At 33.9% G+C, this 115,343-nt stretch carries 107 protein-coding genes, 1 tRNA gene and 4 pseudogenes (1 of these 112 running past the window's edge); 38 read left to right on the forward strand and 74 right to left on the reverse strand.

The window, feature by feature from the left end; translation table 11 throughout:
- The 6 genes from AB4865_RS09575 to AB4865_RS09600 all read right to left on the reverse strand — a co-directional run.
- On the reverse strand, positions 1 to 182 hold the 5' end (the start) of the coding sequence (locus tag AB4865_RS09575; protein WP_372473039.1) for an acetyl-CoA C-acyltransferase. The gene continues 997 nt to the left of window position 1, outside the view; only the first 182 of its 1,179 coding nucleotides appear in the window; the start codon lies at positions 180 to 182; its stop codon lies off the left edge, out of view.
- 143 nt (positions 183 to 325) lie between these two features.
- Entirely contained in the window at positions 326 to 1,399 is a 1,074-nt protein-coding gene (locus tag AB4865_RS09580) for a peptidylprolyl isomerase (RefSeq protein WP_372473040.1), read from the reverse strand.
- Positions 1,399 to 2,547 carry a peptidylprolyl isomerase gene (locus AB4865_RS09585; protein ID WP_372473041.1) on the reverse strand — a complete coding sequence of 383 codons (1,149 nt, stop codon included), beginning with the start codon at positions 2,545 to 2,547 and terminating at the stop codon, positions 1,399 to 1,401. The genes AB4865_RS09580 and AB4865_RS09585 overlap by 1 nt, the downstream gene beginning before the upstream one ends.
- A complete protein-coding gene (gene gldI / locus AB4865_RS09590) occupies positions 2,544 to 3,098 on the reverse strand; it encodes a gliding motility-associated peptidyl-prolyl isomerase GldI (protein ID WP_372473042.1) in 555 nt (184 codons plus the stop codon). Before gldI ends, AB4865_RS09585 begins: the two co-directional genes overlap by 4 nt.
- Before the next feature lie 130 nt (positions 3,099 to 3,228).
- Positions 3,229 to 4,290, reverse strand: coding sequence for a nucleoid-associated protein (locus AB4865_RS09595; RefSeq protein ID WP_372473043.1), 1,062 nt, complete (start codon positions 4,288 to 4,290; stop codon positions 3,229 to 3,231).
- Between the two features lie 211 nt (positions 4,291 to 4,501).
- Complete coding sequence (locus tag AB4865_RS09600; RefSeq protein WP_372473044.1) at positions 4,502 to 5,365, reverse strand: RNA polymerase sigma factor RpoD/SigA; 864 nt, start codon at positions 5,363 to 5,365, stop codon at positions 4,502 to 4,504.
- A 125-nt stretch (positions 5,366 to 5,490) separates the two neighbouring features.
- Here AB4865_RS09600 and brnQ point away from each other — a divergent pair, with 125 nt between their 5' ends.
- The 6 genes and pseudogenes from brnQ to AB4865_RS09630 all read left to right on the forward strand — a co-directional run bounded on the left by brnQ (position 5,491) and on the right by AB4865_RS09630 (position 12,700).
- Positions 5,491 to 6,771 (forward strand): branched-chain amino acid transport system II carrier protein, encoded by a 1,281-nt coding sequence (gene brnQ / locus AB4865_RS09605; protein WP_372473045.1) that lies wholly within the window; start codon positions 5,491 to 5,493, stop codon positions 6,769 to 6,771.
- Between the two features lie 9 nt (positions 6,772 to 6,780).
- Entirely contained in the window at positions 6,781 to 7,785 is a 1,005-nt protein-coding gene (locus tag AB4865_RS09610) for a bifunctional oligoribonuclease/PAP phosphatase NrnA (RefSeq protein WP_372473046.1), read from the forward strand.
- A gap of 21 nt (positions 7,786 to 7,806) precedes the next feature.
- Positions 7,807 to 8,094 carry a DUF493 family protein gene (locus AB4865_RS09615; protein ID WP_372473047.1) on the forward strand — a complete coding sequence of 96 codons (288 nt, stop codon included), beginning with the start codon at positions 7,807 to 7,809 and terminating at the stop codon, positions 8,092 to 8,094.
- A 15-nt stretch (positions 8,095 to 8,109) separates the two neighbouring features.
- Complete coding sequence (locus AB4865_RS09620) at positions 8,110 to 8,883, forward strand: DUF4290 domain-containing protein (RefSeq protein ID WP_372473048.1); 774 nt, start codon at positions 8,110 to 8,112, stop codon at positions 8,881 to 8,883.
- Positions 8,883 to 10,192 (forward strand): annotated as a pseudogene (gene murA, locus AB4865_RS09625) (UDP-N-acetylglucosamine 1-carboxyvinyltransferase). The gene AB4865_RS09620 and the pseudogene murA overlap by 1 nt, the downstream one beginning before the upstream one ends.
- Positions 10,193 to 10,318: 126 nt before the next feature.
- Positions 10,319 to 12,700 carry a TonB-dependent receptor domain-containing protein gene (locus AB4865_RS09630; RefSeq protein WP_372473049.1) on the forward strand — a complete coding sequence of 794 codons (2,382 nt, stop codon included), beginning with the start codon at positions 10,319 to 10,321 and terminating at the stop codon, positions 12,698 to 12,700.
- A gap of 114 nt (positions 12,701 to 12,814) precedes the next feature.
- On the opposite strand, the gene AB4865_RS09635 is transcribed toward AB4865_RS09630, so the two are convergent.
- The 13 genes and pseudogenes from AB4865_RS09635 to serC form a co-directional block, all read right to left on the reverse strand.
- A complete protein-coding gene (locus AB4865_RS09635; RefSeq protein WP_372473050.1) occupies positions 12,815 to 13,297 on the reverse strand; it encodes a hypothetical protein in 483 nt (160 codons plus the stop codon).
- Positions 13,298 to 13,363: 66 nt separating this feature from the next.
- Positions 13,364 to 13,738, reverse strand: a complete 375-nt coding sequence (locus tag AB4865_RS09640; RefSeq protein WP_372473051.1) for a hypothetical protein — start codon at positions 13,736 to 13,738, stop codon at positions 13,364 to 13,366.
- Between the two features lie 128 nt (positions 13,739 to 13,866).
- A complete protein-coding gene (locus tag AB4865_RS09645) occupies positions 13,867 to 15,135 on the reverse strand; it encodes a hypothetical protein (RefSeq protein WP_372473052.1) in 1,269 nt (422 codons plus the stop codon).
- A 501-nt stretch (positions 15,136 to 15,636) separates the two neighbouring features.
- Positions 15,637 to 17,325, reverse strand: coding sequence for an energy-dependent translational throttle protein EttA (gene ettA / locus AB4865_RS09650; RefSeq protein WP_372473053.1), 1,689 nt, complete (start codon positions 17,323 to 17,325; stop codon positions 15,637 to 15,639).
- 34 nt (positions 17,326 to 17,359) lie between these two features.
- Positions 17,360 to 17,737 (reverse strand): monovalent cation/H(+) antiporter subunit G, encoded by a 378-nt coding sequence (gene mnhG / locus AB4865_RS09655; protein WP_372473054.1) that lies wholly within the window; start codon positions 17,735 to 17,737, stop codon positions 17,360 to 17,362.
- Positions 17,730 to 18,007, reverse strand: a pseudogene (locus AB4865_RS09660) (monovalent cation/H+ antiporter complex subunit F). Before AB4865_RS09660 ends, mnhG begins: the two are co-directional and overlap by 8 nt.
- A gap of 132 nt (positions 18,008 to 18,139) precedes the next feature.
- On the reverse strand, positions 18,140 to 18,619 hold the full coding sequence (locus AB4865_RS09665) for a Na+/H+ antiporter subunit E (protein WP_372473055.1): 480 nt from the start codon (positions 18,617 to 18,619) through the stop codon (positions 18,140 to 18,142).
- Positions 18,620 to 18,633: 14 nt separating this feature from the next.
- A complete protein-coding gene (locus tag AB4865_RS09670; RefSeq protein ID WP_372473056.1) occupies positions 18,634 to 20,139 on the reverse strand; it encodes a proton-conducting transporter membrane subunit in 1,506 nt (501 codons plus the stop codon).
- A 121-nt stretch (positions 20,140 to 20,260) separates the two neighbouring features.
- Positions 20,261 to 20,614, reverse strand: a complete 354-nt coding sequence (locus AB4865_RS09675) for a Na+/H+ antiporter subunit C (protein ID WP_372473057.1) — start codon at positions 20,612 to 20,614, stop codon at positions 20,261 to 20,263.
- A gap of 1 nt (position 20,615) precedes the next feature.
- On the reverse strand, positions 20,616 to 21,062 hold the full coding sequence (locus AB4865_RS09680; protein ID WP_372474904.1) for an MnhB domain-containing protein: 447 nt from the start codon (positions 21,060 to 21,062) through the stop codon (positions 20,616 to 20,618).
- Entirely contained in the window at positions 21,037 to 23,367 is a 2,331-nt protein-coding gene (mbhE, locus tag AB4865_RS09685) for a hydrogen gas-evolving membrane-bound hydrogenase subunit E (RefSeq protein ID WP_372473058.1), read from the reverse strand. The genes AB4865_RS09680 and mbhE overlap by 26 nt, the downstream gene beginning before the upstream one ends.
- Before the next feature lie 13 nt (positions 23,368 to 23,380).
- The gene (gene fsa / locus AB4865_RS09690; RefSeq protein ID WP_372473059.1) at positions 23,381 to 24,037 is read right to left on the reverse strand and encodes a fructose-6-phosphate aldolase; all 657 of its coding nucleotides are present in this window, start codon (positions 24,035 to 24,037) and stop codon (positions 23,381 to 23,383) included.
- Between the two features lie 71 nt (positions 24,038 to 24,108).
- A complete protein-coding gene (serC, locus tag AB4865_RS09695; protein ID WP_372473060.1) occupies positions 24,109 to 25,182 on the reverse strand; it encodes a 3-phosphoserine/phosphohydroxythreonine transaminase in 1,074 nt (357 codons plus the stop codon).
- Positions 25,183 to 25,412: 230 nt separating this feature from the next.
- On the opposite strand from serC, the gene AB4865_RS09700 reads away from it, so the two are divergent.
- From AB4865_RS09700 to AB4865_RS09715, 4 genes are all read left to right on the forward strand, one after another.
- Positions 25,413 to 25,497: transfer RNA gene (locus AB4865_RS09700), tRNA-Ser, on the forward strand.
- A 285-nt stretch (positions 25,498 to 25,782) separates the two neighbouring features.
- On the forward strand, positions 25,783 to 28,797 hold the full coding sequence (locus AB4865_RS09705) for a tetratricopeptide repeat protein (protein WP_372473061.1): 3,015 nt from the start codon (positions 25,783 to 25,785) through the stop codon (positions 28,795 to 28,797).
- Positions 28,798 to 28,804: 7 nt separating this feature from the next.
- Positions 28,805 to 30,565 (forward strand): hypothetical protein, encoded by a 1,761-nt coding sequence (locus AB4865_RS09710; protein ID WP_372473062.1) that lies wholly within the window; start codon positions 28,805 to 28,807, stop codon positions 30,563 to 30,565.
- A gap of 102 nt (positions 30,566 to 30,667) precedes the next feature.
- Positions 30,668 to 31,258: a DUF3365 domain-containing protein gene (locus AB4865_RS09715; RefSeq protein WP_372473063.1), complete on the forward strand. Its 591-nt coding sequence runs from the start codon at positions 30,668 to 30,670 to the stop codon at positions 31,256 to 31,258.
- Positions 31,259 to 31,291: 33 nt separating this feature from the next.
- On the opposite strand, the pseudogene guaA reads toward AB4865_RS09715, so the two are convergent.
- Positions 31,292 to 32,825, reverse strand: a pseudogene (gene guaA, locus AB4865_RS09720) (glutamine-hydrolyzing GMP synthase).
- Between the two features lie 227 nt (positions 32,826 to 33,052).
- Between guaA and AB4865_RS09725 the strand changes: the two are divergent.
- Genes AB4865_RS09725 through AB4865_RS09735 form a run of 3 tightly spaced genes read left to right on the forward strand, consistent with a single transcriptional unit; the run spans position 33,053 to position 35,990 of the window.
- Positions 33,053 to 34,621: an FAD-dependent protein gene (locus tag AB4865_RS09725; protein ID WP_372473064.1), complete on the forward strand. Its 1,569-nt coding sequence runs from the start codon at positions 33,053 to 33,055 to the stop codon at positions 34,619 to 34,621.
- Positions 34,618 to 35,109 (forward strand): metallophosphoesterase, encoded by a 492-nt coding sequence (locus AB4865_RS09730; RefSeq protein ID WP_372473065.1) that lies wholly within the window; start codon positions 34,618 to 34,620, stop codon positions 35,107 to 35,109. The genes AB4865_RS09725 and AB4865_RS09730 overlap by 4 nt, the downstream gene beginning before the upstream one ends.
- A complete protein-coding gene (locus tag AB4865_RS09735; RefSeq protein WP_372473066.1) occupies positions 35,109 to 35,990 on the forward strand; it encodes a bestrophin family protein in 882 nt (293 codons plus the stop codon). The genes AB4865_RS09730 and AB4865_RS09735 overlap by 1 nt, the downstream gene beginning before the upstream one ends.
- Positions 35,991 to 36,017: 27 nt before the next feature.
- On the opposite strand, the gene ribH is transcribed toward AB4865_RS09735, so the two are convergent.
- Together ribH and AB4865_RS09745 are read right to left on the reverse strand one after the other, a co-directional pair.
- Positions 36,018 to 36,500, reverse strand: a complete 483-nt coding sequence (ribH, locus tag AB4865_RS09740; RefSeq protein WP_372473067.1) for a 6,7-dimethyl-8-ribityllumazine synthase — start codon at positions 36,498 to 36,500, stop codon at positions 36,018 to 36,020.
- A 94-nt stretch (positions 36,501 to 36,594) separates the two neighbouring features.
- Positions 36,595 to 37,374, reverse strand: a complete 780-nt coding sequence (locus AB4865_RS09745; protein ID WP_372473068.1) for a tetratricopeptide repeat protein — start codon at positions 37,372 to 37,374, stop codon at positions 36,595 to 36,597.
- Positions 37,375 to 37,476: 102 nt separating this feature from the next.
- On the opposite strand from AB4865_RS09745, the gene AB4865_RS09750 reads away from it, so the two are divergent.
- From AB4865_RS09750 to AB4865_RS09765, 4 genes are read left to right on the forward strand one after another with little or no spacing between them, the layout of a single operon-like run.
- Positions 37,477 to 38,559, forward strand: a complete 1,083-nt coding sequence (locus AB4865_RS09750) for a DNA replication/repair protein RecF (protein WP_372473069.1) — start codon at positions 37,477 to 37,479, stop codon at positions 38,557 to 38,559.
- 7 nt (positions 38,560 to 38,566) lie between these two features.
- Complete coding sequence (gene murB, locus AB4865_RS09755; RefSeq protein WP_372473070.1) at positions 38,567 to 39,580, forward strand: UDP-N-acetylmuramate dehydrogenase; 1,014 nt, start codon at positions 38,567 to 38,569, stop codon at positions 39,578 to 39,580.
- A 16-nt stretch (positions 39,581 to 39,596) separates the two neighbouring features.
- Positions 39,597 to 40,688, forward strand: a complete 1,092-nt coding sequence (locus AB4865_RS09760) for a glycosyltransferase family 2 protein (RefSeq protein WP_372473071.1) — start codon at positions 39,597 to 39,599, stop codon at positions 40,686 to 40,688.
- Positions 40,689 to 40,694: 6 nt separating this feature from the next.
- On the forward strand, positions 40,695 to 41,222 hold the full coding sequence (locus AB4865_RS09765; RefSeq protein WP_372473072.1) for an RNA polymerase sigma factor: 528 nt from the start codon (positions 40,695 to 40,697) through the stop codon (positions 41,220 to 41,222).
- Positions 41,223 to 41,263: 41 nt separating this feature from the next.
- Here the strand turns inward: AB4865_RS09765 and AB4865_RS09770 are convergent, their stop codons facing one another.
- Positions 41,264 to 42,022: an NlpC/P60 family protein gene (locus AB4865_RS09770; RefSeq protein ID WP_372473073.1), complete on the reverse strand. Its 759-nt coding sequence runs from the start codon at positions 42,020 to 42,022 to the stop codon at positions 41,264 to 41,266.
- Between the two features lie 100 nt (positions 42,023 to 42,122).
- On the opposite strand from AB4865_RS09770, the gene AB4865_RS09775 reads away from it, so the two are divergent.
- The 3 genes from AB4865_RS09775 to recG all read left to right on the forward strand — a co-directional run bounded on the left by AB4865_RS09775 (position 42,123) and on the right by recG (position 45,414).
- The gene (locus AB4865_RS09775) at positions 42,123 to 42,593 is read left to right on the forward strand and encodes a hypothetical protein (RefSeq protein WP_372473074.1); all 471 of its coding nucleotides are present in this window, start codon (positions 42,123 to 42,125) and stop codon (positions 42,591 to 42,593) included.
- Between the two features lie 19 nt (positions 42,594 to 42,612).
- Positions 42,613 to 43,155: a hypothetical protein gene (locus AB4865_RS09780; protein WP_372473075.1), complete on the forward strand. Its 543-nt coding sequence runs from the start codon at positions 42,613 to 42,615 to the stop codon at positions 43,153 to 43,155.
- A gap of 150 nt (positions 43,156 to 43,305) precedes the next feature.
- Positions 43,306 to 45,414 carry an ATP-dependent DNA helicase RecG gene (gene recG / locus AB4865_RS09785; protein ID WP_372473076.1) on the forward strand — a complete coding sequence of 703 codons (2,109 nt, stop codon included), beginning with the start codon at positions 43,306 to 43,308 and terminating at the stop codon, positions 45,412 to 45,414.
- 48 nt (positions 45,415 to 45,462) lie between these two features.
- Here the strand turns inward: recG and AB4865_RS09790 are convergent, their stop codons facing one another.
- The 6 genes from AB4865_RS09790 to AB4865_RS09815 form a co-directional block, all read right to left on the reverse strand.
- Positions 45,463 to 45,708, reverse strand: coding sequence for a hypothetical protein (locus AB4865_RS09790; RefSeq protein WP_372473077.1), 246 nt, complete (start codon positions 45,706 to 45,708; stop codon positions 45,463 to 45,465).
- Between the two features lie 10 nt (positions 45,709 to 45,718).
- Positions 45,719 to 46,984 (reverse strand): DUF3078 domain-containing protein, encoded by a 1,266-nt coding sequence (locus AB4865_RS09795; protein ID WP_372473078.1) that lies wholly within the window; start codon positions 46,982 to 46,984, stop codon positions 45,719 to 45,721.
- Positions 46,981 to 48,735 (reverse strand): 1-deoxy-D-xylulose-5-phosphate synthase, encoded by a 1,755-nt coding sequence (locus AB4865_RS09800; protein WP_372473079.1) that lies wholly within the window; start codon positions 48,733 to 48,735, stop codon positions 46,981 to 46,983. The genes AB4865_RS09795 and AB4865_RS09800 overlap by 4 nt, the downstream gene beginning before the upstream one ends.
- Before the next feature lie 47 nt (positions 48,736 to 48,782).
- A complete protein-coding gene (locus AB4865_RS09805) occupies positions 48,783 to 53,234 on the reverse strand; it encodes a translocation/assembly module TamB domain-containing protein (RefSeq protein WP_372473080.1) in 4,452 nt (1,483 codons plus the stop codon).
- A 184-nt stretch (positions 53,235 to 53,418) separates the two neighbouring features.
- Positions 53,419 to 54,009: a hypothetical protein gene (locus AB4865_RS09810; protein WP_372473081.1), complete on the reverse strand. Its 591-nt coding sequence runs from the start codon at positions 54,007 to 54,009 to the stop codon at positions 53,419 to 53,421.
- A gap of 10 nt (positions 54,010 to 54,019) precedes the next feature.
- The gene (locus AB4865_RS09815; RefSeq protein WP_372473082.1) at positions 54,020 to 54,517 is read right to left on the reverse strand and encodes an RNA polymerase sigma factor; all 498 of its coding nucleotides are present in this window, start codon (positions 54,515 to 54,517) and stop codon (positions 54,020 to 54,022) included.
- 123 nt (positions 54,518 to 54,640) lie between these two features.
- Here AB4865_RS09815 and AB4865_RS09820 point away from each other — a divergent pair, with 123 nt between their 5' ends.
- Complete coding sequence (locus AB4865_RS09820) at positions 54,641 to 55,933, forward strand: NAD(P)/FAD-dependent oxidoreductase (RefSeq protein ID WP_372473083.1); 1,293 nt, start codon at positions 54,641 to 54,643, stop codon at positions 55,931 to 55,933.
- Here AB4865_RS09820 and AB4865_RS09825 read toward each other — a convergent pair.
- From AB4865_RS09825 to AB4865_RS09850, 6 genes are all read right to left on the reverse strand, one after another.
- Positions 55,891 to 56,955, reverse strand: a complete 1,065-nt coding sequence (locus tag AB4865_RS09825) for a DUF3810 domain-containing protein (protein ID WP_372473084.1) — start codon at positions 56,953 to 56,955, stop codon at positions 55,891 to 55,893. The genes AB4865_RS09820 and AB4865_RS09825 overlap by 43 nt on opposite strands.
- 57 nt (positions 56,956 to 57,012) lie before the next feature.
- Positions 57,013 to 57,831 (reverse strand): hypothetical protein, encoded by an 819-nt coding sequence (locus AB4865_RS09830; RefSeq protein WP_372473085.1) that lies wholly within the window; start codon positions 57,829 to 57,831, stop codon positions 57,013 to 57,015.
- A 122-nt stretch (positions 57,832 to 57,953) separates the two neighbouring features.
- Positions 57,954 to 58,787, reverse strand: a complete 834-nt coding sequence (locus AB4865_RS09835; RefSeq protein WP_372473086.1) for a S1 RNA-binding domain-containing protein — start codon at positions 58,785 to 58,787, stop codon at positions 57,954 to 57,956.
- A 425-nt stretch (positions 58,788 to 59,212) separates the two neighbouring features.
- A complete protein-coding gene (locus tag AB4865_RS09840) occupies positions 59,213 to 59,947 on the reverse strand; it encodes a tyrosine-protein phosphatase (protein WP_372473087.1) in 735 nt (244 codons plus the stop codon).
- A 13-nt stretch (positions 59,948 to 59,960) separates the two neighbouring features.
- Positions 59,961 to 61,058, reverse strand: a complete 1,098-nt coding sequence (locus AB4865_RS09845) for a DUF4105 domain-containing protein (RefSeq protein ID WP_372473088.1) — start codon at positions 61,056 to 61,058, stop codon at positions 59,961 to 59,963.
- 19 nt (positions 61,059 to 61,077) lie between these two features.
- Complete coding sequence (locus AB4865_RS09850; RefSeq protein ID WP_372473089.1) at positions 61,078 to 62,148, reverse strand: PorV/PorQ family protein; 1,071 nt, start codon at positions 62,146 to 62,148, stop codon at positions 61,078 to 61,080.
- Positions 62,149 to 62,478: 330 nt separating this feature from the next.
- On the opposite strand from AB4865_RS09850, the gene AB4865_RS09855 reads away from it, so the two are divergent.
- Complete coding sequence (locus AB4865_RS09855; RefSeq protein ID WP_372474905.1) at positions 62,479 to 63,216, forward strand: phosphatidylcholine/phosphatidylserine synthase; 738 nt, start codon at positions 62,479 to 62,481, stop codon at positions 63,214 to 63,216.
- Between the two features lie 108 nt (positions 63,217 to 63,324).
- Entirely contained in the window at positions 63,325 to 63,741 is a 417-nt protein-coding gene (gene aroQ, locus AB4865_RS09860) for a type II 3-dehydroquinate dehydratase (RefSeq protein WP_372473090.1), read from the forward strand.
- Positions 63,742 to 63,781: 40 nt separating this feature from the next.
- On the opposite strand, the gene AB4865_RS09865 is transcribed toward aroQ, so the two are convergent.
- Positions 63,782 to 64,084: a DUF6787 family protein gene (locus AB4865_RS09865; protein WP_372473091.1), complete on the reverse strand. Its 303-nt coding sequence runs from the start codon at positions 64,082 to 64,084 to the stop codon at positions 63,782 to 63,784.
- Between the two features lie 194 nt (positions 64,085 to 64,278).
- Here AB4865_RS09865 and folE point away from each other — a divergent pair, with 194 nt between their 5' ends.
- The 4 genes from folE to rpoN all read left to right on the forward strand — a co-directional run bounded on the left by folE (position 64,279) and on the right by rpoN (position 68,926).
- Positions 64,279 to 64,950, forward strand: a complete 672-nt coding sequence (gene folE, locus AB4865_RS09870) for a GTP cyclohydrolase I FolE (protein WP_372473092.1) — start codon at positions 64,279 to 64,281, stop codon at positions 64,948 to 64,950.
- 13 nt (positions 64,951 to 64,963) lie between these two features.
- Positions 64,964 to 66,430: a cysteine--tRNA ligase gene (cysS, locus tag AB4865_RS09875; protein ID WP_372473093.1), complete on the forward strand. Its 1,467-nt coding sequence runs from the start codon at positions 64,964 to 64,966 to the stop codon at positions 66,428 to 66,430.
- Between the two features lie 160 nt (positions 66,431 to 66,590).
- Positions 66,591 to 67,373 (forward strand): glutamate racemase, encoded by a 783-nt coding sequence (murI, locus tag AB4865_RS09880; RefSeq protein WP_372473094.1) that lies wholly within the window; start codon positions 66,591 to 66,593, stop codon positions 67,371 to 67,373.
- An 86-nt stretch (positions 67,374 to 67,459) separates the two neighbouring features.
- The gene (gene rpoN, locus AB4865_RS09885; RefSeq protein ID WP_372473095.1) at positions 67,460 to 68,926 is read left to right on the forward strand and encodes an RNA polymerase factor sigma-54; all 1,467 of its coding nucleotides are present in this window, start codon (positions 67,460 to 67,462) and stop codon (positions 68,924 to 68,926) included.
- A 68-nt stretch (positions 68,927 to 68,994) separates the two neighbouring features.
- Here the strand turns inward: rpoN and AB4865_RS09890 are convergent, their stop codons facing one another.
- The 29 genes and pseudogenes from AB4865_RS09890 to AB4865_RS10030 all read right to left on the reverse strand — a co-directional run bounded on the left by AB4865_RS09890 (position 68,995) and on the right by AB4865_RS10030 (position 96,877).
- Positions 68,995 to 69,591 (reverse strand): porin family protein, encoded by a 597-nt coding sequence (locus AB4865_RS09890; protein WP_372473096.1) that lies wholly within the window; start codon positions 69,589 to 69,591, stop codon positions 68,995 to 68,997.
- A 189-nt stretch (positions 69,592 to 69,780) separates the two neighbouring features.
- Positions 69,781 to 70,626, reverse strand: coding sequence for a DUF2911 domain-containing protein (locus AB4865_RS09895; RefSeq protein WP_372473098.1), 846 nt, complete (start codon positions 70,624 to 70,626; stop codon positions 69,781 to 69,783).
- 184 nt (positions 70,627 to 70,810) lie between these two features.
- Entirely contained in the window at positions 70,811 to 72,781 is a 1,971-nt protein-coding gene (locus AB4865_RS09900; RefSeq protein ID WP_372474906.1) for a cytochrome c biogenesis protein CcdA, read from the reverse strand.
- Positions 72,781 to 74,091 carry a tRNA lysidine(34) synthetase TilS gene (tilS, locus tag AB4865_RS09905; RefSeq protein ID WP_372473099.1) on the reverse strand — a complete coding sequence of 437 codons (1,311 nt, stop codon included), beginning with the start codon at positions 74,089 to 74,091 and terminating at the stop codon, positions 72,781 to 72,783. The genes AB4865_RS09900 and tilS overlap by 1 nt, the downstream gene beginning before the upstream one ends.
- Positions 74,092 to 74,097: 6 nt before the next feature.
- On the reverse strand, positions 74,098 to 75,381 hold the full coding sequence (locus AB4865_RS09910) for an anthranilate synthase component I family protein (RefSeq protein WP_372473100.1): 1,284 nt from the start codon (positions 75,379 to 75,381) through the stop codon (positions 74,098 to 74,100).
- A gap of 5 nt (positions 75,382 to 75,386) precedes the next feature.
- Positions 75,387 to 76,421 (reverse strand): RluA family pseudouridine synthase, encoded by a 1,035-nt coding sequence (locus AB4865_RS09915; RefSeq protein ID WP_372473101.1) that lies wholly within the window; start codon positions 76,419 to 76,421, stop codon positions 75,387 to 75,389.
- Positions 76,422 to 76,427: 6 nt separating this feature from the next.
- Positions 76,428 to 77,054, reverse strand: coding sequence for a PASTA domain-containing protein (locus tag AB4865_RS09920; protein WP_372473102.1), 627 nt, complete (start codon positions 77,052 to 77,054; stop codon positions 76,428 to 76,430).
- A 44-nt stretch (positions 77,055 to 77,098) separates the two neighbouring features.
- Positions 77,099 to 77,743 (reverse strand): pyridoxamine 5'-phosphate oxidase, encoded by a 645-nt coding sequence (gene pdxH, locus AB4865_RS09925; protein ID WP_372473103.1) that lies wholly within the window; start codon positions 77,741 to 77,743, stop codon positions 77,099 to 77,101.
- Between the two features lie 293 nt (positions 77,744 to 78,036).
- A complete protein-coding gene (locus tag AB4865_RS09930) occupies positions 78,037 to 78,942 on the reverse strand; it encodes a ribonuclease Z (protein ID WP_372473104.1) in 906 nt (301 codons plus the stop codon).
- 29 nt (positions 78,943 to 78,971) lie between these two features.
- Complete coding sequence (locus AB4865_RS09935; protein WP_372473105.1) at positions 78,972 to 79,292, reverse strand: hypothetical protein; 321 nt, start codon at positions 79,290 to 79,292, stop codon at positions 78,972 to 78,974.
- Positions 79,293 to 79,298: 6 nt separating this feature from the next.
- The gene (locus tag AB4865_RS09940) at positions 79,299 to 80,225 is read right to left on the reverse strand and encodes an aspartate carbamoyltransferase catalytic subunit (RefSeq protein WP_372473107.1); all 927 of its coding nucleotides are present in this window, start codon (positions 80,223 to 80,225) and stop codon (positions 79,299 to 79,301) included.
- A gap of 17 nt (positions 80,226 to 80,242) precedes the next feature.
- Positions 80,243 to 80,788 carry a bifunctional pyr operon transcriptional regulator/uracil phosphoribosyltransferase PyrR gene (pyrR, locus tag AB4865_RS09945; RefSeq protein ID WP_372473108.1) on the reverse strand — a complete coding sequence of 182 codons (546 nt, stop codon included), beginning with the start codon at positions 80,786 to 80,788 and terminating at the stop codon, positions 80,243 to 80,245.
- 100 nt (positions 80,789 to 80,888) lie between these two features.
- Entirely contained in the window at positions 80,889 to 81,944 is a 1,056-nt protein-coding gene (rfbB, locus tag AB4865_RS09950) for a dTDP-glucose 4,6-dehydratase (protein WP_372473109.1), read from the reverse strand.
- A 12-nt stretch (positions 81,945 to 81,956) separates the two neighbouring features.
- Positions 81,957 to 82,543: pseudogene (locus AB4865_RS09955) on the reverse strand (Uma2 family endonuclease).
- A 234-nt stretch (positions 82,544 to 82,777) separates the two neighbouring features.
- The gene (locus AB4865_RS09960; protein WP_372473110.1) at positions 82,778 to 84,175 is read right to left on the reverse strand and encodes a nucleotide sugar dehydrogenase; all 1,398 of its coding nucleotides are present in this window, start codon (positions 84,173 to 84,175) and stop codon (positions 82,778 to 82,780) included.
- A 76-nt stretch (positions 84,176 to 84,251) separates the two neighbouring features.
- Positions 84,252 to 84,827: an outer membrane beta-barrel protein gene (locus tag AB4865_RS09965; RefSeq protein ID WP_372473112.1), complete on the reverse strand. Its 576-nt coding sequence runs from the start codon at positions 84,825 to 84,827 to the stop codon at positions 84,252 to 84,254.
- Positions 84,828 to 84,849: 22 nt separating this feature from the next.
- The gene (locus AB4865_RS09970) at positions 84,850 to 86,118 is read right to left on the reverse strand and encodes an aminotransferase class I/II-fold pyridoxal phosphate-dependent enzyme (protein ID WP_372473113.1); all 1,269 of its coding nucleotides are present in this window, start codon (positions 86,116 to 86,118) and stop codon (positions 84,850 to 84,852) included.
- 55 nt (positions 86,119 to 86,173) lie between these two features.
- Positions 86,174 to 87,454 carry a M64 family metallopeptidase gene (locus tag AB4865_RS09975; RefSeq protein ID WP_372473114.1) on the reverse strand — a complete coding sequence of 427 codons (1,281 nt, stop codon included), beginning with the start codon at positions 87,452 to 87,454 and terminating at the stop codon, positions 86,174 to 86,176.
- Between the two features lie 187 nt (positions 87,455 to 87,641).
- On the reverse strand, positions 87,642 to 88,211 hold the full coding sequence (gene rsmD, locus AB4865_RS09980; RefSeq protein ID WP_372473115.1) for a 16S rRNA (guanine(966)-N(2))-methyltransferase RsmD: 570 nt from the start codon (positions 88,209 to 88,211) through the stop codon (positions 87,642 to 87,644).
- Positions 88,208 to 88,981 carry a DUF3822 family protein gene (locus AB4865_RS09985; RefSeq protein ID WP_372473117.1) on the reverse strand — a complete coding sequence of 258 codons (774 nt, stop codon included), beginning with the start codon at positions 88,979 to 88,981 and terminating at the stop codon, positions 88,208 to 88,210. The genes rsmD and AB4865_RS09985 overlap by 4 nt, the downstream gene beginning before the upstream one ends.
- A 117-nt stretch (positions 88,982 to 89,098) precedes the next feature.
- The gene (locus AB4865_RS09990; protein ID WP_372473118.1) at positions 89,099 to 89,611 is read right to left on the reverse strand and encodes a ferritin; all 513 of its coding nucleotides are present in this window, start codon (positions 89,609 to 89,611) and stop codon (positions 89,099 to 89,101) included.
- A 5-nt stretch (positions 89,612 to 89,616) separates the two neighbouring features.
- Positions 89,617 to 90,498: a 4-hydroxy-tetrahydrodipicolinate synthase gene (gene dapA, locus AB4865_RS09995; RefSeq protein ID WP_372473120.1), complete on the reverse strand. Its 882-nt coding sequence runs from the start codon at positions 90,496 to 90,498 to the stop codon at positions 89,617 to 89,619.
- An 87-nt stretch (positions 90,499 to 90,585) separates the two neighbouring features.
- Positions 90,586 to 92,241 carry a formate--tetrahydrofolate ligase gene (locus tag AB4865_RS10000; RefSeq protein ID WP_372474907.1) on the reverse strand — a complete coding sequence of 552 codons (1,656 nt, stop codon included), beginning with the start codon at positions 92,239 to 92,241 and terminating at the stop codon, positions 90,586 to 90,588.
- Positions 92,242 to 92,272: 31 nt separating this feature from the next.
- Positions 92,273 to 92,992 carry a porin family protein gene (locus tag AB4865_RS10005; RefSeq protein WP_372473122.1) on the reverse strand — a complete coding sequence of 240 codons (720 nt, stop codon included), beginning with the start codon at positions 92,990 to 92,992 and terminating at the stop codon, positions 92,273 to 92,275.
- A gap of 2 nt (positions 92,993 to 92,994) precedes the next feature.
- On the reverse strand, positions 92,995 to 93,723 hold the full coding sequence (ubiE, locus tag AB4865_RS10010; protein ID WP_372473123.1) for a bifunctional demethylmenaquinone methyltransferase/2-methoxy-6-polyprenyl-1,4-benzoquinol methylase UbiE: 729 nt from the start codon (positions 93,721 to 93,723) through the stop codon (positions 92,995 to 92,997).
- 70 nt (positions 93,724 to 93,793) lie between these two features.
- Positions 93,794 to 95,461, reverse strand: coding sequence for a hypothetical protein (locus AB4865_RS10015; RefSeq protein WP_372473125.1), 1,668 nt, complete (start codon positions 95,459 to 95,461; stop codon positions 93,794 to 93,796).
- 13 nt (positions 95,462 to 95,474) lie between these two features.
- Positions 95,475 to 95,930 carry a hypothetical protein gene (locus AB4865_RS10020; protein ID WP_372473127.1) on the reverse strand — a complete coding sequence of 152 codons (456 nt, stop codon included), beginning with the start codon at positions 95,928 to 95,930 and terminating at the stop codon, positions 95,475 to 95,477.
- The gene (locus AB4865_RS10025) at positions 95,920 to 96,102 is read right to left on the reverse strand and encodes a hypothetical protein (RefSeq protein WP_372473129.1); all 183 of its coding nucleotides are present in this window, start codon (positions 96,100 to 96,102) and stop codon (positions 95,920 to 95,922) included. The genes AB4865_RS10020 and AB4865_RS10025 overlap by 11 nt, the downstream gene beginning before the upstream one ends.
- 7 nt (positions 96,103 to 96,109) lie before the next feature.
- A complete protein-coding gene (locus tag AB4865_RS10030) occupies positions 96,110 to 96,877 on the reverse strand; it encodes an MBL fold metallo-hydrolase (protein ID WP_372473131.1) in 768 nt (255 codons plus the stop codon).
- 241 nt (positions 96,878 to 97,118) lie between these two features.
- On the opposite strand from AB4865_RS10030, the gene AB4865_RS10035 reads away from it, so the two are divergent.
- The 6 genes from AB4865_RS10035 (at position 97,119) to AB4865_RS10060 (ending at position 103,176) form a co-directional block, all read left to right on the forward strand.
- Entirely contained in the window at positions 97,119 to 98,555 is a 1,437-nt protein-coding gene (locus AB4865_RS10035; protein WP_372473133.1) for a TonB-dependent receptor, read from the forward strand.
- Between the two features lie 2 nt (positions 98,556 to 98,557).
- A complete protein-coding gene (locus tag AB4865_RS10040; protein ID WP_372473135.1) occupies positions 98,558 to 99,031 on the forward strand; it encodes a DUF4199 domain-containing protein in 474 nt (157 codons plus the stop codon).
- 5 nt (positions 99,032 to 99,036) lie between these two features.
- The gene (kdsA, locus tag AB4865_RS10045) at positions 99,037 to 99,852 is read left to right on the forward strand and encodes a 3-deoxy-8-phosphooctulonate synthase (RefSeq protein WP_372473138.1); all 816 of its coding nucleotides are present in this window, start codon (positions 99,037 to 99,039) and stop codon (positions 99,850 to 99,852) included.
- A gap of 75 nt (positions 99,853 to 99,927) precedes the next feature.
- On the forward strand, positions 99,928 to 100,803 hold the full coding sequence (locus AB4865_RS10050) for a PstS family phosphate ABC transporter substrate-binding protein (protein ID WP_372473139.1): 876 nt from the start codon (positions 99,928 to 99,930) through the stop codon (positions 100,801 to 100,803).
- A 25-nt stretch (positions 100,804 to 100,828) separates the two neighbouring features.
- On the forward strand, positions 100,829 to 102,475 hold the full coding sequence (locus AB4865_RS10055) for a tetratricopeptide repeat protein (RefSeq protein ID WP_372473140.1): 1,647 nt from the start codon (positions 100,829 to 100,831) through the stop codon (positions 102,473 to 102,475).
- A 131-nt stretch (positions 102,476 to 102,606) separates the two neighbouring features.
- Positions 102,607 to 103,176, forward strand: a complete 570-nt coding sequence (locus AB4865_RS10060; RefSeq protein ID WP_372473143.1) for a DUF6646 family protein — start codon at positions 102,607 to 102,609, stop codon at positions 103,174 to 103,176.
- Between the two features lie 59 nt (positions 103,177 to 103,235).
- Here AB4865_RS10060 and recR read toward each other — a convergent pair whose 3' ends face one another.
- From recR to AB4865_RS10100, 8 genes are all read right to left on the reverse strand, one after another.
- Positions 103,236 to 103,856, reverse strand: a complete 621-nt coding sequence (recR, locus tag AB4865_RS10065) for a recombination mediator RecR (RefSeq protein WP_372473145.1) — start codon at positions 103,854 to 103,856, stop codon at positions 103,236 to 103,238.
- 116 nt (positions 103,857 to 103,972) lie between these two features.
- Positions 103,973 to 106,420 carry a primosomal protein N' gene (priA, locus tag AB4865_RS10070; RefSeq protein WP_372473146.1) on the reverse strand — a complete coding sequence of 816 codons (2,448 nt, stop codon included), beginning with the start codon at positions 106,418 to 106,420 and terminating at the stop codon, positions 103,973 to 103,975.
- Between the two features lie 8 nt (positions 106,421 to 106,428).
- On the reverse strand, positions 106,429 to 108,108 hold the full coding sequence (locus AB4865_RS10075) for a sodium:solute symporter (RefSeq protein WP_372473147.1): 1,680 nt from the start codon (positions 108,106 to 108,108) through the stop codon (positions 106,429 to 106,431).
- 195 nt (positions 108,109 to 108,303) lie between these two features.
- Positions 108,304 to 108,810 carry a mechanosensitive ion channel domain-containing protein gene (locus AB4865_RS10080; RefSeq protein WP_372473149.1) on the reverse strand — a complete coding sequence of 169 codons (507 nt, stop codon included), beginning with the start codon at positions 108,808 to 108,810 and terminating at the stop codon, positions 108,304 to 108,306.
- Positions 108,807 to 109,394 carry a Maf family nucleotide pyrophosphatase gene (locus AB4865_RS10085; protein ID WP_372473150.1) on the reverse strand — a complete coding sequence of 196 codons (588 nt, stop codon included), beginning with the start codon at positions 109,392 to 109,394 and terminating at the stop codon, positions 108,807 to 108,809. The genes AB4865_RS10080 and AB4865_RS10085 overlap by 4 nt, the downstream gene beginning before the upstream one ends.
- A 7-nt stretch (positions 109,395 to 109,401) precedes the next feature.
- Complete coding sequence (locus AB4865_RS10090) at positions 109,402 to 109,896, reverse strand: KdsC family phosphatase (RefSeq protein WP_372473151.1); 495 nt, start codon at positions 109,894 to 109,896, stop codon at positions 109,402 to 109,404.
- Positions 109,886 to 110,638, reverse strand: coding sequence for a Rossmann-like and DUF2520 domain-containing protein (locus AB4865_RS10095; protein WP_372473152.1), 753 nt, complete (start codon positions 110,636 to 110,638; stop codon positions 109,886 to 109,888). Before AB4865_RS10095 ends, AB4865_RS10090 begins: the two co-directional genes overlap by 11 nt.
- 1 nt (position 110,639) lies before the next feature.
- Positions 110,640 to 111,878: a TlpA family protein disulfide reductase gene (locus tag AB4865_RS10100; RefSeq protein WP_372473153.1), complete on the reverse strand. Its 1,239-nt coding sequence runs from the start codon at positions 111,876 to 111,878 to the stop codon at positions 110,640 to 110,642.
- 305 nt (positions 111,879 to 112,183) lie between these two features.
- Between AB4865_RS10100 and AB4865_RS10105 the strand changes: the two genes are divergently transcribed.
- Positions 112,184 to 112,780 carry a hypothetical protein gene (locus AB4865_RS10105; RefSeq protein WP_372473154.1) on the forward strand — a complete coding sequence of 199 codons (597 nt, stop codon included), beginning with the start codon at positions 112,184 to 112,186 and terminating at the stop codon, positions 112,778 to 112,780.
- A 43-nt stretch (positions 112,781 to 112,823) separates the two neighbouring features.
- Here the strand turns inward: AB4865_RS10105 and AB4865_RS10110 are convergent, their stop codons facing one another.
- Positions 112,824 to 113,813 carry a metal-dependent hydrolase gene (locus AB4865_RS10110; RefSeq protein WP_372473155.1) on the reverse strand — a complete coding sequence of 330 codons (990 nt, stop codon included), beginning with the start codon at positions 113,811 to 113,813 and terminating at the stop codon, positions 112,824 to 112,826.
- Between the two features lie 103 nt (positions 113,814 to 113,916).
- Between AB4865_RS10110 and AB4865_RS10115 the strand changes: the two genes are divergently transcribed.
- From AB4865_RS10115 to AB4865_RS10130, 4 genes are all read left to right on the forward strand, one after another.
- Positions 113,917 to 114,090 (forward strand): hypothetical protein, encoded by a 174-nt coding sequence (locus tag AB4865_RS10115; protein ID WP_372473156.1) that lies wholly within the window; start codon positions 113,917 to 113,919, stop codon positions 114,088 to 114,090.
- A 123-nt stretch (positions 114,091 to 114,213) separates the two neighbouring features.
- Entirely contained in the window at positions 114,214 to 114,432 is a 219-nt protein-coding gene (locus AB4865_RS10120; protein ID WP_372473157.1) for a hypothetical protein, read from the forward strand.
- A 45-nt stretch (positions 114,433 to 114,477) separates the two neighbouring features.
- Positions 114,478 to 114,624, forward strand: coding sequence for a hypothetical protein (locus AB4865_RS10125; RefSeq protein ID WP_372473158.1), 147 nt, complete (start codon positions 114,478 to 114,480; stop codon positions 114,622 to 114,624).
- Between the two features lie 35 nt (positions 114,625 to 114,659).
- Positions 114,660 to 114,848 carry a hypothetical protein gene (locus AB4865_RS10130; protein ID WP_372473159.1) on the forward strand — a complete coding sequence of 63 codons (189 nt, stop codon included), beginning with the start codon at positions 114,660 to 114,662 and terminating at the stop codon, positions 114,846 to 114,848.
- The last annotated feature ends 495 nt before the right edge of the window (positions 114,849 to 115,343 follow it).

Genomic DNA, 115,343 nt, shown 5'->3' on the forward strand with positions numbered 1-115,343 from the left:
CCCGCTTGAACCACATTACCCATCAAAACTTCGTCAACCAAATCTGGTTTCAAATTGATTTTTTCCAAAGCTCCTTTGATTGCAATGGCTCCCAATTGTGGTGCAGGTACTGTTGATAATGCTCCTAAAAAACTACCCATTGGTGTACGAGCAGCTGATACTATTACTACTTTTTTACTCATTTTATGTATTGTTTTTTATTTTCTTACGATTGCGAAGATACGAAATTTTGTATTATGTATAAAAACTAAGTACAAAGATATCTATGATACTTTGTACTTAGTTTTTTCTTTTATAAAACATTTTTTGTTTTCAATCAAATCAATTATTTTACAATCTGAATCAAAAACACTAAAGGAGTATTTGGTGGAATTACATTTCCAGAGCCATTTTCTCCATAAGCTAAATGTGCTGGAATAAATACATAGGCTTTGTCATTGTAGTTTAATTGCTCAATTCCTTCGATAAATCCCGGAATCAAACCTTGTTTTTCTCCGTATTTAAAAGGAAATGGTTCATATCCTCCTTGCATTTCACGTGCATTTACATACTGATTGTTTTGTTTTGCAATGTCAACGATATTACTATCAAACAATACACCGTTTTCAAAATATCCTGCATAATATACTTTGATTACATCACCTGGAGAAGGCTTTTCCCCTGTACCTTTTTCTGCAACATAGTAACTAACACCAGAAGACAATTTTGTTGCTTTTGCTTTGAAATCTTTCAATTCATTGGCAACTCTATCTGTCAATCCTTCCAAATCTTTTGCTGCTTTTACACTTTTTTCTTTTTGAACTTGTTGTTGTTTTGTAAATACTTTTGCTGCATCAAATTGTTTTGCTTCTTCGCCTACTCTGATGATTTTAACCGTTTTAATTACATCTTCCTGAACTATTTTGTTTACCACATCTTGACCTTCTACCACTTTTCCAAACACGGTGTGCATACCGTCTAAATGTGGAGTTTCTTTGTGAGTGATAAAAAATTGAGAACCATTAGTTCCAGGTCCAGCATTTGCCATAGACAAAATTCCAGCTCCGTCGTGTTTTAATGTTTCTACAATTTCGTCTTCAAATTGAAAACCTGGTCCTCCCATTCCACTTCCTTCTGGGTCTCCACCTTGAATCATAAAATCTGCAATCACTCGGTGAAATTTCAAACCGTCATAAAACGGAGTATTTTTATATTTTTCAGCTACCAAAGGATGCGTTCCTTCTGCCAAAGCTACAAAATTGGCAACTGTCATCGGTGTTTCTTTGTAAAACAACTCAGTAACTATTGTTCCTCGATTGGTTGTAAATTCGGCATACAAACCGTCTTTTAAATCATGATTTTTCTTACATGATACCATAAATAGGGTAAAAATCCCTAATAATAACGCTAATTTTCTCATTATTTTTTGATTATTTGAATTTCGAAATACAAGGTAGAATTTGGCGGAATAATTTTCATATCTCTATCTCCATATCCTATTTTACTTGGGATAATCAATAAAGCTTTGTCTCCGTAATTTAATTGATGAATTCCTTCCAAAAATCCAGGAATCAAACCGTCATTTCTTCCATATTTAAAAGGAAAAGGTTCATATCCATTGTTGATTTTTCGTTTTGAATCAAATTTTTTATTTTCAGCAGCAACTACATCTACATTTGAATCAAACAATGTTCCGTCAGACAAATATCCTGAATATGCAATCCAAACGTCTTCTCCATTTTTTGGTTTTACATTAGTTCCTTTTTCCAAAACTTTCATCTTCAAACCGGATGGACGTGCTACTAATTCACGTTCCATTTGTTCAAAATAATTTCTCTTTACAACTTCTTTTTTAGCCAATTCATCTTTGGTTATTGAATCTGAAATATTTGACAACCGTTTTGCCTCTTCTTTTAAAACTTCTCTTTTACTTTCCAATTTAGCTTTTTGTTCTGTAGCTTTTTTATCCATTGCTTCAAAATGCTCTAAAAACACTTTTTCTGCCTTAAATTTTTCTGCTTTTTGTCCGACTCTTGTAATAATTACTTTTTTCATCACATCGTCTTGTTTGATAGCATCTACCACTTCTTGTCCTTTCATTACAAAGCCAAAAACTGTGTGTTTTCCATCCAACCAAGGCGTTTCTTTGTGAGTGATAAAAAATTGTGAACCATTGGTTTTAGGGCCTGCATTTGCCATGGAAAGCACTCCCGCTTTGTCGTGTTTTAATTCTGGAACGATTTCGTCTGTAAAACGATATCCAGGATTTCCAGCTCCAGTACCCGTTGGATCACCTCCTTGTATCATAAAATTGGCTATCACTCGGTGAAATTTCAATCCATCATAAAATGGTTTTCCTGCATATTTTGCTTCCACTTTTGGATGATTTCCCTCTGCCAATGCCACAAAATTGGCAACTGTCATCGGAGTTTGCTCTGCTGTCAATTTTACAATAATATCTCCTTTTGTCGTTTGAAAAGTAGCATAAACCCCTTCTCCAAATTCTTTTTGTGCAAATGCACCAATGCTTGTTCCCAATGCCAAGCAAATCATAGCAATTTTTTTCATTCGTTATTTTTTTTGATTGATTTTACTTTTATCGTCATTATAATAGGCGTGTTGGCACCTATTTTATTTTTATCTCCCACCGAACCATACGCCATAGTCGATGGCAACAAACATTTGATTTCTTCGTTTGTTCTCATCCCCTTGACTGCATTTCGCAAACCTGATACCACTTCTTGTTTATCGACAACATATTCTTTAGGTTGCGTTTGTTGAAAATCATAAATCAGTTGATTTTCAAAGTTTTCTATTTTATAATCCAACTGCACTACATCGCCCGATTGGATTTTAATCGTGTCTTTTTCGTTTTTCTGAATATAACTAAACCAAAATCCGGCGGTAGATTCTTTGTATTGTAGTGTACTGTCTTTTTTGATATAATCCAAAATCAATTGTTCTTCCTCCGAAACAAATTCTTTATTTCGTTGGATAGATTCCTTTATATATTCACCCGAACTATAAGAAATAGGCTTTCTTGGTTGTTCTTTTTCTTTACAGGAAATAATACTCATCAAAGCAAAAATTACTGTAATTTTATAGGTAGTTTTTATCATTGGTAAAAATAATTTCTTTGTTTATCAATTGCAAAAATAAAAGAATTATCATTAAATCATTTTAAATATCAACGAAATAAACATAAAAAACCTAGAAAATTTCACTATTTCCGAGGTTTTCCTTTAAAATTTAATTACTTTTTTGTTCTTTGTTAAAATACACCAAATAGTAATACATTTGACGCTCTTCGTCCCAACCTTTTTCCAAAAATTTTTCAGCAGATTCTGGATTTACAAAATCCAATTTGATTTGCACATTTGTATCCAAGTTGATGACATTTTTGATCTTCTTTCTCATATCCGAAACGGCATTATTGGCAATTGGGAATGATGATAAATCTTCGATGCTGTATCTTTCGGCTCTATCGGTTTTATAATTTTTAAATTCGGCTCTAATATCCGGATTGTCAATAACTTCATTAATGAAATTATCCTCCTGAAACTCATCATTTTTTGCAAAATAATTTACCGAACGGTTCATAAACATCACCTCTTCCTTTTTGTCTTCGGCAGGTAAAACCACATCTTTAGCAAAATCTTGAACAAACTTCAAATATTTTTTGGTTTTGAAATTTTCATCTTCAAAGGTATCTATCGAGAGGAAGTGTTCCAACCAGTAACGTGCATCGTAACGATTGCTATCTACAGACAAAATTTTGTATCCTTCTTCTTTCAAATAGTTGAAAATAATACATCCTTTGTCCAATTTTGACAAATTGATACCTTGTTGTAATATCATATCGAGATTTACCCCTTTTTCTTCAAATTGCAAAAAGTCTGATTTCAATTCGCTTTTAAAAATTCCAATTGCATCCACTTGCTGATTATCAATAGACAAATGCGTCAAATAGGTTACATAGACTTCACCGTTTTTGATGTGAGGATGATTGGATTGGTCAAATAAATGTTTGGTGATTTTTTTAGAAACCTCGTGAATCAAACTTGGATTGGCAAAAATTTCATTAGCAAATTTGAACATTTCGTTGTATTCCAAATCCACATCATGTGCAAATTGGTAGTAATTTTCCTCTTTTTCTCTAAACGGTTTAAAGAAATATTCTTTCAACAATGGTGCAACCTCATCCGTCAAAGTAACAGGATTTTCCGAAAGAAAAAACTCTTCGTTTCTGCTTTTATTTCCTACTCTATGGATAGAAAGTGATTCTATTTGCGTATTGAATAAATTAATCATTTTTTGTTTTATTTTTTTAGTTTAAAAAATTAAAATTCAATAAGTTAAAAACATTTTCAACTATTAAAAATGTTTAGCAAAGGTAAAATGAAAAGACGATAGATACAAATGAAAAACAGTTGCAGTTTAAAAATTATTTTCATATAAGAAAAAAAACTGCCCCAAAAAAATCGAGCAGTTTTCAAAATAATTTAAATAAATATGGAAAAACTTATCCTAAATATGTTTTCAAGATTTTACTTCTCGAAGTGTGTTTCAATCTCCTGATTGCTTTTTCTTTAATTTGTCGAACGCGTTCTCTTGTCAAATCGAAAGTTTCTCCGATTTCTTCCAAAGTCATTGCGTGTTGGTCTCCTAATCCAAAATACAAACGTACTACATCGGCTTCACGAGGTGTCAATGTTTCCAATGCACGTTCGATTTCTGTACGCAACGATTCGTGAATCAATTCTCTATCTGGATTTGGTGATTCTCCACTACGCAATACGTCGTACAAATTTGAATCTTCTCCCTCCACCAACGGAGCATCCATAGACAAATGACGACCAGAGTTTTTCAACGACTCTTTTACGTCGTTTACAGTCATATCCAATTCTTTAGCAATTTCTTCTGCTGAAGGCGGACGTTCGTGTGCTTGTTCTAACGATGCGTAAGTTTTATTGATTTTATTAATCGAACCGATTTTATTTAAAGGCAATCGTACGATACGAGATTGCTCTGCCAATGCAGATAAAATCGACTGGCGAATCCACCATACAGCGTAGGAAATAAATTTAAATCCACGTGTTTCATCAAATCTTTGAGCTGCTTTTATCAATCCTAAATTTCCTTCATTAATCAAATCGGGCAATGTCAACCCTTGATTTTGATATTGTTTAGCAACTGACACTACAAAACGCAAATTGGCTTTTGTCAATTTTTCCAAAGCTCTTTGGTCACCTGCTTTTATGCGTTGTGCTAAATCTACTTCTTCGTCGGCTGTAATCAAATCTACTTTTCCTATTTCTTGCAGGTATTTGTCCAACGAAGCCGTTTCTCTATTGGTTACCTGTTTGGTAATTTTTAATTGTCTCATTGTGTTTTTTTCTACTTATATCTGAATCTTTACTTTGTTATACGACAAAATCGAAAAAATGTTACACTTTTTTGAATATTTTTTATTTTTTCCTATCTTGTCATCTCGATTTAAAATTTAATTGTATGAAAAAAATAAAACTTTCTATTGTTTTGCCCTTAGGATTAGCACTTTTTGCTATGTTTTTTGGTGCAGGAAATCTCATATTACCTCCTTTTATTGGTATGCAAGTTACCGATCAATGGCTGTATGCACTAATTGGATTTACACTTACTGGCATTATAGCTCCTTTTTTAGGTGTATGGGTAGTGGCAAAAAATGGTATAGATTTTACTGATTTAGGAAAACATACCCATCCTAATATTGTGTGGACATTAGCCGCTGCAATTATTTGGTGTATAGGCCCTTTGGTTGCGATTCCTCGTACTGGTGCTACTACCTACGAAATAGCAATAAAACCTTTTGCACCTGAAATTTCTCCTACTATCGGAGCGATTATTTTCTTTGTCATTACATTTTTATTATCATTATCTCCCTCAAGAATTGTGGACATTATTGGTAAAATACTCACTCCAGTTTTAGTAATTTTATTACTGATACTCATATTTTTAGGCATCACCACTGGCTATAGTAATAGCATTAGCTCAATCATTACTCCTATTCAGAGTTTTCAATACAGCTTTATCGAAGGATACCAAACTCTGGATGTTATAGCTTCGGTTGTATTTGCAGGAATTATCATCTCATCACTAGTACATAAAGGCTATACAAGTATAAACGAAAGAGAAAAATCTGTTTTTTATGCAGGGATTATCGCTATTGTGTGTTTGTTTTTGATTTATGGAGGATTGATTTATATCGGAAGCCATTATCAAATAGAAGACATCACACGTACGGAATTGTTAATGAAAATTTCTTATGACATATTGGGAACTTACGGTAGCTATGCGATATCAATTGCTATAGCTTTGGCATGTTTTACTACAGCTATTGCATTGACCGACGCTTTTGCTACATTTATGACAAGATTGACAAACAACAAAATTCCACGAATATTTTATCTGACCGTTTGTTGTTTGATTTCAACATATTTTGCAATAATGGGTGTAGATAATATCATCACCTATGCCGGAGGTTTATTGCTATTTGTATATCCAATAGCATTTGTAATGATATTGACTATTTTGTTTTTTGGAAGATTCATCAAATCAAAAATCCCATACAATACAGCAATCATCGTATGTGGATTGCTTTCTCTATGGAATCTAATCAATTCATTTTTAGACGAAAATCATTTATTAGTTAGCTCAAAAAATTACCTCCCACTCAATGATTTACAATTAGAATGGATTCTCCCATCATTTTTAGCGTTTGGGATTGGTGTATTATTAGATAAAAAGTTGTAATTTTACAGCATGAATACAAATGATTATACTCAATTAAAAGATTTATTATCTCAACCAAAGAAAATTGCAATTATTCCTCATAGAAACCCCGATGGTGATGCCTTGGGTTCTTGCTTAGGATTGTATCATATACTTTGTCAACTCAATCATCAGGTTAGTGTAGTTTCGCCAAATGAATTTCCTGAATTTATTGCTTGGCTACCTGATGCTGATAAAATCAAAATGTTTGAAAAAAACATTGATGAATGCCAACATATTTTATCTAATTCTGACATTATCTTTACTTTAGATTTCAACGCTTTGCATCGTACAGGCGAACAAATGGAGTCGTATTTGCAATCGCTCGACAAAACGTTTGTCATGCTAGACCACCATCAAATGCCTGATGATTACGCAACCTATACTCTATCGGATACGAGTTTTGGTTCAACTTGCGAGTTGCTATACAACTTTATAGTAAATCTTGGGTACAAAGATCTAATAAACAAAACGGTTGGAACTTGTATCTACACAGGTATTGTTACAGATTCGGGGTCTTTTCGATTTGTAAAAACCACTGGAAACACTCATCGAGTGGTAGCCGAATTAATTGATCTTGGAGTTGAAAACACAAATATTCACGATTTTCTTTCTTGTAATAGCTCTATCAGCAGATTACAATTGCTCAGTCGAGCTTTAAACAATTTGAAAATCCTTCCATCAAAAGGTGTTGCTTATACTTATTTGACTCAAAAAGATTTGAATGAATGCAATTTCCAAAAGGGAGATACGGAAGGAATCGTCAATTATGGTTTATCATTAAAAGACATTCAGATGGCTGTTATTTTTATTGAAAATGAAAACGAAAGTGTTATCAAAATTTCGTTCCGTTCAAAAGGAGATTGTGATGTAAATAATTTTGCAAGATCTTATTTCAACGGTGGCGGACATATCAATGCCGCCGGAGGAAAATCTATGGAATCACTAACTGAAACTTTAGATAGATTTGAAAAAATCATAAATGAACGTTTTTAATTTTCTTTTAAATTAAACAAAATGAATCAAGAAGCACAAGAATTTTATAGCAGATTGAAAGAAGAAATCGAAAAATCTGTAACCAAATGGCCAGCGGAATATTTATATAAATTTATCGTACCTAATAAAAAGAAAAACATAGATACGATGAATAAAATATTTGATTGCACAGGTGCCGTAATTCAAACAAAATTATCAAAATCTGGCACTTACACTTCGTTTTCAATTAGTGTTTCTATGCCAAATGCAAACGAAATCATCAAAAAATATCAAGAGGTTTCTGTAATCGAAGGAATCGTATCTCTTTAATACTCTATTATATCTATGAATAAAAAAGAAATTGTATCCAAATTAGAATATAATTCTCAACGACCACCATTGATTTTGCCAGAATACGGTAGAATGTTTCAAAAAATGGTACAAAAAATCGCTCAAACTCCCGATAGAGAGGAAAGAAACAAGGCTGCTAAATATGCCATTGTCATCATGGGAGATTTAAACCCTCACTTGAGAAACATTCCAGAATATCAACACAAATTATGGGATCAATTGTTTGCAATGGCAGATTTTGATATCGATATAGACTCTCCTTTTGACATTCCGAGTAGAGAAAGTGTAAAAGTTGAGCCTGTTATGCTTGACTATCCACAACAAAAACCTAAATATAGATATTATGGAAACAATATCAAAGCCATGATAGACGAAGCTGTAAAATGGGAAGATAGCGAGAAAAAAGAAGGTTTGATTTGGACTATTGCCAATCACATGAAAAAATGTTACCTCAATTGGAACAAAGATACTGTGGATGATGAAACGATATTCAACCATTTATACGAATTATCTAATGGAAAAATCAATTTACTTGATGAAAATGAAACTCTTTCTTCAGTACAGAAATTAATTCATGTTACTAAAAGACAAAGTAATAAAGCTACTTTTACTCCTCAAAATAGAAACCAAAATAGTACAAGTAGTTCAAATCAAAGCAATTATCAAGCAAATCAACGCAATCATCAAACCTATCGAAACAAAAAAAACAACAACAATCAAAACAATACTAATAGAAATTTTCACACCAATAAGAACAAACAATCATAATGGGTACTTTTAAAATTCAAGGAGGCATTTCGTTAAAAGGAGAAGTGCAACCTCAAGGAGCTAAAAACGAAGCCTTGCAAATACTTTGTGCTGTATTACTTACTGATGAAGTGGTAACAATTCACAACATTCCCGATATTATTGACATTAACAAACAAATTGCTTTGTTGGAAAAATTTGGAGTGAAAGTAAACAAAATTGCCCCAAATAGTTATACCTTTCAAGCAGATAATGTAAACCTTGAATACCTTGAATCTGAATCATTTAAAGAAGAAGGTAAAGCCTTGAGAGGTTCGATTATGTTGGTTGGTCCTTTACTGGGAAGATTTCATAAGGGGTATATTCCTAAACCTGGTGGGGATAAAATCGGTCGTCGTAGATTAGATACTCATTTTGAAGGTTTTATAAATTTGGGGGCTACTTTCCGCTATAACAAAGAGGAATATTTCTACGGAGTGGATGCTCCAAATGGTCTAACTGGAACTTATATGCTACTCGATGAAGCATCGGTAACTGGTACAGCAAATATCTTAATGAGTGCAGTATTGGCAAAAGGCACTACTACTATCTATAATGCTGCTTGCGAACCTTATATCCAACAATTGTGTAAAATGCTCAATGCAATGGGAGCAAAAATCACAGGAATCGGTTCCAATTTATTGGTTATAGAAGGGGTTAAAAAATTAGCTGGATGTACGCATACGATTTTACCTGATATGATCGAAATTGGTTCATGGATTGGTTTGGCTGCGATGACACAAAGTGAAATCACTATAAAAAATGTAGGTTGGGAACATTTAGGTATCATTCCATCTGCTTTTCAAAAATTGGGAATTACAATCGAAAAAAAAGGAAATGACATTTATATTCCTCCTCATATCAACGGATACGAAATCCAAAACTATATCGACGGCTCTATCTTGACTATGGCAGATGCTCCGTGGCAGGATTAACTCCTGATTTGTTGAGTATCATTTTGGTAGTGGCAACACAAGCGAGAGGTGAAGTTTTGATTCACCAAAAAATGTTTGAATCTCGATTGTTTTTCGTAGACAAACTTATCGACATGGGTGCAAAAATCATTTTATGTGACCCTCACCGAGCGGTTATCATTGGACATGACTTCAAATCACAGTTGAAAGCAACCAAAATGTCATCTCCAGATATCAGAGCAGGTATCTCATTGTTGATTGCTGCTCTGTCTGCAAAAGGCGAAAGCACGATTCAAAACATCGAACAAATCGACAGAGGCTACGAACAAATCGACGAAAGATTGCGTGCTTTAGGTGCTAAAATTGAAAGAGTCTAATTATTTTTATTATACTGACTTCGCTTTTTCTTGTCACGTAGATTCTTAAATTTTATTTCATTTATCTATGCTTTCTTATACTTAAACAACTGATAATGTAAAAATAATACCCTAAACTTTTAATCTATGAAGAAAATAATAATTATATATTTGCTATTTATTAACTTTAGTTGCTTAGCACAAAAGGCAACTGTTTCAGGAAGAATACTAGAAAATAACAGCAAAGAAGAAATGATGTTTGTTGAAATTTCTCTTTCTTCTTTAGATGAAAAACAAACAACGCTTCATCTTATTACAGATGAAATGGGACGCTTTACCTTTGAAAATGTTACCTTTGGAAATTATAATCTTACAATAAAATATTTTGGATATCAAACAATTACAAAAACATTCAAGTTCAATCTGTTACAACAAGATTTAGGAGACTTTTATCTTTCGACGGATGCAGAAGAATTAAACGAAATTATAATCGATGGTAGAAAAGCAGCTTTCTCCTATCAAGTGGATAGAAAAACCATCAATGCGGCGGCTTTTCCAGAGGCTACCAATGCTATAGATTTGCTAACTAATGTTCCTTCGCTACAAGTGAGCGTAGATGGGAAAGTTACCTATCGCGAAGGCGGTACGTTTGTGGTGTACATCAACGGAATTATCGCCAAAGATGGACAAGAACGCCTTCGCACACTTGAGGCTTCGCAAATTGAAAAAATTGACATCATTACCAATCCTTCGGCTAAATATAGTGCTTCGGGTACGGCGGGAATTATCCGTGTACTGCTGAAAAAGAACAAATTAGAAGGCTATGCTATCAATCTTACTACCGATTTTAATACCTTGGGACACAAGCAATTCAGCTATTCCATTGACAAAAAAGGTAAAAAAGGTGGGTGGCATACTTCGGGAAGAATAGCCGATTATCATTGGGGCGACTATCATTCGCAGATGGTAAACAATATCTATCACCCAACAGGACAACGTTTTGAAACCTTGTTAGATACTGATTTCAAATCCAATAATAAGAATACCTTTATTGATTTTGGTTTTAATTATGACCTAACCGACAATGATTTGATTGATTTTTCAATAAGTTATAACCCTTTTCCTCAAAATGAAAATAAATTTGTAAAATCAAAAACTTCTGAACGGACATTTGATGCGACTAATACTTTACTTTCTTCGGAAGATTTTCAATTGAATAGACATTCTCAATTTGGATTTCAAATTTTGGGAGCCAATTTAGAGTATTCACACTTTTTCAACAAAGATAAATCTCACTTTTTGAAATTAAATTCAGGATATTCTTTTTTCATTGGGAATAGTAAAGAAATTTATAAAAATGAAATGATAACTTCCTCAGGAACAGAAGTGTTTGGAAAAAAGCAATTTGAGAAAAACGAGATATTTAGCTCGACAACTTTGGAGTACGAATTGCCTTTGACTGATACTACAAGCATCGAGGCTGGTGGCGAAATCGAAACTGACCACATTCCTGAAATTACTACCGAAAGTGGTTATTTCAATGGTGATGATATTGTACGAACTTCCGAATATGTATCTAATAATCAACTCATTAACTACAAACAAAATATTTATTCGGGTTATTTTACTTTCAAAAGTTCATTTGGCAAATTTGAGTATAAACTTGGGCTTCGTGCAGAACATACGGCACGGAATATATCCTATTCATTTGAAAATCAAAACAATGAAAGACAAAAAGACCATTTCAAGACAAACTTTACGGATTGGTTTCCATCGGTGCATTTGTTGTATAGTTTTTCAGAAGATAGCCAAATTAGTTGGAATTACAGCCGTCGCATTCAGCGTCCAGAATATTGGCGATTAGTTCCTGCCTTTGTTTGGGATGACAAATATACGTTTTCAACGGGAAATAGCCGTCTTTTGCCAAGTTATACTGATTCATATGAGTTGGCTTACAAGCGTTCATGGGGAAGAGATTATGTTTCGTTAGAGGTTTTTGCTCGTAATCAACGCGATATAATGAGTACTTTTGCAACCGTTTTTCACGATAATACATTGTTATTTACTCCAAAAAATGTAGGTTCGGCTTGGGCGATAGGTTCGGAATTGATGGCAGGTATGGATATTTTCAATTGGTGGAATGTAAATACTTCGTTCACAAGTTTTTATTACGATCAAGACCTTTCGGTAGATGGCAAACCGCATCGTTATAAACAATGGCGATACAATGCAAAAATGAATAATACGTTCAAACTTCCTCGTAACTTTTCGTTTCGACTCAATGCTGGATACCAATCGCCTACGATAGGCTTGCAAAAGGAAATAAACGGAATTTTCGTAGCTAATGCCTCGCTTACCAAAAGTTGGCAAAAAAATCGTTGGAGTTTGAGTGTTTTCGGCTCGAATATTTTTGATTCCAACCGCTACACGCAAATCAACACAGGCGAGAATTTCTTCATAAATACCAAAATAGCGAATCGTCCGTACGTAGGATTTACATTGAAATATCAGTTTAATAATCAGAAGTAGAATTGCTTACGTATTCCAAAAACAATATTTTAATTTTTTGCCTTTACCTAAAACTTAGGTAAAGGCAAAAAATATTTAACATTAACTTTATTTATCAATAAAAAGAAAGAAATCCTATACTTCTTCCCCATTTTCGTCTAAGTTTTCGGGATAAATGACCTTTCCAGTACCTGTTTTGATGGCATATTCGGTAAGCCATATATCAATCAGATTGAAGTGTTGTCTTGCCGCGTCATACGTATGGGTATCGTTGTAGCTCACCTCGTACGGCTCAAATTCGTAGCCGTTGCCATCTTGAGTGTAAAGCCTGATTTTGTCTTCCGATTGGTCGTATTCAAAATGATAAAATGAAGGTTGCCATACGCCGTTTGGGTCGTATTTTCCTTTACCATTGAGAGTTAAACGCGAACAGTTGTCGGCTGTTTCAGGACGGACTTGCAAACTATAATCGCCAAAATACAGAATAGAATTCTCATTTAGGTATTCGCTGGCGTATTTTTTTACCAAAGGACGCTCAAAAACCGCTTTGTATTTTTCAAGGGTAACATCTTGCAAATACAACTTGCGATAATGCACAATTTTTGAATATTCCCACATCAAATACTCCCACTGATGACGGAAAAACTCGTACGCATCAGGGAAATCTTCGGGGGTAACATAATATCAATCTTCTTCATTTATCCTACGAAATTGCACCGCAAAATCGCTTTCGTTATCGGCAACTATCGCAAAATCTTGATTTTGTTGAAAATACACTGCCCATATATCTTCGTTTATCGATTTATGAATGCGGACAAAAATATGATCACGCCAGTATTCCAATCGTATTTTTTCATCGTCAATAACATTTGCCATAAGTGGAAAATAATCCGTATTGGCAAAACGTTTGAGATTTTCTAAAGAAATTTCTTTATTAGGAAACAAAAATGGTATCTGCTCCCATTGTTCCATTTCTTCAACCAAATCCATAGAATATCTGCCATAATTTGGCATATCTGGATAATCGCTGTCTTCGTAAACGCAATCCTCTGGTATCAAATGTTTTACATCTTGGTAATATTTTTCTTCAAATTGTGCATAATATATTGATTGTTAATTTATTCATTTTAATATTGGCAAATTACGATTTACTTCATCGGTTTGGCATTGACTCTGTGCCGTTATGATTATTTTATTTTTTTATACGAAAAAATCAATTCGCAACTTTTAACTTCCTTATTATCAACAAATCGAAAACATCGGACAGAAGCTGGTGTTTTTTTAGATTCTCCAAAATCCCATTCTCGGAAAATGTCTGCTTGAAACACTTCCGACTTCAGAAAATCGTGATAGGTATACACCACGCGTTCTAACGGAAAAATCTCGAGATCATAAGAAACTTGAGACACATCAAACTGAAGCAAATCGCCTTCTGAATCGTATTGATAATTGAACAACTGATATCCCTCTTCTCCATAATTATGTATCTTTTTTGTAATTATATTTTTGCCTTCATAGTATATATATTCCTCAGTAAGATAGCTCCAATCTTGGGTTTCTGGATTCCATTGGTACATTTCGGAATAAATAACCCGATTATCATCGTCAAGTTTCTCTCTCAGAGCCTGTTGCGGAATAATTTTTTGAGATGTTTCGTTCCAAACAAAAACTGAATCGAGCTGAACACCTTCTTTTTTGTCGGTAAAATGTGTTTTTTTGCCTTGTATTTGCCATTTGTTATTTTCCCACTTATAGTCCTCAATGATTTTTCCATTTTCAGAAGTTGTATGTACATATCGGACTTGGTTCACCCATTTTTTGGCAGTTTTATCCCAACTTGAATAGGTATCTTGATGAGTTTTCGGACTGATATAGTGCGTTTCTTTTCTCTCGGTATAGTGCATTTTTTGAGTTTCGGCATCATAATTTTGGGCAATGTACTTGACCTCTCTGCCTTTTTTGTCTGCATAAATGGTGGAAACATACACTTTTTTCCATTTTCCGTTATATAAATGATGGGTTGTGATAATGGTTTTCCTTTTGGTGCGTTTTTCCGTTACGGTTACGCCACCTTCTTCTTGATTTTCGTGTAAAGAAATATGTCCACTTCGGTGGTTTTCAGGGTCATTAAACGATTTTTGTCTAACAATCCAATCGCCAGTCAAACTATCCCATTCGCTTTCAATTCCCGAGCGGAACACGCCATCGAAGGTATATTCTCGTATATTTTTAATTTGTGTTTCATTGTCGATAATATTTCCTTTATGATGCTGAACGGAGGTTTCGATGATTCGTTTGTTTTGATAATCATACGCAAAATTTGACTTCTGCACATACGTAGTATCGTTTGTTTCTATATTGAAATAAGTCGATTTTGCTTCCAAAGGCTCATATTTATATTGTGCCGAAGCCAATAGACAGCTAAAAAGACCACATAGTACAACTGCTTTTTTCATTGTATTGATTTTAAAGATATTCTGATGCAAACATCGGAAAAATACAGCAATAAAGCCTCAAAAAAAGCGTTACAAAATATCTACATACAGTCAAAAAATGTATACAAAGTGTATATATACGCCCAGTTTTTCGGCGTTGAACCGCAAAAAATGGCGTTTATTTGGTTTCGGTCATTTCTCTGAAGAGCGTCTCTAAATTTTTGTTTTTCTGACGAAGCTGTAATATTTTGATTTGATTTTTTCGCACCTTTAGAAAAGATATAAACACTTAAAAATCATATAAATATTTTAATATATTTAAAACAAGTAAACTCCGAAATATGGCAAAAATGCTGAAAATTGAAGAATTATTTTTAAACTACAAAATTAGTTTCGTAGAGCATATAAGTTTTGATGTATTTAATACTAAATATTTTTTTTCCCTAAAAATGAACATTTTACAAATGTACCTCGTGAAAGAGTATAAAACTAAAGCCCATCAAATTGATGGGCTTTTTGATTTTATCTCACTAATTTTTTGTATTTAATTCTCGTTGGAGCAACATCTCCCAAGCGTTTTTTGCGGTTTTCTTCGTATTCTGAGAACGAACCTTCAAAGAAATATACCTGCGAATCTCCCTCAAATGCCAAGATATGCGTACAAACTCTATCCAAGAACCAACGGTCGTGGGAAATAATCACGGCACAACCTGCAAAGTTTTCCAAACCTTCTTCCAAGGCTCTCAGAGTATTAATGTCCAAATCGTTGGTAGGCTCATCGAGTAACAATACATTTCCTTCTTCCTTCAAGGTCATTGCCAAGTGCAAACGGTTGCGTTCACCACCCGATAAAGTTGCAACTTTTTTGTTTTGGTCGCTACCACCAAAGTTAAATCTCGATAGATAAGCTCTTGCGTTTACCTGTCTTCCGCCCATCATAATCAACTCTTGACCATCAGCAAAGTTTTCGTAAATTGATTTTTCAGGGTCGATGTTTTTATGCGTTTGATCTACATAGGCGATTTTTACAGTATTACCTACCAAAAATTCACCAGCATCTGGAGTTTGCTCGCCCATAATCATACGGAAAATAGTAGATTTACCCGCTCCATTTGGTCCAATAATTCCTACGATTCCCGCTTGTGGAAGGGTGAAATTCAAATTGTCGTACAACAATTTATCTCCAAAAGATTTGGCAACACCTTTAGCTTCGATAACATTGGTTCCCAATCGAGGTCCATTGGGAATGTAGATTTCCAATTTTTCCTCCAATTGTTTTTGGTCTTCGTTCAACAATCGGTCGTAATTTTGCAAACGAGCTTTTTGTTTTGTCTGACGACCTTTCGCACCTTGACGCACCCATTCCAACTCGCGTTCCAATGTTTTTCTGCGTTTTGATGCTGTTTTTTCTTCTTGTTCTAAGCGTTTTGCTTTTTGGTCAAGCCATGAAGAATAATTTCCTTTCCACGGAATACCTTCTCCACGGTCTAATTCCAATATCCATCCTGCCACATTGTCCAAAAAATAACGGTCGTGGGTTACAGCTATAATTGTTCCTTTGTATTGTTGTAAATGTTGCTCTAACCAGTGTACTGATTCTGCGTCTAAGTGGTTGGTAGGCTCGTCTAAAAGCAAAACATCAGGCTCTTGCAACAACAAACGACACAATGACACACGACGACGCTCACCACCCGAAAGCACAGAAATAGGCGTATTAGGTTCTGGACAACGCAAGGCATCCATGGCAACTTCCAATTTATTGTCGAGTTCCCATCCACCAGCCGCATCAATTTTGTCTTGCAATTCAGCTTGTTTGTCCATTAATTTTTGCATTTTGTCGGCATCTTCATACACTTCTGGCAATCCAAACATATCGTTAATTTTGTTGAATTCGTCCAAAGTAGCCACAATATCTGCCATACCTTCACGCACCACCTCAATTACGGTTTTATTTTCATCAAGTTGAGGTTCTTGTTCCAAATACCCTACGGTATATCCAGGAGCAAATACCACATCACCTTGGTAGTTTTTGTCCACACCTGCTATGATTTTCAACAACGAAGATTTACCCGAACCATTCAAGCCTAAAATACCAATTTTGGCACCGTAGAAAAAGCTCAAATAAATGTCTTTTAACACTGTTTTGTTGGTCGAAGAGTAGGTTTTACTCACTTTCGACATCGAAAAAATTACTTTTTTATCGTCTGACATAATGTTTTTATGTTGGTTTATATTTTATTTTTAATTAATTTATTTTTTTCTCCTCCTCTTCTTGATCTTTTACCGTTGTACAGAAACTATCTTCATCTTTGTTCATTTCGTCGATAATTGTATTTTTCCATAATTTAGTTCCATTGATATATGCTACTTTTCCTATCAAATATCCAGAAACAGGTGAGGTAATAAACAAGAAAAAGATAATCGCGATGGTTTTTGTAGTAACAGAAAACTCTGAAAAATACATCGCTACTGCCATCAGAATACAACCAATACCCAAAGTAGCTGCTTTGATGGTGACAGACAAACGAGAATAAAAATCAGGCATTTTTAGTATGCCAAAAGCGGCTACCAAAATAAAAATTGCACCGATTGTACTCAATATCATAATAAGAATATCAGTCATTTTTTTTACTTCTATAAAGGTAATACGAAAAAGCTACGGTACTCAAAAAGGCAATCAATGCCAAAATCATAGCCACATCCAAAAAATTATTATTGTTGGTTATCATACAAAATATACCGATAAAGCCAACACCTGCTGTAATAATCAAATCCAAGGCTATTACACGATCTACTATTTGAGGGCACCTTTGAAAAAGCGAATCAAAATTACGAGTATCGCTAGGCTCAACAAAGGCATGATTACATAGGTTAAATATTGTTCTACTGTCATAATTCATCTTATAATTTGAAAATGGGATGATTTGGAAATTTGGAAATAAATTAAAATAATTTTCAAATTCCTGTTCCACCTAATGCTGGATCAAAATTTCTGTCTCATCTAATACAGAATTCAAATTCCACTCTACCTTAAAATCTCAAGCAATTTTCGTTCTGTGCGAACTTTCATATTTCGTTTAAATTTTTCAATATCTTTCAGATACATCACATGAATATACATGTGTTTTTTATCTTTTGAAATATCCAAAACCAAAGTTCCTGGTGTCAAAGCAATGGTATTGGCAAACATCATAATTTCAAAATCTGTTACTGCGTCCATTTCGTATTTTATAACACCAGGTTTCATATAGTGGCGGGGTGTAATTACATCCAAAGATACCTGAATATTCGCTTTGAGCATATCAATAAAAAACGAAATAAAAAACGAAATAATCTTTGGCACTCGGGTAAAATAACTGGTCGTTCCTTTCTTTTGTCGATTTAAAAACCACAAAATAAAAAACGCTAATATAAATCCAAATCCAAAATTTACATAGTTGAGCTGCCCTGTCAAAGCTACCCAAATCAATGCTAATAATAGGTTTAATAAAAATGTTTGAAGCATAGTCTTTCTTAAGTTTATTTCTGCAACACCGCCTTTATATAAATCTCTTTATTTTTAATTTCATAGGCGGTTTTTTCTGACAATTCCATTACACGATCGGCATTAAATCCAATATATAATGATGTAACGGCTAAAAAAACGATGGGAAACATCAAGGCAACTTTTTTTACCATAGGAATTGGTTCGTAATGGTCAATTTCTTCCGTCAGTGGTTTTGGAGATTCTTTCCAAAAGGCTTCAATCCAAAATCTGATAACTACAAATAATGTAACGAAACTTGCCAAAATAAACAACACCAACAATATCCATTGTGAGGCTTTGAACGATTCTTGCAAAAACAAAATCTTTGGCCAAAATCCTGAAAAAGGCGGAATACCAATCAATGAGAAAAATACCAATGCCGCCGTAAGCGAAAATTTTGGATAATCTTTCAACAATCCTCCCAAACGCGTCATATCAGTCGTTTCACGGATTTTTGCAATGATTCCTGTGATCATAAACATATTACTTTTCACAATCACATCGTGAATCAAATAAAAAATCACCGCAGCAAATGCCCAATCTGTATAAAGTCCGATTCCTGCAATCAAATAACCAATGTGACACACAATCAAATAGGACATCAATCGACGAATATTTTTCTTGTTGATTGTACCAAAAATTCCTGTCAGCATAGTCATAATCGCTATGATGATAAATAAATTTAAGGTAAAATCATCCGGCTCAAACATTATGGTAAACACTCGAATCATTGCATAAACTCCCATTTTGGTCAATAATCCTCCGAAGATAGACGCAATTGCCGAAGGTGGTGTGTGATACGACGATGGCAACCAAAAATACAAAGGAAATATTGCCGATTTGATACCAAATCCTATAAAAAATAATAAAGAAGTTACAGATATCAAACCTCTATTTTCTATAGCATTGATTTTTAAAGAAATATCTGCAATATTCAATGTACCTGTTATTCCATATAAAACTCCAATAGCTGTAAGAAAAATAGCAGAAGCTAAAATATTCATGGTTACATATTTTATCGCTCCTTCCATCTGCATCTTCTTCCCTCCTACTGTCAAAAGGATAAAAGAGGATATAATAACCACCTCAAACCATACATACAAATTGAAAATATCACCAGTCAAAAATGCTCCAATCAAGCCCATAATCAACAAGTGAAAAGTAAAGAAATATCCATATTTGATTCGACTTTCGTTGAGAGCAGCTGTTGAATAAATTCCCACAGCAAGCGAAACAAATGCTGTCAATAAGACCATAATCGCACTAAAAGTATCTGAAATAAAAATAATTCCAAACGGTGCTTTCCAGTTTCCTACTTGCAACAATAAATGTTCGTTTTTTAATGTATGTTGAAACAAACGAATGCAAAACAAAAAAGCAATCGAATTTCCAGCTACACTAATGATTTTTTGCGTGGTTACCCTTTGCCAAAAAAACAAAAGTAATATGGCTGTAAGCAAATGAATTAATATAGGTGCTAATATAAAATTTGTTGTCATGTATGTTTTTACTTTATTTCTTAAATTTTTAAGTTGTTCTAATCATTATGCGATACAACCTTTGTCAAACTACCAATTTACAGATAATTTTTATATTTTAAAATCAAACAACTTTTTTATATCAAATATCCAAATCCTGAATATTCAACGAGTCCAAATCGTCTTTCCCAGTGAGTGTATGTGCTTTTTTCAACAATACAACAGCAAAAGCAGACAAGGCAAAACTGATAACAATAGCTGTCAAAATCAACGCTTGTGGCACTGGATCGGCATAAATATCAATAAACGTTTTATGTTTTTCATCGATAATCGGTGCTTTTCCTCGTACGATTCCACTCATCAAAAAAATCAAAATATTAGCTCCATTTCCCAATAAAATGATTCCTACGAGTAATTTCACCATACTTCGTCGTAGCATCATATAAATTCCCGACGAGTACAATACACCTACTAATATTACTAATAATAACTCCATTTTATACGCTTTCTGAAATTGTAAATAATATGGTAGCCACTACACCTATCACCACCAAATACACTCCGATATCAAAAATCAAAGCCGAACCAAATGAACCAATGACAGCAATATTTTCCATAAACCACATATTGGTCAAAAAGGGTTTGGAAACTGAAAATGGTAAAATACTACTCAAAAACGATAACAAAAGTCCGGATGGAATCAACATCATAGGATTTCCTCTAAAAAATTTTCGTTGAGTATGTTTGGTATTGTAGGCAAACGAATGGAGTACAAAGGCAATCGAAGCAATTAATCCGCCTACAAATCCACCACCTGATAAATAGTGTCCTCTGATCAATACGAAAATAGAAAACATCAACAACAAGGGCAATAAATAATTGGTCGCTGTTTTCAAAATGATGTTGTCCAATCTCGGTCTAGTATTCTGTGTTTTTTTCTCCATCATTTATCTTAAATTTTAAAATACTATAAACTCCAATAGCTGCAATTGCCAATACTATGGTCTCAATAAATGTATCCACACCACGATAATCTACCAAAATTACATTTACCACATTTTTTCCTTTTGCCAATAAATAGGCATTGTCTGCATAATATTTTGTTACCTCTTTGCTGGAAGGATACAATAAGGCTTGCATAGTGATGATAGCAATCAAAATTCCAAACACTCCTGAAACAACAGCATCTCTACCTTTATTTCTGGTATCGCTCAACTTGAGATACGAAGGCAATTTTGACAAAACCAATACAAACAATACTACGGTCAAAGTATCAATTGCAAACTGTGTCATCGCCAAATCGGGGGCTCCATAAATTACAAATAAAATACAGATGGCATACCCCAAAATTCCCATAGCCACAATCGATGTCAAACGCGAACGAGCAATCGTAATCACAATTACAGCAGCCAAAATAAGTACAAACAACAAGATTTCATAAAATCTGAAATCTGATAAATCATTGAAATCTAATCGAAAAGGCACATCTGTAAAGAGCTTGTACCCCACAATTCCGATAAAAAACAAAATGATATTCATAATGTACACTCGCAAATAGCCATTGTGGAAAAACTGAGTGTATTTCAATGCCAATTGTTTAAATCCTTTTGCCAATCCTAATATGATCGATTGAGGTGAAATTTTTTGCAATGAATCGCTAAATGCTTCTTTTTGTTCGGATGGTTTTAGGATAAAATAAAAGGAAATACTGCCTAAAATAGTTAATCCACTCAACAAAACAATGATATTCCATCCATGCCAAATATGTAATTCTTGTGATATGGCTCTTCCTGCTACACTATTTCCAGCTGCATGCAATAGTAAATAATCGGCAAATTGAGGAAACAATCCAAATACAAGGGAAAAAACAGCTAAAACAACTACAGGAATCCATAGTTTTCGATTGGGATGTTCGATTTTTTCAAAGTTTTCAGGCATTTTTCCAAAAAATGGTTTGATACCTGCTAAAAATCCTGCTGTTGATAGTAAAACACTAGTTGCAATCAACAAAACCAACAATCCAATAGAAAGAAAACTCCAATAATTGTCCATCCTATAGACAGCTTCGTACATCAATTCTTTTCCAACAAATCCGAATGTTAAAGGAATACCTGCACTCGACAATACAGCTACCAAAGTTGCAATAGCCACAATGGGCATCTTATTTTTCAATCCACTGATTTGCAATATATTTCTACTATGTACTGCATGATCTACAATCCCTGTTGACATAAACAACGTAGCTTTGTACAAGGCGTGAACCAAAATAAAAACCATTGCAGCAAACAAGGCTTTTTCAGTTCCTATTCCCAACAAAAACACTAAGATTCCCAAAGCAGAAATGGTGGTATATGCCAAAATGCTTTTCATATCTGTTTTGAAAATACTATAAAAAGCTCCCATAAACATCGTGATTCCTCCAATGGAAATCAAGACAATATTCCACACAAACTGATCGGAAAGTATAGGTGTAAATCTTGCTAACAAATATATACCCGCTTTTACCATTGTCGCTGAGTGCAAATAAGCCGAAACGGGTGTAGGGGCTTGCATGGCTCCAGGCAACCAAAAGTGGAAAGGAAACTGAGCCGATTTGGTAAATGTACCCAAAAACAAAAAGGCAATCAATACAAAATACAACGAATGATTGACCAATTCGTGGGATTGAAAAAACAATTCTCTAATCGAATACGAATCGGATATTACTCCCATCAACACAAAAGATGCTAAAAGGAAAAAACCTCCAAATCCTGTAACAGACAACGCCCATAGTGCATTTTTTCTCGATTTCTCATCAGTAGTATTGTATCCGATGAGGAAAAAAGACGAAATACTGGTGAGTTCCCAAAAGACAAACAACATAATCAAATTGTCTGAAGAAACCACCCCAAGCATTGCCCCCATAAAAGCGGTAAGAAATCCGAAAAACCTCGGAGCCAGCACCTCTTTTTTCATGTAATATGAGGCGTATAAAAAGACCAATGTTCCAATTCCTGTAATTAGCAAATTGAACAACAGTGATAGTCCATCAAGAGTAAAATTGAGATTTATGCCTAACGAAGGCATCCAATCATAAGAAAAATAAAGAGCCTTTTCTCCTCTTTGTATTTTTGGCATATAGCTCAGAAAATACAAAAACAAAGAAAAAGGCAATAAAGCAAAGATTTTATAAAGTTTCGCAGGTATGTGTTTGCCCCACAAAATGAGCAAACACGCTACGAAAAAAGTTATTCCAATTGGTAAAATCATAGTTTAGTTAATTTTAAAGATTCCCTTTAGCGTAATCTTTCAAAAACTGTTCGAGTCCTAAATCTGTCAAAGGATGTTTGAGCAATCCTGTGATAGAAGACAAAGGACCAGTCATCACATCTGCACCGATTTTTGCACAGTTGATTATGTGCATAGTATGACGAACAGATGCTGCTAAAATTTGTGTTTCAAATTCGTAATTGTCATAGATTTGACGAATTTCATCGATTAAATTCAATCCATCTGTAGAAATATCGTCTAAACGACCCAAGAAAGGAGAAACATAGGTGGCACCTGCTTTAGCTGCCAACAATGCCTGTCCTGCCGAGAAAACCAAAGTAACATTGGTACGAATTCCTCTGTCTGAGAAATATTTACACGCTTTGATTCCGTCTTTAGTCATAGGCAATTTTACAACGATTTGTTCGTGCAATTCTACCAATTCCTCACCTTCTCTCACCATACCTTCAAAGTCAGTTGCAATTACTTCGGCTGACACATCACCCTCAACCAAGTTGCAAATATCCACATAGTGTTTATAGATATTGTTTTTGCCAGTGATTCCTTCTTTAGCCATCAACGACGGATTGGTAGTAACTCCGTCCAAAATTCCCAATTCTTGAGCTTCTTTTATCTGCTCTAAATTTGCCGTATCAATAAAAAATTTCATATATTTTTTCTTTATTTTGCACAAAACTAATGATTTTTTTTGGAAAATCCTAAAAACAAAGCTAAGACGCTCTATCCGTGATACTTTTCTATAGATTGCATGATTTCAACCAAAATTTTTACTGCTTCTACATCCAATGCGTTGTACATAGAAGCACGATATCCTCCCGATGTACGATGCCCTTTTAAATTTTTGATGGATGCCTCTTGACATAGTTTTTCAAATATTGAAGACATTTCCTCATTTTTCAGATAAAACAATGCATTCATTTTAGAACGATCCTTGATTTCTGCATGACCAAAAAATAATGGATTTCGATCGATTTCGTCGTACAAAATTTTTGCTTTTTCATTATTTTTAGCCTCTATTTTAGAAATTCCACCTTGCTTTTGAATCCATTGCATAGTAAGATTTGATACATAAATCGGAAAAACAGGAGGAGTATTGAGCATACTTTCATTTTTGATATGCTGCTTGTAATCGATAATTGGAGGTAAAATATTGGAAAATCTATCCAAAAACTGTTTTTCAATTACTATTAAAGACATACCCGCAGGAGACAAATTTTTTTGAACACCTGCATAAATCATAGCAAATTGTGAATAATCAATAGAACGGGAAAAAATATCCGAACTCATATCAGCTACAATTGGAACATCAACATCTGGAAAACTTTGATATTGTGTACCATAAATAGTATTATTTGAAGTAATATGCAAATAATTATAAGACTCATAAATATCAAAATCAGATGGAATATAACGATAGTTTTCATTTTTTGAAGAAGCTATTTCAATAACGGATCCCGAAAATTTTGCAGCATCAATCGCTTTTTGAGACCACACGCCTGTATTTATATAAGCAGCTTTGGATGCAGGAAATAAAAAATTTTGAGACAAACGATAAAACTCCATTGTAGCCCCTCCTTGCAAAAACAAAACACTGTAAAGATTGGCGTCCAATTGCATCAATTGTAATACACGATTTTTGGAGTCTTCCAATATCTGAATAAAATCATCACTACGATGAGATATTTCCAAAATCGACAATCCTGATTGATTATAATCAATTACAGCTTGAGAAGCTTCTTGATAAACTTCAAAGGGTAAAGTTGCAGGACCCGCACAAAAATTATAGCTTTTCATAATGTTACTTTTTCTTTTTCAAAAATACAATTGTTTGAGTGAAGAAAAAATTTTTCTTTAAGTTAAACCTGTTTTTTTCTATTAAAAAATTGATTGTAAAATATTTAAAATTCCACCAATTCGTTCAATAATTTTTTTTTCAAAAAAAAATCAAAAAAATATTTGTCAGAAATAAAAAAGTAACTACATTTGCAACGTGATACTGAAACACAAAGTAAGTATTCGACTCAGGAGAAATGGCAGAGTGGTCGAATGCGGCGGTCTTGAAAACCGTTGACTGTAACAGGTCCGGGGGTTCGAATCCCTCTTTCTCCGCAAAGCCTTGCAAATAAATGTAAGGCTTTTTTTTTACTACCCTTTTCATTATATAAATCAAAGTGAATTTATATCATTTTATTGAATTTGAATTTTAGTTCATCTATATGCAATTCAATTTCCAATAGTATCTTTTAATAAAATTTAAACATAAATAGAAAAAGTAAATTCTTTATTAATTTCTTACATTTTTAAGCAATAATTTATTTTTTACAAAAAAATTATTCCATTAAGATTGAATAGATAAAATATTCTTTTTTATCTTTGGGAATAATTCTTCAAAAAATGATAAAAAGAAACAGAATACTTTACTTAGGTCTTCTTTTGGGTGCATTTTCTGCGTCTGCTCAAGAGACAAAACTTTATAAAAACACTGACGAAAAATATTATCATGCGGTAAATCTGTACAATCGCGAATTATATGCTGTAGCAAAAGTACTATTTGATGAGGTTTCAGAAAGCGAAAACTATACTGAAATCGATGCAAATAGTGCCTATTATAGTGCTTCTTGTGCTGCAAAATTAGGTTACGATACTGCTGAAAATAGATTACTATACTTTATAGAAAACTACCCTACTAGCTCAAAAACTCTTTTGGCTCTGCTCGATTTGGGCAATTATTATTTCATCAAAGGAGACTATGCAAAATCTTTGTACTATACAAACAAAGTAAACCCAGCGGTACTTTCGCCAGAGCAACTCAATCGTTTGTACTTTCAAAAAGGATATGTGTTGTTTCAACAAAAAAACTATACCGCTTCTCGTACAGAATTGATGAAAGTTACTGAAAATTCTACTTTTAGAAATCAAGCCGAATACTATTTGGGGTATATTTCTTATGAAAGAAATGACTACGATACAGCCAATGAACATTTCAACAAAATAGCTGATATTCAAAAATATAAAGAAAAAATAGGTTATTTTAGAGCAGATATGTTCTTTAAAATGGGCGAATTTAACAAGGCGATTGAAGAGGGTTCACAACAATTGTCTAAAAACGTCAATACGGAAACAGAAGAATCAGAACTTTCTAAAATCATTGGAGAAAGTTATTTCAATCTGCAACAATACGGAAATGCCCTACCTTATATATTAAATTACAAAGGGAAAGATGGAAAATGGAGTAACATCGATTTCTATCAATTAGGGTACATCTATTACCAACAAAAAGACTATCAACGAGCTGTTTCTGAATTTAATAAAATCATTAGCGGCTCGGACGAAGTGGCTCAAAATGCATACTATCACCTTGGAGAAAGTTATCTAAAACTCAACCAAAAAATCCAAGCTTTAAACGCTTTTAAAAACGCCTCTGAACTGGATTTTGACACAAAAATCACAGAAGATGCTTTTGTAAATTATGCAAAATTGAGTTATGATATCGGAAATGCATACCAAAGTATCCCTCAGATTATCAACAATTTCCTAACTAAATTTCCAAACTCTGCATATCGCAGTGAAATGGAAGATTTGTTGGTGGACTCATATATCACTACAAAGAACTACAAAGCCGCATTAAAACTTCTTGAAAAAGAGACGAAAACGATGAATAAATCGGCATATCAAAAGGTTACTTTTTATCGTGGAGTAGAGTTTTTCAACGAAGGTAATTACAACAAAGCTTTGGAATTGTTCAATAAATCAATTGCTCAAAGACAAGATTTGTCGTATGTTTCAAGAGCTACCTATTGGAGTGCAGAAGCTCAATATGCTTTAGGAAATTATTCAGAAGCATTGAGTACACTCAACACATTTAGCAATTTGCCTCAAGCGGAAAAAGCGGTAGAATACAACAACATCCCTTATCTAAAAGGATATATTTTATTGAAAGATAAAAAATACAACGAAGCTGCTACTCAATTTGAAAACTATCTTGCCAATGGAAAATCTACCATCAAGAAAAACGATGTAGAATTACGCTTGGCAGACGCCTATTTTTCGAATGGTAATTATTCTAAAGCGATTACTTTGTACAACAATGCAGTGCAAAAAGGTGGCAACAGCCTAGATTACGCAACATTCCAAAAAGCTATTTTACAAGGTTTTAATGGTAAAAACGAGCAAAAAATTAGTGAATTACAAAGTTTTATAAGTAAACATCCATCGTCTATTTACAACGATGACGCTATGTACGAATTGGGAGCAACTTATGCCAATGCAAAACAATCACAAAAAGCAATTGCAGCTTTTGACCAATTGATATCAAAACATCCAAAATCGCCATTTGTTTCAAAAGCATTGCTACGTCAAGGTTTGATGTATTATCAAGACAATGATCATTATACTGCAATAAACAAATTTAAAAAGGTAGTTACCGACTATCCAAATACACAAGATGCGATTCAAGCGATAAACAACATCCGTTCAACTTACAACGATTTGGGACAGACAACAGAATTTGCTCAATGGGTAAAAACAGTACCTTTTGTGGATATTTCTACTGCCGAATTAGAACAAGATGCTTACGAAGTAGCGGATAAACACTTGGCTCAAGAAAATAAAAATCAGGCAATGAGTGCATTAAAAGAATATTTGAAACAATATCCTAATGGAAGTTATGCTCCAAAAGCATATTTCAACATTGCTGAAATTGCCTATGCTCAAGACAAAATTTCAGATGCTAAAACTAATTATAGTCAAGTACTTTCTAAAGGTAAATCGGAATATGCCGAACCTTCTTTGGTAAGATTGGCTACTATTTCATTACAAGAAAAAAACAATACCGAAGCTATCAATTATTTAAAACAATTGGAACAAGTAGCTACCAACGAAAAAAATATCTTGTTTGCTCAATCCAATTTGATGAAAAAATATTTTGAACAAAAAGAAAATGTATTAGCAACAAAGTATGCAAATGATGTAATCAAAAATTCGCAGGCTACTAAAAAGGTTAAAGCAGATGCCTATACTATTTTAGGTAGAAATGCTTTTGAATCAAAAGATTACAATTCTGCAAAAGCTCATTTTGAAAACTTACAAAAAATAGGAACTGGTGAGGCAATGGCAGAGGCTCTTTACTACGAAGCCTTTTTCAAAACCGAAAATAAAAAATACGAAGAGTCAAATGCTACAATTCAAAAATTGGCAAAAGACTATGCGAGTTATCAATACTTTGGAGCCAAAGGTTTGGTTTTAATGGCAAAAAATTTCCATGGATTGAAAGATTCGTTCCAAGCTATATATGTATTGGAAAGTGTAACAGAAAACTTTAAGCAATACAACGATGTCATCACCGAAGCAAATGCTTTACTAAAACAATACAAATCAGAAGAAGCAAAACGTAATTCATCTGTAAAATAATTGACCAATGAAAAACAAACATATATTTTTAGGTGCATTGATAGTATCATCAAATATCATCAATGCACAATATGAAGACAAACCACTTGGTACAGAAAGCGTTACTGTAACCAACACCTATCGCCCTGAAATACAAGATGCTTTCAAAATCAACGACAACCCAATCGTGGAAGATAAAGAAGTTATCGAAAAAAGAGAAATCAAATACAATATTTTTTCGTTTCCTGTTGCTAGTACATTTGTCCCAGCAAAAGCAACTGCCGCAACGGTAGATGATGAGGTATTCAATCCGTATTTCAACAACTATGCTTTAGTAGGTGCTGGAGGCTACAAATCACTCAGAGCAGAATTGGGTATTGTTGAAAAAATAGACGATAAAAACTACATAGGTGGTTTTATCAAACACCGATCATCAGGTGGTGGAATTGATGGTGTCGAAAACCCAAATGGATACAATCGTTCGGGCTTGAATTTGGTTTATGGAAATCAAACATCAGAACGCGAATGGACGATCAATATAGGAACAAATTATTCAAAATTTCATTGGTACGGTGTGCATCCTGATGTAAATTTCACAACTTTAGGAATTACTAAAGTAGGTGATACACAAACTTATCAAGATGTTACAGCAGGAACAAAACTGCATTTGTACAACAAAGGTTTAGAATCAATTGATGCAAACTATACCTTTTTTAAAGATGGATTTGGGGCAAAAGAGAGTCGATTGATTTTTTCACCAAGATTTGTAGTGCCAATTTCTGACAAAAAACTTCCGATTTTGGTAAAAGCGGACTGGGTTACGTCAAAAATGGAAAATTATAGAACCAATACGCATAATGGGGATTACAATTATTTCATTTTGTCTGCCGAGCCACACATAACTTTTACAGAAGACAATTATAGTGTACAGTTGGGAGCAGGAGTTGCTCATATTGTGGGGGACAATCAAGGAAACAAAGATAATAGTCTATTGATTTATCCAAAAATCAAAGCCAATGTAGATTTAGTTCCTGATATTGTTATCGGATATTTGGGAATTGATGGAGGAGTTTCTCAAAACACCTACAAAACCCTTAGCGAATCCAATCCTCATATTTCAATTGAAACGAGTTTGTTGCCAACAAAAAAGACGTATGATATATTTGCAGGATTGAAAGGAAAATTGTACCACAATATATCGTACAATTTGAGAGGTGCGTACAAAGACGAACATCAAAAAGCATTGTTTACCTCATCAATTTATAACACTACATTGAGTGTACGTGAACCCTTTGAATACGGAAACACTTTTAATGTAAAATACGATGATGTAAAAACTGTTTCTTTATTTGGAGAATTGACCTTTGATTTAAAGGATGTCAAAATCGATACTTATGGATTATACAATTCTTACCAAACGACAAACGAAGATTTTGCATATAATTTACCTATCATCGAGGCAGGATTAAAAACTCATGTAGATTTTAGTCCAAAAGTTTATGCAGATTTGCATTTATATTTTGTAGGTGATCGTCGAGATTATCTACGCAAAAAACAACTGGTAGGAACTAATGTAGTGGACATCCCGCCAACCGAAATAAAAATGGCAGGTTATACAGATGTAAACCTTACATTAGGATACAATCCAACAAACCAATGGACAGTTTTTGCAAGTGGAATCAATCTATTAAATCAAAAATATTTTACCTACACCAATTATCGTGCTCAAGGAATTCACGCCATAATTGGAGCTATGTATAAATTTGATTTTAGAAAAAAACAGCACTAATTTTTATACGCCAAAATTTCAATGTTTTGGCGTTTTTTTGTAAATTTATAGAAGAAATAAATTAAAAATCACTTATTGATCTAAAATAAAAAAACTATCAATATGAAATACATTTCTATTTTAGCATCTTCAATTTTGCTTTTTTCATGCAAAAAAGAAGATAAAACATTATTTTCTACAGAAGATATTGAGGATATTAAGCAACATTCCCCTATTATCATCAAAAACACCTTTGAAGCCTTGTCATCGGCTTTGGTAGGTGAAATAAGCGAAAATGGTGTGGAAAGTGCTGTTGATTATTGTAACATTCACGCATCATCGTTTACCGAAATGGCTTTTGTTGATAATAATAAATCGTATAAAATTTATCGCGTTTCGGATAAAAATAGAAATCCAAATAATACCATGTCTGAAGTGGATTTGCAGATTTTCAACTATTACAAAGAGTCAATGGGGCAAATAGTAAACGATACGATTGTGATTGAAAATGATAAAATAAACTATTACCGACCGATTCAAATCAACAATCCTCTGTGTTTGCAATGTCATGGGAAAGTAGGTGAAACGGTTACAAATGAAGTGTATGACAAAATCCTATCGAAATATCCCAAAGATAAAGCCATCAATTACCAGTTAAACGATTTGAGAGGAATGTGGAAAGTAGTAAGTCATTTGGAAAATGAGAAAAAATAAGGCTGTCGAAATTGACAGCCTCTTTTTTTATGATTATTCCCACTCAATTGTTGCGGGTGGTTTTGAGCTAATGTCGTAAGCTACACGGTTAATACCTTTTACTTCGTTGATGATACGGCTCGATACCGTTTCCAAAAACTCGTAAGGCAATTTTGACCAAGTAGCCGTCATAAAATCGATGGTATTTGCCGAGCGAACAACCGCGGTGTATTCATAAGTTCTCTCATCTCCCATTACTCCTACCGATTTTACGGGCAACAATACCACAAAGGCTTGTGATACTTCGTCATACAAATTGTTTTTGTACAACTCTTGGATAAAAATATCGTCGGCTTCTTGTAAGATTCTTACTTTTTCAGCATCTACTTCGCCCAACACACGGATTCCCAATCCTGGCCAGTGGGAACGGATGACGATATACTAATTCTCTTGGAATACCCAACTCTACTCCTACTTTGCGAACTTCGTCTTTAAACAATTCTCTCAAAGGTTCAAGCAATTGCAATTTCATATCTTCTGGCAATCCACCTACATTGTGGTGTGATTTGATTGTTGCCGAAGGGCCTTTTACAGACTGAGATTCAATTACATCTGGGTAGATTGTACCTTGAGCCAAGAAAGACGCATCTCCAAACTTTTTAGATTCTTCGTCAAAAACAGCTATGAAATCTCTACCAATCGTTTTGCGTTTTTGCTCTGGATCGTTGATACCTTTCAAATTGCCCAAAAATCTTTCAGATGCATCTACCATTTTGATATTCATATTGAAGTGCTTTCCGTAATTTTCCATTACTTTTTTACCTTCGTCTTTTCTCAACAGTCCTGTATCCACAAAAATACAAGTCAATTGATCTCCAATCGCACGGTGTATCAATACCGCCGCAACCGATGAATCTACACCTCCAGAAAGTCCTAAGATTACTTTTTTATCTCCTACAACCTCTTTAATGCGTTTGATCTCTGTTTCGATAAAGTCTGTCAATATCCAATTTTTTTCTGCTTTACAAATGTTGAACACAAAGTTTTCCAACATTTTACTTCCGTATTCAGAGTGAGTTACCTCTGGGTGAAACTGCACTGCATACACATTGCGATTTTCGTTTGCCAATGCAGCGATTTCGATATTCGATTTTGCAGTTACTACAAAACCTTCTGGAGCTTTTACAACTTCGTCGAAGTGGCTCATCCACACCGTAGATTTTTCTGGCACAGCATCAAACAATTTGTTGGTAACCAAAACGCTCAATTCAGATTTTCCGTATTCTCCTTTTTCTCCTTTTTTTACTTCACCACCCAACAAGTGCGAAATCAATTGCATTCCATAGCATATACCCAATACAGGTACGCCTAATTCAAACAATTCTTTATCTACCAAAGCAGCCTCATCTCCAAAAACCGAAGAAGGTCCTCCCGAAAGAATGATTCCTTTTGGGTCGTGTTTTTTGATTTCCTCTATCGAGGTATAATAAGGGATGATTTCTGTATAAACACCAAATTCTCTGATTCTTCGAGCAATCAATTGATTGTATTGAGAACCAAAATCTAAGATAATAATTCCTTGTGTCATTTCTGTTTTTGTAATTTGTGCAAAATTACGGTTATTCTTTTAGATTTGAAATCTTTTACTCGTTTTTTTACTAATTGTTATTTTTAAAACATTCTATTTATTGTTTACAATTCACCATTTACTTATCTATTTAAAATACTTTGTACTTCATACTTTGTACTTTATACTTACTATGTACTATTTACTAAATAAATCACTATTTTTGCAACTTCGTATCATTTAGAAATATGTCTGAAATCATTCAAATTCGCGTAAATCCAGAAATCGCCTTTCAAGAAAAACAGTTACTATCGTTTGTTGCCAATTTTTTGAAGGTTAAAAAAACGGATATTCAACACATTCAACTAGTAAAACGCTCGATAGATGCACGTCAAAGACAAGTAAAAATCAACTTGAAATTAGAAATCTTTTTTCAAGGCGAACCTATTGTGCGTACGCCTCATTTTACCCCAGATTATCAATATGTAAAAAATGCACCCGAAGTAATCGTTGTAGGTGCAGGTCCCGCAGGATATTTCGCCGCATTGCAGTTGATTGAGTTGGGCATTCGACCTATTGTGATTGAAAGAGGTAAAGATGTAAAAGCCCGTCGTCGTGATTTGAAAGCCTTGAATATAGAGCATATCGTACACCCAGATTCCAACTATTGTTTTGGTGAAGGAGGTGCAGGAACTTATTCGGACGGAAAACTCTACACTCGCTCAAAAAAACGAGGTGATGTACAAAGAATTTTAGAGGTTTTGGTGTTTTTTGGTGCTTCGGAAGAAATTGTAATCGATGCTCATCCGCATATCGGAACCAACAAATTGCCAAAAATCATGGAAGATATGCGTCATAAAATCATCGAATGTGGCGGTGAAGTACTTTTTGAACACAAATTGACAGATATTATCATCAAATCTGGAAAAGTTGTAGGTGTTGAGATAAATAATCAAACAATTATCAATGCATCGCAAGTAATTTTGGCAACTGGACATTCTGCCAGAGATATTTTTGAATTGTTGGATAAAAAAGAAATCGAAATCGAAGCCAAACCTTTTGCTTTGGGCGTTCGTGCAGAACATCCACAATCTTTGATAGACCAAATTCAATATTCGTGTGATTACCGAGGTGAATTTCTTCCACCGGCTCCCTATTCTATTGTAAAACAAGTCAATGGAAGAGGTATGTATTCGTTTTGCATGTGTCCAGGCGGAGTCATTGCTCCGTGTGCTACGGCTCCTGGAGAAATCGTTACTAACGGTTGGTCGCCATCAAAACGCAATCAACCTACGGCAAACTCAGGAATTGTGGTGGAATTGCGATTGGAAGATTTTGCCCCATACAAAAAATATGGAGCATTGGCTGGAGTACAATTTCAAAAAGAAATCGAACAAAGAGCTTTTCAATTGGCAAATCAAACCCAAAAAGCACCGGCTCAACGCATGGTAGATTTTAGCAACAAAAAAATTTCATCATCTATTCCCAAAACATCGTATGTACCAGGTACAACTTCGGTAGAATTAGGTGATTTATTTCCAGGTTTTCTCACCAAAACCATGCGCCAAGGCTTTGTAGAATTTGGAAAAAGTATGAAAGGTTATTTTACCAATGAAGCCATACTTCACGCCCCCGAAAGTAGAACCTCATCGCCAGTTCGTATACCTCGAGATGAGCAATCCTTGCAACATATCTGCATCGAAGGTTTGTATCCGTGTGGCGAAGGTGCAGGATACGCAGGAGGAATCGTTTCCGCCGCTATCGACGGAGAAAAATGTGCCTTGCAATGTGCTAATGTTTTATTGAAAAGAGAATGAAAATACTATTACTATCCGATACACATAGCTACATCGACGAGCGAATTTTGCACTACGCAACCACCGTTGATGAAATCTGGCACGCAGGCGATATAGGTTCGCTCGAAGTTACCGATGCCTTGCAAAATATCAAACCATTGGTGGCTGTTTATGGAAATATCGACGATCATTTGGCTCGAGCTGTTTTTAAAAAAGATGAAATTTTTGAACGAGAAGGTGTAAAAATTTTCATGACACACATCGGAGCCAACCCTGGAAGATATACCGCAACATTGAAAAAGAAATTACAGACTATAAAACCTCAACTTTTTGTGTGCGGACATTCGCATATTGCCAAAGTGCAATACGATGCCAGTATGCAGTGTTTGTATGCCAACCCTGGTGCTGTGGGGATTTACGGACATCACAAAGTGCGAACCATGTTCCGATTTGAAATCAATCAAGGAAAAATAGAAAATTTTGAAGTTATAGAATTAGGAATAAAATAATGAAAGTTTACAATGCAAAAGATTGGTTTAAATTTATTTTTACCATTCACAAATCAGATACCATGCGTAGCCTGTGGCCAAGTATGTTGCTCATAGGAGTATTTTCTACAATCATTGCCTATATCGAAATAGATTACCTTCAACTCAATCAGACTTCGGTGTTGAAAAACATTTCCATTATGCACACATCGATTGGTTTTGTGTTGTCGTTGTTGCTTGTATTCCGTACCAATACAGCATACGACCGTTGGTGGGAAGGTAGAAAAATGTGGGGAAAATTGGTAAATGATTCTCGCAATCTAGCTATGAAATTGACCGTTGTAGTTCCAGAAAATCGCACAGATATTAAAGAGTTTTTTGCCAATAGAATAAAATTGTTTGCCAAGGTTTTGCATACACATTTGACCAACGAATCGACCAAATACATGCTCGACGAAGACGAACATCCAGAGTACGATGCTTATTTAAAAGCACAACATCCGCCTACAAAAGTGGTAAGTGAAATGTATACTAAACTGCAAGAAATGAGCAAAGAAGGTATATTATCAGCAGAAGACAAAATCAACATCAACAACAATTTAAACGGTTTTCTCGATGTGGCAGGTGCTTGTGAACGCATCAAAAATACACCCATCCCGATTGCCTACGCATTGTTTATCAAAAAGTTTATATTTATTTATGTAGTTACACTACCCATCGGTTATGTGTTTTCTGCAGGATATTTTATTGTACCCTTGGTAATGTTTATTTTTTATGTGCTTTTGAGTATCGAATTGATTGCCGAAGAAATCGAAGATCCATTCAACGGAGGGACAGATGATTTACCAACAGCAAAAATTGCTCAAAACATTGGAAAAAATGTAGGAAATTTGTTGAAATAAAAAACGAGGCAATTGCCTCGTTTTTTATCATTGATTCAACGCTATCATCTTCAAAGCAGCAACTGCGGCTTCTACTCCTTTATTTCCGTGAGCTCCACCACTTCTATCTCTTGATTGTTGTATATTTTTATCCGTCAATACACAGAAAATTGTAGGAATATCGTATTTGATGTTCAAATCTTTGATTCCTTGTGTAACTCCCTCACATACAAAGTCAAAATGTTTGGTTTCGCCTTCAATTACACAACCGATTGCAATCACACAATCCAATTGGTAGGTTTCGTGCATTTTTTTACAACCAAAAATCAATTCAAAACTACCTGGCACATCCCATTTGATGATGTTATCTGTCGTAGCACCACAATCCAACAAAGTTTCTAAAACTCCATTGTATAAACCATTGGTAATTTCGTCATTCCATTCCGAAACTACCACACCAAACTTCAAATCTTTGGCGTTGATTAATTGGTTTTTGTCGTAATTTGATAAATTTTTATTTGCTGTTGCCATGAGGAAATAAATTAAAAAAATTGATAAAAAGGGTGAATGGTTATTCTATTTTGATAAATCAAAAAAGGGCGAATAATTATTCGCCCCTACGGTATTATTGTGCCAATCCTATATATACATCGATATTCATTGCTTCTACAGACGATTTGTAATTTTCTTCGATATCTGTAAAAAATTTCAATGCCTCGGCTTTTTTGTTCAATTCCAACGCTACGATACCTGCTTTGAATGCCCAACGAGGTGCTGTGTATGAATTTCTAGAAATTCCAGCTGCTTTTGTATAGTATTCCAAGGCATTATCATATTGTTTCAATTCAGAAAATGCATCCCCAATCATTCCCAAAGACATTGATTTTGTGATTTCATCATCTGCTTGGAAATTACTCAAATGTTCGATTGCTTTTTTGTAATCTTTCAATTTGTAATATGAAGTTCCAGCGTAGTATTGAGCCAAATTTTCAGCGTCAGTACCTTTATATGAATCAATTACATTCAAAACTCCCATTTTTCCTTCACCACCTTTCAACACCAAGTTGTACAATGAATCCGCAGATTGAGAATTCAACGCTTCTGCAAAATAATTTTGAGCTTGAAACAATTCATTAGCAGCTTCTTCTTGTTTCGGCTCTACAACAAAAGCATTGTATCCAGCCCATCCAGCTGCAACCAACGCTACACCACCAATACCATAAAAAATAGCTTTAGAATTTCTTGAAAACCATCCTCCTACTTTTGATGCATTGTCGTCTAAAGTATTAAACACTTCAGCTGTTTCGCTATCTTGCTCATTTATTCTCACTTGTTCTTCTAATAATTCTTCTTTTTCTGCCTTTGGTTTTGGCTGTTTGTATCCTCTTTTATTATAAGTTGCCATAATCAATTATTTTTTTGAATTGCAAAAATAAAATTTTTCTCAATACAATAAAGTTTATTTTAAGAATATTTTTCAGAAATTTGCATCTTTGAATAAAATAAAATGTATTTAAACGGGCTACATATTGTAAATTTTAAAAACATCTCACAAAAATCGTTTTCTTTTCCTAAGAAAATCAATTGTTTTGTGGGAAAAAACGGTATGGGAAAAACCAACATTCTCGATGCTATTTACTATCTTTCACAAGGTAAGAGTTATTTCAATAGTGTTGCTCAGCAAAACATAAAACACGAAGAAGATTTCTTTTTATTGGACGGACATTTTGTAAAAAACGATGCAAACGAACACATTGTTTGCAGTATAAAAAAAGGCAATAAAAAGAACCTAAAACGCAACGGAAAGGCATATACCAAATTTTCCGAACACATCGGTTTGATTCCCTTGGTGATAATCTCTCCTGCTGATCAGGATTTGATTTTGGAAGGTAGTGAAACACGAAGAAAATTTATTGATTCAGTTATTTCTCAACAAGATAGCGTATATTTACAACAATTAATTACATATCAAAAAATCATTTCTCAGCGAAACGCCTTGTTGAAAAATTTTTATCTTTCCAATTCATTTGATTTATCAACATTGGAAATTTACAACCAGCAACTAATACCTTTAGCCGAACATATTCACAATAAGCGAAAGATTTTTTTAGATGAATTTTCTCAAGTTTTTTTGGAATATTATCAACAAATTTCAGGCAATCTCGAGCAGGTTTCGATACGATACGAAAGTGCGTTACATACAGATTCGATGAGTGATTTATTGGCACTGTATTTATCCAAAGACCGAGCCTTGCAATACACTAGTCAAGGTATTCACAAAGACGATTTGGTATTTGAAATCAACGGTTATCCAATAAAAAAGTTTGGTTCGCAAGGACAGCAAAAATCTTTTTTGATTGCGTTGAAATTGGCTCAATTCGACTTTTTGAAAAAACAAAGCGGAATATTGCCAATTTTGCTTTTTGATGACATATTCGATAAATTGGACAGTTCGCGAGTACAACAAATCATTCAAATGGTCAATCAAGAGCGATTTGGGCAGTTGTTTATCACCGACACCCATTTAGACCGCACCGAAGAAATTGTACAATCTACCGATTTGGATTACGAGATTTTTGAGATAAAATAAAAACCCTATGACCCACTACCCTATTTCACTAAAAAAATACAACACCTTTGGTATAGATGCCTATGCAAAGCATTTGGTAGAAGCAAATACTGAGGAAGACATCATTGCTTTCTTTGAAAACAAGCCTAAAAATAAAGAGTTTTTGATTCTAAATGGCGGTAGCAATATACTCATTACCAAAAATATCGATGCTTGGATATTGAAAATCAACTTGAAAGGTATCGAAATCGTTGAGGAAAACGACAATGAAGTCGTAGTACGAGTGTTGGCTGGTGAAAACTGGCACGATTTCGTTTTGCACAGCATCGAAAACAATTGGGGGGGATTGGAAAATTTATCGCTCATCCCTGGTAATGTGGGTTCGTGTCCGATTCAAAATATTGGTGCATATGGCGTGGAAGTAAAAGATGTCATCACTACTGTAGAATCCTTAAATATCTACACTTTACAAAAACACATTTTTACAAACGAAGATTGTAAATTTGGTTACAGAGATTCGATTTTCAAAAATGAACAAAAGGGAAAATTTGTCCTAACAGCGGTTTCTTTTCGCTTGAAAAAAGCTCCCCATCAATTGAAAACTTCGTATGGTGTGATTGAAAGCGAATTGCAAAAAAACAACATTTCTCAACCGACGATAAAAGACATTAGCAATGCGGTAATTGCAATTAGAAATTCAAAATTGCCTAATCCGAGAGAAATTGGAAACGGTGGAAGTTTTTTCAAAAATCCAGTAATTGGTAAAGAGCGATTTGAGCAATTTATCGCTCAAAATCCAGAAGCACCGCATTATATTGTAGATAAACTTCACATCAAAATTCCTGCGGGTTGGCTTATCGAACAAGCTGGAATGAAAGGCTACCGCAAAGGCGATGCAGGGGTGCATACAAAACAAGCCTTGGTGTTGGTCAACTATGGAAACGCTACTGGAAATGACATTTTGGAAGTTGCTTATGAAGTACAAAATCGCGTGTTTGAAAAATTTCAAATTACCATCGAACCCGAAGTAAACATTATCTAATATTCAGTTTTTGTGTATGATACAAAACTACTTTTTATATATTTTTATCGGAATTACGCTACTACAAATACTGTTTTTTTGCATTGTATTTGGCAAAACTGTCTTTACAAAAAAGAAAGCCTTACCTCCCAAACGCATTCCTATTTCGGTATTGGTGTATGTAAAAAACAACAAGAATACCTTTATCCGATTGATGTCTCAATTGGAAACTCAGCAATACCACAATTTTGAAATTGTCCTTGTTATGCACACGATATCAGAAGAGATGATTCAAGTGTGCCGTGAATTTGCCGTTATGTACGAAAATGTTCGTTTGGCAAATCTTACCAACGACACTTTGTATAATTGCAGCAAATCATACATTACTGGAATAGCGGTAAAAGCAGCAAACAACAAACATATTTTACTGATAGACAGTGACCAAACTATCACATCCGATCAATGGATATGGCAAATGAGTGCCAATTTTACCATGAAAAAAAATGTGGTCATCGGTATGAGTCATTGGAAAAAAGAAAAGGGAATATTCAACAAATGGTTGCGTTTTCAACAACAATGGGAATGGATACAAAATCTTTCCTTTTCAAGAATTTGTAATCCATTTAGTTTGTATCCACAAAACCTTGGATTTCAAATCGAAAACATTTACGATAAATATAGCAACATCGATTTGAAAACAAGAGAATATTTAGGAAATGAGTTACTTTTCCCAGAATTTGCGCAAAAATCAAATACTTTTTGGTGTGAATTGCCTATTGTTTCCCTAGAAACCCCCGCACCAAAAAATAGAAAAGAGTGGAATTTTCAAAAGAAACAACAATATTTTCAAAAGAACCGACAATCGTGGGGAACAAATATTTTTAGCTTTTTACATTTAAATTCGATAATATTGTCGTATCTTGTAACACCGATTGCAATTTTGCTATTTCCTCAATATATTATCGAAATTGCGAGTTGTTTTGTAGCATTTTGGGCAATCAGATGGATGTATTTTTCCATATATTTCAACAAAATTAATCAAAAAGATTTAAAAATATGGTATCCTTTTTTTGAAATTTCTTGGTTGATAGGCAATATCAAATGGTTTCCTTATACATTAAAGAAATAAGCAAGAATGAAAAACAATATTTTACATTTAATTTCAGATGCTCTAAAAGGAGATCAAACAGCATACACCAAAATTCACGAATTATACTATAAAGAGGTCTATCTTTATATTCTAAAAAAATCCATGAATGAGGAGGAAGCTCACGATATTTCTATGCTGGCTTTTGAAAAAGCTTTTGAAAAACTGAACACCTACAAGTCTGAATATAAGTTTAGTACTTGGTTGATTACCATTGCCAAAAATTTCTACATTGACAGTTTGAAGCGAAAAGAAAAAGAATCATTTATCGAAATTGAAAACGAAGACAATGTTTTGATAAATTTTGCTGAATCTGATGATTGTATCGAAGACGAATTGATTTACGAACAAAAATTAGCAGAATTAAAGCAGCATATCAAAGAATTAAAACCACAATATCAGCAAATTATCGAATTGAGGTATTTTCACGAAAAATCATATCAAGAAATTGCCGACATCATCGACGAACCGCTCAACAATGTAAAAGTAAAATTACTTAGGGCTAAAAAGCTCTGACACAAAGGATATTGAAAGAATAAAAAATCATTTAACTGTTGTTAAATGATTTTTTTTATAACACGCAATTTGTGAGTATGTCTTCCCGAATCTACATTCAATATTCCTAAATGATCCAAACGGTCTATTCTTACTTTTCCATGTGCATGAATAATATGATTGTCTTGCATAATCATTCCCACGTGGACAATTCTACCTTCTTCATTGTCAAAAAAGGCTAAATCCCCCACTTCACTTTCTTCGATAAAACTCAACGGCTCACCTATTTTTGCTTGATCACAAGCATCACGAGGAATAAAATATCCAGACAAGCGATACACCATTTGAGTAAAACCAGAACAATCGATACCAAAAGGGGTTTTTCCTCCCCACAAATAAGGTGCTTCCAAATACATAAAAGCTGTTTGCAACAATTGTTCTCTCGTTTTTATACCAGTTGTAGGTTCGCCTTCAAAAATAAATTGTTCAGGATTTAAGTCTTTGTTTTGCATAAAAGACAATTCTGCTCCTAAAGGAACACTCAAGGCTCTTTTGTTATTGGAAACATATTCAATAAAACCTGAATTGAAAATTTTAGGTAAATGACTAATGCTATAAAAATTATGTTCAGAAATTTCTAAATACTGCTTATTATCGATCCAACCATGATATTGATCGGTTTGCAAACGAATATACGACCATTTTTCGCGTTTTTCTATAATTTCAAAAACTTCTCCAAACAAAACTTGAGAAATCATTTCGCTTTTGTCAGAGGCTTCTGCTCTCAAGGCTACAATTGATAAATTACAAATGGCATACATAGTTTCTACTAAAGACTTTTTTGCAAATTTACATTTTTATTTTTATTTTGAAATCATCAGATTTTTAGATAATTTCGCGTATTAGCACAAAATAAATAGTATGTTGAAAAAATTATGTATGCTTTCAATGTTGATAGTTTCTTCATTGACTGCTTTTGCACAAGAAAAAAGTCAATTGACTGAAAATGCAATTGGTATAAAAATCAGTATGTTAGGATATATTCCAGAAATTTCATATCAAAGAGTTTTATCCAACGAAAATAGATTGGATGTAAATGTGGCATTTATGAAAATAGATGAAAACAAATATGTAAATATATATGGTACCTACCAATGGTATTGGAGTTTGGACAACAATTTTTATTGGTATGCAGGTGCTGGAGGAGGATTGACTTCTGGAAATACAATTGAAAATGAATCAAAAGTTTATCCAAGTATTCACGGTATTGTAGGAGTTGAACACAATTTTAAAGCTCCTTTGCAAATTTTTGGAGAGTTTAGACCAGAAACATACTTGGGAAGCGAGCATTTTTTTCCACATATAAACATAGGTGCTCGTTATAGATTTTAATTTTTATAAGAAATATTTTATGATATCAGGAGAAAAAGTAGATTGGGCAGATGTTGGTATTATCGCAGCTGTTTTATTGTTGATTGTGGTTTTGTTTTATTTGATGAATCGCAAGCAAATTGCTAAAGACCAATGGATGGAAAAACAAAGACAACAAGGCTTTCCTTTGCAAAATGCCCCACAAAAAAAAGCAAATACTACCGTGTTGAATGCTTATGAAAGAATGATGGTATTTTTAGATAGAATTGAGGTAAACAAATTGGCTCAAAGAGTGCAACCTATTTCTTCTAAAAAAGGAGATTATGCCAATTTTTTGATACAGCATATCGATCAAGAATTTGATTTTAATTTGTCGCAACAGTTGTACATCAGCGAAGAGGCTTGGGCGTTGATACTCACAGCCAAAAACACCTCTATTCAGCTGATTTTAAAGAATAGTTTACCAACAACAGTTGAAACTGCTTTTGATTTACAAAGAAATTTACTTCAACACAAAGACAATTCCTCTGTAATTCAAATTGCAAAAAATCGTTTGAAACAAGAGATTTCATTGATGTTGTAGATTTTTCAGGTTTCAAGTTTTAGGATACAAGTTTAACTTCGTTCAGTCGGCTTTGCCTCGTGTCAGGTTTCTGGTTTTGAAACTTGAAACAAAAAAGAAATGAAACAAATCAAACTTGAAACGCCCGATGGGCATTAAACAAAAAATTCTATGCAAACACGAGATATTTTACATACTCCGATTGAGTTTTTGAAAGGCGTGGCACAAAGGGCTGACTTGCTCAAGAAAGAATTGCAAATTTTTACCTTTCAAGATTTACTCAATTTTTATCCGTACAAATATCTCGACCGCACCAAATACTACACTATCAAAGAATTATCTCCTTCCATTACTTCCGAAGTGCAAATCATCGGGAAAATCATTCACATAAAAACTGTGGAACAAAAAAGAGGCAAACGACTCGTTGCTACATTTTCAGATGGCGAACGAACTATGGAACTCGTTTGGTTTCAAGGTTTTAAATGGGTAAAAGAGAAACTACAAATCAATATGCCGTATGTGATTTTTGGTAAATTGAACTATTTCAATGGCGTTTATTCGATGCCTCATCCCGAAATGGAATTTCTTGAAGATCACAAAGCTCAACAAAAATTGGCTTTACAACCTGTGTATTCTTCAAGTGAAAAACTTTCCCAAAGGGGAATTACCAACCGTACCATTCAAAAAATGATGGAACAAGTGTTGCAAGAAACTCATGCTTTTTTTGTGGAAATATTTCCTGAATATCTAATTGATAAACTAAAACTTTTACCTAAAAAAGAATCTTTTATCAATGTGCATTTTCCTAAAAATAACGAATTACTTAGCAAGGCTCAATTTCGATTGAAATTTGAAGAATTGTTTCTTTTACAACTACAATTACTTTCAAAAAACATTGATAATAAAAAGAAAATCAAAGGAATGCCTTTTGAAAAAATAGGTCCTTTGTTTAATGATTTTTATCAAAATCACTTACAATTTCCCTTGACCAATGCACAAAAACGCGTGTTGAGAGAAATTCGTTCGGACTTGGCAAAACCAGTGCAGATGAATCGTTTGCTACAAGGTGATGTAGGTGCTGGAAAAACCATCGTAGCGTTTATGACGATGCTTATGGCAATCGACAATGGTTTTCAGGCGTGTTTGATGGCTCCAACCGAAATTTTAGCAGCTCAGCATTACGCAGGATTGAAAGAATACGGCGATAAAATCAATGTAAAAATTGCCCTTTTAATGGGATCGACCAAGGCAAAAGAACGCCGAGAAATCCACAATCAGTTGGAAGATGGAAGTTTGCAAATTTTAATTGGAACTCACGCTCTTTTAGAAGATAAAGTGGTTTTCAATAAATTAGGATTGGCAATTATTGACGAGCAGCATCGTTTTGGGGTAGAACAACGCTCAAAATTATGGCGAAAAAACCACATTCCACCACATATTTTGGTGATGACCGCAACACCTATTCCTCGTACATTGGCAATGAGTTTGTACGGAGATTTGGATATTTCAATTATTGACGAATTACCACCTGGTAGAAAACCTATCGACACACGACATTTTTTTGAGGAAAAAAGAGCATTGGTTTGGAGATTTATCCGAGATGAAATTGCCAAAGGTAGACAGGCCTATATTGTATATCCGCTCATCAAAGAAAGCGAAAAACTGGATTATCAAAATCTAATGGAAGGTTTTGACATCATTTCTCAGGCTTTTCCATTGCCAGAATATGCGATAAGTATCGTACACGGACAGATGACTCCGCAGGAAAAAGAGTTTGAAATGCAACGATTTGTACGCAACGAAACTCAAATTATGGTAGCAACAACCGTGATAGAAGTTGGGGTAAATGTACCGAACGCTTCGATAATGGTTATTGAAAGTGCCGAACGATTTGGTTTGTCGCAATTGCATCAGCTGAGAGGTCGTGTGGGGCGTGGTGCCGAGCAGAGTTATTGCATTTTGATGACGGGGAGTAAGTTGAGTAACGACACCAAAGTTCGTATGGAAACGATGGTTCGCACCAACGATGGTTTTGAAATTTCGGAAGTAGATTTAAAACTCAGAGGTCAAGGCGATTTGATGGGAAAACAACAAAGTGGTACAATGAATTTACGCATAGCCGACTTAGTAAAAGATCAAGAAATTCTAAAACTTGCCCGAGCCGTTGCTATCGAAATTTTGAAAAAAGATTTAACACTTCAAGACCCAAATCACGCTTCATTGAATTGGGCTTTACAACAAATGAATGCTAAAAACAACATTTGGAATCATATAAGTTAAAAAATTAGGGAATTTGATTATCCTTCAAATTCCCTTTACACTTTATTGTTATTTTTTATCTTCCCAATACACTCCTCTATGAGGTTTCAATACATCACGTAATTGTCGCATTTGTTCGGCTGTTACTACTATATATGTAATGGCATGAACGTCATTGATTGCTTGAAAACCAGTAGTTTTAATATCCAATTTTTCAATTTGGATGTACTCTTTCAAATGAATTTCTTGATGTTCAGCAGTTTTCAGAGCATCCATTCCTCTAAAATCCCAAATCAATTGAATTAATTTTTCCATAATTTATAATTTAAAAACTAAACACCATACCTACTCCCAATAACTGTTTGATTTGTGGTTTTGGTCCTTCGGTTATCTGTTCTTCACCTATTGTTCGTTTATTTTTAATGTCATCGTCGTAAATCAATTGACCAGATAGTGTAGCTTTGATAAAATTATTTACTTTCATCTCTATAGACAAATGCCAATCGATATCGATATTTCCGAAATTGTGTAAATAATCGGTATATAAAGTACACTTAGTATCAAGTAAAACATTTTTCATCAACGGCGTTTTATATTGCGAAGTCAATAAAATACCTAATTCGTTTTTACTTCTTTTTCCTTTGGAAAGCAACGCTCCTTCTTCGTTATAAACGGCTCCTTTTACCCCAAATGCTCCACTATTTGCCAAGGTTTGATCCAGAACGAAAGTAGATTTTAAAGTTGCAGGTGAAGTATATAATTGCAATTTATTATTCTTTGATGCGTACTCAGCTCCTATCCCCAAAAACAAATAAGCAGGTGCAAAAAAAGTTGAAATTTTATCCGTAATATTTGGATAGGCATATCCATTGGCTACCTGAGAGTTAAAAGTCATTTTACTAGAATAATACCATCGTGAATTGACTGAAGTTCGGTAACCAAAAGTAGAGTTTAAAGCGATAACATCCTCCGTTTTACGCATTTCTCGTTCTTCTTGTTTATTGACTCCATAATTGATTTTCAGATCGTTTTGCCATATTATTCGTCCTTTTTCGTGCAAAGCTTGAAAATGTCCTTTCATAATACCCGAAATCGAATTGTATCCACCGGCACTCCAATTGACAAATGATCCTTGATTCATATCGATTCCTATCGTGTTTTTGTATTTCCAATAACTAGTAAAAGATCGCTCCTCACTCCAATAGTCAAAAGGAACATCTTCTGTAGGCATTGGACGATTGTCATAAACCAAAGGTAAAATCTTAGGAGTCTGAAAATAAGACAACTTATTGCTTTTCCCTTTGACAACTACTTGATATTCATTGAGCGTAACTTTATTATAACCACCACTTTGATTGGAAGTAATTTCTGTATTAGTTAAAAAAGTTTTTCTTTCAACGACTATAGGACGAACAAATAAAGTGTCATTATGCACTTTTAAAGTATCAAATACAGAAAAATGATTGCGATAAAATTCGTCAATCGAAAGTTGCTTTCGAGGTATTTCAAGAGAATCATTTTTGATTTCTTGAGCAAAATTTTGATTGAAAACAAGTATCAATAAGAAATAAAACAATGATTTTATTTTCATAAATATCTTTCAATTTCGATTGCAATGGATTTTGCATCGAGTTTACATTCTTCCAATTGTTCTTGCACCGTTGCATGTTCAATAAAAATATCTGGGACTCCTAAATGAATCCATTTTTTTTCAGGAGAAATTTTTGACAAACTATGCCCCATTCCTCCTATCAAAACGCCTTCTTCAACAGTGACAATTGTCTGAAAGGGTGAAAAAATTTCTTTTAATTTTCGTTCATTAAACGGTTTGATTTGATTGATATGCAAATGAGCAATTGATCCATTGATGATTTGCTTGGCTTTTTCTACTTCTTGAAAAATCGTTCCAGTAGAAATGATTAATATTTTTTCACCTGATGAAATCCATTGATACGGAGGAAAATCATAGTTTTCATTGGGAATATTTTTCCATTGATTTTCATTGCATTCTCCTCTTGGGTATCGTATGGCTATCGGTGATTCATTATAATATTGCGATGCAAACAAGGCTTTTCGCAAATCACTTGCATCTTTAGGTGCCCAAATTGTCATATTGGGCAAAGCATTGAGATACGAAATGTCAAATACTCCTTGATGCGTGGATCCGTCCTCACCCACCAATCCCGCACGGTCGATACAAAAAACAACAGGTATATTTTGTAAAGCTATATCGTGTACAATTTGGTCGTATGCTCGTTGCAAAAATGTGGAATAAATACAGCAATACGCTTTCATCCCTCTCAATGCCAATCCTGCTGAAAGAGTTACCGCATGTTGCTCGGCAATCCCCACATCTATTGCTCTTTTAGGAAATTCTTTCATCATATCCACCAACGAACTTCCAGTAGGCATCGCTGGTGTAATGGCATAAATAGCTGGATTGGTTCTTGCCATTTCCACCATCGTTTGACCAAATACTTGCTGATATTTTGCAAATTCGGATGTCTTTATGATAATATCTCCAGTTTGTTTGTCAAATTTTCCTGGTGCGTGATACAATACTTGATTATCTTCGGCGGATTTCAATCCCTTTCCTTTAGTGGTTACTACATGCAAAAAACGCAATCCTTTTTGTTGTCTTAATTGAGATAATACAGTTGTCAATTGCTCCAAATCATGACCTTTTTCAAGAAAAGTATAGGAGAAATTAAACATTTTTGCCAACGATGGAATGTCTTTTTTCTGTTGATGATTTTGTCTATGTAGTGCAAAATTTTTTTTCAATGCTCCTACACTTGCATCGATTCCTATGTCGTTGTCATTCAATATTATCAATAAATTGGCATCGGTTGCTCCTGCGTGATTCAAAGCCTCAAATGCCATTCCCGATACAATGGAAGCATCACCAATTACCGCTACAAAATCACTTTCATTATCGCCTTGTAACTTTGCAGCCAATGCCATTCCTAATGCAGCCGATATCGAAGTGGATGAATGCCCTACGCCAAATACGTCATAAACACTCTCAGAAATTTTAGGAAATCCACTTATTCCTCCTTTTTGACGATTGGTGTGAAATTGTTCTCTTCTTCCTGTCAATAATTTATGACCATACGCTTGATGTCCCACATCCCATACTATGGCATCTTTGGGTGCATCAAATATTTTGTGCAAAGCTATGGTCAACTCCACTACTCCCAAACTCGCTCCTAAATGTCCTTCTTTGGTTGCTACCAAATCAATGATTTCTTCACGCATCTCTGTAGCCAATTGTTGCAATTGGTCAATACTAAAATGCTTTATATCATCTGGACTTTGTATGTTTGACAATAATTGGCTCATGGGTAATATTAACTTTCGAAATTTTTCAGACAAATTGCTATTTGCCCCTACTGTTCGCCTTCCTCTTCATTGCGTTCTTGGTATTTTAAAAATTCTACACCGTAATCGTCATCCGAATCTGGCGTGTGTGTTTGATTTTGATTTTGTTGTTCGGCTTCTTTTTTTCTTGCTCGTTTTTCGGCATCATAAAAGATTTTTTGCATCAATTCTTTGAATGTATCAAAATCTACTTCGTAGGTAAAACCTGCTCCTTGCGTATATCCTACACCTTCTCCAAGGTAGTACATATTGTTTTCTCTGTTGAACACACGAGCTTTTAATGTTCCGTCTTCATTCAGCAACAATTGTACTTCGACATCCCCTACAATAGCATTTTCTTCTGCACCTCCTACTGGTACTCCCAATTTACCATTGATTAAGATTCGATCGGTAATATTGGTAGAAAGGGTCAATCCTACTCGACCTGTATTGTTCTCTGAATACTGGCTTACATCTCGCTGAGAATAGGTCATACCAATTTTGAATTTGCTATCGGCATCTGAAAACAAATCTTCAAACAAACTTCCTGCTCTTTCAAACAAACTTCCGTACATCGCTGTCGAAGCATTGTGTCCTGTAAGGAAACTACCAGTAGCCAACAACGCCATTGCCTGCATTTCACGAGTGTCTTTATCTGCCAATTTATAGTCGATTTCGGATTTGATCACCGAATTTACATTTGGAAATTTAATATCAAAATTGATTTCTGGATTACTCAAACTTCCGTTCAGAGAAATGGTAACTTCTGTATCAATTTTTCTATTAATCGCCGAATTTTCTAAAATAACACTCGGATTGGCTTGTGTTTTATACACCGCCTCCAAGTCTAATATAGCTCCCAAAGGATCTCCATCCCAACGAATGGTTCCGTAACGACCTACTTCAAATTTTTTGTTGATGATGTTTTCATACTTAAAGTTGTACTCTCCTTCGTACACCATAAAATCCCCCCACATATTGAAACTACCCAAAGTATTGATAGCCATTGTGATAAACCCTGCTCCTTTTCCTTTCATACCGTGGTCGGTATGGCGATCGAGCAAAATCTCAATCACAGCATCTGGCGTAACATACATCTCAAAATCCAATTGCATACCGCTGAAACGATTATTTACCACAGTAGTCGTGATACCTTTCAGTCGTCGCTCTTTTTCCTCTTTGGTCAAGAAATGTACATAATTGTTATCGCCCAATCCACCTGCATCGTCCAAAGGAATTTTGATATGCGTACCCGGATTTGAAGTTACATCTACTTTGATATTCAGGGCTTCGATGGCACCTTTTATAGACGCACTACCATTGATAAAGGCAGTACCATAATACGGCGTTCCTTCTACATAATCTGAATCTAATGCCAATAAATTTGACGAAGAAAGACTCACATCCAATGCCCAATTTTTGAACATATTATGTGAAATCATACCGTTCACCACACCCTGCGTATTGTGCTTGGTATCGGTTATTTTCATGCGGTTTAAAAAGAATTTGTTTTCTGTCAAATCCAATACGGCATTTTCTTCAAACGCATAATCTACTCCAGTAAATACAGGACGCATTCCCGCTTCTTTTAGGTGTAAACGACCATTGATTTTTGGATCTTTTGCCGTACCCAATACGGTTACCCTTCCTGAGGCATTTCCTCTAATGTCTTTAAAAACAGAAGATAAAAACGGTGTCAATGGTGCCAATGTAAAATTGTCTAAACCTGCATCCAAATTGAGTTTTGTAGCATTTTGTTCGATTGCGATGTCTCCTCTTACATAAAATCTTTCGACAAAATCGTTGACAATACTTGCATTGACATCAAATTTTTTCAATCGATCATCTCCTTTGATATTCAAGTCAAAATCTCCTAACAAAATATTATTGAACGCAAAATCCTTGATGGTAATATTTGACAATGGATGATAAATATCTTTGTTTTGCTTGAACGATGCCGACCCATTGATAAAACCATTCAATGCCATAGATTCTCCCATATCTGGGGTAACTTTCCCAAGTTCTACTTCTTTGAAATTAAGTCGTAAATCTTTAAAATCATCTCCTTTGATATCCCCTTCCAATGTCAATTCTTGTCCGTTGTGTGAAAGTGTAATCGGCTGAATGTGAAAATCGTCAAATTTTTTGTTGAACAATATACGATTGGCATCCGAACGATTTTCCTCATTGATGTACCACACATAATCTTTAAAAACGATTTCTGAGCGTTGAATACCCAATACAGAAGCATTTCCTTCTTCGATGGTATGATAAAAATTCAAATTGAAATGATCTTTCATTTCGTTTCCTCCCTTAAATTCGGTATAAACAAACAAGGAATCATTTCTAGTATTATTAATCAAATGAAAATCACTGATATCGTAATCTTTCAATTTTATCGTGTCGATTTTTATAAAAGCATTTTGCAACGAATCTTTGTTATCAACATGTAAGTCAATTGATTTAAAATGATTACCTGAAACAGTAATTAAAGGCGAATTTAATTGCAATTTAAAATCTCCTTCGTCTGTATTGATATGCCCTTTGATGTACGATTGATTGCTTACATAAATATTTGGAGATAAAATTTCGACAATTTTATCACTAATTGTAAAATCAAAATCTACAAATTGCCCTGGAGCTAATGGATTAGGACTGTAATGTGTATAAAGCGAACCTAAAGCGTTTTCTACTATTTTACTAATTTGATCAAATTTGAAATTTCCTTTGATATATCCATCTACAATATCTGGTGAATTGATTATAAAATGTTTTTCTACTCCATTTTTCACCGAAATGATTTCAAAATTTTCAAACGAATATGATTTACCATCGGTTTCGTAGGCTGCATTTTCTACATACAATGTTCCCAAGAAATCTTCCAATGAGTTTCCTGTCCCTTCCAATCGAAATATTCCTTGAAAATCTCCGATAGAATCTTTGATAAATCCAAGTTTATTTAAGGCTAAATGTTTAATATCTGCTGTAAAATTAAACGCAGGTGTTTTTTTTGTAAAATCGACAATTCCATCAAAGTCAAACCTTGCATTTGGATCATTTGAATGAACAAATCCTTTATAGTAAGGTACTTTTAAATCGCCATTTAGCGTTATGTCTCGATAGGTATATCCATTGAAATGAAACGAATCTACTACTCCTTCGACTTCGGTTTGTAAACTCTCAGAAGTAAATCCTTTACCATTAATTTTTAAGTTTAAGTTAGCCTCTCCAAATTGTTGATTATCTATGAGTTTACCCAAATGAAAACCATCCAATCTCACCGTAGCAATATAGGTTGCTTGTGTAGGTTGAGCCACTTTATTGATATCAAAATCTGCAACGGCATTACCCAATCCCGATTGCATATTCAGGTTTCCAATTACTTGTTCGTTACCATACGAAACATTTCCAAAAGCATTAATTGTTTCTAATTTGTCAAGGTCTATCGGAAGTGCATTTCCCAACACATTAGGCAACAACTGCACAGCTTGATTTCTCGATGCAATCAATTTGTCAAACTCTGTATGTACGAATAAGATATGCTCTTTGTCCATCAAATTTTCAAAGGCAATACGACCTGCGTACTCCATTCCGTTTTGTGTACGAAGATCTAAATCATTGATTGCAAAAGTATTGAGCGTACCGTTGGCCTTTCCTTTTACATAAAACATTTGATTGGGAGTAAATTCGCCGTAAAATTTATTGATGTCGTTGGTAGAAATTTTAGCATTTTTAAAATCTACATTCAAAACAACTGCGTGAACAAAATCCTTTAAACCACCTTCTTCATAATCCATAAAAATATCTCCGACAATATGACTTTCTTTGGTTTTTAAGTCTAAACCTTGAAGGTTCATCGAAGTTTGATTCATGAAAAACGCACCTTTCATTTTCTTTACATCGATTCCCCAATGCGTTTTCATTGCTAAAGATGTAACATCACCTTTGATTTTTGAACCTTTTATGAGAAAGTTTTCCAATTCGCCGTTGATATCATTAAGAGCCACAGAAACAGGTTGAGCATTATTGTCGTCAACGATTGTAAAATCAAGGTTTTTAGCTTGTAATTTTTTTATAGACATATAAAATTTACCAGAACCTTCTTTCCCATCGTCAAATGTTGCAACAAATTTATCCAAATTGGAAGTCGTATCGTTTTTATAAGTACGAATGTTAAATTCTACATTTTCTAGAGAAGTCTCACCAAAATACAAGCTCCCATCCATCATTTTCTTAAAATCAATAATGAAAGTATTGAGTCTATCTACACGAACAAACGTATTGTCTCTATCATCCCAAACGTTTACATTTTTGAGCACCACTGTCCCATCGACAAAGATGGCTACTTTGTTGATTTGGATGTTGATTCCATAGCGTTCATTGATTTTTTTCGTAACAAATTGAGCAATATCCGACTGAATAGCCGGTGTAGTAAGCACCACTGTCAAGAGAATAAGAAACAGTGAAAAACCTACAAACAAACCGAATAATATTCTAAAAAACTTTTTGATAACTTACTTTTTTTGTGATTATTAATCATATATTTTCAACACATTTCACTTGAAATGCACACACTTTTTTTATCAAAAGTGTACAATGTACAAAGATAAAAAATAGCTGATAAAAATCTACTTTTTTTACCACCTATTATCAATATTTTTACAATTATTCCTGATTTTTTAACTCTTGATAATTTTTGTCTAAACGCTTTAAAAAGAATCCATAAATCAATTTGTAAAACAGCCAAATAATCAATATCATAATAGTCATGAATATGAGCACAAAGGCTAACACAAACAACATTTCATTTGAATTATCAGGAAAATCTGAACTTTCATTAACACCGATATACACACCAAATAAGGCAGAGAAAATCATCAACGAGATATTAACGATGATGTATTGATTTAGTAATTTTCTGGTTTTCAATATATTTTTCATCAATTCACACACAGCATGTGTTACATTTATTTTTCGTATCAATACGATATAATTGTAGATAAAATACACAGGTATTGTATATGAAATAGCCGACAAGATGGTAACAAAAAATGGATAATGCAAGTCAATATTGTCCTGAGGAACCACAAAAGACAAGCTTAAAAAGAAAGCAAATTCCAATATATTGATTCCTATAATCCATTTCAATAAATTTGAAGAACGCCTTTGTATGATTTTCTGCAATTCTTCTTTTGATTTCTTTGGAAAATTTGTTGTTTTTTTCCAATGATCTTTCAATATATCCAATTCATTCATAACTCTCTCACTAAGGATTTAATATTTTTTTCAATTTTGTTTTTATTCTATTTATTTTCACTCGCACATTAATCTCACTTATCCCTAAAGTTTCGGCAATTTCCATATAAGATTTATCTTCTAAATACATAAATACCAATGCTTTATCCACATTACTAAAAGTATGAATTGCCTGATACATTAATTTTAAATGTTCTTCGGTTTCATAATCATAATCGTCTTGAGAAACATAGATAAAAGACAAATCTGCATCGGTAGTAGAAACATTATTTTGTGTCTTTCTGTGAAGTGAAATAGCCGTATTCAAAGCAACTCTATACGCCCAAGTAGTAAATTTTGACTCTCCTCTATATTGAGGAAAAGATTTCCACAACTGAATAGAAATTTCTTGAAACAAATCATCGTGATCTGTCATATTGTTTGTATAAATACGACAAATCTTATGAATGAGATTTTGATGTTCATTCAGCAATTCAATAAAATTTGTTTGCAATTCTTTATTTACCATACCCCATTAGTAGCAAACTTCTACTTTTTGTTACAGTTTTTTCCATATTTTTTTGCTAAAATATTCTAAAACCGATTATAAAGAAAAAAAACTTGGTTTATTTTTGTAAAAAACTATTTTATTATGATGAATATTCCAGACTCTAAACACCCAAGAGTCGTAATTATAGGTGCGGGTTTTGCTGGTCTTTCTTTGGCTAGAAACCTCAAATACAAAAACTTTCAAGTTGTATTGCTCGACAAACACAACTATCACAACTTTCAACCTTTGATGTATCAGGTAGCAACGGGTGGTTTGGAAGAAGGTTCGATTGCCTATCCTATCAGAAAAATTTTACAAAACCACAAAGAATCGTTTTTCCGTATGTCGGAAGTGCTTTCTGTAGATACCACCAACAAAAAAGTACACACAGATATTGGTACGATTTACTACGACTATTTGGTTGTGGCTACTGGATCGACCAACAACTTTTTTGGCAATGAAAACATTGAAAAACACAGTTTTGTAATGAAAACAATACCTGAAGCCTTGCAAATCAGAAATGTTATCATTCAAAACTTAGAATTGGCTCTACAAACCAACAATCAAAAAATTCGCAAAAAACTGATGACCTTTGTGATTGTAGGAGGAGGTCCTACAGGGGTAGAATTGGCGGGGGCTTTGGCTGAAATGAAAAAGGCATTTTTGCCTAAAGATTACCCCGATTTGGATTTTTCTATGATGGACATTCACTTGATTCAAGGGGGAAAACGCATATTGGACGCTATGAGCGATAAATCTACCAAAGCTGCTCTCGAATTTTTACAACGCTTAGGTGTAACGGTTCATTTAGGTCAAATCGTGTCTGACTATGATGGAAATGTGGTTACTACAAAAGATGGTATGCAAATCGAAACCAAAGGAATGATATGGTCTGCCGGTGTAAAAGGAAATGTGGTAAAAGGAGTTGATGACAAAACCAATCGATCATCTCGTATCATTACGAATGAATTTAATCAAGTCGAAGGTTTTACGGACGTGTTTGCCATCGGAGATATTGCTGCCATACAAACCGAAAAAACACCGAACGGACACCCAATGATGGCTCAGCCTGCTATTCAACAAGGAAAATTGTTGGCAAAAAACATCGAAGCCTTAGAAAAAGGATTTCCATTAGAGGCTTTTGTCTATAACGACAAAGGTTCGATGGCTACAATAGGTAGAAACAAAGCCGTTGTAGATTTGCCTAACCTACATTTCAGCGGCATTTTTGCATGGTTTGTATGGATGTTTATCCATTTGATTTCACTCATTGGATTCAAAAACAAAGCCTTGGTATTCTGGAGTTGGGTGTATAATTACTTTGTATTTGACAGAGAATCAAGGGTATTGATTCATCCTTTGAAACGCAAACTATCCGAAGAAATTGATTCGTAGTTTATAAGTAAATCGATTACTTTGTTGTAGGAACGAATCCCCTCTTTTTGATTGTTTGATTTTAGAAACCAACCATATATTTTTTTTGCAATTGGTGATGAAAAGTTTTTGTTTTTTTTCCAGAACATAACTGATTCGTAGAAGTTATCCATTACACCTTCGCGTAATTCTATAGACAATTCAATAAATTTTTCATCATCAATTCTATATATTTCATTCAAAGCATATTTTACAACAAACAATTCTGCTGCATACCTTATTTTCATATTATCTGATTGATACAAAGCACAATAGGTAATAAAATTGGTTTCTGCTTCACTCGAATACCCCAATTGATGAATCAATTCATGAGTATATGTTGTAGGTTTACTTGTATGAGGAATTTTATAATTTATCTGATTTTCGTGAGTAAAAGGATTAAAATATCCGCTAAATCCCATTTTGGTTTGAAAATAACTATACATCGACGGTTTGGCTTTCTTGAGTTGAGCAATCGATTTGTGATTGATAAAATCTACTTTTTCTAAATTTTTCAAAGTTTCATCATAAAACAAATCATAATCTTCTTCTATTTTTACACCAATAAAATCGTTTTTCGTAGGAATTTGATCATATAAACTATTTATATTTTCTATTTTTTTTAGAGTAAAATCAATTAATTGCTCGTAGGTATAGCCTTTTTTCAATTGTAATTGTTGGTCTAAAGGTGTTTTAAAATTGTTGATTCCCCACAATAATTGAAAAGCAATCAACAAACTAAACGAAGTTTGCAGAGTAAAAATCAACATGTTTTGCCATTGCTTTTTACTGAAATAAAAAATTAGTTTATACAAACAAAAAATCACTAAAATTCCATATAAAATATCTCCTATAGAAAAGCTACTCCAACCGAAAATTGCACTTAAAAAAGCGTCAATCAATGGATAAATTTCAGTATGATAAACATCTGCCCACGATGTAGGAATATTTATTATTGCAATATATATGAGTATGAGTATGGCTGAAAATTTAAAATTTTTCATGTGATGGAATAAAAAAATGTTGACCAAATATAGTCAACATTTTTATTGTATTCAAAATTATCTTTTTGCTTTAAACAACAATTCGGTTTTGAAATTGAGATTTTTATCTTCCAAAAGCAATTCTCTTTTAGCATTAAATCGTTGAAAATTGTAATCTGTAATTTGTTCTTCAGCTTTCATTTCTTTGATTACCAATTTATTTTGAGTATTTAATTCAAACAAAATACTCACTTTTTCTTTGGTGTATTTCCAATTTTTGGTAAACATCTTTTTACCGTTTTTGGTTTGAGAATGATCTATTGGATAGGGGTGTAAAAGATAAAAAGACACTTCTTTTAGGTTGTAATTCTTGTCAAAAGTAAAATAACCTTCGTACATATCATCCGAATAAAAATCTATGCGAACCAAATCTTTTTCATAACTTCTTTGAAATTGATATTCTCCAAAATTATTTAAAAAATCCAAATCAGGAACATTTACATATTTGCGAATGACAAATTCTGTCAACCAATACATCGGAGAATCATTAAATGAATAACGTTCAAAAAATGCTCGATTGATTTCGTTTTTATTGTTTGGATGAGATTTTATTGATTTGTTTATCTTTTTATTGGCAAAAAATATCGCCACTTCGTACAATTCTTTAGAATCTACCAAAGTAAGTGTGTCATTGAGAACCGCTTTGTGCGTTACCTCATAATCATGAGTGTTATTTACATAATTTTTGTAGGTTTTGTTTCGTACATTGGTAATCACTTGTTCGATTTGCGAACGACTCAGCTTGTCAATATAGATTACTTCCAATTCTTCTTCATCAAATTGTGCATTTGCGATTGTACAAATACACAAAAAAAACAATGTCCAAAAATTTTTCATTTTATAGTTTTTACAGTCACATCTGAGGATTATTTTATAACAAAATAAAACCTCTATAGTTTCTTCTACTTAATATCCTGTCCCGAGAAATTCGGATTTTGTACATACTTAATACTTTGTACTTAATTCTTCACCTTAAAAATCCCCTTGTCTGTTATTTTTATTTTCTTTTCTTTATAAAGCGTTCCAATGGTTTGCTTAAACGCTTTTTTACTCATTCCCAAAATATCTTTAATTTCTTCTGGATGACTTTTGTCGTGCAAACCAAGATAACCATCATTTTCATCTAAAATCTCTAAGATAATTTGACTCAATTTACCGGCTTTTTGAGTAAAATTTATAGGTGTACGCGACACATCGATTTTGCCATCTTTTCTGATTTCTTTGATGTAACCGATGATGCGATCGCCTGTGCGTAAATCTTCAAACACTTGATTTTTGTACATCAAACCTTTAAATTTTTCATTGATTATCACATTGATACCCATTTCGGTAATATGCGAAACAATTAAATCCACTTCTTGCCCCACTTCTACATCGGGTTCTGTGAGATTGAGAAATTGATTCAATTTTGACGAACCCACCAATCGATTGGATTTTGGGTCTAAATACATGTAAATCAAATATCTTTTATTGACTTTCATTTTTCTTGCCTGTTCCTTGAAAGGTACAAATAAATCTTTTTCCAATCCCATATCTAAAAACGCCCCAAATTCGTTGATGTAATTTACTTTGAGTAAAGCAAATTCATCACGGTAAATTTTGGGTTCGAGTGTGGTTGCAACTGGTCGTTCTTCGTGGTCGAGGTAAACGAAAACTTCTACTTCGTCTTCTGGTTGCATCTCACGAGTTGTATATTTTTTTGGCAACAAAACCTCATGTTCTCCATCAGTAAGAAAAGCTCCTACTGAGGTAAAACGAACGATTTTGAGCAAATTGTCTTTTCCTATTTCCATTGTTTGTATTTTTCGTTTTTTTCTTTTATTACCACATAGATATTTTTAGAACCGAGAATCAAAGACGCTTCGCTTTAAGAGAAACCATAGTCTATTGCGAGTAATTTTAACTTTGAAGTCATCTTGACTTTTTTTTCTCACACTTTCCCCTCTAAAAAGGAGGGGTGCTCGAAGAGCGGAGTGTGTTTAACGCAGATTTACACATATATATTTTTGAAATGATTTAAGAAAACAACACTTAAAAACGATTAAACCTACGATTTAAAGCAGATTACCGCAGATTTTGTTTTTTTTGATAAATTAAAAAACATCAGCGAAAATAAAATTAACAGAAAAAAATATAAAAATCTATCTTCATCAGCGTGAAATAAAACTAATATTTAAAAGTTGAGATAACTTCATTTTCAAATTTTCAAATTATCTTTTTACCTAAAAAACTCATTCTTTTTCAACAAATCTTTCAATTTATCTGTTTCTTTGATTACCAAAGGATTGTCAAAAGCATTTACATGTTTTCCATGGTGCATATCCGAACCCGAAAAATCATACATTCCTTCTTTCAACAACATATTGGCAGTTTTTGCTACGCTTTCACCATAATATCCCACCGTTGAAAGCAAATTTAATTGCAATTTGCATCCCATGCGTTTTAGGTGTTCAAAAGCAGATTTTTCTCCTTTATAAAAATTGTATCGTTCAGGGTGAGCCATCACAGGAGTATAACCCTTTGACACCAACAAAAACAATACATCGTCCAAAAAAATCGGCGGATTAATATACGACATTTCTACCAAAACGAATTTATCTTTCAATGTCAATAAATCATCAGCTTTTACACGAGCTTCAAATTGGTCGTCTAACATATATTCCGAAGCAGCATGATAACTCAATTGTTGCGTTTCTTTGGGCAATTCTCTGACAACTTTTTCATGAGTAGCTTGTATGATTTGTGTTGTATTTGGGTGAATATCTGTTATGGTATGCGGAGTTGTAATTACTTTTCCGAAACCTAAATCTTGCATAGCATTGAGCAAAAATTTCGTATCCTGAATATTTTGAGCTCCATCGTCTATACCACAAAGTGTATGAGAATGTATATCTACATACCCCACAGGTATGCAATCTCTTAAATGTATTTTCTTTTTAAAAAATCCGAACATTATTTAGTGAATTTTATTTTTTATTTTTATTTGTTAATAGGATTTCCCACAATAAAATCACAAAATGTAAGAATAATAATGGTAAAATAATTGTGATTTTTTCCATTGAAAGCAAACTTAGAGCCAAAATCGAAAGTACCAATTGACCGATAGCAATTTTTCTTCTTAATGGATTTTTGATAAACAACATTATTATCATTAATGGATTGAAAATCAAAAATGTCCAATTGTTCAACACTTCTTCATGCATCGAATACGGTTGAATGCACAAAATCAACCCTCCTAATAATGTGGCTATAATATAATACACATTTCGGATGGCTTTATACTTTCCAAAAAAAGCAAAAATTGCCAAAAACGCCCAAAATGCATATTTTTCTGGTTGTTTTTTCTCTTGTGGTTTATGTGTCGAAGTATGCCAAATTTTCACATCTTTTTGCAATCGATCTGTCAAATGAATTCCTTCTAAAAATTGTTCGGGTAAAAACAACAATTCATTCGGTTGATCGACATTACTTCCAAATACCAAATTGATTCCCAACTGCGGAAAATATTGCAATTTCAGATAATCATTCAATATTTGTCTATATGTTTTTTGATTGGATGGAAAATCTTTTTTTATCTGATAATGTGCAGTTTGATCTATCAAATCGTGAACTCTGGTGGTACAATTATCAAAAATAAATTTGTACAAATAGTAGCGTTCGTCCGATTCGTATTGCTTCCACAAAGTTGACCAAATCTTTTGTATTTCTTCAGCTGAAAGTTCTAAAATTTGTTCGGTAATCGTACGGTCAGCGTATGTATAAGCATAAATAAAATCTTTTTGAGAATCAATCCCTATGCTGTACAACAAATCTCCTTTGATAAATTTTCCATAAAAATTTGGTGTATCAAAATCAAACATCCCATAATTAAAAACTAAATCAATATTTTGCTCTACATCTTTCACTCTCAAGGCTGTATGTCCAAACAAAGAATACAACTCCTCTCCCACTCCGCAGGTGTAAACACTGATTTGAGCCGATTCGGAAAGCGTTTTATCTTTCAACGATACTTGAGCTGAACTACTGAAAATCGAAATAAAAAATCCAATAAAGATTAACAACAACTTTTTCAAAACTCACTAATTATCTAAATGTTAGAAAATCTACACGAATCGAAAATATATTTGAATACAAAGCTGCACTTTGATTTCCTATATCTGTCAAAGCATAATCAACGGCAATTCCTTTGTATTTAAATCCTAAACCAATATTAGGTTGAAAAGTCATTTTTTCTTTGCCGTCGATTTGCATTTCGTTTTGAAAATTACCCAAACCTCCTCGCAAAAATACCATATCATTGTAATCTGCTTGAAAACCTACGGCAGGTTGAATACTATATCCTTTTCCAGAGATAATTCCATTGGTTTGGAAAAATTGAGTGTTTAACTGACCAGAAGCCAACACATTGATTTTATTATTGATAGCAAACGATTTTGCTGCTCCTAACTGCAACACTGGCAAAGAGCGTTCGTTTTTATCGGGCATCGTTTGGTTGTGTCCGTCGATAGCATCTTTAATTTTATCAATCTCCGACTGATTGAAACTCCATACGGTTTCGGTAGTCGTAGCATCACGGAGCATTGCTCCTAATTTCCAATTGCTTTTTGACTGATATTGCACCCCAAAATCCAATCCGTACCCCCAAGCATCGGCAAAACTTCCGATGATACGACGCAATATTTTAGCGTTTCCTCCAAGGGTAAGTCCTTCGATTTGAGTCTGTTTTGCAAATGAAACCGTAAACGCATAATCAGCGGTAGAAAATTTTGAAATACGCGAGTAATCCACATTTCCATTTTGGTCTATCAACTGAGTAGTATTCAAAATATCATCTACTCCAAAACGCATCAAAGAAAATCCCAATGCCGTTTTGTAGGTCAATGGCATGGCAAAAGTTGCATAATCATATTGAGCAATATTGGCAAAATAACTGGCGTGCATCAATCCCGCTTGTTTGTCATCTAATTGAGTAAGACCCGCTGGATTCCAATATGTTGAATAGACATTGTCGGTATGTCCAACCACAGAATTTGCCATCGACATTGCGGCTGCATCTACTCCAATATGCAGAAATTCATTGGCATAACTTTTTACCTGCTGTCCTTGCATCTGAGCGATGACAAATAGAGCGATTATTGAGGATATTTTTTTCACTATTATATAATTTTGTTTTTTTGATCTGTCATTCAGAACAAGTTCGTTTCGATAGCAATCGGAACAAACGAAGTGAAGCTCCGAGGGATTGTCCCGAACTGACGAAGCAATCTTTTATTGTTTGATGTTTTATAAGATTCCTCCTATCGTCGGTCACGAGAGCTTAGCTCGAACTGGCGAAGCAATGACAAGACTGAAAAGTCAAGTTTACTTCTATTCTACAAATATAATCAAGCCAAATTTAATCAGATTTGCATAATAATCAAATTTTTGACATAATATTTAGTAGTTATTGATTACTTTTGTTTTTTAATTCTGTACAAAGTTATGATAAAAAAGCACATACCAAACGCTATTACCTTATTGAATTTATTTTCTGGATTAATTGCCTTGAAATTTGCCTTTGAAAATCAAGTAGAATGGGCATTTTTCTTTGTTTGTTTGGGAATTTTCTTCGACTTTTTTGACGGATTTTTTTCCCGTATGCTAAAAGTTTCCAGTCCGTTGGGATTACAATTGGATTCTTTGGCAGATATGGTAACTTCGGGAGTTGTTCCGGCAGTGGTGATGTACAAACTCATCGAACAGCAATCGTTGATGTGCGGAGAAAATTGCACGATTTATAGCGGAACTTTCGGACAAATTGCCCCATATTTTGGGTTTATAATTGCAATTGGTGCTTGTTTACGATTGGCAAAATTCAATATTGACACGCGTCAAACCGATAGTTTTATAGGATTACCAACACCTGCAAACGCTTTGTTTATCATAAGTTTACCTTTAGTTATTACCAATGGAGGCATCGATTGGTTGAGTAATTTTTTATCACAACCTAATATATTGATGGCGATTTCTTTTTTGAGTGCTTGGATTATGAATGAAGATTTACCTTTGTTTTCGCTTAAAATCAAAAAAAAATCGTTTAAAGGCAATCAACTAAAAATTCTCTTTTTATTGCTTTCGGTAGGTTTGCTATTGATATTCAAAATCATTGGCGTACCTATGATCATTTTGTTTTATATTTTATTGTCGTTTGTAAAAAATTTGAGGAAAACACCTACAGTGTAGGAAGATTAGCACAATTTCTATTAAAAAAACACCTGTGGTGTTAGAGACAGCCACAAATTACACCGAAGGTGTAAAAGAAAAGTTATTCGTGGCTAAAAAAGAAAAAATATGAAAAAAATAATCATTATCAACGGCCCTAATTTGAATTTATTAGGCAAAAGAGAACAAACAATATACGGAAATCAAAGTTTTGAGGAATATTTTGAACAACTAAAAGAAAAATTCCCTCAATACGAATTACATTATTTCCAAAGTAATCACGAAGGCGAAATCATCGATTGTTTACATACTCACGGATTTGATTCGCACAAAATTATTTTAAACGCAGGAGCCTACACCCATACTTCTATTGCGATTGCCGATGCTATTAGAAGTATAAAAACTCGTGTAATCGAAGTGCATATTTCCAATACATTTACCAGAGAATCGTTTAGGCACCATTCCTATCTTTCGCCTGTTTGCGAAGGTATTATCATAGGTTTTGGATTGAAAAGCTATGAATTGGCATTAAAAAGTTTAGAGTAAAAAAATAACAGTAATATTCGTTTGAATATTGCTGTTTTATTTATTTCCAGATAAATCCTAATTTCATTCTGTGAAGCATTTTCTTTACAAAAGCTGAAAAAAACGCATATTGACCAAAAATACTACCAATTAGTACCAATAAAACTTTATATACAGGTAAGATCAACAATAGTGATAAAAGGTAATAAAAAACCAAAGGCATGCTGTCTTTTGTTATTCCTAACCAACTCATAATCGGCTTGGTTATATACGCCGAAGTACTTCCTGTAATTGCAAAAACTATCAAAATTATAGCAAATTGAAAATTAGAAGTTACTCCCCATTTTTCTTTCAATCGTTTCATATGTTTGAATTTGTTCTCGGCAAATATACATTTTATTTCTAAATAAAAATTATCAAACTTTATATTCAAAAAAATAGGTTTCATCAATTAAGAAAAATTATTTTCGATAATTATTAAAAGAGATGATATTTTGTCTTTTTGTACTTAAAACATTATTCAGTATATTTGCCGTTTAAACAAAATAAACATAAAAAATGTGTAAGTCAGACAATTTTCACGACGAAATAGGAAACAACCACATCGCTACTTGCGATCATACACCTTTAAGAGTCGACGCTTTTGACATGAGCGACGAAGACAAAATAGAATCGATTAAAGGAGATGTAGAAAAAATATTGACCACTTTGGGTATGGACTTGACAGACGATAGTTTGAAAGGTACGCCCAATCGTGTAGCAAAAATGTTTGTAAAAGAGATTTTTGGCGGATTGAACCCTGCTAAAAAACCTTCTTCCTCAACATTTGAAAACAAATACAAATACGGCGAAATGTTGGTAGAAAAAAACATTGTGGTTTATTCTACTTGTGAACACCACTTGTTGCCTATCGTAGGTAGAGCTCATGTGGCGTATATTTCTTCAGGTAAAGTAGTCGGTTTGTCAAAAATGAACCGCATTGTGGATTATTATGCAAAACGACCACAGGTACAAGAGCGTTTGACGATTCAGATTGTTGAAGAATTAAAACGCGTATTGAATACAGAAGATGTAGCTTGTGTAATCGATGCCAAACACTTATGTGTAAATTCTCGTGGAATTAGAGATATTGAAAGCAGTACAGTTACAGCTGAATTTGGAGGTGCTTTCAAAAATTTGGAAACTCGTAGAGAGTTTTTGGATTACATCAAATTGGAGACGAAATTTTAATTTTTAGTAAATTATGCAACTAAAAATATACAATTCGCTTTCAGGCGAAAAAGAATTGTTTCAACCGATAAAAGAAGGTTATGTCGGAATGTATGTATGTGGGCCTACAGTGTATAGCAATGTACACTTGGGGAATGTGCGTACTTTTATGTCGTTTGACTTTATTTTCCGTACCCTTCAATATTTGGGTTACAAAGTGCGTTATGTTCGTAATATCACCGATGCTGGACACCTTACCGACGACGGCGATGTAAACAACGACCGCTTTGTGAAACAATCGCGTTTGGAAAAACTCGAACCTATGGAAATCGTACAGAAATATACCGTTGATTTTCATAAAGTGTTGGAACTTTTCAACCTGCAACCTCCTACAATCGAGCCAACGGCTACGGGACATATCTTGGAGCAAATCCAACTGACAGAAAAACTCATCAAAGATGGTTTTGCTTACGAAAGCAATGGTTCGGTCTATTTTGATGTGTTGGAATACAACCGTCGTGGATTGAACTATGGTGAACTTTCTCGAAGAAACATCGAAGAACTTTTTGCTAATACCCGCGATTTGGACGGACAAGGCGAAAAACGCAATCCGCAAGATTTTGCCTTGTGGAAAAAGGCTTCACCAGCTCACATTATGCGTTGGGCATCGCCTTGGGGAGACGGTTTTCCAGGGTGGCACTTAGAATGTACCGTAATGAGTACCAAATATTTAGGAGAAGAGTTTGATATTCACGGTGGAGGAATGGATTTGAAATTTCCACACCACGAATGTGAAATCGCACAAGGAAAAGCTGGACACGGACATTCGCCTGTACGCTATTGGATGCACGCCAATATGCTCACGATGAACGGTGCTAGAATGAGTAAATCTACTGGAAATTATATTTTGCCAATGCAATTGATTTTTGGGGATAACAATTTCTTTGAAAAAGCCTTTTCGCCAAGTGTGGTTCGTTTTTGTTTTATGCAGGCACATTACCGCTCGGTGTTGGACATCTCAAACGATGCGATGCTCGCAGCCGAAAAAGGTTTTTTAAGATTGATGGACGCCGTGAAAATTTTACCGACATTGGCAACTTCTGAAAAATCTTCATTCGATTTACAAGCGTGGAAAAATGCATGTATCGAAGCTTTGACAGACGATTTCAATTCGCCAATTTTAATTGCACAATTATTTGAAATTGTAAAATTTATCAATTTGGTAAAAGACGAAAAAGCAACGATTTCAACAACTGACAAAGAAAAATTAATAGCTGCCTTAAACGCTTTTGTTTTTGATGTGTTAGGATTGGAAGTCAATCAACAAAACGCTCAAAACAACGATAAATTGGACGGTGTATTACAAATGCTAATCAATATACGATTGGAGGCCAGAGCCAACAAAGATTGGACGTTGTCAGACAAAATCCGTGATGAATTGAAAGTCTTAGGTATCCAACTAAAAGACGGTAAAGACGGAACATCATATAGTTTGGAATAATTTTTATATCTTCATAGCTGCCTTTTGGGGCAGTTATTTTTTTATCTGTAATGTTTCTTATTTGTGGATTGATTTATGGATATGTCAAACACAATTTCATCAAGAAAATAAAATTGACAAACAATAAAATATTTTAAAGTTTATATCATATTTTTGTACTATGCAAAAAAACGATGTAATCATAGGATTGTTTGACTCTGGTTTGGGAGGAATTACTGTATGGAAGGAAATAAATAACAAACTTCCACAGCTCTCTACTATCTATCTTGCTGATAGTAAAAATGCTCCTTATGGACCAAAAAGTAAAGACGAAATCATTACTCTTTGCAAAAAAAACATCGACTTTTTACTCACCAAAAATGTTTCGTCAATTGTAGTTGCTTGTAACACAGCTACCACTAACGCTATCAACGAATTAAGAACTGAATACAACCTACCTATTATCGGTGTAGAACCTGCTATAAAACCCGCAGTTTTAGCTTCCAAAAGTAAAAAAATTGGCGTTTTGGCTACTTTGGCTACTTTGCAAAGTGAAAAATATATCGAAGCAAAAAAATCTTTTCCAAAAGTCGAATTTGTTGAACAAGCAGGGCATCATTTAGTACAACTTATCGAAAGTGGAAAATTATATTCAGAAGAATTAAAAAAACTTCTGATTCAATATGTTACACCTATGAGAGATGCTCAAGTTGACCATATTGTTTTAGGGTGTACACACTATCCCTTTTTCAAATCTATTTTGAAAGAAATCACTGATTCATCCATCCAAATCATCGACTCTGGAGCTGCAATAGCCAATAGAGTACATCAAATTTTGGAAAGTAATGATTTACCAACCGATTCTTCTACTCTTTTTCATAAATTTTATATCAACAAATCATCGGATGTAATGAAATCTTTGCTAAAAAACGATAAAGTTTCTATAATAGAATTTGATTTTTAGACATAGAAACACTTTAATAGATAATTTGTTTTGAAATTTTTCGTATTTTATTTATTTTTGACAGAATTTATAACATAATAAATACAATGCTAAAGCAAAATTTACAATTAAAATTATCTCAAAAACTTTCTCCTCAACAAATTCAATTGATGAAATTGATTCAATTGCCAACGCTCGCATTTGAACAAAGATTGAAAGAAGAAATGGAGGAAAATCCGGCTTTAGAATCAGGTAAGGAAGACAACGCAGAATTAGATAATTTTGAAAACAATCAAGAAGATTACGACAATTTTGAAGAAAATCGCATCGATGCAGATGATATCAATATTGACGAATACTTGAGTGATGACGAAATCCCTTCATACAAACTCAATGCAAACAATTACAGCGATGACGACGAAAAACATTCTACGCCAATCATCGCTCAAGAAGGTTTCCATCAAAGTCTATTGTCACAATTAGACACTTTTATACTTAGCGAAGAAGAACGTATCATAGCCGAATTTATCATTGGAAGTATAGATGATACAGGGTATTTGAGAAGAGAAAATCAAGATTTGGTAGATGATATGGCATTTACGCAAGGTATTTATACCACTGAAGAAAAAGTAGAAAAAATCATCGCAACTGTAATCCATTTATTAGATCCGATTGGCGTTGGTGCTCGTAGTCTTCAAGAATGTTTGTTGCTACAATTAAAAAACAAAATCCCTACAGAAACAGTAGATTTGGCTAAAGACATTATTGAAAATCAATTTGATGCTTTTACTAAAAAACATTACGACAAATTGTTGCAAAAATACAATTTGAAGCAATCCGAATTGAGAAATGTAATCGATGTAATTGAAAAATTAAATCCTAAACCTGGAAGTAGTTTTTCTTCAAATTCGTTTAAAATCATCGAACATATCATACCTGATTTTATTGTAAACGTTGAAGATGGAGAAATAGAATTGCAACTCAATTCGAGAAACGCACCAGAATTGCATATATCAAACGATTATAGAGAAATGCTACAAACCTACAAGGAGAGTACGCAAAAAAGCAATGCTCAAAAAGAAGCCGTGCAGTTCATCAAACAAAAATTAGATGGTGCTAAATGGTTTATAGATGCCATCAAACAAAGACAAGAAACTTTATTTGTGACTATGAGTGCCATCATCGATTATCAAAAAGATTATTTTTTGGAAGGTGATGAAAAATTGCTCAAGCCTATGATTTTGAAAGATATTGCAGACAAAATAGGTTTAGATATTTCTACAGTTTCGCGTGTAGCAAATAATAAATACATTGACACTCCTTATGGTACAAAATTGATTAAAGAATTTTTCTCAGAAGCAATAGTAAACGAAGAAGGAGAAGAAATTTCTACCATTGAAATTAAGAAAACACTACAACAAGTCATCGAAGAGGAAAATAAATCAAAGCCATATCCAGATGATAAATTAGCTGAAATTTTAAAATCAAAAGGATATCCTATCGCACGTAGAACCATTGCAAAATACAGAGAACAATTGGACATCCCTGTAGCAAGAATGCGTAAGAAAATCTAATCGAAACCAAAATCATTTAATAAAAAAGGTTGCTCAATTGAGCAACCTTTTTCTTACTTTATGTTTGATTAGAATTTAAATCCTACTCCAGCTTGAATCACTGATGATTTTACTGCATCACCTGTTGTATCAGACTCACGCAAGTCGTTCAATCCGATCATGTAACGAGCATTGAAAAACAATCCGCTTGGTGTGTCGTAAGCCAAACCTGCAGACACTCCGTAGTCTAATTTCTTAGCCTCGAATGGTTTTTGATTTGAACCTCCAACACCTAAATTACCAGCTTTCACCTCATAGCTTTCTTTAGCCAAGAATGATACATGAGGACCTGCCTCGATTGATAAACCATCAACTACATAAAATTTAGCAACTACTGGCACATTTACATAATCCAATTGATGTTTAGCAGAGAATTTTGTTCCCAAAATTTCACGTTCAACTTTAGAACCTTGTGTAGAGTATTGAACCTCAGGTTGGATTGAGAATTTTTCACCCAATTTGATTTCAGCTACAGCTCCTACATGGAATCCTGTATGAGCTTTTGCATCATTGTGATTTTGTTTTGAAAAATTCACACCCGCTTTCGGTCCAAATTTAACTTCCTGTGCTACTGCTGTACCTCCTAAGGCAAACATAGCAGCTAATGCAAAAATTGTCTGTTTCATATTTTAAAAAGTTTAATTATTCGGTTAAAATATTTCAAAGACCGTACCAAACTAATTTACAAATTACATTTAATTTATTTTTTTTACATTTTTCAATAAAAAAATTCCCAAAACTGCAATTTGTTTTGGGAATTAATCAATAAAATAAAATTTAACCAATGTATATATGAAAAAATGAATTTATATCCATTATGACTTCATCCATTCCAACAAAGAATCTCTGTTCATTTTGATATAATCTAAATTATTTGCTTGTTCAGCTTTTTCTAAAGACAATTTAGCAGTTTCTATTGCTCCTTGCTTGTCGCCCAAACGATGCTGAATCAACGATTTTGTACGCAACATATAAAAAGGTGCATCGTTTTGCATCTCTATAGATTTGTTTACATACTCCAATGCTTTTTCATTTTCTTGGTTGATGCTGTACAAATATTGTCCTGCGGCATAAAAATCAGAGGCTTTAGACTCTTCGTTCAACAAAGCAATACTTTCCATAGTCTTTTTATGAGTTGGTACTTCAAACGGAATTCTTACTCTTGTTTTTTCCCAAGACATCACCAAATCTCCTTTATCAGTAGTAATTGGTGTAACTTCGATTGTAAAAAATTCTTCGTTGGTATCCAACATTTCTGAATTTGCCACTGTAGTCAATGCGATTTTTTCTTCGCTGTATTCTTTTGGCAATCCCCAATTGTTGAAATCTTTGTAGAACACCACTTCCCAACGGGTTGGCGAAGGCACTGTGTAAATGGCATATTTCCCTTTTTCCAATACCTTTCCATCGATTTGTACATCATCTGTAAATTCAACAACCGTGTTTTCATTGGCTCCCGTACGCCACAATCTTCCATATGGTACCAAATCTCCAAATACCGAACGACCTTTGGTTGCTGGTCTTGAATAGTTTACTTCTACTTTTGTCAAGCCCACCACTTGCTCTACTTCAGCACTCGGACTTGCTTTTGGTGTTACTACTTGTGCATTGGCAAATGTTGTCACCACTAATGCACATATCGTTATAGCTATTTTTTTCATATTCTTTTTTTTATTCTCTCGCTGATTTCACAGATAAACACTTTTTGTGCTTCTAATAAAATATTTATTTCCACATAGACACATAGTTTATTTTTACCACTGAGAAACAAAGACGCTTCGCTTTAAGAGAACGCATAGACTTTTGCGAATCTATGTGTTCTATTTTATCTATGTGTTTAAAATATTAAAACTTAGAAATTCCACTTTCTAACCATTGCATATATTCATCAACATTTGGAGTATAACCAACTGGTGTGTTTAGGCTATTTCCTTCGTGGTCTAAAATGATATAATAAGGTTGTGCATTGGCTTGGTATTTTTCAATTTGGAAATCACTCCATTTGTTACCCACAGTTTTGATTTTCTTTCCTGTAGTTTCAGAAACATATTGCTCAGATTCTGGCAAGTCTTTTTTGTCATCTACATACAGCGAAATCAAAACAATATCATTTTTCAATGTTGGCAATATTTTGTTGTCAATCCACACATGGTCTTCCATTTTTCTACAGTTTACACAAGCATATCCTGTAAAATCCAACAACACAGGTTTGTTTACTTCTTTGGCATACGCCATTCCTTTTTCGTAATCTGTAAAAGTTACGATTCCGTGTGAACCTTCTTTTGCTCCTTGAGGCAATTCTACATCAGCAGATGCAGCTCCTCCTCCACCAAATCCTTTCGGACTTTCTGAATAGGTCTGAGGTGGTGTCATTCCCGACAACAATTTCAGAGGTGCTCCCCACAATCCTGGAACCATATATATGGTAAATGTCGTAACTACTATGGCCAAAAATGTTCTACCCACTGACAATTTTGCTACTGGCGAATCGTGTGGCAATTGAATTTTTCCAAACAAATAAATTGCCCATGTTCCGAAAATTGCAATCCACAATGCGATAAATACTTCTCTTTGCAACAATCCCAATTGCAATACCAAATCTGCATTTGACAAGAATTTCAATGCCAATGCCAATTCTAAAAATCCTAATGATACTTTTACAGTATTCATCCAACCTCCCGAACGAGGCATAGAGTTTAACCATCCTGGGAACATGGCAAACAACATAAATGGCAATGCCAACGCTGATGAGAATCCCAACATTCCAATCAATGGAGCGGTTCCTCCTTTAGAAGCAGCTTCTACCAACAAAGTTCCTACAATCGGACCTGTACAAGAGAATGAAACAATCGCCAATGCCAATGCCATAAAGAAAATTCCGATCATACCTCCTCTATCGGCTTGACGGTCGATTTTATTTGCCCAAGAGTTTGGCAACATGATTTCGAATGCACCTAAGAATGATGCGGCAAACACAATCAAAATCACGAAAAAAACCACATTAAACCACACATTTGTTGATAATGCGTTCAATGAATCTGCTCCAAACAAACGAGTAACCAACAATCCCAAAAACACATAAATTACAATGATAGAAATACCGTAAATAATAGCATTTTTGATACCTTTTGCTTTTGATTTACTTTGTTTTGTAAAGAAACTCACCGTCATCGGAATCATTGGGAATACACACGGCGTAAGCAATGCGGCAAATCCTCCTACAAACGATAAGAAGAAAATACTCCAAATACCTTTCTGTTCTTCTTTTTTACCTGATTCTGAAACATCTGCTGGTTTTTCTGAATCCTCTGATTTTTTAGTTGTTGATGATTGTACATCTTCAAAATTCAACACTGCTTTTGAAGTTAAATCCTTTAAATCAAACACAAAAAACTTGTCAAATTGAATACATTCGATCGTACATGCTTGATAAAACAATTGTAAATTGATGGTTTCAACTGCTGGATTTGTAATTTTGATTACATGCGAAAATTGAGCAGATTTTTCAAAGTAATATTCATCTACTTCAAAAATATCATTGTATTTTTTAATATACTCACTTTCAGTAGCTTTTCCTTGAGGTTCGTAATTTCCTTCGGCGTTGTCATAAATAAATTCCATTGGCAACGCTCCCCCTTCAGGAGTAAATTGCGAGTACATATGCCATTCATCTTCAATCGTTGCATGCAACATCACTTTGTACTCTGTGTCTGAGATTTTCTCAATTTTCGAAGTCCATTTTACTGGATCTTTCACCTGTGCATAAGCTCCAATCGAAAGGAAACTTACCAACAATAAAAACCAAATCTTTTTAATCATTGTACTGTAATCTTTAAAATTTTAGTTGTGTTTTTGTTTAGTTTAAATCTATTATCTATCTGAAAACCAATCACCCACAAAATTTCATCTTTTGCATCGACCAAAACTCGCACGGCTTCTTTTTCAAAGATAGACAACTTTTTATCTTTCAAATATTTGCTAATTTTCTTCCTGCCATTCATACCTAAAGGTTGAAACAATTCTCCCTCTTTTGGAACACGAATATGCAATGGAAATTGTATATTTTCTGCATCAAATTCCGCCACAAACTGAAAATCAGCTCTATTTTTTAGAAAAAAGTTTTCAAATATAAGAGTAATATTTTCTTCTTGCTCGTTTTTTTTGATAAAAAAATGCAATTCTTTGTTAAAATTTAGATTGATTTCACGTAAATGTAATTCTCCTCTATTTTTCAACAATTGATAGTCAGCATTTTGAATATATTTTCCCGAAATAGATTGCAACATTTTTTCTAATTCATTTTCGTCCGAAAATCCATAAGGCAAAAGGATTTGCTTCAATTTGATAAATCCATTTTCCTCTTGGAATAATTTTTCAAAATCGATGATTAAAACATCTTGTTCCTTTCGGGTAAATCTTTGTTTTATTTGGGTTAAAAATTCATCTTTCAACAAATAATCTTCTTTTACATTGGAAAATAATTGTTGAAAATTTTGATATAAATCAGGGGAAATTTCCTCTAAAATGGGGATTATTTCTTTTCTGATTTTATTGCGAATGTACTTGGTTGATTGATTGCTCGAATCTTCTTTCCATTCCAGTTGATTGTCCGTTGCATATTGTTCAATTTCTGTACGAGAAAACGACAACAACGGTCGGATGATTTGTTCATTTTTCGCAGGAATTCCTATCAAACCTTTGGTTCCCGTTGCTCGTAAACTATTAATAAAATAAGTTTCGATTTGGTCGTTGAGATGATGAGCCGTAACCAAATAATCTAATTGATTTTCAATCAATAACTCTTGAAACCAAGCATATCTCAATTCCCTCGCTGCCATTTGAATTGATTGTTTATATTGAACAGCGTAATTTTTTGTATCAAAATATTTTATATGTAAAATTATTTGCCTTTTTTGACAAAATTCATTCAAAAATTGCGTTTCATCTTCGCTTTCTTCGCCTCTCAACTGAAAATTGCAATGAGCCACTTGAAATTTCAACCCCAATTTTTGAAACAAATCTAACAACACCATACTATCCACCCCACCGCTTACGGCAAGGAGAAAAGTAGTATGTTGCATATCGACAACAAACTGTTGTAGTTGAAATTCAAATATTTCTTTCATTATCATTTAGTTTTCCAACAACTCTCTTATCGACTGAGCTTTGAGTAAACATTCGGTGTATTCGTCATGTGCATTGGCTACAAAAGTTACAGCACTTCCCACACTCAACGATACGTATTTATTTGATTGATTGTACAATAACGAGCGAATTACCACATTGAAATCAGCATCTCCATTGGGTGAAATATAGCCAATCGTACCACTATACAATCCGCGTTTGTGAGCTTCCAATTCGGCGATGATTTCCATGGTGCGTTGTTTTGGTGCTCCCGTCATACTCCCCATCGGAAACGAGGCTTGAAATACATCGAGTAGGGTTGCCTGTTGAGGAATTTCACACACAACCGTCGAAATCATCTGATGCACCGTCGGAAATGAATAAATGCCACATAATTCCTCGACTTTTACCGTATCTTTTTCGGCTATTTTCGATAAATCATTGCGAACCAAATCTACAATCATCAGATTTTCAGATTGTTCTTTGGGGTTGGTTTGCAAATATTTGATATTGTTTTTATCCTCTTCTTCGGTTTTTCCTCTTTTTGCTGTTCCTTTGATAGGTTGAGAAATCACTTTAGTTCCAATTTTTTTCACATAGCGTTCGGGCGATGCACACAAGGCAAATTTATCTCGCCATTTTACAAAAGATGCAAACGAACTTTTGGCTTTTTCGTTCAATTTACAAAAGAAATATTCAGGGTGAATAATCGCATTTTCAGCAAAAAACTCGATACAATAATTCAATTCATACGAATCTCCTCGATGAATATATTGTTTAGCTTTGTTGAAATTTTTAATGTATTCTTCTTGTGAAACTTTTGCTTGTAAAGAAATTTTATCATGCGAAAAATCAGTAATTTCAACCAATTGAATGTTTTGAAAATCATTGTCAATTTCGTCATCACAACAAGCCAAATAAGAAAATTTCACCTGTTGATTATCCAAAATTTCAATCAATCGTTTGGGTTGAAAAAAAGCAATATCAGGAAATTGTAATACATCTGTTTTTTCATTAGGAAATTGTTCGGTAGAAATTTGGGCATCATACGAAACAAAGCCAAAACACCAATCTTTCAGATGTGAAACAAACTCTTCAAACTGTTCGAAATCGTCTGTTTGAATAGAAGTCATCGCATCACAAGCCAAAATTTTTGTCACAGAATGATACTTCAAATTATGGTCATTGGAATCCAAAAAGACCACTTCTTGAAATTGTTTTGACCAGTAAATCAACTGTTTCCAAAAAATATCCATAGAAGAAACAGCAAATATCTTTTGCGTTCGTTTCATAAGGATTATTCTTCTTCTTGATGTTTACCAAATTCTGAGTAAGTTCGCCATTTTTCGATAGCCTGTACCATATCCTGCGGAATCGGCGTTTCAAATCGCATAAATTCCTTTTTCACAGGATGATAAAAACCTAAAGTTCGTGCATGAAGTGCCTGTCTCGGCAATACTTTCATGGTATTTTCTACAAATTGTTTGTATTTTGTAAAAGTAGTTCCTTTCAAAATTTTATCACCTCCGTAGCGTTCGTCGTTAAACAAAGTATGTCCTACCGATTTCATGTGTACACGGATTTGGTGTGTACGACCCGTTTCCAATTTACAAGAAATCAAAGTTACATAACCCAAACGCTCAATTACTTGATAATGAGTAACTGCGTGTTTAGCTCCATTGCTATCATCTGGAAAACTTGCCATTTGCATTCGATCTACACGATGTCTGCCAATGAAGCTTTCGATAGTACCTTTGTCCTCTTCCACATTGCCCCAAACCAAGGCGATATACTCTCTTTCGGTAGATTTTTCGGCAAATTGTTTTTGCAATTCGTTCATGACAAATTCGGTTTTGGCAATCACCAAAAGTCCTGTTGTATCTTTGTCGATACGATGCACCAAACCAGGTCTTTCTGAGCTATTCAACGGCAATTGATCAAAGTGAAAAGCTAAGGCATTAACCAAAGTACCAGTGTAATTTCCGTGACCAGGATGCACAACCAATCCTGCTTGTTTGTTTACCACAAGCAAGTCATCGTCTTCATACACAATATCTAACGGAATATCTTCTGGAATAATAATATGCTCAAAAGGAGGTTGTTCCATCAACACCTGCACCACATCATTTGCCTTTACTTTGTGATTGGATTTTACAGGTTCGCCATTGACGAAGATATTGCCATTTTCGGCAGCTTTTTGGATTCTATTACGAGTGGCATTTTCGATGAGATTCATCAAAAATTTATCTACACGCAAAGGAGCTTGACCTTTACCTGCCTCAAAACGAAAATGTTCGTGTAAATCTTCTTCAGTAAATGCTGGAGTTATCATAGTGTTTTAAAAAATAGAGTCTATAGTTGGTGCTACAGCTTCGATGATTTCGCTGATAGTGTCTTGTTTTTGAGGAGTGTATCCCAAAGAACCATCTCCCAAAACCAAATTGATTTTAGAGTTTTTCAATACCTTATCGCCTTCTCTCAAGATGCGTCCATCTTGCTCTATACGCAAAATCACATCTTTAGCAAAGTCTGGTTCGTAAATCAACTCACCTTGTTGTAAACCTACCATTTCCAATGTAGCCAAGGCATGACGCAACGAACGATTTTCCAATTTTGGCAATCGTATCGATGCGTAATTTTTCGCATTGATTTTTACATATACCTTTCTTCCCTCTTTTACAAAAGCACCAGCAGTTGGTTCTTGCCAAGCAATGGTCAAAGGTGGAACTTTGGTTGTAAAATCAACAGTATCAATTACAACGATTTCTAAACCGATGTCATCTAAGCGAATTTCTGCCTCTTCGGTACTCATTTTCGCTAAATTTGGAATTTCTATTTCTTCACCATGTCGTGTATAAACATTCAAAAATTTCAAAGTCCCAAAAATCAACAAAACCAGAATTATCAATGCGGTAACTATTGAAAATATAAATGATTTACTTTTAAAATAGCTGATTAAACTCATTTCTTATTCAATTTATTTTTACAAATATACACAAGTAAAATATATTACGGTGCCATTCGTTCGATTTTCCAATCCATTTCTTCCAATGTATATCGAATACGGTCGTGCAAACGGTTGGGTCTCCCTTGCCAAAATTCGATACTTACTGGTCGCACCAAAATTCCTCCCCAATGCTTTGGTCTTGGTATTTCTGTTTGGTTTTCATATTGTTTTTCCAATATTTCCAATCGATTTTCTAAAAAATCATACGACGGAATTACCTCACTCTGTGGTGAAACCACTGCTCCCAGCTGACTTCCTTTTGGACGACTTTGAAAATAATTATCCGATTGATTTTCGGATACTTTCTCTGCGACTCCTTTGATAATTACTTGTCGCTCGGCTTTTGCCCAAAAAAATGACAAACAAACTTGTGGATTTTCCAACAAGGCTCTCCCCTTTTCTGATTGATAATTGGTATAAAATACAAATCCTTCTTCGTTGTAGCTTTTCAACAATACCACACGCGTTTTGGGAAATCCGTCCAATCCGATGGTCGATACAGAAACAGCGTTGGTTTCGTCTGCCCAATTGTTTTCATCTACCTCACAAAACCACTTGCGAAATTGCATCATTGGGTTTTCATCGATTTCTGATTCTAACAGTCGATGTTTGTCGTAGGTCTTTCTATAATGTGATAAATCTTCCATTTTTTGTTTTGCTTCTATACTTTAGCCACGAAATATTTTCTTTTTTTACACCTAAGGTGTTTTTTTTAGCCACGAATTACACAAATTAATTATTACACACTCAAAACTTTATCAACAATAACACGAAATAAAATTTTATATGCTGATATTTTTTGATTTACGTAACACTTTATTTCTTTAGTCACAATTCGAGACAACGTTATACTACATTAAGGTTAATTTCCATTAATTAAAAAATAATTAATGGAAATTCGTATAATTAGCGGCTATCTCTAACACCGTAGGTGTGTATTCTAAAACTTAAAAACTTTACCGTCTTCAGCTAATTCGGTAGGTTCAAAAATTTCTTGTGCTTCGGTTTTAAACAAACTCAAATCGTGATAACGAGTGGAATAATGTCCTAAAATCAAATGATTTACCTCTGCCATTTGTGCGATTTTTGCTGCTTGTTTCGCGGTACTATGTTTGGTATGTTCACAACGATCTGCATCTTCTTCTAAAAAAGTACTTTCGTGATACAAAACCGTAGCGTTTTTGATAATAGGCACAATGGTTTCTGTATAAACTGTATCCGAACAAAAGGCATACGATTTTGCAGGGTCTGCATCAAAAGTCAGTTCGCTATTGTGAATCACTTCGCCTTGTTCTGTTACAAAATCTCCGCCTTCTTTGATTTTGTTGAAATAACAAGTGTCAACTTTATATTTATCACAAGCAGTGAGATTGAGTTTTCGTTTTCCTGGTTTTTCTGTAAACAAATACCCGTTAGTATAAACTCGATGAATCAAAGGAATCGTACGAACTGTGATTTTGTCGTTTTCTAAAATAATTTCGCTTTCCTCTGATTCCAATTCGTGGAAAAAGAGATTATAACTGGTATATGTTTTAGACAATTTTAACTGTAATAAAATGATTTCTTTTATTCCTTTTGGCCCATATATATGCAAATCATTCACACGATTGAGCAAGGTAAATGTAGAAATCAACCCTATCAACCCAAAAAAGTGATCACCATGCAAATGCGAAATAAAAATGTGATTGATACGAGCAAATTTTATCTTATGCTTTCTCAATGCTACTTGTGAACCTTCGCCGCAATCTATCAATACCATTTCATTGTTGATTTCCAAAACCTGTGAAGTCGTACGACCAAAACCACGAGGCGTAGCTGAAAAACAACCTAATATGTGTAACTTCATTTGATACTAGAATTTATGACAAAAGGGACTTAAAATCCTAAATCCCTTTCAATTTCTTCCATTTGAATAAAATCCAAAGCTTCTTGTACTGTTGGTACAATAGCAATGGATTGTTCTTCTTCGCCTATAGTTGTTGGTGCCACGATGACGATTGATTGGTTGTTTTGTTTGATTTTTGAAGCAAATGATTCAAATACTGAAACATTATTTTCATCAATAGATTCATTCACAACCAAAACTACATTTTTATCTAATGCAATCGATTGATTGTTTACTTTTGAAATAAATTCTGAAAATGAATCCGCTTGTTTTTCAAAAATCAAAACACCTTGTTCTTCTCTTAATTCCATTGCAAATTATTTGATTTTTGATGCCAATAAATAGATAACTGCCATACGCACAGCTACTCCATTTTCTACCTGCTCCAAAATTACCGATTGTTGAGAATCTGCTACATCCGAAGTAATCTCTACTCCGCGATTGATTGGTCCAGGGTGCATTACTATGATTTCTTTGTTTAACGAATCAAGCAAGGTTTTGTCCACTCCATATTGTTGTGAATATTCGCGAGTTGACGGAAAATAATTAACATCCAATCGTTCGTTTTGAACACGTAACATATTGGCTACATCACACCATTCCAATGCTTTACGCAAGTTTGGTTCGTATTTTACGCCCAATTCTGTAATATATTTTGGAATCAATGTTTTTGGTCCACAAACCATCACTTCTGCTCCTTGCATTTGCAAAGCAAAAATATTGGAAAGTGCCACACGCGAATGTAATATATCTCCTACAATCACTACTTTTTTTCCTGCTACTTCGCCCAATTTTTCACGAATGGTAAAACTATCCAACAAAGCTTGAGTTGGGTGTTCATGAGCTCCATCTCCAGCGTTTACGATACTTGCATTTACATTTTGCGACAAAAAGTAAGCAGCCCCCGGATTGCTATGACGCATCACCACCATATCTACTTTCATAGACAAAATGTTGTTTACCGTATCAATCAGCGTTTCCCCTTTTTTTACTGAAGATTGTGCTGCTGAAAAACTAATCACATCTGCCGAAAGTCGTTTTTGAGCCAATTCAAACGACAATTTTGTACGGGTACTATTTTCAAAAAAGATATTCGCAATGGTAATATCTCTCAACGATGGAACTTTTTTTATCGGACGATTGATGACTTCTTTGAAATGATCTGCCGTTTCAAAAATGAGGTCAATATCGTTTTTATTGATGTATTTTATTCCTAATAAATGATTTACGCTTAATTCTTTCATCGAATTAAATTTTATAATTATTTGATTATCAATTGTACTTGATCTTCTGTTGCTCCTTCAATTCCTGCCCATTGTACGATGACTTTTTCATCGTTGAACGCATCTACTTGGCGTCCGCGATAGTCGGGTTGAATCGGTAAATGACGACTAAAACGACGGTCTATCAACACCATCAATTCTATTTCTTTTGGGCGTCCAAACGATTGAATGGCAGTCAATGCCGAGCGAATACTTCTACCTGTGTATAGTACATCGTCAATAAAAATCACTTTTTTATCCTCTACCAAAAAGTCAATTTGAGTTTTGTTGGCTTCTAATGTCTTTTCCGAACGACGAAAATCGTCTCTAAAAAAGGTAATATCCAAAAATCCCAATGGAATGTTTTCTATTTTGTATTCTTTTTCCAACAAATCTTTTATCCTTTGGGCTAAATAAATCCCTCTGGGTTGTATTCCTATCAACACCGTATTGGAAAAATCAATGTGTTTGTCTATCAACTGACACGCCAATCGATGTAAAATGATAGAAACCTCTTTTGAATTTAATAATGTTTTTGTACTCATATATTTTTATATTTTAACCAAAAGTTGGACGAATTATCATTCGCCCCTACGGTTTTCGGGCAAATTGCGATTATTTCAAATGGGCGAAATGCGATTTGTTTCAAACAAGCGAATATTGTTTTTCGTAATATTTTTGATAATCTCCATTGGTTACATTATCCAACCATTCTTGATTGTTTAAATACCAATCGATGGTGATTGCCAATCCTTGTTCGAATGTAACACTTGGTTCCCAACCTAATTCTTCTTTGATTTTGGTTGCATCGATGGCATAACGCAAATCGTGTCCTGGGCGGTCTTTTACAAAGGTAATCAATTGTGCCGATGTTCCCTCTGCTCTACCCAATTTTTCGTCCATTTGTTTGCACAATTCTTTTACCAAATCAATATTTTGCCATTCGTTAAATCCACCTATATTATAGGTAGCATGATTGGCTGCTTTGTGATAAACATCATCTATTGCTCGTGCATGATCTACTACAAACAACCAATCTCTCGTGTATTTTCCATCACCATAAATTGGTAACGGCTTATTGTTGATAATATTGTGAATACACAACGGAATCAATTTTTCAGGAAAGTGATTAGGTCCATAATTGTTTGAACAATTGGTTATAACTACAGGCATTCCATAGGTATCTCCATAGGCTCTTACAAAGTGATCAGACGATGCTTTTGATGCCGAATACGGCGAATGTGGGTCGTACTTGGTCGTTTCTGTAAAAAATCCTGTATCGCCCAAAGCTCCGTAAACTTCGTCGGTGGAAATATGATGAAATCTTTTCCCTTCATAATTTCCGTTCCAGATGGTTTTGGCTGCGTTTAACAAATTTACCGTACCGATTACATTGGTCATTACAAATTCCAATGGATTGCTAATCGAACGATCCACATGAGATTCTGCAGCTAAGTGAATGATTCCCTCTGGTTTATATTTATCAAACAAGGTTTGAACAGCAGATAAATCTGTAATATCAACTTTTTCAAACGAATAATTTTCCTTGTTTTCAATGTCTTTTATATTTTCCAAATTTCCTGCATAAGTCAAAGCATCTACATTGACAATGTGATAATTAGGATAATTTGTTACAAATCTTCTTACAACATGCGAACCGATAAATCCGGCACCGCCTGTGATTAGAATTGTTTTTTTCATGTATAATTTTATTTAATCTTCAACAAAAATAGTGTCTGTATGTAATTTCAAATCTGGAAATAAAAGTGAATCTACAAATCCATCGGTTACTGGTTTTAAACCGATGTATTTTCCATCTACCAATTGGTAAATAAAAATCGTTTCATTGAGTGAATCAACAATCCAATATTCTTTTACACTAGATTCTTCGTATAGTTCAAATTTATTTTTCATCTCCTTTTTAGAATTTCCAGGAGAAATAATTTCAACAACCAAATCTGGAGGACCAATACATCCCTTGTCGTCCAATTTTGATTTATCACAAATGATACAAATATCTGGTTGAACTACCGTAAAAATTTATTCATCATTTTTTCCTTTTCTCGGTATGCGAACATCAAATGGAGCTGAATAAAGATTGTAACTGTTCGCACGAAACGATTGAAAAAACACCCAAAAATATTCCTAAAAACTCCTTGATGTTTTCTACTTGGAGAAGGAGACATTTTAAAAATTTTTCCCTTTATCAATTCCAATCACTCTTCGAATTTCCATAACAGATAATCTGCACACGAATAGTTTTTTCTAAAATCTAACTGGTTTATATTTACAATTTCCAAATTATTTTATATTTTAAGGTTATACAGCAATATATTGAAAAACAATAAGTTTTTTACCACATAGACACATAATTTATATTTACCCCTGAGAAACAGAGACACTTCGCTTTAAGAGAAAAGATAAACCATTGTGTGTAAATTGTAGATGATTAATGTTTATATAAACACAAAAAAATCTATATTACCCCGATACTTTTAGGCTCCTCTATTTAGAGGAAAAATCTGAAAGAATCCTCACCTCCCTATTCCAAAATATCTAAATCCAATTGAATTTAAATCATTGTTTTTCAACAAATTCCTTCCATCAAAAACGAAAGATGGCTGCTCCATTTGTTGATAAATCGACTTCCAATCATACGAAACAAATTCGTCCCATTCTGTTAATATCACAACAGCATGAGCATCGTCAAACAACTGATTAATTGATGTATAAACTTTTATTTTACCTAAAATTTCTTCTTGCAAAAAATTGGTTTTCATCATCAAATCTTGCACTATTTGTTTTTCGTTGACTTTTGGGTCAAAAATATGTAATTGAGCTTGTTCTTCGATCAACAATTTGGCTATATCAATCGCAGCTGATTCACGAGTATCATTTGTATTCTTTTTAAATGCCCAACCCAATAGCACAATTTTCTTCTCAGAAACCGTTCCGTGCATTTGTTTCATGATATTTTGAAAAAATCGAACTTTCTGATAATCATTCAACAAAATCACTTGTTCCCAATAATCGGCTACTTCGTGTAAATTGTAACTACGAGCGATATAAACTAAATTGAGAATATCTTTTTGAAAGCAAGAACCGCCAAAGCCTACAGATGATTTCAGAAACTTTTCACCTATTCTTTGATCTTTTCCAATAGCAAAAGCAACCTCTTCCACATCTGCTTCAGTTGCTTCACAAAGTGCTGAAATAGAATTGATAGACGAAATTCTTTGTGCCAAAAACGCATTTGCTACCAATTTTGACAATTCCGAAGACCAAATATTGGTGGAAATGATTTTGTCTTTTGGCACCCATTTTTCATAGATTTCACTCAAAGATTGAATTGCTGCTCGACCTTCGGCTGTGTGAATATCTCCTCCAATCAACACGCGATCTGGATTTAGTAAATCAGTAATCGCAGTTCCTTCTGCCAAAAACTCAGGATTTGACAAAATCTGAAATTGGCAAGAAGATTCTTTATAATGTAAAATTTCCTTAATCGTTGAAGCAGTACGCACAGGTAAAGTTGATTTTTCAACAATGATTTTATCATCAGTAGCTACTTCGGCAATTTTTCTTGTGCAAGCTTCAATATATTTTAAATCAGCAGCATATCCCTTTCCGATTCCGTACGATTTGGTGGGAGTATTTACCGAGATAAAAATAATTTGAGCTTCTTTTATCGCTTGATCAATTTCTGTAGAAAAAAACAAATTTTTATTTCTCGTTTGAGTGAGTATTTCTGCCAAACCGGGTTCATATACTGGTAAATTATCCAAATCTTCACTATTCCATTGATCGATTCGCTGTTGATTTACATCAACAATAGTAAACTGAATATCAGTATTTTTCAACGCTAATACAGCCATAGTAGGTCCACCTACATAGCCCGCACCGATACAACATATTTTGGAAATTTTTGTCATCGTAATTTTCTAAAAACATTTCACAAATATACGCAAAAAGAGACGGTTTTACCGCCTCTTTTTTCAATAAAATTTGTTATTTCAACTTATATGAAACTCCTATTGATGGAATTAACATCATTCCCGTTTTTATTCCACCAATATATGCTCGATCATACGTTAGATGTTGTGAAATTTGAAAAACTTGTGTTAAATCCAAAAAAACTGAAAACTGTTTATCAATTTTATATGACGGAGTAATACCTAATGTAACAATTCCTACTCTATCACTGAATTTATTTTTTGTATTTGGTAACACCCCTACTCCTAAACCGGCACGAGCTGTCAATTGAAAAGGATTATTGTTTTTCAAAATTTTATATGTAGCCTCTGCTACCAATTTATGAACTTTAGAATCTACATCAGAAAATTTATTGTGTTTTACTGAAGTACTTGCAAAATAAGCTCTTACTCCCCATTGTTTGTCAATTTGATAATGCCCACCCAATTGAAATGTACCAAAACTACTAAAATCAGATGCTTTTACTGCTCCAACTTCTGGAGACATTACTATATTGTACCCATAAGCTGTTTCAATTGACACATTGTTAATAAAACTTTTTTGTTGTGCATTCATTGTCGTAGAGGCAATCAATACAATTGATAAAAACATTTTCTTCATAATATAAATACATTTAAGAATTTTTTTCCATATCTACTAAATTTTCTTCAGCTATTTTTTTGTATGTACCATCAACTAATTTGCTTCGAATTGCTTCGAAAGCGTTTAATGTTTGGTCGATATCTTCAAATGAATGAGACGCTGTTGGGATCACTCTCAACAAAATGATTCCTTTTGGAATTACTGGATAAACTACAATTGACAAGAAAATTCCGTAATTTTCTCTCAAATCATTTACCATAATCATTGCTTCTGGAATCGATCCTTCCAAATATACAGGCGTTACACAAGTATTGGTATCTCCAATGTTGAACCCTCTTTCTTTCAATCCTCCTTGCAAACGATTTACATTTTCCCACAATTTGTCTTTCAATCCTGGGTTGTTTCTCAACAATTCCAATCGTTTCAAAACTCCTTTTACCAAAATCATCGGCAGTGCTTTTGCAAACATTTGAGAACGCAAGTTGTATTTCAAATATTCGATAATGTCTTTATCTCCTGCAATAAATGCACCAATAGATGCCATCGATTTTGCAAATGTAGAGAAATACACATCGATTCCGTCTTGGCATCCTTGCTCTTCTCCTGCTCCTGCTCCTGTTTTTCCCAATGTACCAAAACCATGTGCATCGTCAACCAACAAACGGAAATTGTATTTTTCTTTCAAAGCAACAATTTCTTTCAATTTTCCTTGTTGACCTCTCATTCCAAATACTCCTTCTGTGATTACTAAGATTCCTCCGTTTTGCTCTTCTGCCATCTTAGTTGCTCTTTGCAAGTTTTTTTCCAAAGACTCGATATCGTTGTGCTTGTATGTAAAGCGTTTACCCATGTGCAAGCGAACTCCGTCGATGATACACGCATGAGAATCTACATCATATACAATCACGTCGTTTTTTGTTACCAACGCATCGATTGTTGACACCATTCCTTGGTACCCAAAGTTCAACAAATATGCTGCTTCTTTATTTACAAACGTCGCCAATTCTTCTTGCAATTTCTCATGCCAATCTGTGTGACCAGACATCATACGAGCTCCCATTGGATATGCTGCACCAAATTCAGCTGCTGCTTCTGCATCTGTTTTCATTACCTCTGGATGTGTAGCCAATCCCAAGTAATCATTGATAGACCAGTTCAAAACTTCTTTTCCTTGAAATTTCATTCTTGGCCCTAATTTTCCTTCCAATTTTGGGAATACAAAATATCCCTCTGCTTGTGATGCCCATTTTCCTAGTGGTCCTTTATTTACATGAATTCTTTCGAATAAATCTTTTACCATATTCTATATTTTGTTAAAACCCTACAAATGTATAATATTTTTGTGATATTTTCAATTATTTCGTATAAAACTCTATAATTCCTTGAATTGCTGAACTGCAAACAGGACAAAATCCTTTGGGTTCGTTTGATTTCATTCGACAATCTTGTACAGGACTGTAAATACCTTTGTCTGAGTATCCTCCTCCTTCAAAAACACCTACCTCATCTTTGTATTTTTTTGTTCGTGGTGTGGGAATTGGCGTTCCTTTTTTTACCTTAGATTTCCATTTTGCATCAAAGTTTATCAAAGTGGTAATATTAGGTTCCCAAGGTTCGATGTCCAAACTGTAAATCATCTCTTCCGCAGGTACCGAACTCGTATAATATTCGTCTGCCAAACCTGCAAATCCATGTCCGAATTCGTGTACAAAAACCTTGTCTGACAAGGCGTGATCTGAAGTAGCGATATTTAATACATTATAAAATCCGCCACCTCCATATCGAGGCGTATTTACCAAAACATATACATGGTCATAGGGTACATTTGCCGCAATATCCGCTATTTTATAAATCGATGGTACCGTCAAATATCGTGGTTCGTCGAATGTATAAAATCGAGAATCAACAGCAGTATTTTTATAAATTCCTTCTCCAGGAATATCGGTTCCCGAATCTATCGACGGCGAAAGAATCGCATATACATTGAATTGATTTTTATATTGATCAAACGGAGGAATTGTAAAAGTATAATCCATCATACGACGAGCATCTGAAACAAATTTATCCATTTCGTCGGCTGTATATCCTTCGGCTATGATTGCCAAATCAATGGCTTTTTCGCTTGGAAGATTTCCTGCAATTTGTTGTACAGGATACTTTACTATCGATTCTTTGAGAATATTGTAGTTATTTGGCGAAATTTCTTGTGAATAAATTTTTTCAAATTGTCCTTTTTTAGCTCGTTTTGAAATTTCTATGACAATATCTTTTTTAGGAAAAGGCAATTGCAATGTATTTTCAAATGTACGAGTTATTTTTTTAGCTTCGGCAGTATGTTGCCATTCTTCAAAAAGTGGATTAAATCCTTTAGAAAAAAGCAATTCTTCTGTTGTAGCATCTTTGATTTCAATACGATAATTTCCAAAAGCAGGATAAATCAATTGATGAGAAGAAGCCGCCGCATAAAATGGTTCTTTTTTCATTTGATGTAAAATCACTTGCTCGGATTGATGAGTTCCTGAAAGAAAAAAATCTAAACGCAAACTTTCTTTTTCAAAGTTTTGTTCATAATTAGGTAATTGAGCATTTGCTATCAATCCTAAAAATATTACTGTAGTATAAATGAGTTTTTTCATTGATTTACTTTAAAACATCGACAAAGATAGAAATTTATTATATTATCTATAATGAAATTTTATATACGAGGAGGAATAAAATGTGTAATAATTACTATTGTGGGATACCAATGCGACAATTGAATTGATATGCTATTTTGAGCAGCGTTTCAACAGAGAAACAAAAAATCATTTTGTATTTTTTACATCACTCCTCTCCTTCACCTTCCTCATCCTCCCATTCCAATTCAAAGAATGAGAAAATAGACGAACCGTATTTTCTTTTTTCTCTAAAATGTTCAAGGTGTTCGAGGTTTGTTTGTGCTGAATGTTCGATAACTATCATACCTGTTTCTTCCAACAATTCGTTTTCAAAAACCAATTGAACGATTTTTTCAAATTGCTTTTGTGAAAAATCATACGGTGGGTCGGCAAAAACAACATCATACGAACTTTTATGTTTTTCTAAAAATTTGTAAACATCAGATTTTACAGGTGTAATATCCATTTCAAACGATCTTGCCGTTTGCTTTATAAAATTGACACAACCGTAATCAGCATCTACTGCTACAACAGATTCTGCTCCTCGAGAACAAAATTCATAACTGATATTCCCTGTTCCTGCAAACAAATCCAATATCCTCAATTGAGAAAAATTGAAATGATGATTGAGTATATTAAACAATGATTCTTTGCTCAAATCGGTAGTGGGTCTCACGGGAAGATTTTTAGGTGCTACAATGCGTCTTCCCTTATATTTTCCAGAAATTATTCTCATAATGCCAGCATAAAATGTTGATGCAATTGCTCAGCTGAAAGTTGAATTTTCTTTGCCAGCAATTGTGTTTCAATGATTTGTATTTGATTAATGTATTTTTTCAATAGTAAAATATAGTCGTTTTCATTTTCAAAATCCCCTAAAAGAATTAAAGTTTGTTCTTCAAATGAAATGTATAATTGTTCGGCAACAAACAAAATATAGTACAACAAATCTTCTTTTGAAAGGATTTCGTACGCATTGAAAAACAACAATTTACCTTCTTTAAAAACAATAATCGCTGATTGATTTTCTGATTTATATACCCAAAATTTCAAATCATCTGTAAGAGATTCTTTTTGAGTATATTCGATCAATGGGGTGTAAATATGTTGATAGGTAAAGGCTCCGAATTTTTCCAATAAATAATTGTTAAAAACCACAAAAGGCACATATACATTATGAGCTTGAATATTTGAAAGTTCGTCCGAAGAAAAATAATCGGTTGGATACACTTTGATCGTGTATTGTAAAAAATCTCCTAAACGATCTTCGCTAAAAAATTCATTGGGAACAATCGTCTGCAAGTGATTGTTGTGCAGTACTTCCACCTCATCAAAAGAGGCATTGAGGAGTTCATCTTTGTCAAATAGTAAGTCTAATTCGGATTCAACGGGTTTCAATGGGTCGATTTCAACAGATTTGAAATGTAAAACCTCGCCAGAAAACAACTGACAAACAGCATACGAAACCTTGGTTGGGCTGACTTGAAATATGATTTTCTTTTGCACTATTGAAAAATATTTTATAATCTACAAAGATATAATTTTTAGAATGAAAAATATAAGAAACAGAAAAGGCTATTCAAAAAAATATGAATAGCCTTTTATTAAATTTATTTGATAGGATTAAATCGTTTGATCTGGTTGCTGTTGTGGAAAGTTTTTGATGTCATTGTCAAACAAGTACAATCCACCTTTATCATCTCCAATCAAGTTGATTTTGTCTAAAATTGCACGAGCTGTTGCTTCTTCTTCGATTTGCTCTGCTACATACCATTGCAAGAAATTGTGCGTTGCATAATCTCTTTCTTGTAAAGAAATATCTACCAAATTGTTGATACTTTGAGATACAAATACTTCATGTTCAAACAATTGTTTAAACAAAGTTTTGAAAGATGAATGGTCTAATGTTGGTCGCTCTACTTGAGGAATCAAAGCCTCTCCACCACGTTGGTTGATATATTTTATCAATTTCAACATGTGCATACGCTCCTCGTCTGATTGTGCATACATAAAAGTAGCAATTCCTTCAAATCCTTGGTTTTCAGCCCAAGAAGCCATAGCTAAATATATTTGAGACGAATCTCCTTCGATTTTTACTTGCTCATTTAATGCAGCTTGCAATTTTTCAGATAACATACTTATTATAATTTAGATTGATTTACAAAATTTTTAAGTCTATTAGATAATTCTTCATTTACAGGAACCAATGGTAAACGCAAATGATTTTCGCACAATCCCAAATGTTGGAACAATTCTTTCACACCTGCAGGATTTCCTTGTTCGAATATCATATTGATAGCATCGGTCAAAGCGTAGTGGATTTCAAAAGCCTCGTCTACTTTGCGTTGCAATCCCAAACGAACCATTTCTGAAAATTGTTTTGGATACGCCTCACCAATCACAGAAATTACTCCTGCACCACCTGCCAAAACCATCGGTAAAGTGATGATATCATCTCCTGAAATCACCAAGAAATCTTTAGGTGCTTTACGAATCAATTCCATCGCTTGTACGATATCTCCTGCCGCTTCTTTGATTCCAATGATATTTGAAAACTCGCTTGCCAAACGCACCACAGTTGACGGAGCAACATTACTTGAAGTTCGCCCAGGTACATTGTACAAAATTACAGGCAATGGAGATTTTTCGGCAATGGCTTTAAAATGTTGGTAAATACCTTCTTGAGTTGGTTTGTTGTAATAAGGAGATACTGACAATATCGCTGAAAATCCTTTTAAGTTTTCCTCGTTTAAAGCAGCTAAAACATTGGCTGTATTATTACCACCAACTCCCAAAACCAAAGGTACACGATTGCTGTTGGCTTCTATGATGGTTTGTTTTACCAAGTCTTGCTCTTCTTTGGTTAGTGTAGCTGTTTCGGCAGTTGTCCCCAACACTACCAAATATTCTACACCACCTTCTATATTATAGTTTACAATTCGTTTCAAAGCTGCCACATCTACTTGTTTGTCAGCTGTGAATGGAGTAATCAATGCTACTCCTGTTCCTATAAATTGTTTCATTTTTATTCTGATAATTTGTACTACAAAGGTACGTATTATTTGTTATGATTCTAATTTTTTGAAATCTATTTAATTCAAATATTTTTCCTAACTCAAACCTGTGATATTTCCGTTTTCGTCAATGTGCATTCCTTCGGCAGCTGGTACTGCTGGTAGCCCTGGCATACGCATCATATCTCCTAAAATTGGAATGATAAATCCAGCTCCTGAAGCAAACTCAAATTCTCTTACGGTAACTTCAAAATCGGTTGGTCTTCCAATTTTCTTTTCGTCATCACTCAATGATTTTTGAGTTTTTGCCATACAAATTGGCAAGGAATCAAATCCCAATTCTTTGATGATTTTCAAGTCGGATTTGGCTTTTTGTGCGTAATTTACACTTGTTGCTCCGTAAACTTTCTTGGCAATGGTTTCAATTTTTTCCTCAATACTCATTTCCAACGGATATAAAAATTGAAAATCATCTCTTTGTGATTCGGTACTTGCTACTACTTCAGCCGCCAATTCTTTCATTCCTTCTCCTCCCATTGTAAATTCGTCTGCCAAAATGGCTTTTACTCCCAATTTTGCACATTCATCTTTGATGTATTGGATTTCTTCTTCCGAATCTGTTGCAAAATGATTGATGGCAACTATGGGTTGTAAGTTGTAATTTCCTGCATTTTCGATGTGTTTTTGCAAATTACCAAAACCTTTTTTCAAATATTCTAAATTTGGACTTCCGTATTCATCTTTTTTTGCTCCTCCGTGATAACGCAAGGCTCTCACCGTAGCCACAATCACATAAGCATCGGGCTGTAAATTTCCGTAACGACACTTGATGTCGATGAATTTTTCTGCTCCCAAATCACCTCCAAATCCTGCTTCGGTTACGACATAATCTCCTAACGACAATCCCATTTTAGTAGCGATAATCGTGTTGGTTCCTTGAGCAATATTAGCAAATGGTCCTCCGTGCAAAATCGCTGCGTTGCCTTCCAAAGTCTGAACTAAATTGGGCTTTATCGCATCTCTCAACAATATAGCCATTGCGTTTTCGGCTTTCAAATCACGAGTATAGACTGGCTTTTTGTCATAAGTATAACCAACGAAAATATTTCCTAATCGCTCTTTCAAGTCATTGAAATCTTTGCTCAAACACAAAATCGCCATTACTTCCGATGCAGGTGTAATATTGAATCCGTCTTCGCGAGTCGTTCCGTTTTTGTCGCCAATACCGATGATGATATTACGCAACGCACGATCGTTCATATCCATTACGCGTTTCCACACAATGGTTTTTGGGTCAATGTTTAGGCTGTGTTTTTTATTTTGTAGATTGTTGTCAATCAATGCAGAAAGCAAATTGTTAGCTTTTTCAACTGCTGCAAAATCGCCTGTAAAATGCAAGTTGATATCCACCATCGGAATCACTTGAGCATATCCACCACCAGCAGCTCCTCCTTTGATTCCGAAAACAGGTCCAAGTGAAGGTTCACGAAGTACAGCGATGGCTTTTTTACCGATTTTGTTCAATCCGTCGCACAATCCCACCGAAACGGTTGTTTTCCCTTCTCCAGCAGGTGTTGGATTGATAGCTGTAACCAATATTAATTTTGATTTTTTGATTTTTTCCTCGTCGATGTAGTTCAATGGAATTTTAGCTTTGTATTTACCATATTGTTCCAAATCATCTGAGTTGATGCCGATTTTCTCAGCAATATTTTTTATTGGTTGTATGTCTGCACTTTGTGCAATTTCAATATCTGTAGGAAAAGCTCATAGTATATGTATTTTAGTGAAAAGTAAAGTTTATAAATACCGCTCTGGTTCTCAATGCATCCACATTTCCTGTAAAAATAGAATTGATATTACCATCGCGAATCATTTCGTCTTGCATTCCAAATACTCCTCGGATAGAAGGAGAAAATTTAAATGTTGAAAAATACAAATCCACACCAAATCCCAATTCGTAGTTTGATGTCCATTTTTTCATTCGAAATGTTCCTGTGTAATTGTCTTCTTTTGAATTTTGTCTTGCACTCAAATTCAAACTTTCAGAAAATCCTCCTACCAAATACGGACGAATATTCCCTGTACGCATAGTAGAAACCTTCAACAACAAAGGCATGTGAATATAGGTGCTCGACAAATGCTTTACCTTATGAATAGGATTGTTGATATGAGGATAGGTTATAGTTCGTTTTGCATAATACAAACCTGGTTCGAATCTCAAATCTAAATATTCCATTATGCGAAGATTTCCCACCAATCCAACATTAAATCCTGTGTCGCCTTCTACTTGAATTTGATTGCTTCCGTATTTGTCATAAAAAGATTGTGGATATTCGTATTTGAAATCATAGCGATTAAACCCTAAGAAATATCCATAATGCATTTGTTGTTCATCCCAATCTTGAAGATTTTTGTAAGGATTTTTACCAAACATATTTTGTGCTTGCATCGAGCAAAAAACACCAACCGTCAAAATGAGTGTCCATATAGTTTTTTTCATAGTTATTTTTTTGATATATATATCGTTGCTACTCCCATTGTTTGAGGTAAATGTTGTACATTGTTAAAACCTACATTTCTCAAAATAGCGTTTAATTTTTCTCCAAATGGAAATTTTTTCATCGATTCAGACAAGTATTCATAAGCTTCTTGATCTTTAGAAAACAATTTTCCCATGAGAGGAACAATTGATTTTGTATAAAGATTATAACCTTGTTTAAACGGAAATTTTGTTGGAACAGAAGATTCTAAAATCACAAATATTCCTCCAGGTTTCAAAACTCGTAAGATTTCTCCTAATCCTTTTTCTAAATTTTCAAAATTTCTCACTCCAAATGCTACCGTAATGGCATCAAACGTATCATTTTCAAAAGGTAAATTTTCAGAATCTCCTTGAATCATTTCTATTTTATGACTCAATTTTAGCTCTTCGACCTTTTTTCTTCCTACTGCAAGCATTCCTTCTGACAAATCTAAACCTACAATTTTTTCTGCTTGAGTTTCTGCCAACATGATAGCCAAATCTCCAGTCCCTGTGGCAATATCCAATACTTTTTTAGGTTGAATTTCGCCAACAAGTTTCACCACATTTTTTCTCCAACCGATGTCAGTTCCAAAGGTCATCATACGATTGAGGTAGTCATAATTGTCTGAAATATTGTCAAACATTTGTTTTACCTGAGTTTTTTTACCCAATTGAGAATCTTTATATGGTTTTACTTCTTGTTTCATTTGTAAATTTTTTTGTCAAAGATAAAAATTTGTTTTCTATTTTCATTAAATGAACAGGTCAAATATTTTACTAAAATCTCGCTTTATAGCCTATGTGAAAAATGGCATTTTGAAAGGAAAATTTTTCTTCTGGACGTTTTCCTATAGCATAGGACAAATCAAATATTCCTCCGTTGGTTTCCAAACCTATTCCCAATCCTGTCGAAAAGGCTCCTTTCCAAGTGTCATCATAGTTGAATACGGCTCCATCTAATATCAAAAAAGAATACATCGTACTACTCAACAATTGCCTGATTTCTTGATAACTACCCACTATTTTTTGGGCATACATACTATTTTGAGCAAATCCCCTTAGTGAATTTTGTCCTCCAAAACGATACATTTCGTTGTACAATGGTTGTTTCGTTTGCAAAATAAATGTTTCTACCGATTGATGTATAAAATGTTTGGGATGCAATTGCCAAAGTTTTTCTATTTTCCATTTCACAAACCATTGACTTACTGTAGGAGAAATCTCATTAGTTCGTTTTCCATAACCCAATTTAAAAGAAGAAGAAAACTGCACAGGAAATAATTCTAAATCTGAATTTTGACTTGAAAAATGAGAAAGTGTATAAAATAAATTTGAATAATCTTCTGTTACCCAAGAATTAGTAGTTGAGGTAGTAGATTTTTGACTCTGAATTCCCAACCCTACATAGTTTTTAGTCGATAAACTATAAAGTACCTCCAGTCCTAACTGAGTATTTTGCATCAAACTATCTTGTTTGAAAATATGAATTTGCGAACTCACCCCCAAAGCAGTAGATGCAATATTAGGAAAAATTGTTTCCACTTGAAGAGAGGATTGCTGATTTCCATCGTTTTTCCAATGCAATTTTAATGTTTCACCTGCATTCAACGTATTTGCCAATTGAATATTGATGTAGCCATTAAAAACGAGTTTTTTACTTTCTTCGCTATTTGCAAAACCAATCAAACCATCAAATTGATTGGCATTTTTCTTTTCGCTATACAGATATAAAACGGTAGTATTTTCTGTAAAAAGGACTTCGGATTCTCTATTTTTTTTGACATAAGAAAGTTGAAAAATATCTTGTTCAACCTGATGAATACTCAACGAAGAAACCAATTTGTTTTTATGTCGTCTTTCTACAAATTTCTTTACATTTTTGGGGAATTCGGTATAGGGAGTGGTATAAAGTTGATTAATTTTTCGTTGAACATCTTGTTTTACATTTAATTGTACTTCGACATACGGAAAGTTAATCGTTTGATTTTCGATGGAAATTTCCGTCATTGGATACCCTTCTTTATCAAACTGTTGTAATGTATTTGTAAGAAAACCCTCAAAATCATTAGTTGCTATTATCAAAGTATCAGCTTTCCAATTTGCTATTTTTTTTATTGATGGGTCAACTTTGTCTATATAAATTTTTGTCTTTTCAAAACATTGCCCCAAATGTATAGTTCCCACCAACAAAGTATCATTTTTTTGTTCTAATTTTTGGGATTTTAAATGCAAATACCCTTTTTTTATCAACTGATTTTGTATAGAAATGTAGGATTTATTAGCGTCTTCAATCGAAGGAAAAATGTCAATAGTTTGAAAAGGAGTAATCGTACTTTGCTCTGAAGAAATTTCGCTTTTTACATGCAAAAAATATTGCTGAGCCACCATACTATCGGTACTCAGCAATAAGAATATAGCAAATAAAAATTGAAAAAATTTTTTCATCTTTCAACTAAAATTAATAGACATTGGAAGATAAAACGTGAAATTCTGTAGGACGTTCAGCATGGTATTGATAATTTAATAAGAGTTCCCCCACTTCCACAGGATTTCCAGTTTCGTCTTTCACATAATAATCCAAAATTATCCATTTGTTGTTTAATACAGCGGCTTTGTTAATAAAAATTCGCTCATCGGCAGAACGACCAATTTTTAAAAAACCATCGGATTTGTTGCTTTCTTGTGCCAAATCAAAACGAACTTTATCCATAGCATTTTCTACCTGAGTATCAGTAAACATTGCTCGAGCATTCTCGTTGTCTTCTATCGAAAAATAATTGGCCGCTTTATAAGCTTGTTTAAAATATTGGAGCGAATCTTTTTGTTTGAAATAATCCTCTACCGAAACTTCTTTTTTACATGAAATAAAAGAAAAAGCCAAACCAAAAATGACAACTAAAGTATTATTTTTCATAAGCGAGAAGTTGATTTTTCAATTGAATAATACTATCATTTTGTCGTTCGATTTTCTTTTCCAAACGCTCAATTTCACTTTCTTTTTCTTTCATAATATTTGTACTACTTACATACAAAAACACATTGATTGCCAGTGAAAAAACAAATAGATATAGGTAAATTCTTTTCATAAAATTATTAAATTTCTAAAATTAATCCGTCATACGCCAAAAACACATGTTCAGGCAATTCTTTTTGTACCTCTTCATGCAAGCCCAATTGAAAACCAATATGTGTCAAATAGGCTTTTTTGGGAGCAATTTTTTTAATATGCTCCAATGCCAATTCTAAGTGATTGTGCGAAGGATGTGGTTCTTTTCGCAAACAATTGATGACCAACACCTCTACTCCATTGAGTAATTCATACACCTCATCTTTTAGGAAAGTACTATCGGTTATGTATGCAAAATTATCAAATTTATAGCCCAAAATAGGAAGTTTTCCGTGAGTAACAGGAAAAGATTGAATTTCTTTACCTTTTACATCAAATTTTTGAAAGTCTTCAATCGGATTCAACAATACATTGGGAGCACCTGGATATCTATCCACAGTACAAAAAAAGTAATCAAACCTTTTGATAATGCTATCCAACACCCTTTGTTGAGCAAAAAAAGGCATAATCTTTCCTTCCGCAAAACAATACGGACGAATATCGTCCAAACCAGCTGTATGGTCGCTATGTTCGTGGGTAAATACGATGGCGTCGATATTTCTATTTTTTGCTCTCAACATTTGATAGCGAAAATCAGGACCACAATCGATAACAATATCCACACCGTCCCACTCTACCCACACAGAAGTACGCAAACGATTGTCCCTCGGGTCATCACTCTGACATACAGGATCATCAACCCCAATAATAGGTACACCTTGAGAAGTTCCAGTTCCTAAAAAATGTATTATCACGGTATTACTTTTTTGATTTTAAAATATTTGCAAACAAACTTACACAAAAAAGTTGGATTTATTGAAAATGTGAGGGGAATTATTTGACAAAATAGTACAATTATTCATAAAAATTGTTTTCAGATTAAAGTATAAATTATAAAGTTGTGGTAGGCAAAAATCAAATATCTCCTTTTTTTCACACGTTTTTTTCAAAAATAATAGTAATTTTACAAATTGAACATTCAACAAAAAATCATCAATGGATACTGAATTGATATTGCCTGGAGATAGAGTGCTAAAACATCAGCATTCAATCCGAGATAAAGCGTTAAAAATCAACTTAAACAAAAATATTTACGGTTCGTTTTCAGAAATTGGTGCTGGTCAAGAAACGGCTCGACACTTTTTCCGTGCTGGGGCGGCTTCGCGTACCATTGCAAAAACCATGTCTGCCTACGACAAGCAGTTTAGCGACGCTATTTATACTACCGAAGCTGATGGTCGCTATGTAACCGAAACGCGTTTGCGTAAAATGCTCGATTATGAATTTAACCTCCTACTCGACCGCATCGACCCTACAATCAACCCTGAACGCTACTATTTTAGCTTTGCCAATACAGTGGCGACTATCGATTTTGCGAAAAAATTTAAAGGTCATGGTTGGCTTGGGGTAAAGTTTCAAACTTGTCCTGGGGAAAAAGTCAACGAAATCGTTGTACATGTACAGTTCAAAGAAAACGATGCCAATCTACAACAGCAAACTCTTGGGATACTTGGTGTAAACCTTATTTACGGTGCGTTTTATTACAATCACTCTCCCAAGAAACTCATCGACCAATTGTACGACCACCTCGACACAGACCAAATTGAGATAGATACCATCAATTTTAGTGGGCCGTGTTTTGAAAAAGTTGACAACCGTTTGATGAGTTTGTATTTGGTAAAAAGCCACATGACCGAAGCGGTAATGTTTTCTCCTGACGCAAAAAATGTACTTCCTGCCAATGTGCTTTTCAAGAAAAATGTATTGATTCTTAGGGGAAGTTTCCGTCCTGTGACAACGGTAAACATTAATATGTATAAAAAATCCTTGGATTTGTTTTTGAAAGAAAATAATCTTTCAGAGGAAAACACTCAAGTGATTTTTGAAATTACATTGTACAATCTTTTGAAACAAGGAGATTTGGATGAAAACGATTTCCTTTCTCGTGCCGAATTATTATGTGCATTAGGCTACACGGTGATGGTTTCAAATTTCAAGGAATATTTCAAAGTGATTGATTATTGTTCGCAGTATTCTCAAGAATTTAAGGCATTGACGATTGGAGTAAATTCGTTGTATGAAATTTTCAATGAAAGACATTACCACGATTTGAGCGGTGGGGTTTTGGAAGGATTGGGACGCTTGTTTAAAGACAATTTAAAAATCTATTTGTATCCGATTATCGACAAAAAAACAGAAGAAATCACTTCGTCGAAAAATTTAAAATTGACTTGTCAAGACATGCAACCATTTTACGAATATTTTGTTAACAAAAAACAAATCATAGACATTGAAAATTACGAATTTAAAAACTTGAAAATTTTCTCTCAAGATGTATTAGACCGATTGAAAAATAACGACGAAAGTTGGAAAACAATGGTGCCTGACGAAGTTGCCGAAATCATCGAAAAACGCAATTTATTTAGAGAATAATCATGGAAAAATTTGGAATAGAAATCAAATGGGCAGCGATTTTTACGCTATTTTCATGTGTTTGGGCGTTTGGCGAAAAACAATTAGGCATACACCAAGATTTTAGCAATATTGTTTTCAGTACATTAGCTTTGTTTTTGGCACAAATCATATTGATTTTGATATTTTTTATAGACAAAAAGAAAAATTTCTTTGCCAATGAAGCAACATTTAGCCAATTGTTCAAATCAGGATTGTTTTATACAGGAATAATTACCTTGTTGAGTCCATTGGCTATTTACATTATTTATCAATCGATTAGCCCAGAGTATTTCGACAATCTCATCAACTATCAATTAGCAAAAGGAAGATTTACCAAAGAAAGTTTACTCGAAACTCACAACATCGATGTAAAAATCCGTGAAGGAGTAACCTATACCCTTTCTATGGGGGTAATTTTTTCTGCATTATTTGCAACGGTTTTTAAAAAAAAATAAAAAAAATGAACCTATCAAACATACCAAATATCAAACATTTAGACTCAAAAAACTTTTTTGTTTTAGCGGGTCCTTGTGCCATAGAAGGCGAAGAAATGGCATTTAAAATTGCCGAAAGATTGCTGACCATTACAGACAAACTCAACATTCCATTGGTGTTTAAGGGAAGTTTCAAAAAGGCAAATCGCAGTAGAATCGACTCATTTACAGGAATCGGCGATGAAAAAGCCTTGAAAATCCTCGAAAAAGTTGGAAGAGAATTTCAAGTGCCTACCGTTACCGATATACACGAAAGCAGCGATGCCGCATTGGCAGCCGAATATGTAGATATTCTGCAAATTCCAGCATTTTTGGTTCGTCAGACCGATTTGGTAATAGCAGCGGCAAATACTGGAAAAACGGTAAATTTGAAAAAAGGACAATTTATGAGTCCAGAAAGTATGAAACACGCCGTGCAGAAAGTATTAGATTCGCACAACGAAAATGTGATGGTTACCGACCGTGGGACGATGTTTGGCTATCAGGATATGATTGTAGATTTTAGAGGAATTCCGACGATGCAACAATACGCAACTACAGTTTTGGATATTACACATTCATTGCAACAACCCAATCAGATGAGTGGTGTAACAGGTGGAAGACCCGATTTGATTGAAACCATTGCCAAAGCAGGAATCGCTGTAGGAGTGGATGGAATTTTTATCGAAACACACCACGATCCAGCCAATGCAAAAAGCGACGGAGCCAATATGCTACATTTGGATTATTTTGAAAATCTGATGAAAAAATTGGTAGCTATTCGTCAAGTAGTTGTGGAATAATTAGAAAAAAACAACAAAAAAGTAATATTCTATAAGATTTTTTTTATATTGCACCATATTTATTTCAATCAAAAAATGAAAAAGTACTTTTTCGCCATAATAACTTTGCTATCAATCAACGCTTGTAAAGACACAAAAACTCAAGAAACAAGCGAAACGCATACAACCGGATCTACAACGATTTGGGTGGATGAATCCATTGCACCCTTAGCTGAAGACATTACAACAGTATTTGAAAGATATTATGACAGAGCTTCGATTGAAATAAAAACGTCCAATGCAACCTCTATCACCAATAGTTTGCTAAAAAATGATATTTCTTTAGCAATGATTTCTCGTGATTTGACAGAAAAAGAAATCAAACACATTTCTCAACGCATTGCACCCACAATTATTCCTGTGGCAAAAGAAGCTGTAGTATTCATCACTCATAAAACGAATAAGGACAGTTTGCTGAACTTTCAAAAGTTTTTACTCGAGTTAAAAGAACCCAATTCAGATAAAATCATCGTGTTTGACAATGCTAATTCGACGATTACAAAAATGATTCAGGAACAAGGTGAAATAGACTTCAATCAAAAAAACATGTATTATATGAACAATACAAAAGAAGTCATCGAATATATTTCACAAAATCCCAAAGCCATAGGAATCGTTGGTAGTAATTGGATGCTAAACATGTATGACAATAATGAAGAAAACATAGCACATTTGCGAACAATGAAATTGTGGAATGAAACTCAAAAACAATATATAAAACCCTCACAATCTACCCTGGCTGACAATACCTATCCATTGGTACGTACCATCAACATAGTAGATATCAAAGGAGCAGCAGGATTAGGCAGAGGATTGGCGAGTTTTGCAGCCAGTGACAAAGGACAACGCATCGTACTAAAATCAGGTTTGATGCCTATAGAAATACCACCAAGAGAAATTGTTGTAAAATAGTTATAAACATACAAAAACATAATTTATGAATAAAAAAATTACATTGACATTCGCTTTAATTTCAGCGACACTTTCTGCACAAAATCCTATGATGGATGCAGAAAAAGTAATTGCATATGGACATTTTGATGTTGCAAAAAAATATTACAAAGAAGAGTTAGAAAAAGACGCTTCGAGAGGAGATTTCTACTACAACTTAGGAAGAATTCATTTGGCACAAAACCAAAAAGATTCGGCTGAATTGTACTTTAAAGAAGGACTAAGAGCAGCTCGAAATGCTGATATTAATAATTTAGGTATTGCATTTTTGTCTTTAGAAAACGGAAAAGACAAAGAAGCATTGTCTAAGATGAAGGCTTATGTTTTGGCTGATAAAAAAATCAATCCAGAAAAAATCTTACAATCTGCAAAAATCTATTTAGAAAGTTCAAAACCAAATGCAGAAAGAGCATTGGAATTTGCTTTAGAAGCACAAACTCATGACAAGAAAAGTGTTAATGCCAAATTAATTGAGGCTGATGCACACTTGGCAGATGGAGTAAAGAAAATTGCTGAATTGAGATACAAACAAATATTGAGAGACCAGCCAAAAAATGTAGAAGCTATGTTGCGTTTGGCTAAAATTCACTTGATTGAAAACAATTATCCAGAGGCAATTGCTTTGTACAAACAAGCAGCTGAAATCGAACCAGGAAATCCACAAATACACAAAGATGCTGCCTTTGCTTATAGAGATTATGCAAAATTTTCAAATAATAATGCCTACAAAAAAGAAGCAGCAGCAAGTTATAAAGAATTTTATAAATTAGTACCTGAAAGTTTTGATATAGATAACCAATACGGAGAGTTTATCGTAGGTTTGAGAGACTTTAATGCTGTGACTGAATTGGTGGAAAACCGTTGGGAAACAAGAGGAGACAATTTCCAAATGTACCGTTTTGCAGCTGTATCAGCATTTGAAAATGAAAATTCTGAAAGTTCGCTTTTGTATTCTGAAAAATATTTTGACGTTCAAGACAAAGTACAAAAATTAACAGCTGTTGATTATTTCTACTTAGGATTAGGTCAAGTGATGCAAGCGACGAAACATAAAAACACAGACGAAAAATTGTTTTCTAAAGGAATCGAAAACATGAAAATAGGTATTCAAAACGACGCTTCATTAGCAAATTATATTTATGACAAAGGATTGACTTTGTTCCAAAAAAATCTTTACAAAGAGGCATATCAAGTTTTTGATTTAGGTACAAAAAATGAAAATGTAGAGCATTTTATTTCAAACTTGTACTACAAAGGAGCGTGTTTGTTTATGACTCAAGACGACCCAATCACATCAGATCCGCTATCAAAAGCAAATGATTGTTTTGAAAAAGTGCTTTCATTGGCTCCTAATACACACGAAGCGTATATTATGAATGCACGTACATACGACAGAAAGGGAGATAAATTCCATCAAAAATCTATTGACAATTACAAAAAATTCATTGAGGCTATAAACAGTAAAGATTATGGTACTACAAATGAAATCAATGAGATGAAGGTAGAAGCATATACAAACATTGGCGATTTTTATAGATACTCTGACAGAGGAAGAGCGAGAGCTAATTTCCAAAAAGTTTTATCTATTGACCCTAATAATCAATATGCTAAAAAAGCTTTGAACTCTTTATAACAAGTGTACTAAAATGCAACTATTAAAAATAGTTGCATTTTTTTTATACTTACTTCAAATTTCATTTTGTTTATATTCACATTTACCCTACATTTGTTAACGCAAATGTTAATCTCTTAAACAAACATAATATGAAAAAATTATTTCTAACCGCACTATTTTCAATAGGAAGTTTTAGTGCAAATGCTCAATACTTTGTACAAGTAGTTGAAAAAATTGATTACAAAACTCATTTTGGATACATCAACGTAGGAGGTATCTCAGGTGTAGAATTTGAAACGAGTGCAAGATATGAAAACAAACCAATCGTTGTAGGTTCAGAAATTCAATACTTATTTTTACCGAAACTACCATCATCAGTTACAGTAGGCGACATGACTTTTGATGTAACTTATGACAAAGTAAAACGCTTTATGCAAGGATTTAATGCTGGTGTATATTTTAGAGGTCATTTAGGTAGTCTTTGGGATTTGAACAAAGATATTCTTGACCCTTATATAGGATTAAACGTTGGTACAAATGCAATTGGAGGACATATCGGTGCTCGATACATGGTTACTCCATATATTGGTTTTTATGCAAAAGCTCAGTATAACTTTTCTGGATCTTTGGGAGGATTTTTAGATTCTGAAGAAGGATGGGGAAATCCATACAAAAATCAGTTTTTAGGTGCAGCTGGTATTGTACTTGACTTGTTTTAATTGAAAATATAAAATAAAATAGGCTGTCCGAAATCCAACTGACAGCCTATTTTATAAAATTACTCCGCTTTCAAACTTGTATCAAAAGGTACGCGATTTATCAAACTGCGACCAAGCGTTACCTCATCTGCATACTGCAATTCGTCTCCTACTGCTATACCTCTTGCAATAATGGAAGTTTTGATACCGTATTGTTCAATTTGTTTGTAAATATAAAAATTGGTGGTATCTCCTTCGATAGTAGAACTCAAAGCAAAAATCAATTCTTTCACTTGATCGTTTTTCACTTTTTCTACCAAAGGTGCAATGTGTAACTGACTTGGACCAATTCCATCGATTGGAGAAATTTTCCCTCCCAACACATGATAAATTCCCTTGTATAATTGCGTATTTTCAATAGCCATTACATCGCGTATATCTTCTACCACACACACCAATTGATGATCTCTACTGACATTGCTACAAATATGACAATATTCCGTATCTGAAAGCGTAAAACATTCTTTGCAATACTGCACCTGCTCTCTCAAATTGCTCAATGCGGTAGTCAGCGACTGTGTCATAGAAGATGGTTGTCGCAACAAATGCAACACCAATCGCAAGGCAGTACGCTTACCTATTCCAGGTAATTGAGCCATTTCTTCAACAGCTTTTTCTAATAATTTTGAAGGAAAATCCATTTTGTTTTAATTTATTTTTAAACACATCTAAACTTAGGACACATAGTCACCAGTTTTCGTGTCATGATGTAAACATCAATTTAGTTTTTTGTTTATTGAGGGTTATTGCATATACATCAATAAAAATCTACATTGATCACCACTCGTACGCTTTTAAACTGTGAAATATTCTCAAATGACTGCAAACTTCTCTGTATGTGTTTTTTGGTATCCAAAAGCGAAGCATTGGCTGGTACTTTTATCATTACATTTCGCAAATACAGATTCTTTATTCGGTTGATAGTAGGTTCTTCCGGTCCTAAAATCGGAATTTGCAATTTTTGTTTTAAATGTTCTACCATCCATTGCGAAGCCTCTTTTACTCGTTGAAAATCGACATGACGAAATTGCAAATGTATCAATCGAAAATACGGTGGATAATGAAAATTATGACGGTCAAACATCTGTTCTTTAAACATTTGCTCGTAATCATAATTGACTATCTGTTGCACCACATTGTGAAAAGGATTGTAGGTTTGTAAATAAACTTTTCCTTGTTGCTTACGCCCTGCTCTACCTGCTACTTGCACTATGGTTTGAAAGGCTCGTTCGTGGGCTCGAAAATCTGGAAAATACAATGAATTGTCTACATTCAACACGCCCACCAATCCTACATTGTCAAAATCCAATCCTTTGGTAATCATCTGTGTACCTACAATAATATCGATTGCTCCGTTTTTGTATTTTTCAATAATCTCTGCCAAAGCATATTTTCGTTTGGTCGTATCTTGGTCTATTCGAGCAATGGAATACTGTGGAAATAATTTCAGCATCTCTTCCTCTATTTGCTCGGTTCCTACACCTTTGGTAGAAATATCAACCGTTTTGCACACCATACAATTTTTGGGGTATGCCATACTAAAACCGCAGTAATGACATTTGAGTTTATGTTGTGATTTATAATAAGTTAAACTCACATCACATTGCGTACATTGAGGTACATATCCACAAGTTCCACATTCTAAAACTGGGGAAAATCCACGACGATTTTGATAAATTACCACTTGTTTTCCTTCCGAAAGCGTTTGATTGATTGCATCGATTAATTCGGTAGAAAAATGCCCCACCATGGCTTTTTGTTTGTAGGCTTCCTTTATATCGATAAGGTGCATTTTTGGCAAAGGCACATCGTTGTATCGCTTGTTTAGCATAACTTTTCTGTATTTTCCCAACAGGCAATTGTAATACGATTCGATACTCGGAGTCGCTGATCCCATCAACAATTTTGCTTTGAATGATTTTGCCAACACCACCGCCATATCTCTGGCGTGATAACGAGGAGCTGGATCGTGCTGTTTGTACGAAGTATCGTGTTCTTCATCAACAATCACCAAACCCAAATCGGTAAACGGCAAAAACACAGACGAACGCGTACCGATGATGATTTTACTTTCCATTGGTTTTTCGAGCATACGCATCCATACCTCATAGCGTTCATTGGGCGAATATTTTGAGTGATACACCATCACCTCTTTTCTAAATTGCTGATTGAGTCGCTGTACCAACTGAGTGGTCAGTGTAATTTCTGGTACTAAAAACAAAATTTGTTGATTGTTTTTCAACGCATTTTCAATCAATTGGAAATAAATTTCCGTTTTACCCGAACCTGTTATCCCGTGTAATAAAACAGTATCTTTTTCTCTAAATTGCGTTTCAATTTCGTTTAAAGCCGTTTGTTGTTCAGTTGAAAGTTGATATTCATTGGCATAGGCATCTTCCATTTGCACGCGATAGACCGATTGCTCTGAAATTTCAAATATGCCTTTTTCGACCAAATTTTTAAAAACAGCCTGAGAGACCTCTGCTTTTTCCAACAAATCTTTCACTAAAATTCCCTTGGGAAAAGCAGGAACCATTTGAAAATAGGTAAACAACAGTTTTTTTTGTTTTTCCGTTCGTGCTACTTCATCAATCAAATTTCGCAAGGCATCATCCGACTGAAAATGAGCAGGAAGCACTACATATTTTTCAGTTTTAGGTTTGTATTTTTCCTCAGTTTCTTCATACAATCGCACAATACCTTTTTCAGACATTTTTTCAATGAGTGGATACACTCTGTTTTTTCCTAAAATCGCTTGTATTTCGTGAATTTTCAAAATAGGTTGTAATTCCAAGGCTTCGTAAATCACAAACTCTTCATCGGTCAATTGGCTAATATCCACCGTTTTATCTATATTGAGATACACAATGGTTTCATTTTCCAAAATAAACAACGAAGGAACAGCCGTAGAATAGACTTCTCCCAAATTGGACAAATAATAATCCGCTACAAATTGCCACAATTCCAATTGTTTTAAGGTAATTTTGGGCGTTTTGTCTATGATTTCGTAAACATTTTTAGCTTGATATAAAACGGGAGGATTTTGATGTTTATTGACCACAATGGCAGTGTAGTACTTGCTTTTCCCAAAAGGTACAATCACCCTACAACCGATTTGCAATTGCTGAAATTCCTCTAGCAAAACAGAATAGGTAAATATATTGGGCAAAGAAAGTGGTACGATAACATCAACAAAATAACTCATAAAATCTTTTATTTAATCCTTCTCCTTAAAAACTCTAAAACTAATGCAATAAGCATCGTTAATAGTGTTCCAAAAATTACTAACCATAAATAACTGATAACATTTAGACAAAACAAAACGATCACCGCTATTTGTGCAAATAATCCAGCATAAAACACTGAAAACGCTTGACAATATTTAACAAAAAATCCGATGAGAAACACTCCTAAAATAGATCCATAAAAAATAGAACCAATGATGTTTACCAACTGAATCAAATTTTCAAAATAATTGATTATACTTGCTGCCAAAATAGACAAACCTCCCCAAATCAATACAGAGAGTCTGGTCATTTTCAAATAGTGTTTTTTACTCTTGTTGGGTACATACGACTTGTACAAATCCAATGAAGAGGTATATGCCAAAGCATACACCCCTGCCGATGCCGACGACAACGCTGCACTAAAAACAATCGCTAATAACAAACCTACCAAACCTATTGGTAAGTAATTGATTACATAGTATATAAACACAAAATCTTTATCATTAGTTTCTGCTTGATGGTCAACAGTCTTAATTATTTTTTTAGCTTCTTCGCGTATATGTTTTTCTTCGTTATGTAGCATTTTCAACTTCATTTCCAGCATCGGATTATTAAATCCCTGATTGAGCTGTCCAGAATAAATAGTTGCAATTTCTTTTTTTTCATCTTGCAAATAACTCAATTGCATCTGCATATATTGATATTCATTTTGCAAAGGACTATTCAATACTTTTTGTGTATTTACAGGATTGAAATGTAAGGGAGCTTTTTCATAATGAAAAAAGATAAAAATCATAACACCTGTCAACAATATAAAAAACTGTACAGGTATTTTAAACAATCCATTGATAACTAAGCCTTTTTGTATATGTCCTAAGGATTTTCCAGAAAGATATCTACCTACCTGTGATTGATCAGTTCCAAAATATGCCAACATCATAAAAAATCCTCCTAATATCCCATTCCAAAGCGTATATCTTTCAGTAAAACTAAATGAAAAATCTAATAGGTTCAGCTTTCCTTCTACATTTGCCAATGCCAATGCATTGTTGAAATCTGTTTCATCAGACAAATTGAATACTATGTAAAAAAAGATGACAACCAACCCTAAAAACATAACAAAGGCTTGTTGCTTTTGCGTAATATTCAGTGCTTTAGTACCTCCGAAAAAAGTATAAACAGTGATAGCAACACCAATACATAACACCAATAATGAAAAATTCCATCCCAAGGTTGCGTGCAAAATTATTGCAGGTGCATAAATGGTAACTCCTGTTCCTATGCTTCGTTGAATGAGAAATCCAAGTGATGCAAGTGTACGAGTTTTTTTATCAAATCTTTTTTCAAGGTATTCATAAGCCGTATATACTTTCAATTTATGATAAACTGGCACAAAAAATACACAAATCACAATCACAGCCAGAGGCAAACCAAAATAAAACTGAATAAACCCCATTCCATCGTGATACGCCTGACCCGGTGTGGATAAAAATGTAATCGCACTCGCCTGAGTAGCCATGACAGACATTCCAATGGTAAACCAATCGGTTTGTCTATCGCCCATAACATAATCATTTATGGATTGATTTCTTAATGACTTTACTGTACCATAAATTATGGTAAAAAGTAAAGTAATCAACAAAATACTCCAGTCTATAATACTCATCTTTCCTTATTAATTATAAAATTGCATTAATAAATAAAAAAACATAATATATGCAAAATTGACTATAAAAATCAATGTATATGAATTTCTCCAACGTATTTTTTCAGGTGTTTTTTTTGTTGACATAACTTAAACGTTTTTTTGCAAAAATAAAGATTTTGAGGTTGATATAAAATAAAAAGTAGGACTGCTGTCCTACTCTTCTTTAACTTCTACAGATTTTTGCAAAAACAAATTGTTGGGATAGCAAATTCGCTCGCCATTATCTGTGATTAATATCGTGTGAAAAGTTTTGATGTCATCGATAATTGCTTCAAAGGGAAAATCTTTGTCATGTATCAATATTCTGTCTCCAATTTTATAGGGAAACGAAAAAAACATAATGATTCCTGCTGTAAAATTACTCAATACAGACCATTGTGCAAACAAGGCTACTCCCACAAAAGCAATAATCGAACTCAAAAAAGTAAATGCTTTCAAGGGCTCAATACCCCATACCAACAAAACCGCAGTTGAGGCAAAAAACATCACCATTCCATTGATATACTTAAAAATCATCTTACTGCGTTTGTCTGTACGATGATAAGAAGTAGCAAATTTGTCAATAATTTTCTTTGTCAAAAATCGGATGATGTAATAAATTACAATCACTATCGCCGTGATGATGAATTGTTCTGTATGTTTTATAAAAAATTCTTTCATTTATCCCAATTTATCAAATGTTTGTATAATTTTTCCATCGGCATTCCTACTACATTGGTATAACTCCCATTAATTTTTTCGATTCCAATCAATCCTATCCATTCTTGGATACCGTATGCTCCTGCTTTGTCAAACGGACGATAAGTTTCAATATAGTATCGAATATCTTCATCTGTCAATTGGCTAAACGACACTTCTGTACTTTCGTGAAATACTACGATTTTTTCCTTAGATTTCATACAAACCGAACTCACCACACTGTGTGTTTTGCCAGACATAGATGAAATAATCTCAAAAGCCTCATCGGCATTTTTTGGTTTTCCCAAGGCTTTGCCATCGTGCCAAACAATGGTATCACAAGTAATAATCACATCGTTTTCATTAGTAAAATCGGCATGTTCGGCTTTCAACTGACATAAAAAATCGGTGATTTCTTCTTTTTGTAAATGAGAAGGATAGTTTTCCTCTATATCTATTTTTACCAATTGAAAATCCACCCCCAAATCACGCAAAAACTGCTGTCTTCGTGGAGATTGAGACGCCAATTTCACTGTATATTTTTGATTAATTTCTTTTAGCTTCATAAAGATATTACCATTTTCCTTGCACTTTCATCACTTGTTCTATCACATCACGAACAGCACCTTTTCCACCTTCTTTGTGCGAAATATACTGAGCCACCGCTTTTACTTCGGCTACGGCATCTTGCGGACATGAAGGCAACGCACACTCGTTCATTGGCTCGATATCTGGAATATCGTCGCCCATATACAGCATTTCGTCAAAAGAAATCTTGTATTTTTCAGCTATTTCGTTCAAAACCTTGATTTTGTCTTTAACGCCAAGATGTACTTCTTGCACCCCCAATTTATTTAAGCGTACACGCACACCCTCGTTGGTTCCACCCGAAATAATCACAACGGTATATCCTTTATCGATCGCCGTTTTTATTGCAAAACCGTCTTTGATATTCATCGAGCGCAACAACTGTCCTTCTTCTGTAACCAAAATACTGCCGTCGGTCAATACGCCATCGACATCAAATATAAAAGTGGAAATATTATTTAGTGTATGTTTATAACTCATGTGTTTGAATAATAGAATTTGTCAATAGTTTATATATTTCTTTATACGATTCGTTTTCAATCGTTTGTAAATGTTTTTCTATCACTGTCAAATCTTTTCTCACCGCAGGACCAGTCTGTGCTTGTTTGGGTGAAAGATATTGTATTTTATCTACCGTTTCCTTGATTAGAGGATGTAAAAACTGAAAAGGAATTTGGTTTTTAGAAGCAATATCTTCGCTAATCGTCCACAAATGATTGACAAAATTACAAGCAAAAACAGCGGTTATATGCAGTTGCTTTCTTTGTTGAGAATTGAGAAAACAATACGACGAACTAATCGATTTTGTAAAATGTTCGATAATCTGTCTATCTCTTTCATATTCAACTTCTAAAAAAAAAGAAATTTCTGCGTAATTTATTGTTTTTTCCTTTGAAAATGTCTGCAAAGGATACCAAACCCCTTTCCTATTTTTTGAAGATAAAATTTCCATAGGTTGAGAACCCGAAGTATGCACAACCAACGAATCTTTGTAGGGCAATTGTGTTGAAATCTCAGCAATTGCATCGTCTTTTACAGAGATAATCGTAAGATCTGCAAAAGGCATTTCATCTAATGAAAGAACATTTTCAAAAGGCAAATTTTCCTGTTCAATCGGTGTTCGAGTATAAACCGCTTGTAATTGAAAATCCGTGAGATGTGAAAACATATTTGCAATATGTTGTCCAACATTTCCATAGCCAACAAGATTGATTGTTTTCATATTAATCGAGTTGAATAGTTTCTTTTTGCATATTTACAAAACCTTTTTTTACTGTACCATCTTTGTCGATATAAATGGCACGATTGAGTTTTAATATCACCCAATCTTTTTTCAATTCGTTAAAATGTTTTGCCTGAATGTAACGAAAATCTTTTTGGAAAATCCCTTTGTATTTTTGCAATACATTAGGGTCGTTGTCCACATTGATAGCAACTACATCAAGGTTTAGGTGCCTTTTTTTCAACTCTTTGATTCGTTCGGTACTTGTATTCAAATGTCCCAACATATAGCTACTCCAGAAGAAAATGAGTGTAGGTTTTTGGATAGTTGGCAACAGGTAAAACGATTTACCTTCAACCGAGCGAAACTCAAAATCTTTTAGTTTTTCATGATTTTCAAACGACGCAATACATTTGTTGAGATTTTCAATTTCATCGATTTTCAACTGATCTTTTGCGATTGAAAGATAGTGTTTCATAAATTCATTATTTCTTTCCACATTCTGATCTTCCAACATATACATAAAAGCCAAATCACTCAAAATGCGTTCTTTTACCTTTTGATTGTCAATCATCGAATCCACAATTTGCAAACGCAACAATCCTTTTTCCAATGGCTCGGTTACATTTTTTTCGTAGGAAATCGAAGTCATCAACATGGTTAAATAATGGGTAAACGGCAGATAATTTGAAAATTTCTCTTCGTTGAAATTTACTTTTTTCCTAAAGTCGAAATAGTTTTTAGGCAAAGGGTCGTTTTCCAAATGTTTGTACCTTTTACGAATAAAAGAATAGGCTTCCAAACGAGTGAAATATACATAATCTATCAAGGCTTTTGCATATTGATCAAATTCATTATTCCATGAAATTTCACCTTTACGTTTCTGGTATAATTTTTCTTTTTCCAATTTTACAGAATCGACCGATTTCATAAAATTGTTATAATTTTCTTGAAAAATATCTTGATACGAATTGTTATTTTCGAAGGTTATCGCAAATAATTCAAACAAAAAATTGTTTTTTTCGTTGCCTCTACCGTGAAATGAAGTTAGATTATGAAAATCTTGAGCATTTGCATTTAAATAGATGCTATCGTTGTTTTCAAAATAAATGTATTTGATAAAGTTTTCGTATTTCATCACATACATTCCCTCTTGATAATCTGAAAAACATTTGTGAAACTGATTATTTTCGTTTAAAAACAAAGTATCCAGCACACTATCATCCTTTCCAAATAGCAAATATTTGGTTTTTGCATTAGAAATTTTTCCACCGAAATGAAAAGTTTTTTCCTCGCAAGCAGATTTTTTACAAGACGTAAATATGCTGACAATTGCAATAAATAACAATAAAGAATATGTAGAAAAATAGTAGTTTTTCATAAACAAATACAAAATAGATTTCAAGTAAAGGTAAAAAATAATACTATAAAAAAAGTAATAATGAAAAAGATTAACGATATTTTATAGATATTCACAATTTATTATTTAAAAATAGACTTTTTTTTCGTATATTGCATATTATTAAACATTCACATTATATAATTATGAATAGAATCAAAAAATCAATTTTAGGAATAGCTTTAGTAAGCTCGGCAATTGGATTTTCACAAAACAGTAAACCTTTGTCAATGAAAAACATGTTGAAATTAGGTGTAAACGCTGGTTATTCAGTACCGTCTACCAATGCCGGTATGTCAGTGGGAGCAGATATTACTTATCAATATTTAGTAACACCACATTTTGGATTGGGAGTTGCTACAGGACATACGTATTATTTTGGTAAAGAAAACACGGTAAATAATGTAAAGATTGAAAACAACGATTTTGGTATTGTTCCAGTTGCTGCATTGGTACGTTATTATCCTGCAAAGAAAGGTATTTACTTTGGTGCTGATTTAGGATATAGCTTTATTACTGGAAATAAATATGTTGCAGACAATTTTTCAGTAGAAAGACCAACAGGTGGAGCCTACATAAAACCAGAAATTGGCTATCACAACAGAAATTGGAACGTGGCTCTACAATACCAAAAAGTATTTACAGGAAATAGTGGCGAAATTCTTTCTCAAGATTACAACGTAGGTTCTCTTGGGTTGGGTGTGAACTACAATATTCCATTAGGTAAAAAAGTAAAAAAATAATCCAATAAAAATCAATCCGTTAGCACTAAAATAACGGATTGATTTATTTTAATGGATTCATTATCCTAATCGAAATTTTCTTCAACAATTCCTTTCCATCTCTGTTTTTCTTTGGTTGCTCTTTTACATTCCAAATTCCGTTTTCTTCATTCAACAAATACGAAAAAGCAAATTGATGATCTGATTCTTCATTTTTCAACAAACCAAATCTCATATCATTTACAACCAATCCTTGCGATGATTTTTCCACTGTATATTGTCCTTGTGTGATATTTTTCAATTGTTTTTTCAATGGCAAAGAAACTTCTTTTAAATATTCATGATTTTTATCAAACGACAAAAACGGTTCGATGGATTTATCAAAAATATGCACTTGCGTTAAATAAAACTTTTCATCTGTTTCTACTATCACATTCCACAAAATAGTATTCATAGCTGTAGGTTTTGCAACCATAGAAACAACTTTTTGATTTGTAAACTTATCATTTACTTTTATTTCAATATACTTCTGTATCAATAAAGTAGAAATCAAATAAGCCGTACTACTAATTAATCCTATCCTATTATAAGTCTGATTTGTTTTTTTTATAGACATCCACAATCCAAAGGTCAAAGGTAAACTGTATAACGGATCTATTACAAAAATAGAATGCAAACTCAATTTGTCTGCAAACGGCCAAAATAATTGTGTTCCCCAAGTAGTAAATATATCCAACAATGAATGGGTAAACAATATCACAAACAATGAATAGAATAGTGTTTTGAACGATATGTGATGAAAGATTACAATTTTCCGTAAAAAATAAGCAGAAAAAACACTCAAAAGTACAAAAAACACTATGGAATGACTAAACCCTCTGTGAATCATAACTTCTGTCAATGGGTCTGAGTAAAAAACACGAGCAATCCAAACGTCTAAATCGGGAATCGTACCAAACAATGCACCAATCCACAAGCGGTGTTTGCCCATTTGCTTAGGCAAAGTCAAATAGGCGACAGATGCTCCTAAAACTATTTGTGTAAATGAATCCATGGGAATTTTAGTCGATTTTTTTACAAAAGTAATGGGATTTTTTTCAATTTAATTATTTACCTTTCATGAAAATTTTATTATTCAACTCAATAAAAACGAAATTATGATTGATTACAAGCGTTTTAGAAAAAATAGAAATGTCAATATCCAATACGCTCTTTACGATGACGACGACCATGGTTATGCTACAGGTTTGGTGCTTCGTGAACTTTTAAAACCTGAACATACATTTACCGCTGAACAACTTACTGAAAATAATGAAGAAATATGGAGTTGAAAATCTTGACTCAATGACGAAACTATTTTTGAGGCATTGAGAAATAATCAATCACTAGTAAAACCTGAAAAAGAAGTGTATACTTCTTAGTTTACATTAATAAATTATTGATATTCAGTAGATTTGACAGAAGAGCTAAAAGAATGGGAACAAATTCCTTTTTTGTTTCCAAATAAAGAAATTTCTTTAGAAAACCTCAAAAGATTTTCGGATTCGGAATATTTCCCTCTAATGACAAATATCATAGACGATGATAAATTGCAATTGGAATACTGGCGAAACCATATTTTTGTACGCATTCACAAGTCCTTAAACGAAAAACTTTGGGCAGTTTGTTTCTAACAAAATCAAGATTTTGCAGTCGTTGCAGTCAATGAAAGCGAATTTATGATACAATTTCATAGATTAGGTTATGGAGGATGGTACGAGGTAACACCTAAAGGTTTTCCCAAGGCCTATGAGTTCTATCGTCAGCAATGGGAATATTTAATGTGGGAATATTCAAAAATGGTGCATTATAAGGAAGAAATATAACTTTAAATAAATACCAAGCGGTTTTTGAAATTCCTTTGGTAAAAAAATACGCCAGCGAATATGCTTATGAAAATTCTATCTTGTATTTTGGTGATTATTGCATACAAGCTCGACCTGGGACTGAGAAAAAATGCCTACGATTAACAGTCGCAGGAGGTGGAAAATACGATGAAAATAGAGAGTGGCAACCAACATCCTTCCATTTGGAATACGATGAATTATGAAGACAAAATAAAGCTCTTTACCCAAGATGGCAACGGCTATGAATTCCAGCTTATGAGGTGAGTTATAACGATACAAAAATGTATGCCGAAGCTGCGGAACTATTCGATAGGATAGAAATTTGATTTTCTAAATATGCCATAGAAACAGGCTCAGGTAAAATCATTTATCCAGAAAATTTGGACGAAAATGGAGAGGAAATAGAATAAACAATTGCTTTTTCACGTCCATCTAATAAAACAAAAAATATACCTAATTTTAGACAAAAACAATAGTATTCAATTTTTGAAAAACTATAAAAATAAGAATCATTCTGTTGAAAATAAAGACAAAATTGAATATATCATTAAAAAATAAAAACAAACAACTGTTGAAAAGAAATAATTTTCATTGATATAAAAACAAAAAATAATCACCAAAAAACACATTTCATTTCCAATAAATTAGTATTTTTGCATTTACGAAAAAAAAGAAATATCGTAAAAATCACGAGAAGT

Origin of the sequence: Capnocytophaga sp. ARDL2 (assembly GCF_041530365.1) — a bacterium.
GTDB lineage: Bacteria > Bacteroidota > Bacteroidia > Flavobacteriales > Flavobacteriaceae > Flavobacterium.

Coding starts and splice junctions, on each gene's coding strand:
- AB4865_RS10115 (WP_372473156.1), top strand. CDS start 113,917: ATGATTGATTACAAGCGTTTTAGAAAAAATAGAAATGTCAATATCCAA.
- murI (WP_372473094.1), top strand. CDS start 66,591: ATGCAAAAAAACGATGTAATCATAGGATTGTTTGACTCTGGTTTGGGA.
- mnhG (WP_372473054.1), bottom strand. CDS start 17,737: ATGACTGATATTCTTATTATGATATTGAGTACAATCGGTGCAATTTTT.
- rsmD (WP_372473115.1), bottom strand. CDS start 88,211: ATGAGAATAATTTCTGGAAAATATAAGGGAAGACGCATTGTAGCACCT.
- AB4865_RS09960 (WP_372473110.1), bottom strand. CDS start 84,175: ATGACAAAAATTTCCAAAATATGTTGTATCGGTGCGGGCTATGTAGGT.
- cysS (WP_372473093.1), top strand. CDS start 64,964: ATGCAACTAAAAATATACAATTCGCTTTCAGGCGAAAAAGAATTGTTT.
- AB4865_RS09815 (WP_372473082.1), bottom strand. CDS start 54,517: ATGGTAAATAAAGAATTGCAAACAAATTTTATTGAATTGCTGAATGAA.
- tilS (WP_372473099.1), bottom strand. CDS start 74,091: ATGAAAGAAATATTTGAATTTCAACTACAACAGTTTGTTGTCGATATG.
- AB4865_RS09810 (WP_372473081.1), bottom strand. CDS start 54,009: ATGAATGAATTGGATATATTGAAAGATCATTGGAAAAAAACAACAAAT.
- AB4865_RS09920 (WP_372473102.1), bottom strand. CDS start 77,054: ATGAGTTTAATCAGCTATTTTAAAAGTAAATCATTTATATTTTCAATA.
- AB4865_RS09680 (WP_372474904.1), bottom strand. CDS start 21,062: ATGGAGAAAAAAACACAGAATACTAGACCGAGATTGGACAACATCATT.
- AB4865_RS09865 (WP_372473091.1), bottom strand. CDS start 64,084: ATGAAACGATTGAAAGAAAAATGGGGAGTAACTTCTAATTTTCAATTT.
- recR (WP_372473145.1), bottom strand. CDS start 103,856: ATGGATTTTCCTTCAAAATTATTAGAAAAAGCTGTTGAAGAAATGGCT.
- AB4865_RS09750 (WP_372473069.1), top strand. CDS start 37,477: ATGTATTTAAACGGGCTACATATTGTAAATTTTAAAAACATCTCACAA.
- gldI (WP_372473042.1), bottom strand. CDS start 3,098: ATGATAAAAACTACCTATAAAATTACAGTAATTTTTGCTTTGATGAGT.
- AB4865_RS10035 (WP_372473133.1), top strand. CDS start 97,119: ATGGATACTGAATTGATATTGCCTGGAGATAGAGTGCTAAAACATCAG.
- AB4865_RS09735 (WP_372473066.1), top strand. CDS start 35,109: ATGAAAGTTTACAATGCAAAAGATTGGTTTAAATTTATTTTTACCATT.
- murB (WP_372473070.1), top strand. CDS start 38,567: ATGACCCACTACCCTATTTCACTAAAAAAATACAACACCTTTGGTATA.
- AB4865_RS09715 (WP_372473063.1), top strand. CDS start 30,668: ATGAAATACATTTCTATTTTAGCATCTTCAATTTTGCTTTTTTCATGC.
- AB4865_RS09780 (WP_372473075.1), top strand. CDS start 42,613: ATGATATCAGGAGAAAAAGTAGATTGGGCAGATGTTGGTATTATCGCA.
- AB4865_RS10080 (WP_372473149.1), bottom strand. CDS start 108,810: ATGAAAGAATTTTTTATAAAACATACAGAACAATTCATCATCACGGCG.
- AB4865_RS09670 (WP_372473056.1), bottom strand. CDS start 20,139: ATGACAACAAATTTTATATTAGCACCTATATTAATTCATTTGCTTACA.
- AB4865_RS09665 (WP_372473055.1), bottom strand. CDS start 18,619: ATGCTTCAAACATTTTTATTAAACCTATTATTAGCATTGATTTGGGTA.
- AB4865_RS09825 (WP_372473084.1), bottom strand. CDS start 56,955: ATGAAAAATTTTAAATTTTCAGCCATACTCATACTCATATATATTGCA.
- AB4865_RS09730 (WP_372473065.1), top strand. CDS start 34,618: ATGAAAATACTATTACTATCCGATACACATAGCTACATCGACGAGCGA.
- AB4865_RS09770 (WP_372473073.1), bottom strand. CDS start 42,022: ATGTATGCCATTTGTAATTTATCAATTGTAGCCTTGAGAGCAGAAGCC.
- AB4865_RS10025 (WP_372473129.1), bottom strand. CDS start 96,102: ATGAAAAGAATTTACCTATATCTATTTGTTTTTTCACTGGCAATCAAT.
- fsa (WP_372473059.1), bottom strand. CDS start 24,037: ATGAAATTTTTTATTGATACGGCAAATTTAGAGCAGATAAAAGAAGCT.
- AB4865_RS09775 (WP_372473074.1), top strand. CDS start 42,123: ATGTTGAAAAAATTATGTATGCTTTCAATGTTGATAGTTTCTTCATTG.
- kdsA (WP_372473138.1), top strand. CDS start 99,037: ATGAACCTATCAAACATACCAAATATCAAACATTTAGACTCAAAAAAC.
- AB4865_RS09760 (WP_372473071.1), top strand. CDS start 39,597: ATGATACAAAACTACTTTTTATATATTTTTATCGGAATTACGCTACTA.
- AB4865_RS10050 (WP_372473139.1), top strand. CDS start 99,928: ATGAAAAAGTACTTTTTCGCCATAATAACTTTGCTATCAATCAACGCT.
- AB4865_RS09910 (WP_372473100.1), bottom strand. CDS start 75,381: ATGAAACGAACGCAAAAGATATTTGCTGTTTCTTCTATGGATATTTTT.
- ribH (WP_372473067.1), bottom strand. CDS start 36,500: ATGGCAACAGCAAATAAAAATTTATCAAATTACGACAAAAACCAATTA.
- AB4865_RS10020 (WP_372473127.1), bottom strand. CDS start 95,930: ATGAAAAATAATACTTTAGTTGTCATTTTTGGTTTGGCTTTTTCTTTT.
- AB4865_RS09975 (WP_372473114.1), bottom strand. CDS start 87,454: ATGAAAAAACTCATTTATACTACAGTAATATTTTTAGGATTGATAGCA.
- AB4865_RS09585 (WP_372473041.1), bottom strand. CDS start 2,547: ATGAAAAAAATTGCTATGATTTGCTTGGCATTGGGAACAAGCATTGGT.
- AB4865_RS10060 (WP_372473143.1), top strand. CDS start 102,607: ATGAAAAAATTATTTCTAACCGCACTATTTTCAATAGGAAGTTTTAGT.
- AB4865_RS10055 (WP_372473140.1), top strand. CDS start 100,829: ATGAATAAAAAAATTACATTGACATTCGCTTTAATTTCAGCGACACTT.
- rfbB (WP_372473109.1), bottom strand. CDS start 81,944: ATGAAAAAAACAATTCTAATCACAGGCGGTGCCGGATTTATCGGTTCG.
- AB4865_RS09705 (WP_372473061.1), top strand. CDS start 25,783: ATGATAAAAAGAAACAGAATACTTTACTTAGGTCTTCTTTTGGGTGCA.
- AB4865_RS09580 (WP_372473040.1), bottom strand. CDS start 1,399: ATGAGAAAATTAGCGTTATTATTAGGGATTTTTACCCTATTTATGGTA.
- AB4865_RS09835 (WP_372473086.1), bottom strand. CDS start 58,787: ATGGAAATAGGAAAAGACAATTTGCTCAAAATCGTTCGTTTTACCTCA.
- rpoN (WP_372473095.1), top strand. CDS start 67,460: ATGCTAAAGCAAAATTTACAATTAAAATTATCTCAAAAACTTTCTCCT.
- AB4865_RS09795 (WP_372473078.1), bottom strand. CDS start 46,984: ATGAAAATAAAATCATTGTTTTATTTCTTATTGATACTTGTTTTCAAT.
- AB4865_RS10040 (WP_372473135.1), top strand. CDS start 98,558: ATGGAAAAATTTGGAATAGAAATCAAATGGGCAGCGATTTTTACGCTA.
- AB4865_RS09630 (WP_372473049.1), top strand. CDS start 10,319: ATGAAGAAAATAATAATTATATATTTGCTATTTATTAACTTTAGTTGC.
- AB4865_RS09610 (WP_372473046.1), top strand. CDS start 6,781: ATGAATACAAATGATTATACTCAATTAAAAGATTTATTATCTCAACCA.
- serC (WP_372473060.1), bottom strand. CDS start 25,182: ATGAAAAGCTATAATTTTTGTGCGGGTCCTGCAACTTTACCCTTTGAA.
- AB4865_RS10075 (WP_372473147.1), bottom strand. CDS start 108,108: ATGAGTATTATAGACTGGAGTATTTTGTTGATTACTTTACTTTTTACC.
- AB4865_RS09765 (WP_372473072.1), top strand. CDS start 40,695: ATGAAAAACAATATTTTACATTTAATTTCAGATGCTCTAAAAGGAGAT.
- pdxH (WP_372473103.1), bottom strand. CDS start 77,743: ATGGAAGATTTATCACATTATAGAAAGACCTACGACAAACATCGACTG.
- mbhE (WP_372473058.1), bottom strand. CDS start 23,367: ATGATTTTACCAATTGGAATAACTTTTTTCGTAGCGTGTTTGCTCATT.
- AB4865_RS09890 (WP_372473096.1), bottom strand. CDS start 69,591: ATGAAACAGACAATTTTTGCATTAGCTGCTATGTTTGCCTTAGGAGGT.
- AB4865_RS09840 (WP_372473087.1), bottom strand. CDS start 59,947: ATGTTCGGATTTTTTAAAAAGAAAATACATTTAAGAGATTGCATACCT.
- folE (WP_372473092.1), top strand. CDS start 64,279: ATGTGTAAGTCAGACAATTTTCACGACGAAATAGGAAACAACCACATC.
- ubiE (WP_372473123.1), bottom strand. CDS start 93,723: ATGAAACAAGAAGTAAAACCATATAAAGATTCTCAATTGGGTAAAAAA.
- AB4865_RS09600 (WP_372473044.1), bottom strand. CDS start 5,365: ATGAGACAATTAAAAATTACCAAACAGGTAACCAATAGAGAAACGGCT.
- recG (WP_372473076.1), top strand. CDS start 43,306: ATGCAAACACGAGATATTTTACATACTCCGATTGAGTTTTTGAAAGGC.
- AB4865_RS09970 (WP_372473113.1), bottom strand. CDS start 86,118: ATGGTAAAAGATTTATTCGAAAGAATTCATGTAAATAAAGGACCACTA.
- AB4865_RS09645 (WP_372473052.1), bottom strand. CDS start 15,135: ATGAAAAAAGCAGTTGTACTATGTGGTCTTTTTAGCTGTCTATTGGCT.
- AB4865_RS09595 (WP_372473043.1), bottom strand. CDS start 4,290: ATGATTAATTTATTCAATACGCAAATAGAATCACTTTCTATCCATAGA.
- AB4865_RS10095 (WP_372473152.1), bottom strand. CDS start 110,638: ATGAAAACAATCAATCTTGTTGGCTATGGAAATGTTGGACAACATATT.
- AB4865_RS09790 (WP_372473077.1), bottom strand. CDS start 45,708: ATGGAAAAATTAATTCAATTGATTTGGGATTTTAGAGGAATGGATGCT.
- AB4865_RS09965 (WP_372473112.1), bottom strand. CDS start 84,827: ATGTTTTTATCAATTGTATTGATTGCCTCTACGACAATGAATGCACAA.
- AB4865_RS09710 (WP_372473062.1), top strand. CDS start 28,805: ATGAAAAACAAACATATATTTTTAGGTGCATTGATAGTATCATCAAAT.
- AB4865_RS10110 (WP_372473155.1), bottom strand. CDS start 113,813: ATGGATTCATTTACACAAATAGTTTTAGGAGCATCTGTCGCCTATTTG.
- AB4865_RS09635 (WP_372473050.1), bottom strand. CDS start 13,297: ATGTGGGAATATTCAAAAATTGTGCATTATCGCAAGTTGTATTTGCAA.
- AB4865_RS09745 (WP_372473068.1), bottom strand. CDS start 37,374: ATGGCAACTTATAATAAAAGAGGATACAAACAGCCAAAACCAAAGGCA.
- AB4865_RS09935 (WP_372473105.1), bottom strand. CDS start 79,292: ATGGAATTAAGAGAAGAACAAGGTGTTTTGATTTTTGAAAAACAAGCG.
- pyrR (WP_372473108.1), bottom strand. CDS start 80,788: ATGAGTACAAAAACATTATTAAATTCAAAAGAGGTTTCTATCATTTTA.
- AB4865_RS09615 (WP_372473047.1), top strand. CDS start 7,807: ATGAATCAAGAAGCACAAGAATTTTATAGCAGATTGAAAGAAGAAATC.
- AB4865_RS09800 (WP_372473079.1), bottom strand. CDS start 48,735: ATGAGCCAATTATTGTCAAACATACAAAGTCCAGATGATATAAAGCAT.
- AB4865_RS09820 (WP_372473083.1), top strand. CDS start 54,641: ATGATGAATATTCCAGACTCTAAACACCCAAGAGTCGTAATTATAGGT.
- ettA (WP_372473053.1), bottom strand. CDS start 17,325: ATGTCAGACGATAAAAAAGTAATTTTTTCGATGTCGAAAGTGAGTAAA.
- AB4865_RS10015 (WP_372473125.1), bottom strand. CDS start 95,461: ATGAAAAAATTTTTTCAATTTTTATTTGCTATATTCTTATTGCTGAGT.
- AB4865_RS10105 (WP_372473154.1), top strand. CDS start 112,184: ATGAATAGAATCAAAAAATCAATTTTAGGAATAGCTTTAGTAAGCTCG.
- AB4865_RS09940 (WP_372473107.1), bottom strand. CDS start 80,225: ATGAAAGAATTAAGCGTAAATCATTTATTAGGAATAAAATACATCAAT.
- dapA (WP_372473120.1), bottom strand. CDS start 90,498: ATGAAACAATTTATAGGAACAGGAGTAGCATTGATTACTCCATTCACA.
- AB4865_RS09725 (WP_372473064.1), top strand. CDS start 33,053: ATGTCTGAAATCATTCAAATTCGCGTAAATCCAGAAATCGCCTTTCAA.
- aroQ (WP_372473090.1), top strand. CDS start 63,325: ATGAAAAAAATAATCATTATCAACGGCCCTAATTTGAATTTATTAGGC.
- AB4865_RS10005 (WP_372473122.1), bottom strand. CDS start 92,992: ATGAAAAAAACTATATGGACACTCATTTTGACGGTTGGTGTTTTTTGC.
- AB4865_RS09830 (WP_372473085.1), bottom strand. CDS start 57,831: ATGAAAAATTTTTGGACATTGTTTTTTTTGTGTATTTGTACAATCGCA.
- AB4865_RS09675 (WP_372473057.1), bottom strand. CDS start 20,614: ATGGAGTTATTATTAGTAATATTAGTAGGTGTATTGTACTCGTCGGGA.
- AB4865_RS09620 (WP_372473048.1), top strand. CDS start 8,110: ATGAATAAAAAAGAAATTGTATCCAAATTAGAATATAATTCTCAACGA.
- AB4865_RS09990 (WP_372473118.1), bottom strand. CDS start 89,611: ATGTTATCTGAAAAATTGCAAGCTGCATTAAATGAGCAAGTAAAAATC.
- AB4865_RS10125 (WP_372473158.1), top strand. CDS start 114,478: ATGATACAATTTCATAGATTAGGTTATGGAGGATGGTACGAGGTAACA.
- AB4865_RS10085 (WP_372473150.1), bottom strand. CDS start 109,394: ATGAAGCTAAAAGAAATTAATCAAAAATATACAGTGAAATTGGCGTCT.
- AB4865_RS09895 (WP_372473098.1), bottom strand. CDS start 70,626: ATGAAAAAAATAGCTATAACGATATGTGCATTAGTGGTGACAACATTT.
- AB4865_RS09930 (WP_372473104.1), bottom strand. CDS start 78,942: ATGAAGTTACACATATTAGGTTGTTTTTCAGCTACGCCTCGTGGTTTT.
- priA (WP_372473146.1), bottom strand. CDS start 106,420: ATGAGTTATTTTGTTGATGTTATCGTACCACTTTCTTTGCCCAATATA.
- AB4865_RS09915 (WP_372473101.1), bottom strand. CDS start 76,421: ATGATAACTCCAGCATTTACTGAAGAAGATTTACACGAACATTTTCGT.
- brnQ (WP_372473045.1), top strand. CDS start 5,491: ATGAAAAAAATAAAACTTTCTATTGTTTTGCCCTTAGGATTAGCACTT.
- AB4865_RS10090 (WP_372473151.1), bottom strand. CDS start 109,896: ATGAGTTATAAACATACACTAAATAATATTTCCACTTTTATATTTGAT.